Origin of the sequence: Leisingera aquaemixtae (assembly GCF_001458395.1) — a bacterium.
Taxonomy (GTDB): Bacteria; Pseudomonadota; Alphaproteobacteria; order Rhodobacterales; family Rhodobacteraceae; genus Leisingera; species Leisingera aquaemixtae.
Genome location: NZ_CYSR01000030.1, coordinates 391,590 through 502,383 on the forward strand (window position 1 = coordinate 391,590; position 110,794 = coordinate 502,383).

Annotated in this window: 110 protein-coding genes, 1 tRNA gene and 3 pseudogenes (2 of these 114 only partly in view); 44 read left to right on the forward strand and 70 right to left on the reverse strand. The window is 64.7% G+C overall.

Translation table 11 applies throughout. The features are described from left to right. From PHA8399_RS15460 to PHA8399_RS15470, 3 genes are all read right to left on the reverse strand, one after another. Nucleotides 1-474, reverse strand: partial view of an MFS transporter gene (locus tag PHA8399_RS15460; RefSeq protein WP_058287008.1) — the 5' end (the start) only. 801 nt of this gene lie to the left of the window's left edge; only the first 474 of its 1,275 coding nucleotides appear in the window; it begins with the start codon at nt 472-474; its stop codon lies beyond the left edge, outside the window. Nucleotides 475-662: 188 nt separating this feature from the next. After that, a complete protein-coding gene (gene queA, locus PHA8399_RS15465) occupies nt 663-1,727 on the reverse strand; it encodes a tRNA preQ1(34) S-adenosylmethionine ribosyltransferase-isomerase QueA (RefSeq protein WP_058287009.1) in 1,065 nt (354 codons plus the stop codon). Between the two features lie 60 nt (nt 1,728-1,787). Next, the gene (locus PHA8399_RS15470; protein WP_058287010.1) at nt 1,788-5,255 is read right to left on the reverse strand and encodes a YhdP family protein; all 3,468 of its coding nucleotides are present in this window, start codon (nt 5,253-5,255) and stop codon (nt 1,788-1,790) included. Nucleotides 5,256-5,305: 50 nt separating this feature from the next. Between PHA8399_RS15470 and PHA8399_RS15475 the strand changes: the two genes are divergently transcribed. From PHA8399_RS15475 to PHA8399_RS15500, 6 genes are all read left to right on the forward strand, one after another. Continuing rightward, nucleotides 5,306-5,767, forward strand: a complete 462-nt coding sequence (locus PHA8399_RS15475; protein WP_058287011.1) for a peroxiredoxin — start codon at nt 5,306-5,308, stop codon at nt 5,765-5,767. 338 nt (nt 5,768-6,105) lie between these two features. Then, nucleotides 6,106-6,948, forward strand: a complete 843-nt coding sequence (locus tag PHA8399_RS15480; RefSeq protein ID WP_058287284.1) for a ferritin-like domain-containing protein — start codon at nt 6,106-6,108, stop codon at nt 6,946-6,948. An 89-nt stretch (nt 6,949-7,037) separates the two neighbouring features. Further along, nucleotides 7,038-7,574, forward strand: coding sequence for a ribosome modulation factor (locus tag PHA8399_RS15485; RefSeq protein WP_058287012.1), 537 nt, complete (start codon nt 7,038-7,040; stop codon nt 7,572-7,574). A 224-nt stretch (nt 7,575-7,798) separates the two neighbouring features. Next, complete coding sequence (locus PHA8399_RS15490) at nt 7,799-9,130, forward strand: M23 family metallopeptidase (RefSeq protein ID WP_058287013.1); 1,332 nt, start codon at nt 7,799-7,801, stop codon at nt 9,128-9,130. Beyond that, nucleotides 9,120-9,659 carry a bactofilin family protein gene (locus PHA8399_RS15495; protein ID WP_058287014.1) on the forward strand — a complete coding sequence of 180 codons (540 nt, stop codon included), beginning with the start codon at nt 9,120-9,122 and terminating at the stop codon, nt 9,657-9,659. The genes PHA8399_RS15490 and PHA8399_RS15495 overlap by 11 nt, the downstream gene beginning before the upstream one ends. A gap of 254 nt (nt 9,660-9,913) precedes the next feature. Further along, complete coding sequence (locus tag PHA8399_RS15500) at nt 9,914-11,284, forward strand: calcium-binding protein (protein WP_058287015.1); 1,371 nt, start codon at nt 9,914-9,916, stop codon at nt 11,282-11,284. A 52-nt stretch (nt 11,285-11,336) separates the two neighbouring features. Here the strand turns inward: PHA8399_RS15500 and PHA8399_RS15505 are convergent, their stop codons facing one another. From PHA8399_RS15505 to PHA8399_RS15515, 3 genes are all read right to left on the reverse strand, one after another. Then, nucleotides 11,337-12,299: a DUF3179 domain-containing protein gene (locus PHA8399_RS15505; RefSeq protein WP_058287285.1), complete on the reverse strand. Its 963-nt coding sequence runs from the start codon at nt 12,297-12,299 to the stop codon at nt 11,337-11,339. 154 nt (nt 12,300-12,453) lie between these two features. Continuing rightward, nucleotides 12,454-13,002 carry a peptidylprolyl isomerase gene (locus PHA8399_RS15510; protein ID WP_058287016.1) on the reverse strand — a complete coding sequence of 183 codons (549 nt, stop codon included), beginning with the start codon at nt 13,000-13,002 and terminating at the stop codon, nt 12,454-12,456. Beyond that, on the reverse strand, nt 12,995-13,501 hold the full coding sequence (locus tag PHA8399_RS15515) for a peptidylprolyl isomerase (protein ID WP_058287017.1): 507 nt from the start codon (nt 13,499-13,501) through the stop codon (nt 12,995-12,997). Before PHA8399_RS15515 ends, PHA8399_RS15510 begins: the two co-directional genes overlap by 8 nt. A 140-nt stretch (nt 13,502-13,641) precedes the next feature. Between PHA8399_RS15515 and PHA8399_RS15520 the strand changes: the two genes are divergently transcribed. Next, complete coding sequence (locus PHA8399_RS15520; RefSeq protein ID WP_058287018.1) at nt 13,642-14,832, forward strand: phosphoglycerate kinase; 1,191 nt, start codon at nt 13,642-13,644, stop codon at nt 14,830-14,832. A gap of 66 nt (nt 14,833-14,898) precedes the next feature. Here PHA8399_RS15520 and PHA8399_RS15525 read toward each other — a convergent pair whose 3' ends face one another. Beyond that, nucleotides 14,899-16,533, reverse strand: coding sequence for an acyl-CoA dehydrogenase family protein (locus PHA8399_RS15525; protein ID WP_058287019.1), 1,635 nt, complete (start codon nt 16,531-16,533; stop codon nt 14,899-14,901). A gap of 231 nt (nt 16,534-16,764) precedes the next feature. Here PHA8399_RS15525 and PHA8399_RS15530 point away from each other — a divergent pair, with 231 nt between their 5' ends. Further along, nucleotides 16,765-17,064 carry an FtsB family cell division protein gene (locus PHA8399_RS15530; RefSeq protein ID WP_058287020.1) on the forward strand — a complete coding sequence of 100 codons (300 nt, stop codon included), beginning with the start codon at nt 16,765-16,767 and terminating at the stop codon, nt 17,062-17,064. Between the two features lie 51 nt (nt 17,065-17,115). On the opposite strand, the gene PHA8399_RS15535 is transcribed toward PHA8399_RS15530, so the two are convergent. Next, entirely contained in the window at nt 17,116-17,871 is a 756-nt protein-coding gene (locus PHA8399_RS15535; protein ID WP_058287286.1) for an SDR family oxidoreductase, read from the reverse strand. A gap of 280 nt (nt 17,872-18,151) precedes the next feature. On the opposite strand from PHA8399_RS15535, the gene pdhA reads away from it, so the two are divergent. The 5 genes from pdhA to PHA8399_RS15560 all read left to right on the forward strand — a co-directional run bounded on the left by pdhA (nt 18,152) and on the right by PHA8399_RS15560 (nt 24,023). After that, nucleotides 18,152-19,165, forward strand: a complete 1,014-nt coding sequence (gene pdhA / locus PHA8399_RS15540) for a pyruvate dehydrogenase (acetyl-transferring) E1 component subunit alpha (protein ID WP_058287021.1) — start codon at nt 18,152-18,154, stop codon at nt 19,163-19,165. Nucleotides 19,166-19,181: 16 nt separating this feature from the next. Continuing rightward, on the forward strand, nt 19,182-20,555 hold the full coding sequence (locus tag PHA8399_RS15545; RefSeq protein WP_058287022.1) for a pyruvate dehydrogenase complex E1 component subunit beta: 1,374 nt from the start codon (nt 19,182-19,184) through the stop codon (nt 20,553-20,555). A gap of 8 nt (nt 20,556-20,563) precedes the next feature. Beyond that, nucleotides 20,564-20,824 carry a hypothetical protein gene (locus tag PHA8399_RS15550; protein ID WP_058287023.1) on the forward strand — a complete coding sequence of 87 codons (261 nt, stop codon included), beginning with the start codon at nt 20,564-20,566 and terminating at the stop codon, nt 20,822-20,824. 1 nt (nt 20,825) lies between these two features. Continuing rightward, nucleotides 20,826-22,148 carry a pyruvate dehydrogenase complex dihydrolipoamide acetyltransferase gene (locus tag PHA8399_RS15555; protein ID WP_058287024.1) on the forward strand — a complete coding sequence of 441 codons (1,323 nt, stop codon included), beginning with the start codon at nt 20,826-20,828 and terminating at the stop codon, nt 22,146-22,148. Nucleotides 22,149-22,379: 231 nt separating this feature from the next. Then, a complete protein-coding gene (locus PHA8399_RS15560) occupies nt 22,380-24,023 on the forward strand; it encodes a Hint domain-containing protein (RefSeq protein ID WP_439330525.1) in 1,644 nt (547 codons plus the stop codon). A 284-nt stretch (nt 24,024-24,307) separates the two neighbouring features. Here PHA8399_RS15560 and PHA8399_RS15565 read toward each other — a convergent pair whose 3' ends face one another. From PHA8399_RS15565 to fabF, 23 genes are all read right to left on the reverse strand, one after another. Next, nucleotides 24,308-25,372, reverse strand: coding sequence for a PLP-dependent cysteine synthase family protein (locus tag PHA8399_RS15565; protein ID WP_058287026.1), 1,065 nt, complete (start codon nt 25,370-25,372; stop codon nt 24,308-24,310). A 303-nt stretch (nt 25,373-25,675) separates the two neighbouring features. Next, complete coding sequence (gene cysE / locus PHA8399_RS15570) at nt 25,676-26,488, reverse strand: serine O-acetyltransferase (RefSeq protein ID WP_058287027.1); 813 nt, start codon at nt 26,486-26,488, stop codon at nt 25,676-25,678. Between the two features lie 165 nt (nt 26,489-26,653). Further along, nucleotides 26,654-26,962, reverse strand: a complete 309-nt coding sequence (locus PHA8399_RS15575; protein WP_058287028.1) for a DUF7742 family protein — start codon at nt 26,960-26,962, stop codon at nt 26,654-26,656. Further along, nucleotides 26,959-30,873, reverse strand: coding sequence for a baseplate multidomain protein megatron (locus PHA8399_RS15580; RefSeq protein ID WP_058287029.1), 3,915 nt, complete (start codon nt 30,871-30,873; stop codon nt 26,959-26,961). Before PHA8399_RS15580 ends, PHA8399_RS15575 begins: the two co-directional genes overlap by 4 nt. Then, nucleotides 30,873-31,412, reverse strand: coding sequence for a C40 family peptidase (locus PHA8399_RS15585; RefSeq protein WP_058287030.1), 540 nt, complete (start codon nt 31,410-31,412; stop codon nt 30,873-30,875). Before PHA8399_RS15585 ends, PHA8399_RS15580 begins: the two co-directional genes overlap by 1 nt. Further along, nucleotides 31,409-32,296, reverse strand: a complete 888-nt coding sequence (locus PHA8399_RS15590) for a phage/gene transfer agent baseplate hub protein (protein ID WP_058287031.1) — start codon at nt 32,294-32,296, stop codon at nt 31,409-31,411. Before PHA8399_RS15590 ends, PHA8399_RS15585 begins: the two co-directional genes overlap by 4 nt. Beyond that, a complete protein-coding gene (locus PHA8399_RS15595) occupies nt 32,293-32,925 on the reverse strand; it encodes a DUF2460 domain-containing protein (RefSeq protein ID WP_058287032.1) in 633 nt (210 codons plus the stop codon). Before PHA8399_RS15595 ends, PHA8399_RS15590 begins: the two co-directional genes overlap by 4 nt. A gap of 17 nt (nt 32,926-32,942) precedes the next feature. After that, complete coding sequence (locus PHA8399_RS15600) at nt 32,943-33,602, reverse strand: RcGTA-type gene transfer agent tail tape measure protein (RefSeq protein ID WP_058287033.1); 660 nt, start codon at nt 33,600-33,602, stop codon at nt 32,943-32,945. Further along, nucleotides 33,595-33,810: a rcc01693 family protein gene (locus PHA8399_RS15605; RefSeq protein ID WP_058287034.1), complete on the reverse strand. Its 216-nt coding sequence runs from the start codon at nt 33,808-33,810 to the stop codon at nt 33,595-33,597. The genes PHA8399_RS15600 and PHA8399_RS15605 overlap by 8 nt, the downstream gene beginning before the upstream one ends. Further along, nucleotides 33,807-34,127, reverse strand: a complete 321-nt coding sequence (locus tag PHA8399_RS15610) for a gene transfer agent family protein (protein ID WP_058287035.1) — start codon at nt 34,125-34,127, stop codon at nt 33,807-33,809. The genes PHA8399_RS15605 and PHA8399_RS15610 overlap by 4 nt, the downstream gene beginning before the upstream one ends. A gap of 3 nt (nt 34,128-34,130) precedes the next feature. Beyond that, complete coding sequence (locus PHA8399_RS15615) at nt 34,131-34,544, reverse strand: phage major tail protein, TP901-1 family (RefSeq protein WP_008557516.1); 414 nt, start codon at nt 34,542-34,544, stop codon at nt 34,131-34,133. A 46-nt stretch (nt 34,545-34,590) separates the two neighbouring features. After that, the gene (locus PHA8399_RS15620) at nt 34,591-34,998 is read right to left on the reverse strand and encodes a DUF3168 domain-containing protein (RefSeq protein WP_058287036.1); all 408 of its coding nucleotides are present in this window, start codon (nt 34,996-34,998) and stop codon (nt 34,591-34,593) included. After that, nucleotides 34,995-35,327: a head-tail adaptor protein gene (locus tag PHA8399_RS15625; protein ID WP_058287037.1), complete on the reverse strand. Its 333-nt coding sequence runs from the start codon at nt 35,325-35,327 to the stop codon at nt 34,995-34,997. The genes PHA8399_RS15620 and PHA8399_RS15625 overlap by 4 nt, the downstream gene beginning before the upstream one ends. Continuing rightward, nucleotides 35,324-35,923, reverse strand: coding sequence for a head-tail connector protein (locus PHA8399_RS15630; RefSeq protein ID WP_058287287.1), 600 nt, complete (start codon nt 35,921-35,923; stop codon nt 35,324-35,326). The genes PHA8399_RS15625 and PHA8399_RS15630 overlap by 4 nt, the downstream gene beginning before the upstream one ends. A 181-nt stretch (nt 35,924-36,104) precedes the next feature. Then, complete coding sequence (locus tag PHA8399_RS15635; RefSeq protein WP_058287038.1) at nt 36,105-37,286, reverse strand: phage major capsid protein; 1,182 nt, start codon at nt 37,284-37,286, stop codon at nt 36,105-36,107. Beyond that, a complete protein-coding gene (locus tag PHA8399_RS15640) occupies nt 37,283-37,855 on the reverse strand; it encodes an HK97 family phage prohead protease (protein ID WP_145977046.1) in 573 nt (190 codons plus the stop codon). Before PHA8399_RS15640 ends, PHA8399_RS15635 begins: the two co-directional genes overlap by 4 nt. A 23-nt stretch (nt 37,856-37,878) precedes the next feature. Beyond that, nucleotides 37,879-38,103 carry a GTA head formation protein, RCAP_rcc01685 family gene (locus PHA8399_RS15645; protein WP_024090123.1) on the reverse strand — a complete coding sequence of 75 codons (225 nt, stop codon included), beginning with the start codon at nt 38,101-38,103 and terminating at the stop codon, nt 37,879-37,881. Then, on the reverse strand, nt 38,096-39,310 hold the full coding sequence (locus tag PHA8399_RS15650) for a phage portal protein (RefSeq protein WP_058287039.1): 1,215 nt from the start codon (nt 39,308-39,310) through the stop codon (nt 38,096-38,098). Before PHA8399_RS15650 ends, PHA8399_RS15645 begins: the two co-directional genes overlap by 8 nt. A gap of 296 nt (nt 39,311-39,606) precedes the next feature. Continuing rightward, a complete protein-coding gene (locus PHA8399_RS15655; protein WP_058287289.1) occupies nt 39,607-40,893 on the reverse strand; it encodes a terminase large subunit domain-containing protein in 1,287 nt (428 codons plus the stop codon). Then, nucleotides 40,886-41,254: a hypothetical protein gene (locus PHA8399_RS15660; RefSeq protein ID WP_058287040.1), complete on the reverse strand. Its 369-nt coding sequence runs from the start codon at nt 41,252-41,254 to the stop codon at nt 40,886-40,888. Before PHA8399_RS15660 ends, PHA8399_RS15655 begins: the two co-directional genes overlap by 8 nt. A gap of 228 nt (nt 41,255-41,482) precedes the next feature. Then, a complete protein-coding gene (locus PHA8399_RS15665) occupies nt 41,483-42,688 on the reverse strand; it encodes an MFS transporter (RefSeq protein WP_058287041.1) in 1,206 nt (401 codons plus the stop codon). 109 nt (nt 42,689-42,797) lie between these two features. After that, complete coding sequence (gene mltG / locus PHA8399_RS15670; protein WP_058287042.1) at nt 42,798-43,952, reverse strand: endolytic transglycosylase MltG; 1,155 nt, start codon at nt 43,950-43,952, stop codon at nt 42,798-42,800. After that, the gene (gene fabF / locus PHA8399_RS15675; RefSeq protein ID WP_058287043.1) at nt 43,952-45,217 is read right to left on the reverse strand and encodes a beta-ketoacyl-ACP synthase II; all 1,266 of its coding nucleotides are present in this window, start codon (nt 45,215-45,217) and stop codon (nt 43,952-43,954) included. The genes mltG and fabF overlap by 1 nt, the downstream gene beginning before the upstream one ends. Nucleotides 45,218-45,707: 490 nt before the next feature. On the opposite strand from fabF, the gene PHA8399_RS15680 reads away from it, so the two are divergent. Together PHA8399_RS15680 and PHA8399_RS15685 are read left to right on the forward strand one after the other, a co-directional pair. After that, the gene (locus tag PHA8399_RS15680; RefSeq protein ID WP_058287044.1) at nt 45,708-46,595 is read left to right on the forward strand and encodes a PilZ domain-containing protein; all 888 of its coding nucleotides are present in this window, start codon (nt 45,708-45,710) and stop codon (nt 46,593-46,595) included. A gap of 262 nt (nt 46,596-46,857) precedes the next feature. Beyond that, on the forward strand, nt 46,858-47,766 hold the full coding sequence (locus tag PHA8399_RS15685) for a PilZ domain-containing protein (RefSeq protein WP_058287045.1): 909 nt from the start codon (nt 46,858-46,860) through the stop codon (nt 47,764-47,766). Between the two features lie 64 nt (nt 47,767-47,830). Here the strand turns inward: PHA8399_RS15685 and PHA8399_RS15690 are convergent, their stop codons facing one another. From PHA8399_RS15690 to fabD, 4 genes are all read right to left on the reverse strand, one after another. Next, nucleotides 47,831-48,574, reverse strand: a complete 744-nt coding sequence (locus PHA8399_RS15690; protein ID WP_058287046.1) for a 1-(5-phosphoribosyl)-5-[(5-phosphoribosylamino)methylideneamino]imidazole-4-carboxamide isomerase — start codon at nt 48,572-48,574, stop codon at nt 47,831-47,833. Nucleotides 48,575-48,831: 257 nt separating this feature from the next. Next, nucleotides 48,832-49,065 carry an acyl carrier protein gene (locus tag PHA8399_RS15695; RefSeq protein WP_005982462.1) on the reverse strand — a complete coding sequence of 78 codons (234 nt, stop codon included), beginning with the start codon at nt 49,063-49,065 and terminating at the stop codon, nt 48,832-48,834. A 416-nt stretch (nt 49,066-49,481) separates the two neighbouring features. Then, complete coding sequence (gene fabG / locus PHA8399_RS15700; RefSeq protein WP_008555001.1) at nt 49,482-50,219, reverse strand: 3-oxoacyl-ACP reductase FabG; 738 nt, start codon at nt 50,217-50,219, stop codon at nt 49,482-49,484. A gap of 56 nt (nt 50,220-50,275) precedes the next feature. Continuing rightward, nucleotides 50,276-51,208, reverse strand: coding sequence for an ACP S-malonyltransferase (gene fabD / locus PHA8399_RS15705; protein ID WP_058287047.1), 933 nt, complete (start codon nt 51,206-51,208; stop codon nt 50,276-50,278). A 179-nt stretch (nt 51,209-51,387) separates the two neighbouring features. On the opposite strand from fabD, the gene PHA8399_RS15710 reads away from it, so the two are divergent. Then, on the forward strand, nt 51,388-52,635 hold the full coding sequence (locus tag PHA8399_RS15710; RefSeq protein ID WP_058287048.1) for a cytochrome b/b6 domain-containing protein: 1,248 nt from the start codon (nt 51,388-51,390) through the stop codon (nt 52,633-52,635). A 130-nt stretch (nt 52,636-52,765) separates the two neighbouring features. Here PHA8399_RS15710 and PHA8399_RS15715 read toward each other — a convergent pair whose 3' ends face one another. The 3 genes from PHA8399_RS15715 to PHA8399_RS15725 all read right to left on the reverse strand — a co-directional run bounded on the left by PHA8399_RS15715 (nt 52,766) and on the right by PHA8399_RS15725 (nt 54,525). Further along, a complete protein-coding gene (locus tag PHA8399_RS15715; protein WP_058287049.1) occupies nt 52,766-53,095 on the reverse strand; it encodes a hypothetical protein in 330 nt (109 codons plus the stop codon). A 172-nt stretch (nt 53,096-53,267) separates the two neighbouring features. Beyond that, on the reverse strand, nt 53,268-53,846 hold the full coding sequence (locus PHA8399_RS15720; protein ID WP_058287050.1) for a YceI family protein: 579 nt from the start codon (nt 53,844-53,846) through the stop codon (nt 53,268-53,270). Between the two features lie 154 nt (nt 53,847-54,000). Then, nucleotides 54,001-54,525: a hypothetical protein gene (locus tag PHA8399_RS15725; RefSeq protein WP_058287051.1), complete on the reverse strand. Its 525-nt coding sequence runs from the start codon at nt 54,523-54,525 to the stop codon at nt 54,001-54,003. A gap of 312 nt (nt 54,526-54,837) precedes the next feature. On the opposite strand from PHA8399_RS15725, the gene rpsF reads away from it, so the two are divergent. From rpsF to PHA8399_RS15760, 7 genes are all read left to right on the forward strand, one after another. Next, entirely contained in the window at nt 54,838-55,191 is a 354-nt protein-coding gene (gene rpsF / locus PHA8399_RS15730; RefSeq protein ID WP_008554352.1) for a 30S ribosomal protein S6, read from the forward strand. 28 nt (nt 55,192-55,219) lie between these two features. Then, nucleotides 55,220-55,447 carry a 30S ribosomal protein S18 gene (gene rpsR, locus PHA8399_RS15735; protein WP_005982441.1) on the forward strand — a complete coding sequence of 76 codons (228 nt, stop codon included), beginning with the start codon at nt 55,220-55,222 and terminating at the stop codon, nt 55,445-55,447. 12 nt (nt 55,448-55,459) lie between these two features. Then, nucleotides 55,460-56,074: a 50S ribosomal protein L9 gene (gene rplI, locus PHA8399_RS15740; RefSeq protein WP_058287052.1), complete on the forward strand. Its 615-nt coding sequence runs from the start codon at nt 55,460-55,462 to the stop codon at nt 56,072-56,074. Between the two features lie 175 nt (nt 56,075-56,249). Continuing rightward, nucleotides 56,250-56,441, forward strand: a complete 192-nt coding sequence (locus tag PHA8399_RS15745; RefSeq protein WP_058287053.1) for a hypothetical protein — start codon at nt 56,250-56,252, stop codon at nt 56,439-56,441. Between the two features lie 535 nt (nt 56,442-56,976). Continuing rightward, nucleotides 56,977-57,453 (forward strand): lytic transglycosylase domain-containing protein, encoded by a 477-nt coding sequence (locus PHA8399_RS15750; RefSeq protein ID WP_058287054.1) that lies wholly within the window; start codon nt 56,977-56,979, stop codon nt 57,451-57,453. 162 nt (nt 57,454-57,615) lie between these two features. Then, nucleotides 57,616-58,089, forward strand: coding sequence for a hypothetical protein (locus PHA8399_RS15755; RefSeq protein ID WP_058287055.1), 474 nt, complete (start codon nt 57,616-57,618; stop codon nt 58,087-58,089). Continuing rightward, complete coding sequence (locus PHA8399_RS15760) at nt 58,086-58,769, forward strand: HTTM domain-containing protein (RefSeq protein WP_058287056.1); 684 nt, start codon at nt 58,086-58,088, stop codon at nt 58,767-58,769. The genes PHA8399_RS15755 and PHA8399_RS15760 overlap by 4 nt, the downstream gene beginning before the upstream one ends. 66 nt (nt 58,770-58,835) lie before the next feature. On the opposite strand, the gene tig is transcribed toward PHA8399_RS15760, so the two are convergent. The 3 genes from tig to PHA8399_RS15775 all read right to left on the reverse strand — a co-directional run bounded on the left by tig (nt 58,836) and on the right by PHA8399_RS15775 (nt 62,947). Then, nucleotides 58,836-60,167 carry a trigger factor gene (gene tig / locus PHA8399_RS15765; RefSeq protein WP_058287057.1) on the reverse strand — a complete coding sequence of 444 codons (1,332 nt, stop codon included), beginning with the start codon at nt 60,165-60,167 and terminating at the stop codon, nt 58,836-58,838. Nucleotides 60,168-60,364: 197 nt separating this feature from the next. After that, nucleotides 60,365-61,483 carry a porin gene (locus PHA8399_RS15770; RefSeq protein ID WP_058287058.1) on the reverse strand — a complete coding sequence of 373 codons (1,119 nt, stop codon included), beginning with the start codon at nt 61,481-61,483 and terminating at the stop codon, nt 60,365-60,367. 348 nt (nt 61,484-61,831) lie between these two features. Next, nucleotides 61,832-62,947, reverse strand: coding sequence for a porin (locus PHA8399_RS15775; protein ID WP_058287059.1), 1,116 nt, complete (start codon nt 62,945-62,947; stop codon nt 61,832-61,834). 341 nt (nt 62,948-63,288) lie between these two features. On the opposite strand from PHA8399_RS15775, the gene PHA8399_RS15780 reads away from it, so the two are divergent. Both PHA8399_RS15780 and PHA8399_RS22720 read left to right on the forward strand, forming a co-directional pair. Further along, on the forward strand, nt 63,289-64,359 hold the full coding sequence (locus tag PHA8399_RS15780; RefSeq protein WP_280137383.1) for a tyrosine-type recombinase/integrase: 1,071 nt from the start codon (nt 63,289-63,291) through the stop codon (nt 64,357-64,359). Nucleotides 64,360-64,513: 154 nt separating this feature from the next. Continuing rightward, nucleotides 64,514-64,627 (forward strand): annotated as a pseudogene (locus PHA8399_RS22720) (IS5/IS1182 family transposase); the annotation flags it as partial. A gap of 53 nt (nt 64,628-64,680) precedes the next feature. On the opposite strand, the pseudogene PHA8399_RS22025 reads toward PHA8399_RS22720, so the two are convergent. From PHA8399_RS22025 to PHA8399_RS15825, 9 genes and pseudogenes are all read right to left on the reverse strand, one after another. After that, nucleotides 64,681-64,791: pseudogene (locus PHA8399_RS22025) on the reverse strand (sugar phosphate nucleotidyltransferase); the annotation flags it as partial. Between the two features lie 21 nt (nt 64,792-64,812). Further along, entirely contained in the window at nt 64,813-65,787 is a 975-nt protein-coding gene (gene fcl, locus PHA8399_RS15790; protein ID WP_058287062.1) for a GDP-L-fucose synthase, read from the reverse strand. A gap of 4 nt (nt 65,788-65,791) precedes the next feature. Next, nucleotides 65,792-66,910 (reverse strand): GDP-mannose 4,6-dehydratase, encoded by a 1,119-nt coding sequence (gmd, locus tag PHA8399_RS15795; RefSeq protein WP_027245725.1) that lies wholly within the window; start codon nt 66,908-66,910, stop codon nt 65,792-65,794. Nucleotides 66,911-66,976: 66 nt separating this feature from the next. Continuing rightward, nucleotides 66,977-68,170, reverse strand: coding sequence for a DegT/DnrJ/EryC1/StrS family aminotransferase (locus PHA8399_RS15800; RefSeq protein WP_058287063.1), 1,194 nt, complete (start codon nt 68,168-68,170; stop codon nt 66,977-66,979). Beyond that, entirely contained in the window at nt 68,167-68,943 is a 777-nt protein-coding gene (locus PHA8399_RS15805) for a glycosyltransferase family 2 protein (RefSeq protein WP_058287064.1), read from the reverse strand. Before PHA8399_RS15805 ends, PHA8399_RS15800 begins: the two co-directional genes overlap by 4 nt. Beyond that, nucleotides 68,936-69,733 (reverse strand): NAD-dependent epimerase/dehydratase family protein, encoded by a 798-nt coding sequence (locus tag PHA8399_RS15810; protein WP_058287065.1) that lies wholly within the window; start codon nt 69,731-69,733, stop codon nt 68,936-68,938. Before PHA8399_RS15810 ends, PHA8399_RS15805 begins: the two co-directional genes overlap by 8 nt. A gap of 2 nt (nt 69,734-69,735) precedes the next feature. Continuing rightward, nucleotides 69,736-70,668, reverse strand: coding sequence for a hypothetical protein (locus tag PHA8399_RS15815; RefSeq protein WP_058287066.1), 933 nt, complete (start codon nt 70,666-70,668; stop codon nt 69,736-69,738). Between the two features lie 174 nt (nt 70,669-70,842). Then, nucleotides 70,843-71,313: pseudogene (locus PHA8399_RS15820) on the reverse strand (integrase core domain-containing protein); the annotation flags it as partial. Nucleotides 71,314-72,124: 811 nt separating this feature from the next. Then, nucleotides 72,125-72,209 (reverse strand) — tRNA-Leu (locus tag PHA8399_RS15825). A 220-nt stretch (nt 72,210-72,429) separates the two neighbouring features. On the opposite strand from PHA8399_RS15825, the gene PHA8399_RS15830 reads away from it, so the two are divergent. After that, a complete protein-coding gene (locus PHA8399_RS15830; protein ID WP_058287067.1) occupies nt 72,430-72,957 on the forward strand; it encodes a Hint domain-containing protein in 528 nt (175 codons plus the stop codon). Nucleotides 72,958-72,960: 3 nt separating this feature from the next. Here the strand turns inward: PHA8399_RS15830 and PHA8399_RS15835 are convergent, their stop codons facing one another. After that, nucleotides 72,961-74,700: a bifunctional ADP-dependent NAD(P)H-hydrate dehydratase/NAD(P)H-hydrate epimerase gene (locus PHA8399_RS15835; RefSeq protein WP_058287068.1), complete on the reverse strand. Its 1,740-nt coding sequence runs from the start codon at nt 74,698-74,700 to the stop codon at nt 72,961-72,963. 171 nt (nt 74,701-74,871) lie between these two features. Here PHA8399_RS15835 and PHA8399_RS15840 point away from each other — a divergent pair, with 171 nt between their 5' ends. Beyond that, nucleotides 74,872-75,210: a P-II family nitrogen regulator gene (locus tag PHA8399_RS15840; RefSeq protein ID WP_008554830.1), complete on the forward strand. Its 339-nt coding sequence runs from the start codon at nt 74,872-74,874 to the stop codon at nt 75,208-75,210. Between the two features lie 47 nt (nt 75,211-75,257). Then, a complete protein-coding gene (gene glnA, locus PHA8399_RS15845) occupies nt 75,258-76,664 on the forward strand; it encodes a type I glutamate--ammonia ligase (RefSeq protein WP_058287069.1) in 1,407 nt (468 codons plus the stop codon). A gap of 81 nt (nt 76,665-76,745) precedes the next feature. Here the strand turns inward: glnA and PHA8399_RS15850 are convergent, their stop codons facing one another. Next, entirely contained in the window at nt 76,746-78,221 is a 1,476-nt protein-coding gene (locus tag PHA8399_RS15850) for a globin-coupled sensor protein (protein ID WP_058287070.1), read from the reverse strand. 229 nt (nt 78,222-78,450) lie between these two features. On the opposite strand from PHA8399_RS15850, the gene PHA8399_RS15855 reads away from it, so the two are divergent. The 3 genes from PHA8399_RS15855 (at nt 78,451) to PHA8399_RS15865 (ending at nt 81,795) form a co-directional block, all read left to right on the forward strand. Then, nucleotides 78,451-79,698, forward strand: coding sequence for an Hsp70 family protein (locus tag PHA8399_RS15855; protein ID WP_058287071.1), 1,248 nt, complete (start codon nt 78,451-78,453; stop codon nt 79,696-79,698). 94 nt (nt 79,699-79,792) lie between these two features. After that, entirely contained in the window at nt 79,793-80,587 is a 795-nt protein-coding gene (locus PHA8399_RS15860) for a lytic murein transglycosylase (protein WP_058287072.1), read from the forward strand. A gap of 374 nt (nt 80,588-80,961) precedes the next feature. Next, nucleotides 80,962-81,795 carry a hypothetical protein gene (locus tag PHA8399_RS15865; protein WP_058287073.1) on the forward strand — a complete coding sequence of 278 codons (834 nt, stop codon included), beginning with the start codon at nt 80,962-80,964 and terminating at the stop codon, nt 81,793-81,795. On the opposite strand, the gene PHA8399_RS15870 is transcribed toward PHA8399_RS15865, so the two are convergent. Continuing rightward, nucleotides 81,792-82,565, reverse strand: coding sequence for a heme-dependent oxidative N-demethylase family protein (locus PHA8399_RS15870; protein ID WP_058287074.1), 774 nt, complete (start codon nt 82,563-82,565; stop codon nt 81,792-81,794). The two genes, PHA8399_RS15865 and PHA8399_RS15870, sit on opposite strands and share 4 nt — an antisense overlap. 149 nt (nt 82,566-82,714) lie before the next feature. Here PHA8399_RS15870 and dddP point away from each other — a divergent pair, with 149 nt between their 5' ends. Further along, nucleotides 82,715-84,058 (forward strand): dimethylsulfonioproprionate lyase DddP, encoded by a 1,344-nt coding sequence (dddP, locus tag PHA8399_RS15875; RefSeq protein WP_058287075.1) that lies wholly within the window; start codon nt 82,715-82,717, stop codon nt 84,056-84,058. Nucleotides 84,059-84,112: 54 nt separating this feature from the next. Here the strand turns inward: dddP and PHA8399_RS15880 are convergent, their stop codons facing one another. Continuing rightward, nucleotides 84,113-84,661, reverse strand: coding sequence for an NUDIX hydrolase (locus PHA8399_RS15880; protein WP_058287076.1), 549 nt, complete (start codon nt 84,659-84,661; stop codon nt 84,113-84,115). A 95-nt stretch (nt 84,662-84,756) separates the two neighbouring features. Between PHA8399_RS15880 and PHA8399_RS15885 the strand changes: the two genes are divergently transcribed. The 6 genes from PHA8399_RS15885 to PHA8399_RS15910 all read left to right on the forward strand — a co-directional run bounded on the left by PHA8399_RS15885 (nt 84,757) and on the right by PHA8399_RS15910 (nt 90,984). After that, nucleotides 84,757-85,989 carry a bifunctional alpha/beta hydrolase/OsmC family protein gene (locus PHA8399_RS15885; protein ID WP_058287077.1) on the forward strand — a complete coding sequence of 411 codons (1,233 nt, stop codon included), beginning with the start codon at nt 84,757-84,759 and terminating at the stop codon, nt 85,987-85,989. 248 nt (nt 85,990-86,237) lie between these two features. Further along, nucleotides 86,238-86,495 (forward strand): DUF6455 family protein, encoded by a 258-nt coding sequence (locus PHA8399_RS15890; RefSeq protein ID WP_058287078.1) that lies wholly within the window; start codon nt 86,238-86,240, stop codon nt 86,493-86,495. 272 nt (nt 86,496-86,767) lie between these two features. Continuing rightward, the gene (gene purB, locus PHA8399_RS15895; RefSeq protein ID WP_058287079.1) at nt 86,768-88,072 is read left to right on the forward strand and encodes an adenylosuccinate lyase; all 1,305 of its coding nucleotides are present in this window, start codon (nt 86,768-86,770) and stop codon (nt 88,070-88,072) included. A 155-nt stretch (nt 88,073-88,227) separates the two neighbouring features. Further along, complete coding sequence (locus tag PHA8399_RS15900) at nt 88,228-88,761, forward strand: tetratricopeptide repeat protein (protein ID WP_058287080.1); 534 nt, start codon at nt 88,228-88,230, stop codon at nt 88,759-88,761. 75 nt (nt 88,762-88,836) lie between these two features. Then, nucleotides 88,837-89,946: a flagellar motor switch protein FliG gene (locus PHA8399_RS15905; protein ID WP_058287081.1), complete on the forward strand. Its 1,110-nt coding sequence runs from the start codon at nt 88,837-88,839 to the stop codon at nt 89,944-89,946. 153 nt (nt 89,947-90,099) lie between these two features. Beyond that, nucleotides 90,100-90,984, forward strand: a complete 885-nt coding sequence (locus PHA8399_RS15910; protein WP_058287082.1) for a lysophospholipid acyltransferase family protein — start codon at nt 90,100-90,102, stop codon at nt 90,982-90,984. A 39-nt stretch (nt 90,985-91,023) separates the two neighbouring features. On the opposite strand, the gene PHA8399_RS15915 is transcribed toward PHA8399_RS15910, so the two are convergent. Further along, a complete protein-coding gene (locus PHA8399_RS15915; RefSeq protein ID WP_058287083.1) occupies nt 91,024-91,725 on the reverse strand; it encodes a DUF1223 domain-containing protein in 702 nt (233 codons plus the stop codon). 223 nt (nt 91,726-91,948) lie between these two features. On the opposite strand from PHA8399_RS15915, the gene acnA reads away from it, so the two are divergent. Then, nucleotides 91,949-94,723: an aconitate hydratase AcnA gene (gene acnA / locus PHA8399_RS15920; RefSeq protein ID WP_058287084.1), complete on the forward strand. Its 2,775-nt coding sequence runs from the start codon at nt 91,949-91,951 to the stop codon at nt 94,721-94,723. 98 nt (nt 94,724-94,821) lie between these two features. Here acnA and PHA8399_RS15925 read toward each other — a convergent pair whose 3' ends face one another. Next, nucleotides 94,822-95,556, reverse strand: coding sequence for a substrate-binding periplasmic protein (locus PHA8399_RS15925; protein ID WP_058287085.1), 735 nt, complete (start codon nt 95,554-95,556; stop codon nt 94,822-94,824). Between the two features lie 380 nt (nt 95,557-95,936). Between PHA8399_RS15925 and PHA8399_RS15930 the strand changes: the two genes are divergently transcribed. The 3 genes from PHA8399_RS15930 to PHA8399_RS15940 all read left to right on the forward strand — a co-directional run bounded on the left by PHA8399_RS15930 (nt 95,937) and on the right by PHA8399_RS15940 (nt 96,949). Further along, on the forward strand, nt 95,937-96,155 hold the full coding sequence (locus tag PHA8399_RS15930) for a hypothetical protein (protein ID WP_342027522.1): 219 nt from the start codon (nt 95,937-95,939) through the stop codon (nt 96,153-96,155). An 88-nt stretch (nt 96,156-96,243) separates the two neighbouring features. Next, a complete protein-coding gene (locus PHA8399_RS15935) occupies nt 96,244-96,582 on the forward strand; it encodes a DOPA 4,5-dioxygenase family protein (RefSeq protein ID WP_058287087.1) in 339 nt (112 codons plus the stop codon). Between the two features lie 73 nt (nt 96,583-96,655). Beyond that, on the forward strand, nt 96,656-96,949 hold the full coding sequence (locus tag PHA8399_RS15940) for a putative quinol monooxygenase (protein WP_058287088.1): 294 nt from the start codon (nt 96,656-96,658) through the stop codon (nt 96,947-96,949). Between the two features lie 14 nt (nt 96,950-96,963). Here the strand turns inward: PHA8399_RS15940 and PHA8399_RS15945 are convergent, their stop codons facing one another. The 10 genes from PHA8399_RS15945 to yajC form a co-directional block, all read right to left on the reverse strand. Then, entirely contained in the window at nt 96,964-97,503 is a 540-nt protein-coding gene (locus PHA8399_RS15945) for a DsbE family thiol:disulfide interchange protein (protein WP_058287089.1), read from the reverse strand. Continuing rightward, nucleotides 97,496-97,651 carry a heme exporter protein CcmD gene (gene ccmD / locus PHA8399_RS15950; protein WP_008556119.1) on the reverse strand — a complete coding sequence of 52 codons (156 nt, stop codon included), beginning with the start codon at nt 97,649-97,651 and terminating at the stop codon, nt 97,496-97,498. The genes PHA8399_RS15945 and ccmD overlap by 8 nt, the downstream gene beginning before the upstream one ends. Then, the gene (locus tag PHA8399_RS15955; protein WP_008554610.1) at nt 97,651-98,382 is read right to left on the reverse strand and encodes a heme ABC transporter permease; all 732 of its coding nucleotides are present in this window, start codon (nt 98,380-98,382) and stop codon (nt 97,651-97,653) included. The genes ccmD and PHA8399_RS15955 overlap by 1 nt, the downstream gene beginning before the upstream one ends. A 46-nt stretch (nt 98,383-98,428) precedes the next feature. After that, nucleotides 98,429-99,085: a heme exporter protein CcmB gene (ccmB, locus tag PHA8399_RS15960; RefSeq protein WP_058287090.1), complete on the reverse strand. Its 657-nt coding sequence runs from the start codon at nt 99,083-99,085 to the stop codon at nt 98,429-98,431. Continuing rightward, entirely contained in the window at nt 99,082-99,696 is a 615-nt protein-coding gene (gene ccmA / locus PHA8399_RS15965; RefSeq protein WP_058287091.1) for a heme ABC exporter ATP-binding protein CcmA, read from the reverse strand. The genes ccmB and ccmA overlap by 4 nt, the downstream gene beginning before the upstream one ends. Before the next feature lie 88 nt (nt 99,697-99,784). Further along, complete coding sequence (locus PHA8399_RS15970; RefSeq protein ID WP_058287092.1) at nt 99,785-100,138, reverse strand: Mth938-like domain-containing protein; 354 nt, start codon at nt 100,136-100,138, stop codon at nt 99,785-99,787. An 11-nt stretch (nt 100,139-100,149) separates the two neighbouring features. Continuing rightward, nucleotides 100,150-100,902 carry a TSUP family transporter gene (locus PHA8399_RS15975; protein WP_058287093.1) on the reverse strand — a complete coding sequence of 251 codons (753 nt, stop codon included), beginning with the start codon at nt 100,900-100,902 and terminating at the stop codon, nt 100,150-100,152. Further along, nucleotides 100,895-101,863: a protein translocase subunit SecF gene (gene secF / locus PHA8399_RS15980; RefSeq protein ID WP_058287094.1), complete on the reverse strand. Its 969-nt coding sequence runs from the start codon at nt 101,861-101,863 to the stop codon at nt 100,895-100,897. The genes PHA8399_RS15975 and secF overlap by 8 nt, the downstream gene beginning before the upstream one ends. Before the next feature lies 1 nt (nt 101,864). Further along, nucleotides 101,865-103,526: a protein translocase subunit SecD gene (gene secD, locus PHA8399_RS15985; protein WP_058287095.1), complete on the reverse strand. Its 1,662-nt coding sequence runs from the start codon at nt 103,524-103,526 to the stop codon at nt 101,865-101,867. Nucleotides 103,527-103,559: 33 nt separating this feature from the next. After that, a complete protein-coding gene (yajC, locus tag PHA8399_RS15990; RefSeq protein ID WP_058287096.1) occupies nt 103,560-103,844 on the reverse strand; it encodes a preprotein translocase subunit YajC in 285 nt (94 codons plus the stop codon). A 311-nt stretch (nt 103,845-104,155) separates the two neighbouring features. Between yajC and PHA8399_RS16000 the strand changes: the two genes are divergently transcribed. Beyond that, nucleotides 104,156-104,572 (forward strand): SET domain-containing protein, encoded by a 417-nt coding sequence (locus PHA8399_RS16000; RefSeq protein WP_058287098.1) that lies wholly within the window; start codon nt 104,156-104,158, stop codon nt 104,570-104,572. 170 nt (nt 104,573-104,742) lie between these two features. Then, nucleotides 104,743-106,035: a serine--tRNA ligase gene (gene serS, locus PHA8399_RS16005; RefSeq protein WP_058287099.1), complete on the forward strand. Its 1,293-nt coding sequence runs from the start codon at nt 104,743-104,745 to the stop codon at nt 106,033-106,035. A 72-nt stretch (nt 106,036-106,107) separates the two neighbouring features. On the opposite strand, the gene PHA8399_RS16010 is transcribed toward serS, so the two are convergent. From PHA8399_RS16010 to PHA8399_RS16025, 4 genes are all read right to left on the reverse strand, one after another. Beyond that, a complete protein-coding gene (locus PHA8399_RS16010; protein ID WP_058287100.1) occupies nt 106,108-106,671 on the reverse strand; it encodes a helix-hairpin-helix domain-containing protein in 564 nt (187 codons plus the stop codon). Between the two features lie 69 nt (nt 106,672-106,740). Further along, the gene (locus PHA8399_RS16015; protein ID WP_058287290.1) at nt 106,741-107,694 is read right to left on the reverse strand and encodes a fatty acid desaturase; all 954 of its coding nucleotides are present in this window, start codon (nt 107,692-107,694) and stop codon (nt 106,741-106,743) included. 312 nt (nt 107,695-108,006) lie between these two features. After that, on the reverse strand, nt 108,007-109,470 hold the full coding sequence (gene der, locus PHA8399_RS16020) for a ribosome biogenesis GTPase Der (RefSeq protein ID WP_058287101.1): 1,464 nt from the start codon (nt 109,468-109,470) through the stop codon (nt 108,007-108,009). 72 nt (nt 109,471-109,542) lie between these two features. After that, nucleotides 109,543-110,794 carry the 3' portion of a PQQ-like beta-propeller repeat protein gene (locus PHA8399_RS16025; RefSeq protein ID WP_058287102.1) on the reverse strand. 71 nt of this gene lie beyond the right edge of the window, so 1,252 of the gene's 1,323 nt are visible here — the last part of the coding sequence; its start codon lies off the right edge, out of view; its stop codon occupies nt 109,543-109,545.

A 110,794-nucleotide genomic window follows, 5' to 3' on the forward strand; every position in this document is an offset into this window, starting at 1 on the left:
ATACCCGGCTGGGTCGCCGACCTGGATCAGCCCCTGCGCCGTGATGATGCCGATGGTCTGCACGATCATGTAAAGCGACAGCGCCTTGCCGCGGTTGGTGTTGTCGGCGGCGTTGTTCAGCCAGCTTTCGGCGGTCACATACACGCCCGAGAAGCAGAACCCGATGAGTATGCGCCCCAGCGCCCAGGCGATGGTGTTGGGCAGCAGCGGATAGAGGATCATCACCGCCGAGATAAAGGAGGCCAGCGCCGCAAAAACGCGCACGTGGCCGACCCGCCGGATCATCTCCGGCGCCAGCCGCGAGCCGCCCAGGAAGCCCACGAAATAGGCCGCCATCACCAGGGACATCTCGAACGAGGAGAACCCCTCCAGGTCGCCCCGGACCCCCAGCATGGTGCCCTGCAGGCCGTTGCCCACCATCAGCAGGCAAACGCCCAACAGCAGCGCCCAAGCGCTCGAAAGTACCTGAAGCATTCCGATGCCTCCTTTGAAAGCAAAGCAGCCCTCCACAAGGGACGGGCTGCCATCACATTTGAATGTTATGTCCGGGCGATCAAGGCTCGCGTGGCCGGTATCGCCGATTCTGATTTCGGTTTCATGACCCTGCGCGCGTGCTCAAGGGTCTTCATTGCGGCGCTTGTCGGTGATTTCGCGCCTTTTCTCTACGGTGTATCCGCCTTCGCCGGGATCAAAAGCGACGCATCGCCATAGGAAAAGAACCGGTAGCCGCTGCGCACCGCATGGTCATAGATCCGCCGGATCTCCTCCTGCCCCATCAGGGCGGAGACCAGCATCAGCAGGGTCGATTTCGGCAGGTGGAAATTGGTCATCAGCGCGTCCGCCACCTGAAACTCAAATCCCGGGTAGATAAAGATGTCGGTGTCGCCTTCCCAGGCGTGGATCTGCCCGTCTTTGGCGGCGCTCTCGATCAGCCGCAGCGCGGTGGTGCCGACCGGAATGACCCGGCCGCCCGACGCTTTGGTTGCCGCAATGTCCGCCGCCGCGCCTTCGCTGACCTTGCCCCATTCCGCATGCATCCGGTGGGTGGTCACATCCTCCACCTTGACCGGCAGGAAGGTGCCCGCGCCGACATGCAGGGTGACATAGGAAATCTCGACCCCGCGCGCCTTCAGCGCCTCCAGCAGCGGCGCGTCGAAATGCAGCGACGCGGTCGGCGCTGCCACCGCGCCCGAATTCCTGGCCCAGACGGTCTGGTAATCGGTCTTGTCCTGCTCGTCCGCGGCGCGCTTGGCGGCGATATAGGGCGGCAGCGGCATCGCGCCCGCCTCGGCCAGCGCGGCGTCGAAATCGGTGCCGCTGAGGTTGAAGCGCAGGTGGCCCTGACCGTCCTCGATGGCTTCCAGCGTCGCGCTCAGATCCTCGGAGAAGACGATCTCCTCGCCCTCGCGGATCTTCTTCAGCGGCTTCAGCAGCGCCGCCCAGTTGCCGTCGGCGCGCGGCTCCAGCAGAGTGGCCTCGATTTTCGCCGATACCAGCCCCTGCGCGCTGTCGCGGTGGCGCTGCCCGCTCAGGCGCGCCGGGATCACCTTGGTGTCGTTCAGCACCAGCCGGTCGCCGGGCTGCAGCCAGTCCACCAGATCGGTCACACGGCCGTCGTGCAGATTGCCGCCCGCAGCCACCAGCAGCCGCGCCGAGCTGCGCGGATTGGCAGGCCGGGTGGCAATCAGAGCGTCGGGCAGGTCAAAGTCGAAATCGCTGAGTTTCATGGCGCGCGCTATAGGATGTGCTGCAGGGAAAATCTATGGCGATTTTCACCGCCAGCCAGTTTACTTGTTGGCCCCTCGCGGGGTTTGGACCTGTTCCTCGCCCTCCTCCAGCACTTCGCCGTCGACAGAGAACGCCCTGTCGTCCCCCGGCACTTTCGGCGGCGGGCCGCGGAAGATCTCGCGCAGGAAGCCCGGCGCCAGCCCGGCCAGCGGGTTAACCGAGACCGACGGGTCATCCGCGGTGCCGCGCAGGGTGAAGGTAAAGCCGAACAGCCCCTCGCCGTCCCGGGGCGACAGCACCCGCCCGATGGCGTTGAGCAGATACACCGGCGAGATCACGCCGCGCATGTTCAGGCGGCTGCTATTCAGATCGAAATTGCCGTCCAGCGACAGCCCCATCGACGGCCCCACGGCGCTGCTCTGATGCAGAATCAGATGCGAGCCGCCCAGCCGGAACCGCGCGTCCATGCTGGTGAACAGGATGCCCTGCCCGGTCATTTCGTCCAGCAGCCCGACCAGGCTGATCGCATTCAGGATCGCAGCCATCGAGGGCGCGTTGCGCACCCGGATGTTGCGCACGCTGACCCGCCCGTCGTACTCGCCTGGCCTGTCCGCGGGGACCAGCGTCATGTCGAAACTGCCGCCGCGGCCATGCTCGAAAATCCCGGCAGAGCGGAACACGCCGCCGGCATCATTGGCACGGATGCGCGCCGCGGTGCCGTTGTTCTGCGGCACCACGGTGCCCGCCACCGGCGTCTGCCCGTTCAGGCGGGCGGTGAACTCCCCGTTCATGCCGCCCTGGGTCGAGAACCGCCCCTGAAAGCCTTGCAGCCCGATGCTGTCGGTGACCTGCAGGTTCTGCAGGCGCAGGCTGATCGGAACCGGCCCGCCGCTGCTGCCGCCGCCGCCGCTTCCGGAGGCTGCCGAAAACGGCGAGCGGCTCAGGTCCAGCCTGCCGCCGGTCACGTCTATGGCGGGCGGCGCGTTGCTGCCGCGCCCTCGGAAGGTCACCGCGCCCTGGAACCAGTCGCCCGCCCGCGCCGAGGAAAACACCGCCTGATCCAGCCCGCCGCCCTCGCGGGTGGTCACCCGGCCCGCGGCCGCCAGCCCGGGCGCTTCCAGTTCCAGCCGCTCCACCGTTGCGGTCCGCCCCAGCTCCGCCGACAGCGACAGCTTGCCGGATGCCGCCTCGCTCTTTTGCCAGCCGATTTCCGCAATCCTCAGGCCGACCCCCGCAAGGTCGGACTCCAGCTCCAGCTCAGGCGGCGCGCCGGGCTGCAGATCCACCGTGTAACGGCCCTGTCCCTTGCCAAAGACAGATCCGCGCGGCAGGCCCAGGTTAAAAGCCGACACCGCGTCTGCCGACAGTTCGATGGTGCCCTCGGCCCGGCTGCCCCGGGGGGCGTCCTTGCCGGTCTTTTGCGCCCAGCTGACGGTCACTGGCACGCCCGACAGGCTGCCGCTGCCGCTGATGCGCACCTCGCCCTGGTTGCCTTCGATCTTCAGCAGCGGCGCCGCCGCGGTATGGCCCGGCACCAGCTTGCTGGTCTCCACCGCCCGCGCCTCGCCGCTGTAGTGGTAGAGGATCTCCTCCGGCTGCACGCCCTTGCGCAGCGGCAGCGACAGCGTGCCCGTGGCCTCCACCTGCCCTTCGGCCAGATCGACCGGCAGCGACGCCTTGTCCATCACCTCAAGCGGCTCGCGGTTCAGCAGCGACAGCGCCGCCGTGACAGAGCCGCGCGCAGCAATCCGGGCAATGCCGGGGGTGCCGTCGCGCACCGTGGTATCCGGGATGATGAAGGAGGTGCCCGTCACATCCACGTCCCCGCCCAGATCCGGCGTGACCACCCCGTTGGACGCGGTCACGACAAAGCGGTTGCCGTAGAGGCTGAGCTGACCCGCCGCCTGCCGCACCGGCGGCATGAACTTCTGAAACAGCACCTCAGCCTCCTCAAAGGCCAGGTCCAAGCTGATGAAAGGCTTGCCGCTGCCGCGCCCGCGCATGTGAAAGCCCACGTCGCGCACCAGTCCCGCATGCAGGTTGTCGCGCACCCACTCGCGCGGTTTGGAGGCCAGCGCCTCGGGCCACAGCTGCTTGATCCGGTCCGCCCCGACCTGATCGACCCGCCCGTTCAGGTCGTAGTCCCAGCCCTCAGGCCCGGCCCCGATCTCGCCGTCCAGGTGGATCCGGCTGGCTCCGTCGCGCACCAGCATCTCCCCCAGCCGCAGCCGGAAGGGCTTCAGCCGCAGATCGAAATCCGCGTCCACCGCCGGGAATTTCACCGGCGTCTCGAACAGGCGGCACGGGTTCAGCTCCAGATCGGCAAAGCGCAGCTGGCCGGTCAGCCCGGTCAGCTGCCCGTTCTGGATCCCCGCCAGGCTGGCCTGCCCCTGCATCACCCCGGAGCCCCAGCCGCTTTGCACGCTGAGTTCGGCGAATTCCAGCATCTGGGCCGCCGGGTCATAGGTGAAATAGCTGCGCGCGCCGGTGATCGGCACCGGCCGGGTCTGTGCCTCCGGCTGGATCACCCCTTCGCCGATCCTCAGGCTGGCCTGCACCGGCTCCAGCGTGCCGTCGCCGCGCACCCCGCCGCGCAAGGAGCCGGAAATCGGCGCCCGCAGCACCCCCAGCCAGCCAAGCGCCGGGCTTTGCAGGGCGATGTCCTCGCTGGCGATGTCCGAGACAAGAACCCCGAATTCCGCCTCCGGGCTGCCGATCTCGGAGATATAGCTGGCCTCGACCGCGCCCACGTCGCCGCGCCCGCTCAGCACCGAAAACACCGCCGAGGCCGATACCGCGCTGCCGCTTTTCTGCAGCCGGATCTGGCCGCCGTCCAGGGTCCAGGCGCGGCCCAGGCGGTCATCGGTGTAAGACAGCGTCAGCTCGCTGGTCTCCACTCCCCGCAGCGCCGCCAGCACGGGTTTGTCCAGCTGGCTGTCCCACTGCTTGATCAACTGCACCAGATTGCCTGCCTGACGTGCCGGCAGCCCGCCGCTGGCAAAGCTCAGCGCCAGGGTGCCGTCCGGATTGCGCCGCAAAACCGCGAACAAGCCGCTGAGCGAGATCTGCTTGGGCTGGATCCTGCCGCGCAGCAGCGGCCGCATCGCCAGGCTGGCCTGGGCATCCGCCAGCTGGGCAAACACCGCGCCGTCCGGATGGCGCAGCACCACGTCCTTGAGGCTGACCCGCGGCCGCCAGCCCTTGCTGACGACCACATGGATGGCGCCGAATTCGATCTGCAGCCCGTTCAGGTGCCGCTCGATCCGGGTCTCCACCCGCTGGCGCAGCCAGTCCGGCGCATCCAGCCGGGTGCCGAGGCCGAAATAGATCGCGCCGGCCGCCAGAAAGCTCAGCAGCGCCAGCAGCCAGACCGCACCGCGCAGCAGCCGCCAGCGCCAGCGCCGCCGCGCCGGCGCCGCCAGACTGGCGTCCGGGCCCGGTCCGGGCCCGCGCACGGGCACGGCCTCGGCCGCAGTGCGGTTATTCTCGCCGGCAGGTTTGATCTCAGCTTTCCCTTTGCTGCTCATGGGTTATGGTTGCCGCGCAGTGAGTTGCGCAAATTACCGGAGACAGGCCAATGCCCGACGTTTCAGATCCCGCCCCTTCCTTTACCCTGCCCCGCAGCGGCGGCGGAGAGGTCACTTTGTCCAGCCTCAAGGGCGCGCCCGTGGTGCTGTTTTTCTACCCCCGCGATGATACTCCCGGCTGCACCAAAGAATCCATCGCCTTTTCAGAGGCTTTGCAGGCCTTCGCCGATGCCGGGGCGCAGGTTTTCGGGATCTCCAAGGATACCGTCGCCAAGCACGACAAATTCACCGCCAAACACGGGCTGACGACGCCGCTTTTGTCCGATGCGGACGGCACGGTGTGCGAGGATTACGGCGTCTGGAAAGAGAAGAGCATGTACGGCAAGAAGTTCTGGGGGATCGAACGCTCAACCTTCCTGATTGATGCCGATGGCCGCATCGCGCAGGTCTGGCGCAAGGTCAAGGTCGACGGCCACGCGGACGAGGTTCTGGCAGCCGTCCGGGCGCTGTAAGGCGCTTCGGCGCGCAGGCAAGGCAGCGCGCAGGCAAGGCAGCGCGCAGGCAAGGCAGCGTGCAGGCAAGGCAGCGTGCAGGCAAGGCAGCGTGCAGGCAAGGCGGGGCGCTCCCGCCAGCTCTGCCCGCGCCCTGCCGGGCGCAGGCCGCGCTGTTGGGCCCGGCGCCGCCCCTGCGGGCGGCGCACACCGCGCGGGACGCGCGGCGCCCGGCCCAAGGCCGCCAGGGAGATCAGCCCGCTGATCGCCCGCGGGCGCGGGAGCCCTCCCGTTTCCGCTCTGGACTCCGCCGCCTGAATCAGGTGAACCCGGGCCAGCCGCTGCAACAGGAGACCCGCATGACCGATCAGCCCCTAACGCTCGCAGAACGCGCCGCCGAGGTGCTGAACACCGCGGACGGCCGGCAGAAGACCGCGCTGTCGCGCCGCCACGCCGCCGCCTGGTTTGCCTCCCGCAGCGGCACTGGCCCGGACATTGCCATCGGCACCGCCTCCCCGCCGATGCACCCGGCCCGGCCCGAAAAGCCCGAACTGCTGCATCCCCGCGACGTGCCCAAGCGCAAGCCGGGGTCAGAGGCGGGCCGCATCGCGCTGCTGCACGCCGTGGCCCATATCGAACTGAACGCCGTCGACCTGCACTGGGACATCATTGCCCGCTTCTCCCATGTGCCGATGCCGATGGGCTTCTTCGATGACTGGGTCAAGGCCGCGGATGAGGAATCCAAGCATTTCAACCTGATGTGCGACTGCCTTGAAGCCCTGGGCAGCCATTACGGCGCCCTGCCGGCCCACGCCGGCATGTGGCGCGCGGCGGAGGACACGGCAGAGGACCTGATGGGCCGCCTGGCGGTGGTGCCGATGGTGCTGGAGGCGCGCGGGCTGGATGTCACCCCCGGCATGATCGGCATCTTCCGCAAGGCGCAGCTCCCCCAGGCCGTCGAAGCGCTGGAGGTGATCTATGCCGAGGAGGTCGGCCATGTCGCCTATGGCTCCAAATGGTTCAACTTCCTCTGCGGCCGGAACAACCTCGACCCCAAGGAGGTGTTTCACGCGCTGGTGCGGAAGTATTTCCACGGCGCCCTGAAGCCGCCGTTCAACGAGGAAAAGCGCGCCGATGCCGGCCTGCCGCCGGATTTCTACTGGCCGCTGGCCGATCAGGCGCGGGACCTGCCGGGCAGCTGAGGCCAAGGGCCGGCCGCGCGGGCCGCAGCCGTCTTTACCAAACCGCCGCAGCCGCCTAGACTGGGACATCTGGACAGCCGGGTGATCCCATGTTCGAAAACGACTTCCCATTGCTGAGCACGGCCAGCCTCTCGGCCCTGATCCTGCACACCGCACGGTCCGGCCCGGTGACGCTGGACCGCTGCGAACAGGCGCTGGACGCCCTGTTCCGCCAGGCCAACGAGACCCCCGGCCTGCCCCCCGAAGACCTGCGCGAACGGCTGGCCGCCCGCCTGTCGGAGCTGGAGATCGCAGGCATCCTGGTCCCGGGCGAGCCGCTGCCGGGGGAGGATCCCAGCTGGCGGCTGACCAGCCGCGGCCATCAGGCGCTCATGCGGCATCCCGAAGGGCTTGATCAGACCGACCTCGCCCAATACCCCGAGTTCGCCGCCCACCTGCGCGCAACCGCCCATAAGCCCTGCGGCATGGACCCGCGCGCGCAAAGCTATGACGAGGGTTTCCGCGCCGGCATGGACGGCCAGCCCTTCACCGGCAATCCCTATGCCTTCGACACCGCCGACCACCAGGCCTGGGAAAGCGGCTGGACCGAAGCGCAGGAGGAACGGCAGAAAAGCCAGCCGGGCTGACCGGCCCCCCTTCTGCCCGGCACGTCCGCCGGCCGGGCCGGGGCATACCCCCGCAAACTCGGCAGATTTCCGCCTATCTGCCCGCCCTGCCGGCACGATCCGGGCCCGATGGGTCAACAGGCTTGCCCAATCGGCCCGCCCTGTCTATTCACTTCGCCCAAGGCACCGGATCCGCCCTGCGGCACCGGCGCACTTCGGGACAGGGACGGAACAGGGAACGGACTTTGCGCACACGGCTCGCGATCAGAATTCACGCCTTTCTGGAACGCCGCTTCCCCGAGCGGCGGGTGTTCCTCAAATCCGACACCGACACGCGTTTCATCCGGCTGCGGTCGGAGACCCAGCTGGCCGCGGTGGCCGGCATCACCCTGCTGGTCTCCTGGACCATTGTTGCCACCGCCATCGTGCTAATGGACAGCATCGGCGCCGGCAATTTCCGCGAGCTGGCCAAACGCGACCAGCAGACCTACCGCGAACGCCTGAATGCAATCTCCGACGAGCGCGACGCCCGCGCCGAGGAAGCCCTGGCGGCGCAGGAGCGGTTCAACGCCGTGCTGGCCCAGATCTCGATGATGCAATCCGAGCTGCTGGCCTCGGAGACCCGCCGCCGCGAGCTGGAAACCGGCATCGAGGTGATCCAGACCACACTGCGCGACACCATGAGCGACCGCGACGGCGCCCGCCGGGCCCTGGCAGAGCTGCAGGAAGAAACCCAGGACGAAAACGCCGCCCCGGCGGTCATGGCCAGCGCCGTGGAGCAGATGGACATGCTGGCGGGGGCCCTGACCGATACCGCAGCAGAGCGCGACCGGATCATGGCCGATGCCCGGGACGCCGTCGGCCAGCGCCAGGAGCTGGAACTGGAACTGCAGCTGATGGAAGAACGCAACGGCCAGATCTTCCGCCAGCTGGAAGAGGCGGTCGCGGTGTCGATCACCCCGCTGGATAAGATGTTCCGCAGCGCCGGCATGCCGCCCGACCGGATTCTTGAGCAGGTCCGGCGCGGCTACGACGGCCAGGGCGGCCCGCTTGCGCCCTTGGCGATGTCGACCCGGGGCGAGGAACCCGCCCCGGAAGAGCTGCGCGCCAACAGGATCCTTGCCCGGCTGGATCAGCTGAATCTGTACCGTCTGGCCGCGGAAAAGGCGCCGTTTGCCACCCCGGTCAATCTGGGCCATGTGCGCCAAAGCTCCGGATTCGGCTACCGCCGCGACCCCAAGACCGGCGGCCGCCGCCTGCATAAGGGCTTTGATTTTGCAGGCAGCACCGGCACCGACATCTTTGCCACCGCCGACGGCGTGGTGACCCACGCGGGCTGGCAATCCGGCTACGGCAAGCTGGTCACCATCCGCCACGCGTTCGGCATCGAGACAAGATACGCCCATAATTCGAAACTCCGCGTTACGGCCGGCCAAAGGGTCTCGCGCGGGGATCACATTGCTGATATGGGTAACACCGGACGGTCCACCGGGACCCACCTCCACTACGAGGTGCGGGTCAACGGGCAACCTGTAAACCCCATGATCTACATCAAGGCTGCGAGAAATGTTTTCTAAGAGCAAAATCAACGAGCCCGGGCCGAAGCAGGCCGACGCAACCCCGGCTGCCCCTGCCTCTGCCGCTCCGGCTGCGCCGACGCCCAGCGACTACAAGACCAGCGCGCCCAAGGCCAAGCCCGCCGCGTCGCTGCTGAGCTCGGACCTGCACATCACCGGCAACGTCAAGACCACCGGCGACATCCAGGTCGAAGGCACCGTCGAGGGCGACATCCGCGCGCATCTGCTGACCGTCGGCGAGACCGCCACCATCAAGGGTGAGATCACCGCCGATGACGTTGTCATCAACGGCCGCATCGTCGGCCGCGTGCGCGGCCTCAAGGTGCGCCTGACCTCCACCGCACGGGTCGAAGGCGACATCATCCACAAGACCATCGCGATCGAAAGCGGCGCCCATTTCGAAGGCTCCGTGCAGCGCCAGGACGACCCGCTGAACCCGGGCGGCCGCAAATCCGCCCCGGCCGCAGCCCCGGCTGCTCCGTCGGCAGCCGTTCAAGCCGCGACTGCGGCGCACAAGGCCGAAGGCTGAACTGCCGGTCGGCAGGCTTTCAACACTGCCGGGCCACACAGACACGAAAGCTGCGCCGCAAGCCTCCGCTTGCGGCGTTTCTTTTTTGCCTTGCGGGGGAACACTCGTAAAAGCTGCAAAAACGTTACAGTAACGTGACGGTAAAGATTTCCTTGCCTTGAACATTACTCCCCTTCTAGGGCAATAGACCTTTGAATTGAGTTGCCCAACAGGGTTTCAACCAAAGTATTGTCAAGTCCAAGGAGCTGTACCCAATGGCTACGTTTACCGTGAATGATTCCAGCAACAGCTGGGATGTCGGGGATCTTCAAACCTTCCGGGTCCTCAACCCGACACCGGGGACAGTCAACAGCAACCTTGTGGAAATCAACGGCACCACATACAGCGGCGCCAGTTTTTCGGCCAGAGTTACAGGCAGTTTCAGTGCATTTGGCACATCCGTCTATGGAACGATCACAAGCATCACATTCCAGATCAACGGATCAACAGTCTATACCGCCAGCGGTCTGGACGTGTCCTTCACCAAATATTCCAATAGCTACTCAACTTCCTCCTTCGAGGAGGAGGCCACAAAGGGCAACGACCTCTTCAGCATCAACTCGACCCGCAGCAGCACCTGGAAGCTGGGGGATGGCAATGACACAATCAATGCGGGAAGCGGCTGGGACTACATTTACGGTGGCAGCGGAACAGACAGGCTGATTGTCGATGGCGCCTTCTCCAACGCCAGCTTCTCCTCCAGCTTCAGCCGCATCATCCTTGACGGACCGGACGGCCGCGACACCCTGAACTCCATTGAGTTTGTCCAATTCAGCGACCGCACTGTCAGCCTGACGGCCGGGACCTCATATGCCAACACGCTCAATGGAGATAACAGAACGGCAACATCCCACGATGTCCTGCTCGGCGGCAGCGGCAACGATAGCATTAACGGATTCTCCGGACACGACCTGCTTCTGGGGGAAGACGGCAACGACAAGATTTCCGGCCACAGCGGCAGTGACACGCTGCGCGGCGGAAACGGCAACGACACGCTGCTGGGCGGTCTCGACGCCGACAGCCTGTTCGGCAACGGCGGCAACGACAACCTGGCTGGCGGCGACGCGAAGGACACGCTGAGCGGAGAGAGCGGAGACGACACGCTGAATGGCGACGGCGGCAATGACGTGCTCAGCGGCCAAAGCGGCAACGACCTCCTCGATGGCGGCCGCGGCAGCGACAAGCTTCTGGGCGGCACTGGCATCGACACATTGAAGGGCGGCAACGGCGCCGACACCCTGGCCGGCGGCGGCGGCGATGACACCCTGTCCGGCGGCACCGGCGGCGACCGCCTCAGCGGCGGCAGCGGGCGCGATGTGCTGCTGGGCCAGAAAGGCGACGACCTGCTGACCGGCGGCGGCCGCGCCGACACCTTTGTGTTCCACAAGGGCCACGGCAACGACACCATCACCGACTTCACCGCAGGCCAGGATCACATCCAGATCGGCCGCGGCGCCTCCCGCCTGGGCCAGCTGGATTTTGAGACACAGGGGGACGATGTGCTGGTCTCTTTCGCCGATGTGACCATCCTGGTGGAGGACATCAGCCTGGCGCAACTGCAGGACGCGGACAACTTCCTGTTCTGATCTGCCGGTCCGCCGGAGGTAACAAGGCGCGCCCTCCACGGCGCGCCTTTTGTCATTTCAGCATCCACGTGCCGTCCGGCCAGAAGGCATGGAAGGCAAAGGCGAACATCACGTCATGCGCTACATCGCGCCCCTGCCTGTCGCGCACCCGGACAGAGCCGATGTCGCGCCCCTTGGCGATGGTCCCCGCATCCAGCGCCGAGGCCTGGCCGGCCTGCCAGCTCAGCACCACGCCGGCCTCGCGGATCTCGCCTTCGCGTGCCAGGCGCGCCAGCGGCCAGGCCTGGCTGCCGACCCGCACCACCCGCTCCATCGGCGCCAGCCCATGCGGCGGCGGGGTGCCGTCATACAGGAACGGCCAGTCCGACCTGTCGTAGTTCACATAAGGGTTCTGCCCGTAACGCCGGTTCCAGCCCGGTTGCGCCATCACCAGCCCGTCCGGGTTGCGGGCGGTGAACTCCTGCCAGCTTTCCACCCAGCCGGGCAGCGTCTTCAGCCGGGTGCCGGTCATCCGCCCGACGATGCCGGTGCCGGTCGCCTGCTGCCACCAGCTTTGGGTTTCGCGGTCATACATCACCAGATCTGAATGGCGCAGCTTGCCAGTGACCCCAAAGCGTAGCACCCCGGCACCGGTGCGCCGGTCGAATGTCACCGCCGAATTGCACAGCGGGCAATAGGTCACCGCCACCGGCACCCCTGCCACCACATCGTTCACGATCTCATGCCAGGTCAGATAGCGCAGCGGATAAGCCCGCGGCGTGGCGCCCTCCAGCTCCAGCGTGATCACCGGCTCGCGCGGCTTGATCCTCCGGTCCTTTGCGGCCTGCACGAACCGCGGCGCATCCAGTGCCGGGATGCCATCCTTGGGCACCCCGCCGGAGCGGATCTCTTGCCAGTCCGCAACCAGCGACCGGCTGAAGTCGGTCTTCGGCCATTCCCTCTGCCAGACCTGCGGATCGGCTGCTGCAGTCAATGGCAACAGCAGCCCCAAACACAACAACAACCCCCTCAGCATGACCAGCACCTCCCGGTGCCAGTAAACGGCGGCAAAGCGGCGCGGAACAGGGGCGGGCACGGGCTTGTGACCGGCTGTCATCACCCCGCACAAGCAAAGGCCCGCCCCCGGAGTGCCGGGCGCGGGCCATCTTCTTTCAGAAAGCCAGAAGGCCTTATTCGGTCACGCTCACCTTGGCCATGGTGTCAGGCTGGCCGATCACCGCGCCATTGGGGCCGGCGCCGCGCTTGATCGCATCGACCACATCCATGCCCTCGGTCACCTTGCCGACAACCGTGTACTGGCCGTCCAGGAACGGGCCCGGGGCAAACATGATGAAGAACTGCGAATTGGCGCTGTCCGGGCTCTGCGACCGGGCCATGCCGACGACGCCGCGGTCATAGGTGATGTCGGAGAACTCAGCCGCCAGATCCGGGCGGTCAGAGCCGCCCTGCCCGGCCCGGCGCATGTCGCCGCCGGCCTTGCCGAACTCAACATCGCCGGTCTGCGCCATGAAGCCTTCGATCACGCGGTGGAACACCACGCCGTCATACTGGCCCGCTTCGGCCAGCGCGGTGATCTGCTCCACATGCTTGGGCGCCACGTCCTCAAAGAGGTCGATCTTGATGGTGCCGTTGGCTTCGCCCGCGACCTGGATTTCCAGACCAGAAGCAAAGGCAGGCCCTGCCGCCAGCAGGGCCACCAGCGAAAGCGCCTTATGCATCCGCAGCCACCTTGACGGAGATCATCCGGTCCGGGTTCGCAGGCGGCTCGCCGCGGGTGATCGCATCCACGTGCTCCATGCCGTCGATGACACGGCCATAAACGGTGTACTGACCGTTCAGGAAGTGGTTGTCCTTGAAGTTGATGAAGAACTGCGAGTTTGCGCTGTCCGGGTTGGCCGAACGGGCCGCGCCCAGGGTGCCGCGGTCATGCGGCAGCTTGGAAAACTCGGCCGGAACATTCGGCAGGCTGGAGCCGCCGGTGCCCGCCATGCGCAAGTTGAAGCCGTCTTCCATGTCGCCATTGGCCACATCACCGGTCTGCGCCATGAAGCCGTCGATCACCCGGTGGAAGCAGACGTTGTCATACTCGCCGGCACGGGCCAGTTCCTTCATCCGCTCGGAATGCTTCGGCGCCACGTCGGGCAGCAGCTCGATCACCACATTGCCGTCTTTCAGCTCGATGATGATGGTGTTTTCGGGATCTTTGATCTCGGCCATGTGGCCCTCCTGTCGTCGAAATTTGCAACGATAGTTAAGGCCAGCGCCCGGAAATGCCAAGGGAGCATTGACTGATGCGCAAAAACCCCCGAAACAGCCCGCGGATTTGACTGCACTTTCACCATAAGGGGTCTCTTGAGATGGGCTGGAAAACACTCGACGACATGGATCTGAACGGCAAGCGCGTGCTGGTGCGTGTGGACATCAACGTGCCGATCGTCGAAGGCGTGGTGACCGACTCCACCCGCATCCGCCGTATCGCCCCCACCGTGCGCGACATTCTGGCGGCAGGCGGCAAGCCGATCCTGCTAGCCCACTTCGGCCGCCCCGGCGGCGAGCGCCGCGAGAACCTGTCCCTGAACCAGCTGGTGCCGACGCTGGAGCGCGCCTTTGACACCCGCGTGCTGTTTGCCGCCGATTGCGTCGGCGCCGGCGCCGAGGCTGCTGCCGATGCGCTGCAGCCGGGCGAAGTGCTGCTGCTGGAAAACACCCGCTTCCACGCCGCGGAAACCAAGAACGACCCCGATCTGGCGGCCGGCATGGCGCGGCTGGGCGAGGTTTACTGCAACGACGCCTTCTCCGCCGCTCACCGCGCGCATTCCTCCACCGAGGCGATCGCCCGCCTGCTGCCCGCCTGCGCGGGCCGCCTGATGCAGGCAGAGCTGCAGGCGCTGGAAAGCGCCCTGGGCAAGCCGAAGCGCCCGGTGACCGCAGTGGTCGGCGGCGCCAAGGTCTCCACCAAGCTGGAACTCCTGGGCAACCTGATCGAAAAGGTCGACCACCTGGTGATCGGCGGCGGCATGGCCAACACCTTCCTGGTGGCCAAGGGCCTGCCGGTCGGCATCTCGCTGGCCGAACGCATCATGAAGGACACCGCAGCCGAAATCCTCGCCAAGGCCGAGGCCGCAGGCTGCGAGATCATCCTGCCCACCGACATCGTGGTCGCCAAGAAGTTCGAATCCAACGCCCCGCATGAAATCCTGCCCGCCGATCAATGCCCCGAGGACGGCATGATCCTGGACGCAGGCACGGAAAGCCTCGCCCGCATCATCGAGGTCTTCTCGAAAAGCAAGACGCTGATCTGGAACGGCCCCCTCGGCGCGTTTGAGCTGGAACCGTTCGACGCCGCCACCAACGCCGCCGCGCTGAAAGCCGCAGCGATGACCCGCTCCGGCCAGCTGATCTCGGTGGCCGGCGGCGGCGACACCGTGGCGGCGCTGAATGCCTCCGGTGCGGCGGGCGACTTCACCTACATCTCCACCGCCGGCGGCGCCTTCCTGGAATGGATGGAAGGCAAGACCCTGCCCGGCGTCGCCGCGCTGGAGCAGTAAACTCCAAGCTGCAAGAACTCTCCGGCCCAGCTGCAAAGCTGGGCCTTTGTCTTGTCCAGGGTGGACTTACGCGCCGCGGAACCGCGCCAGGATCGCGTTCACATCCAGCCCCGCCACCGATCCCGGCAGCGATCCGCGCTCCCCGGCAACCCTGCTGGTGACATAGCCCTCCGCCACCGCAGCAGGCGCCGCGTCCATCAGGCAGGCCGCCGTCATCAGCGTGGCCAGGCTTTCGGCAAACCACCGCGCCTCCGCCTCATCCGGCAGCCCGGGCCAGCGCGCCCGGTGCGCCGCCAGCCCCGCGTCATAGCGCCGGTCGCCGCCCCTGGCCCCGTCCAGCAGCGCGTTCAGCGCCGCCGCGGCCCGCGGCTCCCTGGCCAGCGTGCGCAGGATATCGAGGCAGATCACATTGCCCGACCCTTCCCAGATCCCGTTCAAGGGCGCCTCGCGATACAGCATCGGCATCGGCGTCTCCTCGACATAGCCCATGCCGCCCAGCACCTCCATCGCCTCGCCGATCACCGGGATGCAGCGCTTGTTGCCCAGGTATTTTGCCAGCGCCACCCCGATCCGCGCCAGCGCCCGGCTGTCCGGATCCGGCCGGTCAAAGGCCGCCGCCATCGCCATGCCCGCCGCCAGCGCGCCCTCGGCATCCAGCACCAGATCGGCCAGCACCGCGCGCATCAGCGGCTGGCCGATCAGCGTCTTCTGAAACGCCGCGCGCTCCTCGGCCCACCAGAACGCCTCCGCCAGCGCCGCCCGCATCAGCCCGGCAGGCGCCAGCGCGGTGTCCAGCCTTGTGTGATGCACCATCTCGATGATGGTGCGCACGCCCGCGCCCTCTTCGCCCACCCGGTAGGCCAGCGCCTCCGCATATTCGATCTCGGAACTGGCATTCGCGCGGTTGCCCAGCTTGTCCTTCAGCCGCTGCAGCCGGATGCCGTTGCGCCCCTCCTCCAGCCAGCGCGGCACCAGAAAGCAGGTCAGCCCGCCCTCCGCATAGGCCAGCGTCAGGAACCCGTCCGACATCGGCGCCGAGCAGAACCACTTGTGCCCCGTCAGCCGGTAATGCGCCCCGTCCCGCACCGCCCGGGTGGTATTGGCCCGCACGTCAGAGCCGCCCTGCTTCTCGGTCATCGCCATGCCCAGCGTCGCGCCGCGCTTGTGCGCGACGGGCCGCACCGCCGGGTCATACTCCGCGCTCAGCAGCTTCGGGTGCCACAGCGCCGCCAGATCCGGCGCATTGCGCAGCGCGGGGATCGCGGCATAGGTCATGGTCATCGGGCAGCACACGCCCGGCTCCACCTGGTTGAGCATATAGACATGCGCCGCATGGGTGACATGGCCGCCCGGCGCGCCGTCCCAGGCGGCATGGGCATAGCCCAGCCGCTGCGCCGCCGCCATCACCTGATGATAGCCCGCATTGAACCGCACCTCGTCCAGCCGGCGTCCGGAGCGGCTGAACAGCTCCAGCCGCGGCGGATCGCGCCGCGCCTCCGCAGCGGCCTCCAGCAGCGTTTCACTGCCGTATTCCGCCCCGGCACGGGCCAGCGCATCCGTGCGGCCGCCGTGATGCGCCGCATAGGACCGCAGCGCCGCGTCCTCAGCCCACAGATCGCGCCCGCCGCGCGGCTGCGGCTGGTTCTGCACCTCATGAGTTCCCAAATCGCCGCGCCCGGCGCAGGCTGCCCTGTCTTGCATCGCTGATCCTCCCTGGGCCCAGCCTGCGCAAGCCGCCGCGCCGTGGCCAGCACAGCGCCGCGTCACCGCCGGGCTGCCGTAACGGCAGCGCCGGGGCCAAACCGCAAAAAATTCCCCCTGTGGACAGTTTTGGGATTCACAAGCCGATTCGGTTGTGGCATACATAAGACAGACGCCGGGAAACGGCGCAAAATCAAAACACTACAGCAGTAACATACAGGCACTCCCAACGTGACCCGAAGCCCCCGGCCGTCTTTTGGCGCCATCGCCTTCTTTGCAATCGCCTTCGCGCTTAGCGCGTATTTCACGTTTGCGGCGGTGCAAGGCGACTTCGGTCTATTCCGGAGGGTCGAGATCCAAGCCGAAGCAGAAGAACTGCGGCTGGATCTCGGCCGTCTCCACTCCCACATCGGCGACATGGAAAACCTGACCCGGCGGCTCTCCGACGATTACCTCGATCTCGACCTGCTGGATGAACAGGCCCGCTCGGTGCTGGGCCTGGTCCGCGCCGACGAGATCGTGATCCGCTGATCCATTCGGCAAGGAACGCCGTCGGCCGCACTGCAGCCAGCGGCAGCCCAGTCAAATCAGACGGGCCGAAATACCGCCATCCACGGAAACCGGAGCACCGGTCATGAAGCTTGCCCTGTCCGACAGCAGGAACATGGCAGACTGGGCGATTTCCCTCGGCTCCGCCATCCGCTTGAGCGGGTGCAAACCGGCGATGAACTCATGCACCGCCGGATCGTCGCCGGCCATATCCGTTTTGGTCCCCCCCGGCAGGATCGTATTCACCCGGATCCCTTCAGCCGCATGCTCTGAGGCCAGCGATCGGGTCAGCCCCAGCAACCCGGCCTTTGAAGCGGCATAGGCCGCCATGCCCGGCATGCCGCCATTGCTGACGCCCACAAAGGTTCCGGTAAAGACAATGGCTCCACCGCCCCGTCTTTGCAGCGCGGGGATCTGGGCCCTCGCAGACAGAAACGCGCTGGTGAGGTTGGTTTCAAGGACGGTTTGCCAATTGCCGGGCTCCATCTCCGTAACGGGGCCCGCATCCCCCATCATGCCGGCATTGTTGAACGCGCCATCAAGGCCGCTAAACCGCTCCTCCGCCAGATCTGCAAGCGCCTTGGCGTAAGCCCCGTCGCAGACATCCCCGGCCAGAAAAGCAGCGCGCCCGTTACTTTGCTCAATCTGCCCTGCAATGGCTTCCAAACGTGCTTCCCGGCGCGCGCCCAGCACCACATTTGCCCCTTCGGCGGAGAACAACAGCGCTGCGGCAGCGCCGATCCCGCTGCTGGCTCCGGTGATGATGATTGTCTTGTCTTTCAGTTCCATGGTCATGCCTTTCTGTTTGTGCATGCCATACAGGTAAGGACGAAGGCTAAGGCCGGGCGACCCGGTTCTTGCGCTTGCAGTGCAGCCCGGACCGTAACCGCAAGATCCGGGCCGGACCTCCCCCTGCGCCCGCCCCCGGGTGCCGCCTTCCTGCGCGCCTATCGGCGGATCTTTACGCCGCGTCCGCTCCGCGTCAGAATAGCACTATTCAGCCGCGGCAAAACCCGCTATGAATTTGTTTAACACTAAACTATCTAGCCTTCAGGGGGAGCTGACCACCATGGCCGCTAGAAAAAGCGTAAAGAAACCAAACGTTTCTGCCGAAGAACTGACCCACTACTACCGCGAGATGCTGCTGATCCGCCGATTCGAAGAGAAATCGGGCCAGCTCTACGGCATGGGTCTGATTGGGGGCTTCTGCCACCTCTACATCGGCCAGGAAGCCGTTGTCGTAGGGCTTGAGGCCGCCGCCGAGGAAGGCGACAAACGCATCACCTCCTACCGCGACCACGGCCACATGCTGGCTTGCGGCATGGACCCCGACGGCGTCATGGCTGAGCTGACGGGCCGCGAAGGCGGCTACTCCAAGGGCAAGGGCGGCTCGATGCACATGTTCTCGAAAGAGAAGCATTTCTATGGCGGCCACGGCATCGTCGGCGCCCAGGTGCCGCTCGGCGCGGGCCTCGCCTTTGCCGACAAGTACAAGGGCAACGGCCGCGTCACCTTCACCTATTTCGGTGATGGCGCCGCCAACCAGGGCCAAGTTTACGAGACCTTCAACATGGCCGCCCTGTGGAAACTGCCGGTGATCTTCGTGATCGAGAACAACCAGTACGCCATGGGCACCTCGCAGCAGCGCTCCACCTCCAGCGCGGAGATCTGGGAACGCGGCAAGGCCTTCGGCATCCCGGGCGAAGCGGTGGACGGCATGAATGTCCTCTCCGTCAAGGAAGCGGGCGAACGCGCCGTGGCCCACTGCCGCAGCGGCGACGGCCCCTATATCCTTGAGGTCAAGACCTACCGCTACCGCGGCCACTCGATGTCGGATCCGGCCAAGTACCGCACCCGCGAAGAGGTCCAGAAAATGCGCGAGGAGCGCGACCCGATCGAGCAGGTCCGCGACATGCTCCTGACCGGCAAGCACGCCACCGAAGAAGACCTCAAGGCGATCGACAAGGAAATCAAGGACATCGTTTCCAAATCCGCCGACTTCGCCAAGGAAAGCCCGGAGCCGGCCCTGGACGAGCTCTGGACCGACATCTACGCGGATGAAGTGCCGCAGGAAAACGCCTGAGAGGGAAGAACAAGACATGGCAACTGAAATTCTGATGCCCGCCCTGTCGCCGACCATGGAGGAAGGCACCCTGGCCAAATGGCTGGTCAAGGAGGGCGACACCGTAAGCTCCGGCGACATCCTGGCGGAAATCGAAACCGACAAGGCGACGATGGAGTTTGAAGCCGTCGACGAAGGCACCGTCGGCAAGATCCTGATCGGTGAAGGCACCGAAGGCGTCAAGGTGAACACCCCCATCGCGGTGCTGCTGGAAGACGGCGAAAGCGCCGATGACTACCAGGCCTCCAGCGCCAAGGAAGAGGCCCCGGCTGAGGAAGCACCCTCTGACGAACCCGCCGCCGCCGCGCCGCAGAAGGCCCCCGCGATGCCTGCCAAGGTGCTGGAGCCGGATTACCCGGAAGGCACCGAGATGGTGCAGACCACCGTGCGCGAAGCGCTGCGCGACGCCATGGCCGAGGAAATGCGCCGCGACGAGGACGTGTTCCTGATGGGCGAGGAAGTCGCCGAGTACCAGGGCGCCTACAAGGTCAGCCAGGGTCTGCTCGATGAATTCGGCGCCAAGCGGGTGATCGACACCCCGATCACCGAACACGGCTTTGCCGGCATCGCCACCGGCGCGGCCTTCGGCGGCCTGCGCCCGATTGTCGAGTTCATGACCTTCAACTTCGCCATGCAGGCGATTGACCACATCATCAACTCCGCGGCCAAGACGCTTTATATGTCCGGCGGCCAGATGGGCGCCCCGATGGTGTTCCGCGGCCCCAATGGTGCGGCCGCCCGCGTCGGTGCCCAGCACTCCCAGGACTACGCCGCCTGGTACATGCAGATCCCGGGCCTCAAGGTGGTGATGCCCTACTCCGCCGCCGACGCCAAGGGTCTGATGAAGACCGCGATCCGCGATCCCAACCCGGTGATCTTCCTGGAGAACGAAATCCTCTACGGCCGCGCCTTCGACGTGCCGAAACTGGATGATTTCACCATCCCCTTCGGCAAGGCCCGGATCTGGCGCGAAGGCTCCGACGCCACCATCGTCTCCTTCGGCATCGGCATGCAGTACGCGCTGGAAGCCGCCGAGAAGCTGGCCCAGGACGGCATCAGCGCCGAGGTCATCGACCTGCGCACGCTGCGCCCGATGGACCTGCCCACGGTGATCGAGTCGGTCAAGAAGACCAACCGCCTGGTCACGGTCGAGGAAGGCTGGCCGCAGGGTTCCGTCGGCAGCTACATCGCCTCCGAGGTGATGCAGCAGGCGTTCGACTATCTGGACGCGCCGGTCATCACCTGCACCGGCAAGGACGTGCCCATGCCCTATGCCGCCAACCTGGAACGCCACGCGCTGATCACCACGGATGAGGTGGTCGAGGCGGTGAAGCAAGTGACCTACCGCTAAGGACGAAGATGGAAATCAGGGGCCGCGATCCCGAAACCGAATGCTACCGCGTCACGCTGACCGTCGACGGGCGCACAGTCACCGCACTGGTTCCCGAACGGCTGGCAGCAGACACACGGCTGATCGGCTCGCGGCCCTCCCATCAGGAGGCCTACGTCTGGATGGCCGAATACAAAGACAAGATCGAAGCCGCGATCACCCAGCTTGCCCGCGGCACCGGGCGCCCCAAGGCGCCCTATGACCAAATTGTTCTGATTGAGGAGCGCTGACATGCCCACCGAAATCCTGATGCCCGCGCTTTCTCCCACCATGGAGGAAGGCACCCTTGCCAAATGGCTGGTCAAGGAGGGCGACACTGTTTCCTCCGGCGACCTGATCGCCGAGATCGAAACCGACAAGGCCACCATGGAATTTGAAGCCGTGGACGAAGGCGTGATCGGCAAGATCCTGATCGCCGAAGGCTCCGAGGGCGTGAAGGTCAACACCCCCATCGCGGTGCTGCTGGAAGACGGCGAAAGCGCCGACGACATCCAGTCCTCCGGCGGCGGCGCATCCGCCCCGGCCAAGGAAGAGGCGCCGGCTGAAGCCAAGTCCGAAGCCAAAGCCGAGGCCCCCAAGGACGCGGCCAAAGCTGCCCCCGCCGCCCCGCAGGGCGCGGACGGCAACCGCATCTTCGCCTCGCCGCTGGCCCGCCGCATCGCTGCGGACAAGGGCCTGGACTTGAGCGCAATCAAAGGTTCCGGCCCCAAGGGCCGCATCGTCAAGGCCGACGTTATGGATGCGAAGCCGCAGGCCACAGCCGCCACAGCACCCAAGGCAGAGGCCGCCGCTGCCGCTCCTGCCGCTGCCGCCGCTCCTTCCGGCCCCTCCGCCGACATGGTCGCCCGCATGTACGAGGGCCGCGAGTTCGAAGAGGTCAAGCTGGACGGCATGCGCAAGACCATCGCCGCCCGCCTGACCGAGGCCAAGCAGACCATCCCGCATTTCTACCTGCGCCGCGACATCCAGCTCGACGCGCTGTTGAAATTCCGGGGCGAGCTGAACAAGCAGCTCGAAGGCCGCGGCGTCAAGCTCTCGGTCAACGACTTCATCATCAAGGCGGTGGCGCTGGCGCTGCAAGCGGTGCCGGACGCCAACGCGGTCTGGGCCGGCGACCGGGTGCTCAAGATGAAAGCCTCCGACGTGGCGGTTGCCGTCGCCATCGAGGGCGGGTTGTTCACCCCCGTGCTGCAGGACGCCGACGTGAAATCGCTCTCCGCCTTGTCCGCGCAGATGAAGGACCTCGCCAAGCGCGCCCGCGACCGCAAGCTCGCGCCGCATGAATACCAGGGCGGCAGCTTCGCGATCTCCAACCTCGGCATGTTCGGCATCGACAACTTCGACGCCATCGTGAACCCGCCGCACGCGGGCATTCTGGCAGTCGGCTCCGGCGTCAAGAAGCCGGTTGTGGGCAAGGACGGCGAACTGAAGGTCGCCACGGTGATGAGCGTCACCATGTCGGTCGACCACCGCGTCATCGACGGCGCCCTCGGCGCGGACCTCTTGAAGGCGATCGTCGGCAACCTGGAAAACCCGATGGTGATGCTGGCCTAAGAGGCTGCCTCCTTCAGACAACAAAAAAGCCCCGGTCCACGACCGGGGCTTTGCATTTGTAATGCTGCTACAGGTCTCAATTGGCCGCTTCCAGCCCTTGGCGGCCCTTGCGCAGCAGTCCTGCCGCTGCATCTGCACCGGACAGCTTTCACGCATAGCGAACGTGTGGCGGCTTCAGGAAATACCTGAACGGCATTCTATCCTTCGGCTTAAGCAGATGATTTGGATCGATTGGCAGATCTCGATCCGCAATTCATGCCCCAATTCTGCTGTGTTTATGCCACCGTGATCCCATACTGCGCGTTCAAAGCACCCTCATGTGTTTTCAAGACCGCCAAATGCTGCCGGCATGGCAATCTAACTTGGTTCGGCCGCATCCATTCGAAAGAGGCTATAGTCATGCCCGCGATTGATATTGTTCGGCTTGATGAAGACCCGCATGAAAGTGCCTATAACGTCCGACCCGACACATCCTCTCGCGGGGTGGATCTGGACGGCGCCCGTATCACGGCAACCTACGCCGATGGCACAACGGAAACCCTGACGTGGCAGGCCTTGGATCCGTATACCAATGGCGGGGCGGCAGGCGCCGGCATTGATATGTTCTTCGGCTACAGCTGGCACGAGCTATCGACGACGAAACAGCTGACCTCGCTCCAGATCGACCTTGCTCCGGCCAGCTCGGTGTTTGATACGGCCTTTGCCATGGATGATGATCCTCTCGGGGGATCCACGCCAACCTCAAAGAACGGCTTTCCGTTCAAAGTTGCTCCAGAATATGAAGACCTGTCCGGCAATATCACGGCGACCTATACCGGAATTGTGAATTTGTCCGGAAGCGAGGCTGCCGGAGACCTCTATACCACGATGATCCTCGACTTCTCAGGCCTTCCGGAGGGCGGTTTGCTCGGGGATCTGGTCTGGAATTCGGACATCGACACAATGACGGGTCCGTTTGCGCCGGATCTGGTTGCAAAAAGCGATGTCTTCCAAATTTCAGGCGATGGGTCCGAGGTCCTGAACGTTCTGGACAATGACCTCCACGGCGACGGCAGCAGCCTGACGATCACCCATATTGCGGGCCAGGCTGTTTCGTCCGGTCAGTCCGTATCGCTGAGCAGCGGTGAAGTCGTGACCCTGAATGCGGACGGCACGCTCTCGATCACCAATGACAGCACCGTGTCTGAAACCAGCACGTTTTCCTATACGGTTGTGGATGATCGAGGAAACAGCGATGTCGGATCGGTAAAGGTCGAAACCGTTACAGGTGCTCCGCCGTGTTTCGTGGCAGGCACACAGATCGATACAAGGTACGGCTCAGTCGCTGTCGAAGACCTGCAAGTGGGAGCCGAGGTCATGACCCGGGATCACGGTCTGCAGCCACTGCGCTGGATCGGGTACAGCACCCGCCACGCGACAGGCCGCCATGCACCGGTGGTCTTTGCTGCTCATGCGCTTGGCGATCATGGCCCAATCGCCGTGTCGCAAAACCACCGGGTGCTGATTTCTTCTGAGCTGGCAGAGCTGCTATTTGGGCATTCCGAAGTCTTGGTCAAGGCGAAGCATCTCGTGAACGGCACAACAATCCAAGTGCGGGCAGATGGCCAGCTGGTGACCTATGTCCACTTGCTGTTTGATGAGCATGAAATTCTCTGCGGCAACGGTCTTGCAAGTGAGAGCTATCATCCGGGAGCTGAAACTCTAGGGTCCTTTGATGCTCAAACGCGGGAGGAGATTCTGGAGCTTTTCGGGGATTTCGAACGCTATGGCCCGACAGCGCGCCTCGCGCTGAAGTCTCATGAAGGCCAATTGCTGCTCTCTCGTTTGCCGAAATCAGCAAATCAGCATTCTGATTTCCGCCCATTAAATGGCTGAGGAGCGATAGCTGCGCTGCAGTGTTGCAACGTGTGGGCTGATGCGCCTCAGCGACTTTTCATGGCCTGCTCTTGCCCTTAGCTGCGGCTCGCTAGGGTCTCGGGCCGCACCTGCGGAAAACGGCAGCAAACCCCCGCTTCATGGACATGGATACAGGTGGGCTACACGTCCCCCAAGAACCATCGAAACTCAAAAAGGGAACGCCCCCGCCCCCTTTCATCTTTCCCCAAATACTCACCTGCGCAACCGCCGCCGCCAGCCCAACGCCAGCGGCGGCGCGCTGCTCAGTACTGATACCCGGGGGTCGAGGCCGACAGCGCCTGCTCCGCCTCATCCATCTCCGCAGCAATGCCGTCAAACAGCGGCGTCGAGAGATAGCGCTCGCCGGTATCCGGCAGCATCGCCAGAAGGACTGCCCCCTCCGGCGCCCGCTCCGCCACTTTGACCGCCGCCGCCAGGCTGCCGCCGCCTGAAATCCCGGTCAGAATGCCTTCCTCCGCCGCCAGCCGCTTCGACCAGGCAATGCTCTCCTCACCGCTCACAGGCTCCAGCGCATCGAAATAGCCCTCGTCCAGCGCCTCCTGCAGCACCAGCGGGATGAAATCCGGGGTCCAGCCCTGAATGGGATGCGGGTTGAAGGCCGGATGGGTCGCCGCAGGCTCGCCCTCCGCATTGCGCGCCTGCGCCTCACCGGACTGCACCAGCGCCGCGTTGGACGGCTCGCTCAGGGTGACCTTCAGATCGGGCCGCGCGCCCTTCAGCACCCGCCCCAGACCCGCAACCGTGCCGCCGGTGCCATAGCCCAGCACCACGTGATCCAGCCGCTCGCCCGCGAAATCCCCCAAGATCTCCCGCGCGGTGGTGCTCTCATGAATGTCGGCGTTGTCCTTGGTCTCGAACTGATGCGCCAGGAACCAGCCGTTGGCCTCCGCCAGCTCCTTGGCCTTCACCACCATGCCAACCGCCTTGTCCTCCTTGCGGGTCAGCACCACCTTGGCACCCAGCATCCGCATCAGCCGCCGCCGCTCGACCGAAAACCCGTCGTGCATAGTAATCACCAGCGGATAGCCCTTGGCGGCACACACCATGGCGAGGCCGATGCCGGTGTTGCCGCTGGTCGCCTCTACCACGGTCTGGCCGGGCTTCAGCCGCCCCTCGCGCTCCGCCGCCTCGATGATATTCAGCGCCAGCCGGTCCTTCACAGACCCCGCCGGGTTGAACGCCTCGAACTTCACGTAGATGGTCACATGATCCGGCGCGATGCGGTTCAGCCGGATCGCGGGCGTGTTGCCCACCGTTTCCAGGATCGAGCCATAGAGCCGCCCGCGGCCTTCGGTCGTGTAAATCATGGTCTGTCCCCCAAATAGAAACTGCAGAAAAAGAAGCTGTTGCCCCGGACTATGCGCCCCGGCGCAACCGGGTTCAAGCCAGCCCGCCAAGGCTGCCATCAAATAAGACCGCCCTCCGCCCGGCGCGCCAGTCTGCGGAACCGCAGGCTGCCCCGCCCCCGGGGAAAGGATCAACAGCCTCCCCCAACCCTCTATACAGAAACATTATTTCCTGCCGGAGAAGGCAGTAAAAAAGGGCGCATTCCGCGCCCCTTTCATCTTTCCAAAAATACTCAAAATGCGGCGCGGCCCGCGGCGCATCCCTCAGTCGGAGCCGTTCGGAAACCGCTGGTCCATGCTGACCGAGGGCTGATCGCAGCCCGCCTCGCCGACGATGCGCGCCGGAATGCCCGCCACGGTTTTGCACGGCGGCACCTCCGACAACACCACCGACCCGGCGGCAATGCGGCTGCAATGGCCGACCTTGATATTGCCCAGCACCTTGGCGCCGGCGCCGATCAGCACCCCGTCGCCGATCTTCGGATGCCGGTCCTCTTCCTCCTTGCCGGTGCCGCCCAGCGTCACCGAATGCAGCATCGACACGTTGTCGCCCACCACCGCAGTCTCGCCGATGACGATGGAATGGGCATGGTCGATCATGATCCCCTTGCCGATCACCGCCGCCGGATGGATATCGACACCGAAGATCTCGGAAATCCGCATCTGGAAGAAATACGCCAGATCCCAGTCGCCCTGCTGCCACAGCCAATGGCCGATCCGGTAGGCCTGCACCGCCTGATACCCCTTGAAATAGAGGATCGGCTGCAGCAACCGGTGGCAGGCCGGATCGCGCTCATAAACCGCCATCAGGTCGGCGCGCGAGGCTTCCACGATGCCGGGGTCGGCCTCATAGGCGGCATCGACGATCTCCCGCAGGATGGTCATCGACATCTCGTTGGAGCACAGCTTGGCGGAAATCCGGTAGGACAGCGCCTTCTGCAGCGATTTATGGTGCAGGATACAGGCATGGATCAGCCCGCCCATCAGCGGCTGCGAGTCGACAGCGTCCTGGGCTTCCTTGGTGATCCGGTCCCAGACGGGATCCAGCGAGGCGACGGCGTGCTGCGTTTTGAACATGGCGATGCATCCTTTCTCCGCTCAAGATAGCCATCTAAGGGCTTTTTCGGCAAACGCAAACCCGTGATGGGGTACATTTTCGTTATCGATGGAACGCCGCCGCGCCGCCGCCGCAGGCAGGCGGCGCCACGCCCAACGGCTGGCCGGGCAGGTTTCCTGCCGGGTTCAGCGGGCGGGAGCCTCCGCCTCCGCATCCAGCACCAGCGCCAGTTCCCGCAGCACCAGCCGGGTGCAGCCGAGATAGGCCGCGTCATCCAGAAACGGTTCTTCTGCCAGGGCACACCGCCGCGCCGCCGCGCTCAGGCTGCCGTCGCCCCAGCGCGGATGCAGCTGCCCGAGCATCCGGCAATGCGCCGCCGCCTCTGCCGCGCCGCCGAAAATGCGGCGGCACAGGCGCAGGCGGCCGCTCTCCGGCACCGCCAGCAGCGCCCGCGCCACCGCGGAGACATCGCCGGGCAGCACCGGGCGGATCATTCCAGCACGGCCCGCACCGCAGGCCCGGCACCATACCGCGCCGACCGCTGCGCCACGTCCAGCACATCGCCCGCCTGCACCCCGTCCGCAGCCTGCGCCGCTGCCGGATAGGCCCAGCCCGGCGCGGCCACCGTCTCCTCCCGCAGCACCGCGGTCCCGCGCATCACCCGGATGCGGTAGGATTCCGTCTCTTCGCCCAGCGGCACCTCGTCCAGGTCCCAGCTGTCGCCCTCGATCCGGGTGCGGCGCACCCAGGCGGCGGCGATGTCTTCGCCCAGCGCGCCGCTCAGCCGCAGATGCACCGGCGCATAAGGCCTCAGGCCAATGCCCTCAAAACTCTCCTGCCGGTGCACATATGACGGATCCTCCAGCGCCCGCCGCGCAGGACCGATCCGGTAATGCCGCAGCCGGCGGCGCTGTTCCGGCGCCAGCTCCAGCTGCACCGGCGTGCCGTCCAGCAGCACGACATAAGACCCGGCAGGCCAGACCTCCGGCATCACGGCATCGGTCCCCTGCTGGCCGCGCAAGCGCCCGCGCAGCAGGTAGGTCTGCGGCGCAATCAGCTCTGCCGCGCGGAACTGGAACAGCTCCCAGTTGCCGGGCGTGCCATCGCCGATGGCGGCCGCGTTGGCGCCGTTCAGCACCGCCTCAACGGTGCGGCTTTCCAGCGAGCCGGAGATCAGCTTCACCTGCAGATCCGCCCCCAGATCCCAGCGCCCCGCGCCTGCGGCCAACAGCGGCGTTTCCGTGACCCCGATCACCTGCCGCGCCGCGATCACCTGTTCCAGCGCGTAATTCTCATCCTCCTCCGAGCCATAGACCGCCACACTGCCGGGCCAGGCCTGCGCCGTCAGCGCCAGATGCGGCGCGTGCGGCACCTCATCGCCGCGCATCAGGGGCAGATCCAGGAACAGGGGCAGCACCGGCCCCGGCGCTGCAAAGGCGTTGACGCCCGGCAGCTCCTCCGCCACCGCGGCCAGGTCATAGGTGCCGGGTTCAATCCGCACCGCCTCCGCCAGCTGCGCCTCAGCCTGTTCCACCCGGTCGATGCGGTAGAGCTGATCGCCGCCCTCCAGCGGCAGCGACACCACATCCCCCGCGCCCAGATGCAGCATCGAGGGCGGCAGCTGGAACCGCAGCGTATCGCGCGAGATCCGCGCCTCGGCCAGCCAGCGGCCGGCCACCTGGCGCGCCTCGGCACCGGTCAGCGCCAGCGGCAGCTCGGTCTGGCTGACGGAATGGGTGGCCTCGTCAGGCATGACCGCCTCCACCGACCCGGCGGCATGGTCGCCGCCCCATTCGGTAAACCGGAGCCGCACCCGCCCCGCCAGCTCCGCCTCACTGGCGCGGGACAGCTCCAGCGTGCCCTCCAGCTCGCCGCTTTCGGCCAGATGCTCCAGCGCCAGCGTCTCGGCCCCGCTGCCGCTGCGCATCCGGAACTGCAGCGTCCCGCCGCGCTCCACCGCGTCGAACCCGAAGCGCAGCATCAAGGGCTGCAGCACCGCGCGCGCATCGCTCACATCCGGGTTCACATAGCCATGCACCACGCCGTGAAGCCGCGAGACGTCAAAATCCTCCAGCCCCGCGCGGCGGCACACCTCCGCCACCACCGAGGCCAGCGTGCGCTGCCCGGCCCGACCGTTCAGCCAATGGCCGCGCAGGTAGTTTTCGCCGTCGGTCCAGATGTCCGCACGGCTGGGGAAGGCCGGGAACGGCCGCGCGTCCCAGGCCCAGACATAGGCGTTGGACATATCCAGCATGCGATCGCCGTATTCCTCCGAGACCGGGTTGTTGGCGTCCTCGCCCCAATAGCCAAGGATCGCGCGCAGGTAGTGGATCTGGATCAGATCGTCGCGCAACCCGTTGGAATATTTCGGCAGTTTGGATTCGGAGCTTTTCGGATCGAGGAACTTGTTCGGCTGGTTGGTGCCCTTGTCGATGGCGGCGCAGCCCAGTTCGGTGAACCAGATGGGCTTGCTCTGCGGCACCCAGGCGGTGGGCGCGGCCTGACGCACCCCGCCGATCCGCTCATGGTGCTCCTGCATCCACCAGTTGCGGATATCCTTGTAGCGCCAGATCCAGGCCTCCTCATGGGCGCCATCGGTGATCGGGGTGCGGATCTGCGCCGCTGCGGCCTCGGGCGAATGGTAATACCAGTCATAGCCTTCGCCGCCCTCCACATTGCTGCGCAGGTAGCCGAGGTCATAGATCGCGGGCACGCCGGATTGCGCGTCCAGGTGATCCTCCCCTTCGCGCCAGTCGCTGAGCGGCATGTAGTTGTCGATGCCGATGAAGTCGATGGTGTCATCCGCCCACAGCGGGTCGAGATGGAAATACCGGTCGCCCTCCGGCGACTGATAGCCCCAGTATTCCGACCAGTCGGCGGCATAGCCGATTTTGGTCTCCGCCCCCAGCAGCAGCCGCACCTCTGCCGCCAGGGCGCGCAGGGCTGCCACCGCCGGAAAGCCCGCGGCACCGCGGATCTGCGTCAGCGCCCGCATTTCGGAGCTGATGCAAAAGGCTTCCACCCCGCCCGCCGCTGCGCACAGCGCGGCATTGTGCAGGATGAAGCGGCTGAGGCTCCACTCCTGCGGCCCGCTGTAGGCGACCGTGCCATTCCCCACGGTGAAATCCGCCGCGGTGACGGTGCCAAAGAACGCCGCCACCTCCGCCTCCGCCGCCGCGGTGCCATCGGGCGAGCCGGGCTGCCCCGGCGCGGCAGAGAGCGTGATCCGCCCCCGCCAGGGCAGATGCGGCTGGCTGGCGCCGCCGGTCCAGGGATCGGGCAGTTCGTTGCCCTCGGCCTGGTCCATCAGGATGAAGGGGTAAAACATCACCCTGAGGCCCCTGTCTCGCATCTCCCGGATCGCCTGGGTCACCGAGGCATCGGCGGGCGTGCCGCCATACATCGGCGTGCCCTCCTGCGTCAGCACCTGCGCCGCGGTCCCGCGGGTCAGGCCGCTGACGCTCCAGGGCAGACTGCCCTCAGCCTCCTTATGCTCGACCTTCGGTGTCAGGGTGCAGCTGCCGCAGCGCAGGTCATCGCCGAACCACGACACGATCAGCGAGGCCGCGCCGCAGGACGGCAGCTCCGCCTCCAGCGCGTTGAGCGAGGTCTTGAGGTCGCTCATCCCCGAGGGCGTATGCTCATTGGCCGCCTTCGCATCGCCCGGGCCGCCGGAATACTGCACCGTCTGCGCGGCCAGCGCGAATTCGCCGGTGCCCGGCATCAGCGCCACGCCTTGCACCAGCTGGCCCAGATCCTGCGTATAGGTGCTGCTGTCCGCCTGCTCCGGCCGCAGCACGTCGAAGGAAAACTGCGGCACCCGGTTGCCGAAGCGCGACAGCTCCAGGTTCTCGAACACCACATAGGCCGTGCCGCGGTAGGCAGGCACCTGGCCCGCGCCCTCGACCGCCTCCATCACCGGGTCGGGCAGCTGGTCTTTTGTGCCCCGGTAGACGGTCATGTTCAGATCCTTGGGCGCCACCTCCTCCCCATCGGCCCAGATGCGGGAGACATGGGCGATTTCCCCCTCGCAGAGCGCAATCGCCAGCGACACCGAATAGCTGTAGCTGGTGACCTGCGGCTGGCTGGGCCGGCCCTTGCCGCCGCCGCCGCTGGTGGTGGAGGTTTCCAGGAACCGCGAGGACCAGATCACCTGCCCGCCCAGCCGCATCCGGCCATAGACCTGCGCGACAGGGCTGCCCTCGCTGGACTGGGTCAGGCGGAAGCGGTCGACCTTGCCGGTCTCCACCGGGGCCGAGCCTGAGCCCAGCAGGCGTTCGTCGATCATGCGGCCCAGTGTGGCGCCCACCGCCCGGCCGATCACCGCGGACGAGAGGCCCGCGACAGTGCCGCCGATTGCGCCGCCAACCGCCGCGCCTGCGGCAGAGAGAAGAATGGTTGCCATCAGTTCAGCTCCTTCGGGAAGTGAAACCGCGCCACGATGCGGCGCTGCCAGGGCGGGCTCAGCGGGCTTTCGACAACCCCGTGGCCGGCGTATGCGTGGATGAAGGCGGGGCCTGAATTGACAACTTCCGCCTGGCCGATAGGCCGGGCAGTGCCCGTCCGCCCCCCCGGGCGGGCACTTCGTTTCCGCCCGCGGCCAGGCATTGCCCTCGTCTCATTGCTGCCAGCCTGAGACTGCACCCCCAGATGCTTGGCCACCGATCCTTCGCGCATGCGGAACAGGATCACGTCGCCGGGGGCAGCGTCTCGCAACGGCTTTGCCGTCAGATGCCGCGCCGCCGCCTGCCACAGCGCCTCGGTGCCCTGCGGCTCGGACCAGTCCATCGTGTAGGCGGGCGGAAGCTCCGGCTCGGCCCCGCACAGCTCGCGCCACAGGCCCCGGATCAGGCCCAGGCAATCGCAGCCCGCCCCCTTGCAGGAGGCCTGATGTACATAGGGCGTGCCGATCCAGCCGCGGGCAGCCTGCACCACCCGGCTCATCGCCTGCTGCCCCCGGTGTTCACGCCCGACTGGCGCGGCACCGCCATCACCCAGTCCTCCCCCGGAATGTCGGGGAAACCCTGAAAGTTCAGCAGGTTGTTGAACTTCAGCCGGCAGCTCTCCAGCCGCTTGTCGCAACCCGCCTCCAGCCGCAGCGTATCACCAGGCTGCACCGCAGCGCGGGTGGGTTCCCACAGGGCGATTTTCCGCCCGCCCGCCGTGGACTGGTCGGCCTTGACCGCCGCCCACAGCCCCTGAGCCGCGCCGCTGAGGACCGTAAGCCGCCCGCCGGTGAACCAGTCCGGCTCAAACCCCGGCAAGGCGTCCCAGCGGAACACCTCGTTGCGCTCCACCTCTGCGGCGGCCAGCTCGGTGGCATAGCCGGGCGTCCCGAGGTCGAACCCGCAGGCGGCATCGCCCAGCACCGCGGTACAGGGTTTTTGATAGATCCGCCCCAGCGGCTGGTTCAACGCCTCCGTCAGCCCGCGCAGTTCCGCCTGAAAGGCGCCGCCGGCCCGGCGGATCTCGCCAATCGAGCCGCGGAACTGCAGCCAGCGCATTGAGACATCCTGCCAGTTCACCAGCCAGCAGCGTACCTCGGCGCCGTCGAAGCGGCCCGCCTCGATGTCCGCCTCGCGCACCGCGGCATCGCTCAGCACCCCCAGCGCCTCGGTGTTGTCGACCGACAGGCCGGTGGCCTGGCTCACCGCCCGCGCCGTCAGGCCGCTGCCGGGCTGAAACGCCAGCCCGTCAAAGCGCAGCACGCAGTCATGGTCGGTAAAGCCCAGCACCGCACCGTCGCGCCGCTCCAGCGCCCAGCAGCGGCACAGGGTGGTGATGCCGGACTTAACATGGGCCCGGAAGGCTTCGGACAGCCCGCTCATACCCGCACCTCCACCACCGGCACCGCCGGCGCCTCGCCCGCCTGGAACGAGGCGACGCTGGTCTGGATGCTGCCGGTGTCGAACCGCACCGGCACGTCGAATTCGAACCCCGCCCGGATGCTGAGACCCTTCTCCGGCGGATGCGCCAGGGTGATCAGACCGGTAGCGGTGTCCAGCTCGTAATCGACGCTTTCGCGCAGCTCGTCCTGGCCGATCCCGACCCGCACCGTGCCCGCCACCGGTTTGGCAATCGGGCGCTGGTAGGTGAAGGCGCCCGAGCGGTAGGTCTTGGCCAGCTGAAAGGTCACCGTGGCACCGTCGCCGGTCGCAACCACCTGATCATCAAAGGCAACCTCCGCGCTGGCGCGGGCGGATTTGTAATCGCTCCAGTCTTTCCAGCGGAAGCCGTAGAGCTGGCCCTGGCGGGCCTCGAAAAAGGCGATCAGCGTCTCGATATCCTCCAGCGCGCGCAGGCCCAGCCCCGCGTCATAGCGGCGGCGGGAGTGCGCCCAGGGGGTGTTGCGCTCCTCGAACCCGTTGGCCAGCGTCACCACATCGGTGCGCCGCTCCGGACCGCCGACAGAGCCGAAGCTGAGCGAAGCGGGAAATCGGACTTCGTGGAAATTCATCGTGTTACCCTCCATTCTTAACGGTTGCGCCCGCCGCGGCTAAGCGCGCGCGACAGCTGCGCGGCGATCTGGCTGCGGCTGCGTTCAAAGCCTTTGACGTCCGGGGTGGTCACATTCATCACCACGCTGACCGCACCGCCGCCCTGGCTGCGCACGCCCAGCGAGCCGTCGGCGCCGCGGGTCAGCGGCAGGATCGCCTCCGGCCCGGCCTCGCCCATCAGCCCGGTGGCGCCGCGCATCGGGAATGCTGTGGGGCTGGTGACAACACCGCCCTTGGCAAAGGGCATCACCTTGCCCTGGCTGAAGGCCGCACCATTGGCGAAGGGCAGAATGTTTCCGATCAGCGAGGTCAGCCCCTCGGTCATCATGCCGCTGAGATGATTGGTCACCGGCTTCATCGCCGCGTTGTAGGTGGTTCGGATCATGGAGCGCGCGAGGGTGTCCATCGCCTCCGACAGGCTGTCGCCGTCAAAGGCCAACCCCTCAAAAGCGCGCCGTAAGCCCTTGGAAAGACTTCGGTCCAGGATCTGCGCATCGCGCCCGGTCTCGGAGAACCCCTCCTTGACCCGCCCCAGCACTTCTGCAAAGGCAGCCGCCATTCCGGAGGCACCGTCCAGCGCTTCTCCCAAAGCTTCGCCCTGCAGTTCCAGTTCCGCCATCGAGGATGAGTCAGTCATCTTTTGTCTCCTTGTTTGCCGGGCTGGGCGCGTCCGGGAAATTCTGCATCAAGGCCGCCAGCCGGTGGCGGCTGAGCGGCTGCGGTGCCGCGGCCTCGCCCAGCATCAGCCGCAGTTCCGCCGGCGTCAGCTGCCAGAAATCACGCGGCAGCAGTTTCAGCCCCGCCATCCCGGCGCGCATCAGCGCGGGCCAGTCCAGCCCGCTCATGGCTCTTCCGGCACGGCAAAGCTGCGCACCAACAGCTCCGCCGCCACCCGCGCCGCCTGCATCGGGCCGCCGGTAATGGTGGCGGCAGCGAGGTCTTCGCGGCTGAGATCATGGCCACCGCCCTGCAATCCTGCCGCCAAGAGCGCCAGCACGTCGCGGGCAGAAAACCGGCCCTGTTCGAACCGCTGCACCAGATCAACCAGCGTGCTTTCCTCCAGCGCGGCCTCCAGCCCCGCCAGCGCGCCCAGCGTCAGCTTCAGCACGTAAGGGGTTCCATTCACGAGCAATTCCGCCTCGCCAGCGTGGGGATTCACCATCGTTCAGACCGCCGAGAAGCTGAGCTGGCCGGCGCTGGCGAGCGACAGCTCATAAGTCGCCTCGCCGTTGTGGCTGCCCGCGTATTCAAGTGCTGTGACCTGGAACGGCCCCTGCACGATGCCGAAATCGGGGATGATCACCTGGAACTCCGGCGTGAGGCCTTCGAAGAACAGCTGCCGGGCGCGCTCATCCGTTGCCTCGTCCCGGAAGATGCCGGAGCCGGAGATGCTGGCGGAGCGCACGCCGGCGCCTGCCAGCAACTCACGCCAGCCGCCTTGGCTTTCGAGGCTGGTCACATCTACGCTTTCGGCGTTGAAGCTGATCCTTGTGGCGCGCAGGCCGGCGATGGTTTCAAACAGGCCAGCGCCGTTCATGTCCACTTTGACCAACAGGTCCTTGCCGTTTTGAACTGTCATGGGGGTTCTCCATGTATTTCAATTGGTTTCATGAGGTTTCTGACGTTCAGACGTCATCCACCCGCGCCCTGAAGCGCAGGGTGATCTGCCTGCCGCCGGTGGTCAGCCGCTCGGCCTTGGCGCGGTCGAACCACAGGCCCGTCAGCTGGCCGCGCGGCAGCGGCACCGCGGCACCGACCAGCGCGTCGCAGACGGCCGCGGCGGCGGCCTTGGCGCCGGCAAAACCTGCCGTGTCAGTGGTGACGGTGACGAAGAACCGGTGTTCGGCCCCGCCTGCGGTCTTGTCGGAGCGGTCCAGCACCTCCTCCGATCCCAGCGCCACATAGGTCTGCGGCAAGGGGCCTGCGGGGATCGCGTCATAGATCGCATTGCCGACCAGCGCGGAGAGGCCCGCGTCGCCAGTCAGGTGGGTGTAGACGGCGGATTGCAGCCCGCCTGCGATGGCATAGGTCATCCGCTCACCTCCTCAACCGCGAAACAGGTGAGATAGCGGGCGTCCGGGGCGCTTTCCGCAACCGCATCAATGCGGTAGAGGCGGTCATGGTCACGGAAACGCTGGTCCGGGCGCGGACGGGATGCAAAACCTTCCGGCGATGCGCGCAGGGTGATCCGGTATTTCTGCAAAGATACGCTATCACCGGCCAGGCGGCCCGAGAGGGATTTCACCTCGGCCCAGAGGGTGCCAAGCGCGACCCATGTTTCCGTGTAGCCGCCGGCGCCGTCGGGCGCGCGCTGGGGGTCTTCGAGCACCAGCTTGCGGGTGAGGTTCGGGGGCTGTGTCATGCCAGGCCTCCCAGCGTCAGCCGCAGGCTGCGGTAGCGTTCGATCAGGCTAGTGACGCCAAAGGGCATGCAACCGCCATGAAGGCCGGTGTCGGCCCGGTATTCGTAGTAATGCGCGGCCAGCAGCATCACGGCCTGGCCCAAATCAGCAGGCAAGCCGCCCCAGTCCGCGGCCATGCCGGCCTGCAGGGTGATCCGCGCCAGACCGCCGGCCGGGATGGCGGGCAGCAGGCTGCCGGTTGGGCACAAACGCGGGCGCTGGCTGTCACGCTCCAGCTGGTAAGCGGAAGGGGTCAGAACTGTCTCAGCCCCCGCGGCGTCACGGATCATCACCTCTGTCACCGCCCGCACCGGGGCGATCGGCAGCACCATCCGGGCGCGGTCGCGCCAGTGCCGGATCTCCAGCTCAAAATCACGGGTTATCAGCGCCTTGCCGGTCCTTCCTTCCACCGCGGCCAAGGCGGCGCGCAGGAAGCCAAACAGCACCTCGTCCTGCAGGCTGTCCTCGCCAAAGCCGGTGCCCAGACGCAGATGCGCCTTGAAGGGGGCCAGCGGCAGGGCGGCCTCGGGCACGGGGGTCACTTCGCTCAGCATCATCATCTCACTCCTGCGGGCCTCCCCCTGAGCCGGCCCTGATCTGCTGTCCGTTTCTAAAGTTCGGCCGGCACGCACCGTTCCCTGCCGCTCGGACGGAGGGGGAGCAGCTAGACGGCAAGGAAATATGGGGTGCGTGCCAGCCGGCGGACCGGGCTGCCGGTCCGCCATCAGCGCTGAGCGGTTAGCTCAGGCCGAATTTCATCAGCTTGATCGCGGCAAAGTCGCTGACATCGCCGCCGACGCGCTTGGTCGCGTAGAACAGCACATGCGGCTTAGCGCTGAAGGGGTCGCGCAACACGCGCAGGTCCGGGCGCTCGGCAATGGTATAGCCGGCGCGGAAGTCGCCGAAGGCGATGGAGTAGCTGTTGGCAGCCGGGTCCGGCATGTCCTCGGCGATCAGCACCGGGTAGCCCATGAGGCGCGCAGGCTCGCCTGCGGCCAGGCCGTCAGACCACAGGAAACGGCCGTCGGCGTCCTTCAGTTTCCTGAGCATTCCCGCGGTCTTGGAGTTCAGAATGAAGGTGGCGTTGGCGCGGTATTCGGCCCCCAGCGCATAGACTAGGTCGATGATCGCGTCGCCGTTGCCGACATCGCCGTCGACGCCGGAAACCCTGTAGCCGATCTCGCCCCAGGTCCAGGTGCCGTTTTCGGTCACCGGGTAGTTGAGGAAACCGGTGGGCTTGTCGATGCCGTCGCCGTTGATGAAGGCATCGGCCTCGGACCGCGCGAATTTGTCGGCGATGCGGGTGGCCAGCCAGCCCTCGATGTCAAAGGCGCTGTCATCGAGCAGCCGCTGCGACGCCTTGGGCAGCGCGCTCAGCTCATGCAGCGGGATGGTGATGCGGTCGATGGAGCCGGTGGAGGTCTCCGCCGCGGGGCCGGTTTCATTGGCCCAGCCGGCCCCCATTTCGCTGTGGTCGATCAGCACGTCATAAGAGGACGCCTCCACATGCACCACGGAGGCCACGGCGCGGATCGAGGCGGAGGCGTTCAGCACCGATTTCACGGTTTCCGACGTCTGCGGATCGACCAGATAGCCGCCATCGCTGGCCACGGCGGTGGACATCGCCTTGCCTTCCAGCTCAAGCCCGCGCAGGCCGTCGTCGTCGCCGCAGCGCAGGTAGGCGTTGAACGCCTTCTGATGCGGCGCGCCCGCGTCCTGGCTGGCTGCCAGATGGGGGCGGTTCTGAGAGATTGTCTTACGGTCCAGCATGTTCACTCGCTCTTCTGCCTGTTTCAGCCTTGATTGCACGTCGTCCTGAAACCCCTTGAATTCATGAAGAAAGCCCGTGATGGCCTGTTTCACTTCATGCGCCAGGGGCGCTGCGTCCCCGGATTGGGCCGGGAGGTCTTGGTTGCTCATGATGGGTGTCCTGTTTTGAGGTCGCGGGTGATCTGGCGCAGGCCGGCGGCCAATGCGCGCAGCGCTTCGGCTTCGGCATCTGCGGCGGCGGATTTGGCCGCCACACGGGCGGCGGGCAGCATCGGGAAGGTGACCAGCGACACCTCCCACAGCTCCACCTGGGTCAGGTGGCGGCTGCCGTCCGGCGCGCGGGCGGCTTTCTGGGTGCGGTAGCCGATCGACAGGCCGTCGATGGCGCCGGCCCCGATCAAGGCTGCCGCTTCGGCGCCTTTGGGGGTGGCGGTGAGGATGCGGCCCTTGACGTAAAGCCCGCGCTTGTCCTCGCGCACCTCGTCCCAGACGCCGATGGGCTGGTGCGGGTCGTGCTGCCACAGCATCTTGACCGTCCGGCCCTGATCGCGGAGCGTCTTGAGCGAGGCGGCGTAGGCGCCGCGCATCACCACGTCGCCGCCTTGATCGGTCTGGCCGAACAGGCTGGCGTAGCCTTCGATTCCGGTGGCGTCCTTCAGCGAGAGATCCTCGCCGAAGCGTGCGAATTTATGTTCCAGCTGGGGTGTTCCCTGCATCATCTGAGCCTCGCAAATCGTTGGAGTTACGGCAATTGCACCGTCAGGAAGGATTGGAAGGCCTGCGCCAGGATCACCGCGGCGACGCCGTAGACGGTGAGCCAGAGGCGTTTCTCCAGCCGCTCCATCATCTGTTCGATCCGGTCGAGGCGGCGGTTCACGGCCTCATGCTGGATCTGGGCCACCCGCTCATGGGCGGACAGGCGCAATCCCGGTGAACAATCGAATGCGTGCATCGGGTGCTCAGTCATCCTGTCCGCCCTCCATCTGCGGCGTGGCCGGGGCCTGTGCGGGCAACCCCAGCAGCTGCCGCTTTTCCGCGGGTGTGAGGAAGTCCGCAGAAGAGATCCTCCGCCACTGCGCCTCGCGCTCTGCCGCCAGGGCGGGCAGCTGGTCGAGGTCGGGCTTCAGGCATAGCTCTTCGCCGGTCCAGCCCGCCAGCCAGTCGGCCAATGCGGCAGTGGCCTTGGCCACCAGCGGCAGCACGGTCAGCCGGTAGAAGGCGCGGTTGGCCTCCTGGTAGTTGGCGTAAGTTGCGTCGCCGGGAATGCCGAGCAGCATCGGCGGCACCCCGAAGGCCAGCGCGATTTCGCGGGCGGCGGTGTCCTTGGTCTTCTGGAACTCCATGTCCGACGGCGAGAAGCCCATCGGCTTCCAGTCCAACCCGCCCTCCAGCACCATCGGGCGGCCGGCATTCTGCGCACCCTGAAAGTTTGATTGAATCTCTTCACTTAGATGGCGGAACTGATCGTCGGACATCTGGCCCTGGCCGTCGGAGCCGGTCCAGACAAGCGCGCCGGAGGGGCGGGCTGCGTTGTCCAGGAGCGCCTTGGACCAGCGGGAGGCGGCGTTGTGGACGTCAATCGCCATCGCCGCCGATTGCAGGGGGGACAGGCCATAGTGGTCGTCCTGCGGGTGAAAGCTCTTGATATGGCAGACCGGGGATTTAACCGGCGCGTTGGCAAAGCGGTGCTTGCGCCCGCCGGCCACATAGTCAAAGCCCGCCGGCCAGCCGTCCGGGCCGGGCACCACGTTCATCCGGTCGGAGCGCAGCACATGCAGTTCTGCGGGCGTTGCGTCCTCTGCCGCGACCATCTCGATATAGGCGTTGCCAGACAGCAGCAGGTGGCCGTAGAGCGCCTCCAGCAGTTCGGCCTGGGTCTGGGCCGGGTTGGGGCGTGCCAGCAGCGCCAGCCAGGGGTGAGTCTCATAGCGCTGGCGGCTGTCCTGCAGCACCAGCGGCACGGCGGCGGCGGCCTCGGCAATCAGACGGATCACCCGGTGGGCGACCGGATTGCCGGCAAAGCCGCTGCGGGTCAGGGACACGGTGTCGCGCGGGCTCCAGGCGATGCGGCCGGAACCGTGCCAGGACACCACGCGGGCGGTTTGGCTGGCCTTCTGCTCCAGGCCGGGCTGTGGGGGTTCGGGCTTGTTGCGCCGCAGCAGGTCAAAGACCATGGTCCGCTCCTCAGGTTGTTCATCTCCGGCGCCGGACCCCTTGGGGCTGGTGCGCCTTTGCTGAGGATCATTAGGGACAGAAAGTGCTGAAGATCTGGGAAGCGGTGCGTACGGCGGGTACGCAACACCCTACGTCAAGACACTGTAATTATTCACTTATGATGAATTTTACCCGGTGTTGCGAAGTGCTTAGGGCGGCGCCCGGCCCGACGGGGAGGAAGCGAAGCGCCCGCCCCGTGGGGGGCGGGACGGGCGCTGCCCGGCCTGGCGGCCGGGCGGTCAGTTTTGAGAAGAGGCTATAAGACCCGCACCTGCGGCCTCCTAAGGTTTGCAGCGGGCTGGATGATCAGTTCATGCAGCGCCCAGACCAGCGCATCGACCCGGTCCGGCGAGCCGCTGCCGCGGTAGCCCTGCGGGGTCATCTGGCACATCTGGTCCTCCAGCTCTCCCAGCCCCGGCAGGTGGCGCACCCGGCCCTGTTCGTAGAGGGCGGCCACCGGCTCGGCGCGGGCGGATTTGCCCTTGCGCGCGTACAGGGCGCGGAAGGGCACCAGCGGGTCGGCCTGGCGCAGCAGGGTTTCGACCAGGGCGCCGCCCTGGTTGACCTCTGCCACCACCCGTTCGGCGCCAAACCTGTCGCGGGCGGCGATCACCGCTTGCGCCCAGGCCAGGGGACCGACCCCCTGCACCGTGCAATCGGCCAGCACATAGGCCTGCCAGTCCTGCGGCTTGCCCCGGGTGACGGCCCCCGCCACCACGATGCCGCAGGCGTCGGAGTCCTTGCCTGCGCTGACGGCCGGATCGACGGCGACCACCACCCGGTCGAGCGGCGGCGCGTCGGCCACCTGCGCCGCGACCAGCGCTGCGGTGGTCCAGAGCGCGCCCTGGATGTCCGACAGCAACACCCCGTCCAGCTCCTGCCGGCCCAGCCGGGTGCCCGCATAGCGCGCCCGCACCTCCTCCAGAAACGACGGCGCGAGGTTGGCGCGGTTGGCTTCGGTCGCGGCGTGGGTCTGCACGGTGCTGGGTGAGGCCAAGAGCCGCTTCAGCACCGGCGCGTTGCGCGGGGTTGTGGTGACGCAGACGCGGGGGTCCTGGCCCAGCCGCAGGGCAAACTGCAGCATGTCCCAGCTCTCCTGCCCTTTCCGCCATTTGGCCAGTTCATCCGCCCAGGCGGCGTCGAACTGGGGGCCGCGCAGCGCCTCGGGGTCATGGGCGGAGAAAGCCTGCGCCTCTGCCCCGTTGGGCCAGATCAGCTTGCGCTCCGAGGCTTTCCACTTGGGCCGCCGGTCGGGCGGCGCGCAGGCCAGGATGCCGCTGTCGCCGTGGATCATAACGTCGCGCACCTGGTCATAGGTTTCCGCCACCAGCGCGATGCGGCGGGCGGTGCCGGGGTCGTGCGGGCGCGCACCTTCGGCCAGCGAGCGGACCCATTCAGCCCCTGCCCTTGTTTTCCCTGCGCCACGGCCGCCCAGGATCACCCAGGCGCGCCAATCCCCCGGCGGCGGGCGCTGGTGGTCCAGCGCCCAGATGTCAAAGAGATGCGGCAAGGCGCAGAGGGTTTTCCGGTCCAGCTCATCCAAGAAGCAGTTCAGCAGCCAGGGCGGCACGCAGGCGAGAAAGTCCGCATTCGACAGCTGCGCGCGCCGCGCCGAGATCGAGCTCGTGTTCGGATTTGAGCATGCGGGCGAATTCGGTGCTTTGTTCTGCAATGACTTTCTCCACTTTCTGGCAATCGCGGATCAGGCCCTCGAGCCTGCTGATCTGCGCCCTTGCGCCGGTGGCCTCATCGCCGCCGGTGGTTTCAAGCTGCTCCCGAAGCTCTTCCGCCGCGTTGCGCAGGCGGTGTATGCTCTCCTGCAGCGAGCGCAGGAGATCGGCGGTGTAATGCACCTGCCGCTGCAGGACGGCGGCGCCGTCCTGTTCGTGTGTGTTGTCTGTCATGGGTTGCTCTGCCTCATGCGTTTCTTGTCCGCACGAGAGAAAGACAGGACGGCCGCCGGTGGAGGGGATCCGGGGCCGTCCATGTTTCTTCCAGCTGCCTTACAACCTATACGCGATTTTGCCGGAAAAGTCAAGGGTTATGGGAGGGGGAGCGTACGGCGGGGACGCAACGGGGGCGCGGCAGCACATCCCCGCCGGGACAGGGCAGTTGGCGGTTGCTCAGCCTGCCTAGACCGAGGCATGGCCGCGCAGGCGGAACACCAAGGGCAGCATCATGGCGACCAGTGCCGCTGAGAACAGGAAGGGCAATCCCGGCAAATAGACGCCTCTCTCGTCGACTGCGGCCCGAAACAATCCGGTCATGACCAGCGGCGACAGGATGGCCGCCAGCGAGGTCAAGGAGGCGATGACGCCTTGCAAGATACCCTGCCGGTCCCCGTCCGCCTGGTTGGACGCCATCGCGGTCAGCAGGGCCGGCACCAGATCGGACAGGGCCGCGAGCACCAGAAAGACGGTCAAGGCGATGATCGTGCCGGTGAATCCGAACCCGGTCATGGCGATCAGGGCCGCGGTCATCCCCAGCATCAGGGTTCTGAAATCGCCCATCCATCTGATGAAGACCGGCATCAGCCCGCCCTGCACTCCGGCCAGCATCACGCCATAGGCCGCCAGCGACAACCCGATATAGAGCGTGGGCCAATCAAAAACCTCGCGGGTCCAGAACGCCCAGAGGGTCGGATAGACCATATTGGCAAATTCAAACACGAAGATGCAGATCATGGGAACCGCCAGACCTGGCGTGCGGAAGGCGTCATAGACCGACTTGAAGGGGTTGAGGTCGCGTTTGCCGAAGGGACGGCGTTTCTCCCGCGGCAGGCTTTCGGGCAGCACGAAACAGCCGAACAGCGCATTGGCTGCCGAGAGGACCGCTGCGATCCAGAAGGGTGCGGTCACGCTGATTTCCGCTGCAACCCCGCCGATGGCGGGCCCCAGCACAAAGCCGATGCCAAATGCGGCACCGATCAGGCCGAAATTCGCAGCCCGCTCCTTCGGGGCGGAAATGTCGGCGATATAGGCTGTTGCGGTGATATAGGTCGCCCCCGCAAGGCCGGCGAGGCTCCGCCCCAGCAGCAGCAGCCAGAAACTGCCGGCCAGCGCCATGATCACGTAGTCCACAGCCAGCACCACCAGCGCAGCGATCAGCACGGGCCTGCGTCCTGCGGCATCAGAGATGCTGCCGACGATGGGACCGCAAAGGAACGTCGCCCCCGCGTAGACTGCCATCAGCAGCCCGCCCCAGAATGCCCCCTGCCCGGTGTCTCCGGCGCCAACGCGCGCCATCAGGTCCGGCATGATAGGGAACACAATGCCAATCCCGATAGCATCTATCATCAAGGTGATCAGAACAAAGACTATGGCCCGGTTTTTGAACATAATTCCCTATCGAACGGGGGCGGCTGCAAAGCAAGTGAAATTCCTGCAGCCGGGCAGACTCAAAAAAGGGCGCCCTGCGGCGCCCTTTCCTCTTTCCCTGGACACAGCCTCAGTTGTTCTGCTGCTGGGCTTCGATCTCGCGCCATTTGGCCACGTTTCGGTTGTGCTCGTCCAGCGTTTTGGCAAACGCGTGGCCGCCGGTGCCATCGGCGACGAAGAACACGTAATCCGTGCTCTCCGGGTTCACCGCCGCCTCCAGGCTTGCAAGCCCCGGGTTGGCGATGGGTGTCGGCGGCAGGCCCTCGATCACATAGGTGTTCCAGGGGGTGGCCTTGCGCAGCTCGCTCTGGCGCAGGCCGCGGCCCAGGATGCCTTCGCCCTTGGTGACGCCATAGATCACCGTCGGGTCGGTCTGCAGGCGCATGCCGCGGTTCAGGCGGTTGGTGAAGACCGAGGCAACCACGCCGCGCTCGGAGGCGACGCCGGTTTCCTTTTCGATGATCGAGGCGAGGATCAGCATCTCCTCGGGCGTCTTGACGGCCGCGTCGTCCGCGCGGCTTTCCCAGGCGGCGTTGATGCGCAGCTGCTGGCGCTCCTGCATCTCGGCCAGAACCGCGGCGCGTTCGGTGCCCGGGGTGACCTCGTAGCTGTCGGGCGCCAGCAGGCCTTCGGCGGGGCGTTCGCCCGGGTCGCCGTCCAGCACGTCCATCGCCTTCAGCGCCTCGACCACCTGCCAGCTGGTCACGCCCTCGGCCAGCGCGATGCGGTAGCGGGTGTCGGCATCCTGGCGGGTCTCGGTGTATTCCACCGGCACCTCATCGACGCCGAGGATGAAATCGGCGATGTCCTCGAACTTGTTCGTCGCCGGGTCCAACTCGCGCACCAGGGTCTGGGTGCGGGTCACGCCGACGCGGTAGACGATCTCGGTGCCGCAGGTGGAGGCGCCGGAATGGGTGATCTCGTCAACGATCCGCTCCATCGAGCTGCCCGGTTCCACCAGGAAGCTGCCGGCCTTCAGCTGGCCGGTTTTTTCGCTGTATTTGGCGCCGAGGCGGAAGATGGTGCCGGAGGTGACTGCGCCCTGTGCTTCCAGGTCGCGGCTGACGCGGGCCATGTTGGAGCCGCGATCCACCCGCAGGCAGATGGCGGTGTCCAGCGGGCCTTCGGCCGTGTACTGCGACTTGCCCCACAGGATGAGGCCGCCCAGCAGGAACAGGGCGGCGATCAGGACTGTCAGCATGTTAGAGGCGAGGCTGCGCCACATCAGTCAGGTTTCCCGAAGATCACCGACGCGTTGGTGCCGCCAAAGCCGAAGGAGTTCGACAGCGCCACGTCGATCTTGCGCTCGCGCTTGGCGTTGGGGGCCAGGTCGACCGGGGTTTCCACGGCGGGGTTGTCGAGGTTGATGGTCGGCGGGGCGACCTGGTCGCGGATTGCCAGGATCGAGAAGATCGCCTCGATCGCGCCGGCGGCGCCCAAGAGGTGGCCGGTGGCGGATTTGGTCGAGGACATGGTGACATTGGCGGCGTGGTTGCCCAGCAGCCGCTCCACCGCGCCGAGCTCGATGGTGTCGGCCATGGTGGAGGTGCCATGGGCGTTGATATAGTCGATGGCCGACGGTTCCAGCCCGGCGTTTCTCAGCGCCGCACGCATCGAGCGTTCGCCGCCCTCGCCATCCTCGGAGGGGGCGGTGATGTGGTAGGCGTCGCCCGACAGGCCGTAGCCCAGCACCTCGGCATAGATCTTGGCGCCGCGGGCCTTGGCGTGATCATAGTCTTCCAGCACCACGATGCCGGCGCCCTCACCCATCACAAAGCCGTCGCGGTCGCTGTCATAGGGGCGCGAGGCTTTCTTGGGGTCGTCGGCGTATTTGGTCGACAGCGCCTTGCAGGCGTTGAAGCCCGCGATGCCGATCTCGCAGATCGCCGCTTCGGCGCCGCCGGCGACCATCACGTCGGCGTCGCCGGATCTGATCAGCCGGGCCGCGTCGCCAATGGCGTGGGCGCCGGTCGAACAGGCGGTCACGACGGAGTGGTTCGGACCCTTGAAGCCGAAACGGATCGACACCTGGCCGGAGATCAGGTTGATCAGCGCGCCGGGGATGAAGAACGGCGACACCCGGCGGGGGCCTTTCTCCTTGATCATCACGGCGGTGTCGGCAATCGACGACAGGCCGCCGATGCCGGAGCCGATCATCACGCCGGTGCGCAGGCGGCTTTCCTCATCCTCGGGCGTCCAGCCGGCGTCGCGCACGGCCATGTCGGCGGCAGCGATGCCATAGAGGATGAAATCATCAATCTTCTTCTGGTCTTTCTTGGCAACCCAGTCGTCCGGGTTGAAGGTGCCGCCGCTGCCGTCGCCGCGCGGAACCTCACAGGCATAGGTCGTGGTCACGCCGCTTGCCTCTGCGTCAAACTGGGTGATGGGGCCCGCGCCCGACTGGCCGTCCAGCAACCGGGTCCAGCTTTCCTCGACTCCGCTGGCCAGAGGGGTAACCAGGCCCAGTCCGGTGACAACTACTCGACGCATTCCTTGCTCTCCTTTGCCTCGGCAATCCGTCCGTTCAAATAGCTTGGAATGACCGGCAGGTGCAAGAGCGGGCTGGCAGCAGCCGGGACGAGACAAAAAACGGGCTGTTACAATAATTTCACAATGCGGGAACTTTTGGTTAACGACTCTGGCGTAGGTTGAGTTTATCAAAACGAGAAACTCGGCATCCGTCCTCAAGGATTGCCAAAGCGGGCTGGAGCTCTGGGCCATTTTGTCTCCAGCCCGCATTTTTTTTCCGGCGCTTGCCGCCGCCCCTGTTCCAAAACGGGCGGGCCCTGGCGATGCGGCTGAAACGCGATCTCCCTTCTTTCTCTGCCTGTTTGCGCCTGGCTGCTGTGCCGCGCGGCGGTGCGCGCCCTGGCATATGACGCCGCACAGGTTTTCGCCCGGGGCGGCCGCCGCGTTAACCGCACATTCGCTTCTTTGCGGCATTCTTCTGTTCTGGAAGGATTTGAGGAACGACCCTGCTATGCGCCAATGGCTCTCCATAGCTGCAACCCTGCTGGTGATCGGCCTGCTCCCCGGGCATGCAAGTGCCGGCTGTGCCGTGCACCGCGACCTGTCGGATCTGCACCGGGCCACCAAGGGGTTTCTGTCATATCTGCGCACCGGCGAGGGCGCTTACAGCGTTCAGCATCTGCGCAGCTGGATCAGCACAAATCCGCCGGCGCCGCTGCGGCAGCGGATGCGGGCGGTGGGGATCCAATCCGTCGAGCCCGGCGCGATGGAGCTGCTGAAGCGGCAGACGGTGCTGCTGCAGATTCTCGACACCCAGGGCCGCGCCGCGGCGCTGGAAAGCGCCCGCCACATGGGCATCAGGGAACTGGCGGCGGAGTTCGGCACCCGGGTTGAGGCCCTGCCCTGCGACCAGGTCAAGGATGACGGGCACGGCAGCAAGCTAGTGGCGGTCAATGCAGCGGACGCGCGCCAGCGCCAGCAGATCATCAATGCCGCGATTGCTTGGGTGTCCTTTCTGGTGCTGGGCGGCAGCGTGCTGTATTTCCTGGACCGCATCGGCATCCGCAGGATCCGCCGCACCAAGCGCTACCCCTGCTCCGTGCCCTGCGTGCTGCAGGCCGGCGGCCGCACGGTGCCGGCCCATCTGGTCGACCTCAGCCGGGCCGGTGCCAAGGTGCGCCCCGACGCCCCCTGTGAAATCCCGGCGCGGGTCACCCTCACGTTCGGCGGCTATACCCTGGACGCCAGCGTGCGGTGGCAGACGGCGGATTATTTCGGGGTGCAATTCGCCCGGGACTTCAATTTCCTGCAGCTGCACCGCTTGCTGGAAGCCTTCCCGATGGAGGATGAAGACGGCCCCCCGCGGGCGGCGCGGATGCCGCCCGGCCTGGGGATTTAACGGCCGCAGCCCTATGCCGGCGCTGCGGCCTGCGCCCGGAGCGCCCAGCCCGGCTGCACACGCCCCCTTGAGACCAATGTGAACCGCCAAGCCGCCTTGCAGCACCAGGGCGGCCCGCGCGCCGCGCTGGCGGCACCTGCCCCGCCTGGCCTGGCCGCCGCTGTTCAGTTTTAACGGAAAATTACTGCGTCCGCTTGCCGGGCGTTAAGACGGTACAGCTAAACCCAAGGGAGATTGTTGCACAGTTACGCGAGTCCCTTGAATGGTGTCCAAGTCTCTCGTTCTTTCAGCCGCCGCCGCCCTGGCGCTTGCTGCGGGCAGCCCTGCCGCCGCCGCGGCCCCGTCCTCCTCCCGCGCGACCTGCATGCTGCTGTCGGATCTTGTGCTGATGCAGTACCAGATGCGCAAATTCCACGACATGCTGAAAGCCGGCACCGACACCGGCGAGGCGCGCAGACTGCATCACTGGCTGAGCGACCATCCCCAGGTGGACCTGCGCATCCGGCTGCGGCGGGCCGGGCTGCAGAACTTTGAGCGCTCCACGCTGGATCTGATCACCCGCCACAAGGGCCTGCTGGAAATCCACCGCAGGCACGGGCCCGGCAAGGCGGAAGCGGAGGCAAAGCGCCTTGGCACAGACGCCCGGCTGCAAAGCTACAGCGCGCGCATCCTGCCCCTGCCCTGCAACTACGTTCCCCCCGAGGACAGTGCCGGCGGCGCGCTGAGCGGGCTTGGCCAGCTGAAGCGGCTGCCGCAGGAGGCGGTCATCACCGGTTCGCTGCTGACCCTGATTCTCGGCGCAGCGGCCGGGGTCCTGGCGCAGCGCCTGGCCCGGCGGCGGCTGCGGTTGTCCCGCCGCCACCCTTGCGCGCTGCCCTGCTTCCTGGAGTGCGGCGATCACCGCTTTGAGGCGCGGATTGTGGACATCAGCCGCCTGGGCGCCAAGGTGCGTGTCGGGCTGGAGGACGGCCAGCCTGTTCCGCTGATCAAGGGGGATGTGACGGCCAGTGTGACCGGCCTGCCGCCGATCGAGGCGCAGACCATCCGGCAGGACCACGACTATGTCGGTATAAAGTTCAGCAGCCGGCTGGCCCGGGCGGAGCTGAAAAGGCTTCGCAAACGCAATGCGGCGCAGACCGTTGAGCCGCAAGCCGCGGTCAGCCCGGCCTGACGCCGCCCGGCCGGGCGCGGCCTGCAGCCTGCTTTTGCAGACCGCAGGCCGGCTGCAGTTGGCGTTACTGGAATTCCGCCACAGGTTCCGGTTCGGGCCGGGCAACGGCCAGCGCTTCCTCAACCGACAGCGTCTTGCGGAACAGCGCCCGGCCCACCATGGCGCCGGCGATGTTGGGAATGTACTTCAGCCGCGAGACATCATCGGAATTGCGCACCACGCCGTTGGCAATCACCGGCAGTTTCACGGTGGACGCCAGATGCGATATCAGCCCCATCTGCGCCTCGGTATCAGCGACGTCGGAATCGATGTCGGTGATGATGATGCCGGCAAACGGCGCGCCCGCAAAGGCCTCCAGATAGGCCTCTGGGGTGAAGGCGCCGGATTTGCGCCAGCCGTCGGTCATCACCTGGCCCTGCCAGATATCGACCGCCAGAACGATCTGGTCCGGGTGGTGTTCCGCCAGTTCGCGCACCAGATGCGGGTCGCGCGCCGCAAGGGTGCCGATCACGATGCGCCCGGCGCCCTTGTCGATCCAGCTCTCCACCTGCTCGCGCGAGCGCATGCCGCCGCCCAGCTGGACAGGAACGCCGGCGCCGCGGATGATATCAAGGATCAGCGCCTCATTGCTGTGATCGCCCTCAATGGCACTGAAATCGGTCAGATGCATCCATTCCGCGCCTGCGGCGGCAAACCCCTTGGCGGTTTCCACCGGATCCACGTGCCAGATCTGCGGCTCGTCGAGGCGGCCTTTTTCGAGGCTCACGCAGCGGCCGTTCTGAATCTCCATCGTGGGGTATATCATCATAGTGCCAGTCTCCTCTGTGCTCTGCCTTTCGCGGAAATATTAGCACGGATCGCCCCCTGCGATACGCCGTATCCTGACCCATTGTGGAACAATTGCGGCACCCGCACCGGGCCGGCTGGTAGCGCAAACAAGCACCAGGCCGGATCGCCGCAGGCGCAGATTCGGCCGCCGCCGCCGCGGTCCCAGGCGGGCAAAAGAAAACGGCGCCCTCCGCAGGGGAGAGCGCCGTTTTTAATCCGGTCATCCGGACGCGTCTATCAGGACGCTTCGGAGATGAACTTGACCGCGTCGCCGAAGGTTTGGATGGTTTCGGCTGCGTCGTCCGGGATCTCGATGCCGAACTCTTCTTCAAACGCCATCACCAGTTCCACGGTGTCCAGGCTGTCTGCGCCCAGATCGTCGATGAAGGAGGCGTTTTCGGTGACCTTGTCCTCTTCAACACCCAGGTGCTCAACAACGATCTTTTTAACGCGATCTGCGACGTCGCTCATGTCTCTTCCTCGTATTTCAGGGCACTCTGCCCGGTTCTGCCCTTGCCCGTGCGGGCGGCGTGGTTATTGCCCGGAGCGGGCGGTGTGATCCCCGCGGGACGGGGACAGTGCGGCGTTTCCCTTAGGAAATACCTGCGGATATGGGCCGCCTATAGCATAGACCGCGGCCAAGGCAAACGGTTTCGCTTGGTAACAAACTGTGCTGCGGCCCGCACCCTGCGGGTATCAAGCCGTGCAGATGGCCCCGCAATCAAGTGGTTGCAAGCCGGTTTGCGGAGTTTTTTGCAATTCCGCCTCTTTTCAACCGCTTGACGGCGGCGGCGGGCCGGGGTGCCGGGCCGCTGCGGCCGGACGCGGTGCAAAACAGGCGGGAAAAAGCCCTGCAGTCCGGCTGCAGGGCCCGGCACTGCGCCCGCTCAGATCATCGCCATGCCGCCATTCACATGCAGCGTTGTGCCGGTGACATAGCCGGCTTCCTGGCTGGCCAGATACAGAACCGCGGAGGCGATTTCCTTCGATTCCCCCATGCGCCCGGCCGGGATCTGGCTCAGAATCGCATCCTTCTGGCTGTCGTTGAGCTTGTCGGTCATCGCGGTGGCGATGAAGCCCGGCGCCACCGCGTTGACGGTGATGCCGCGGTTGGCGACCTCATAAGCCAGCGACTTGGACATGCCGACCATGCCGGCCTTGGAGGCGGCATAGTTGCCCTGGCCCGGGTTGCCGGTGGCGCCCACCACCGAGGAGATGTTGATGATACGGCCCCAGCGCGCCTTCATCATGCCGCGCAGCACGCCTCGGCACAGCCGCATGGTGGAGGTGAGGTTCACGTTCAGGACGGAGTCCCATTCCTCGTCCTTCATCCGCATGAACAGGTTGTCGCGGGTGATGCCAGCGTTGTTGACCAGGATGTCGACGGAGCCCATCGCCTCGGCCGCCTGCTTCGGCAGCGCCTCGACCGCTTCGGCGTCGGAGAGGTTGCAGGGCAGCACATGGACGCGCTCGCCCAGTTCTTCGGCCAGTGCCTTGAGCGGCTCCTCGCGGGTGCCCGACAGCGCCACAGTGGCGCCTGCCGCGTGCAGCGCGCGGGCGATGTCGCCGCCGATGCCGCCGGAGGCGCCGGTGACGAGGGCATTCTTGCCAGTCAGATCAAACATGTGGTTTCCTTCACTTTCGGATCCGGGCCGCGCGGGGCTGGCGCCGGAAAATCTCTTTATGCTTCAGCGGCGGCCTTGGCGTCCTCGGGGGTGCCGACCTGGCGGCAGGCCAGATTGCGGTCGATCTTGCGGATCATGCCCGACAGCGCCTTGCCCGCGCCGATCTCCCAGAATTCAGTGACGCCCTTGGCGGCCATCGCCTGCACGCTTTCACGCCAGCGCACGGAGCCGGTCACCTGCTCCACCAGCAATGCACGGATTTCGTCCGGGCTGGTGACGGCGTCGGCGCGCACGTTGGCAATCAGCGGCACCGCGGGGGATTTGATTTCGACACCCGCCAGCGCCTCGGCCATGGCATCCGCAGCAGGCTGCATCAGGGCGCAGTGGAAGGGGGCGGACACCGGCAGCATCACCGCGCGCTTGGCGCCCTTCTCCTTGGCGATTTCCGCCGCACGCTCGACCGCGGCTTTGGCGCCGGAGACCACCACCTGGGTGGGGTCGTTGTCGTTGGCGGCCTGGCAGACCTCGCCCTGGGCGGCTTCCTCAGCCACTGCGCGCACGGCCTCCAGGTCCAGACCCAGGATCGCGGCCATCGCGCCCTCGCCCACCGGCACGGCGCTTTGCATGGCCTGGCCGCGGGTGCGCAGCAGGCGGGCGGTGTCGGTCACCGAGACCGCGCCGGCGGCCGCCAGCGCCGAGTATTCGCCCAGGGAATGGCCGGCCACAAAGGCGGCTTTGTCAATGGTGACGCCTTCGGCCTCCAGCGCCCGCATGGCGGCCATCGAGGTGGCCATCAGCGCCGGCTGAGCGTTTTGGGTCAGGGTCAGGGTTTCGATATCGCCCGCCCAGATCAGCTGGCTCAGGCTTTCCCCCAGCGCCTCATCGACCTCGTCAAAGATGGCCTTGGCTGCCGGATAGGCATCGGCAAGCGCCTTGCCCATACCGATGGTCTGGGCGCCCTGGCCGGGGAACACGAATGCGATCGTCATTGAAGACCTCGTCTGTTTTAGCGTTTGGCCTGATGTAACGGCCCTTGACGCAACGCACAAGCAAAGCTGCAGTCTGCGCACCGCTCCTGTGCGCCGGTGATGGGGGCGCGGATATTGCGCGGGGCGGCGGTGTTGCTACCTTGAGGGCAGACCGCGACTTGAAAAGGACCCGAAACGCCATGCCCGGCCAAAACACGTTTCAGAGCTATGGCAGCGTTGCCAAGACCTTTCACTGGCTGACCGCGCTGCTGATCTTCTCCGCCTTTCCGCTGGGGTATTTCGCCAATGAGCTGGCGCATCAGATACAAAGCCCGGGGTTTGACGGCAGCCAGGCGGTGATCGAGCGCGCCACCCTCTTGTTCTCGCTGCACAAGACCATCGGGGTTGCGGTGTTCTTTACCGCGCTTCTGCGCATCCTCTGGGCGCTGAGCCAGCCGAAACCCGGCCTGCTGCACCCGGACCGCAAGGCGGAGGCGCTGGCGGCGGAGATGGTGCATTGGCTGCTCTACGGCTCGCTGGTGGCGGTGCCGCTGAGCGGCTGGATCCACCATGCCGCCACCACCGGCTTTGCGCCGATCTGGTGGCCGTTCGGGCAGAGCCTGCCGTTTGTGCCGAAGTCCGAGGCGGTGGCGGGGGTCTTTGGCGGTGTGCACTGGGTGCTGGTCTGGACCCTGGCGGGCGCGCTGGGCCTGCATATTGCCGGCGCGCTGAAGCATCATGTGATCGACCGCGACGCCACCCTGCGGCGGATGCTGCCGGGCCAAGCCAGCCTGCCGCAGCCGCCCGCCCAGAGCCACAGCCTGCTGCCGCTGCTGGCGGCGCTGCTGGTCTGGGGCGGCGTGCTGGGCGGCGGCGCGGCGCTGGGCCTTTTGGGCGGCAAGCAGGCGGGTGAAAGCGGCACCGCCGCCCCCGTTGTGGCCGCGGACCCGGGCGCCGGGGCGGCAAGCGGCTGGATTGTGCAATCGGGCACCCTGGGGATTACCGTGACCCAGATGGGCGGCGCGGTCGCCGGCAGCTTTGGCGAATGGTCCGCCGTGATCAACTTCGAGGAGCCGGCGGCGCCGGGTCCGGCCGGGGATGTGGAGGTGACTGTCGCCATCCCGTCGCTGCAGCTGGGCACGGTGACACAGCAGGCCATGGGGGCGGATTATTTCGACAGCGCCGCGTTCCCCGCGGCCCTGTTCCAGGCGGAGATCGAGAAGCTGGCGGAGGGCTATCAGGCGGTTGGCACACTGACGATCAAGGATCAGACGGTGCCGGTCACCCTGCCCTTCGATCTGGCGCTGGAGGGGGACAGCGCGAAGATGACCGGCGGGCTGACCCTGAACCGGCTGGATTTCGGCATCGGCAAGAGCCTGCCGGACGAAAGCTCGCTGGGGTTTGCCGTCGATGTGGCGGTGGAGCTGGAAGCCAAGCGGGCGGAATAACCGGCGTCGGGGGGGCGGCTTCCGCCAGCCCTTCGAACCCGTGAAAGCCCCGGCAAACGTGCCGGGGCTTTTTGTGCCTGCAGGATCATGCCTTGTGCGGCGGCGCTCGTCCTGGCGCCTGGCCGCGGCTTCAGTGCCTGTGCCAGTAGTAGCCGCCATGGCGGCTGTGGTGCCGGTGGCCGCCGTGGCGGCGGTAATGGTGCCGGTCGCGTCCGGCGTAGTGGCGCCGTGGGCCGTAGTAGCCGTAATGTTTTTTCGGCTGATGGTAATAGGCGCGGCCGCGGTGGCGGTCCCGGTCTTTATCCAGGCTGTGGACAATGACGCCGAGAGCAATCAGCCCGGCAAGGGCGCGGGCCGCGTCGCGGCCTGAATCATGGGCGGCGGCGGGCGCGGTAAATGCCAGGCTGGCTGCGAGGGCCAATGCCGCACCGGCTGAAGCGAGAAAGCCTAAGCGGGACATGGGTGCCTCCTTTCCGAAGTGGCCGGAGGGGCCAGCATAAGTGTGCGCCTTCGGAGGCGGAAAGGCCAGTGAACTTAGGTCACGGTTTGGGGAGGCGGGAGCAGGCGGCCAAAGGAAAACCGCCGGCCCCAAGGGAGCCGGCGGCTGCAATTTCGCGGAGACCTTTGCCGGGTCAGCTGTCGGCCTTCATCGCCTCGACCGAGATCTTGATGTTGACCTCGTCGCTCACGAAGGGGGCGAACTGGCCGAGGTTGTAGTCGGAGCGCAGGACCTGGGTGGTGGCATCAAAGCCGGCCCAGGGCTTCTTGGCCATCGGATGCTCGCCTTTCTGGTTCAGCTTGGCATCCAGCACCACAGATTTGGTCACGCCGTTCAGGGTCAGATCGCCGGTGATCTTGGCGGCCTCCTCGCCGGTCACTTCGATGCCGGTGGAGGTGAAGCTGATGGTTTCATCTTCGGTGGCGTCGAAGAAATCCTTGGTCATGAAGTGATCAAAGCGCGCCTGCCAGCCGGTGAACATGCTGCTGAGCGGCATGGAAACGGAGACGGAGGAGTTGGCCGGGTCTTCCTGGTCGAACATGATCTCGCCCTCAAAACCGGCGAACAGCCCGTAGGTGGTCGAATAGCCAAGGTGGTTGTAGTCGAACAGGATCTGGCTGTGGCCGGGATCCAGGACGTATTTCTCGGGGGCGGCGGCAGCGCCGGTTGCAGCGGCAGCGGCCAGGGCGGCGGCAAGCAGGGTCTTCTTCATGGGAAAGGCTCCGTCTGAATTAATCTTATGCAACAGATGCGGCGAATGGCTCCCGAAAAGGAAGCCGGCAAAAACCAACAGTATCTGTGAGCGGGCGAACACAAAACCCGGCTGTTGTGCAGCCGGGCCTGTCTCGCGCAAAAGTGATGGGCGCTCAGGTCAGGATCCGCACCGCGCCGCTGAACTGGTCGCGCAGCTGGCTGCGCATCGCGGCAGACTGGAGCGGCAGCTCGATCAGCAGGCTGCCGTCTGTTTCATACATCTGCACCGATGCGGCGGTCAGCCGGACCGCGCCGAGGCTTTCGTAGCTGCGGCGCAGCACCGTGGCCGGGCGGCCCTGCCCGTCCCGCTGCAGCAGGCGCAGCTCGCGGCGGACCGGATCGAAACAGGCCTCGGACCGGCGGCCGGGCCCCTGCGCGGTCATCAGCACCAGCCCGGCCAGCAGGAAGGCCACCGACACCCCCATCCGGATCAGGTTCATCTCCGGGCCGGCGCCGGCCCCGGGCACCAGCCACAGCCCGGTGGAGCCAAGGATCATCGCCGCCCCCAGCAGCCGCAGCAGGATCAGCCGCAGTTTCCAGTTTGCCTCCAGCCACAGGCTGAGCGGCATCGCCCTGGCCGCAGCACCAAGCGCCGCGGCGCCGGAGGCCATCGGCGGGGATTGATCTGTCACTGCCATCTGACTGCCCTTTCTAAAGCTGCCCTGCCCGCGCGGAACCGCTCTTGCGTTCAGGCGCGCCGTTTGCGTTAAGACTTCGTTAAACATTCAGGCCCGGCATTGGGGCAGCAATGGGGCGTGCCTGCGGTTTTGCAGCGGCGGCCCGCTGCGGCCCCCGGGCCGCGCCGGTTTTGCCTTGCTCTTTGCGCCTCAGCCTGTATAGGAGGCCCTGCTTCCGCGACACTTTCGATCCGCGCAGCCTCTCGTGACCAGGCAGTGGAAGCATGTGATGCCCGGTCTATGAAATGCGCCTAGACACAAACAGGAGTTCGCATGCCACTCTATGAGCATGTCATGATTGCGCGTCAGGACCTGTCCAACTCGCAAGCAGAAGGCCTCATCGAACACTTCGGTGCTGTTCTGTCCGACAACGGCGGCAAGCTGGTCGACCAGGAGTACTGGGGCGTCAAGACCATGGCCTACAAGATCAACAAGAACCGCAAGGGCCACTATGCCTTCCTGCGCACCGACGCGCCCGCGTCTGCCGTGCAGGAAATGGAGCGCCTGATGCGTCTGCATGATGACGTGATGCGCGTCCTGACCATCAAGGTCGACGAGCACGCCGAGGGCCCTTCGGTCCAGATGCAGAAGCGCGACGAACGCGGCGAACGCCGTGAGCGCCGCTGATCAACGCTTGAGAAAAGGACGCTAAATCATGGCAGCCAAACCGTTTTTCCGCCGCCGCAAGGTTTGCCCGTTCTCGGGCGACAACGCGCCGAAGATCGACTACAAGGACACCCGTCTGCTGCAGCGCTACATCTCTGAGCGCGGCAAGATCGTTCCTTCGCGCATCACCGCCGTTTCGGCCAAGAAGCAGCGTGAGCTGGCCCGTGCTATCAAGCGCGCCCGCTTCCTCGCCCTGCTGCCCTACGCCGTGAAGTAAGGAGATAAGCAGATGCAAGTTATCCTTCTTGAGCGCGTTGCAAAACTGGGCCAGATGGGCGACGTCGTTGACGTGAAGCCCGGCTTCGCCCGGAACTTCCTGCTGCCGCAGGGCAAGGCAAAAACCGCCTCCGAGGCCAACATCGCTTCTTTCGAAGCCCAGAAAGCGCAGCTGGAAGCGCGCAACCTGGAGACCAAGAAAGAAGCCGAGGCTCTGGCTGCGAAGCTGGACGGCCAGCAGTTCATCGTGATTCGCTCCGCATCGGACGCGGGCGCGCTGTACGGCTCCGTCACCCCGCGCGACGCGGCTGAAGCGGCAACCGAAGCCGGTTTCTCGGTCGACAAGAAACAGGTCGCCCTGATCGCTCCGATCAAGGACCTCGGCCTGCACTCGGTCTCCGTCAAGCTGCACCCGGAAGTCGAAGCCACCATCAAACTGAACGTTGCGCGTTCGGCAGAAGAAGCCGAACTGCAGGCATCGGGCAAATCGATCCAGGAGCTGGCCGCCGAAGAGGAAGCCGCTGCTGAATTCGAGATCTCCGAGCTGTTCGACGATATCGGCTCCGCAGCCTCCGACGACGACGAAGGCCCGGCAATCGAAGCCGCTGGCGACGAAGAAACCAACTGATCCCTTCGGGTCAGCTGAGACATGGGAAAGGCCGCCTTTTGGGCGGCCTTTTTCAGTTTGCGGCGGCCAACGCTAAAAGCCGGCCTAAGTTTTAAGAACATGCGCGTCCGCCATAAACCTTCCGTTTGCCGTTCCTTGCCAGCATGGCAGCGGGAGCAGAAGGGAGGGGTTTGCCTTGGATAACGACCTGGAGCGTGAGGAGCTGGCGCTGCGCCGGCGGCTGCTGTTCCGGCTGTTGCGCGGCCACCGGTTCGACCGGCCGGACTTCAGAACCGAAGCGATTGCCGATATCGTGCCCAATGGCCTGATTGCGCCGGACCGCAGCCTGTTCGGGACGCCGGACAAGCCAGGCCGCACGGCTGGCTGACACGGCTGGCTGATATGGCGGCCTGAAACGGCGGGCAGCGCCCGCGGGACAGGCTGTGCAACGTCAGGTTCATGCCTGGCCAGACCCCGCCGAAAGCCCCGCTGGCGGAGGCACCGGCACGGTCGCCCGCGCGCATTTCTGCGCCCCGGACGCGCCCCGAAGTCCGGCTTTGCAAGACAGTCTGGCCGGCGCCCGGCCAAGGGGTTGTTGGGACCGCGGAAAATTGGGAAACAGCCGCGGCCCCGTCTGCCCGATTTGGTCAGATGCCCCACAGGCGTGAGGGGCGATCTGCCTGAGGGTCGTGTTGCCTCAATGCGCATCCCCAATATGTAGTGGGCGGGCATATTTAACAAATGTCTAGTGCTTAAACTTTGAAGAACCCGCCTGCCCCTCTCAGAACAGCCCCGCTCAGGCGGAAACCCCCTGTCGGTTTGGCGGTTCCCCGCCGCAGGCGGCCCCGGTGGCACGGGCAGGATTGCAGCGCCCGCCGAGGCGGGTAATCTGCCCGGCGTGAGAAACCGCTTTCGGAGGCCGCATGACGCGCCGGACCCCTTTGATCTTGTTTTTTGCGGCTGCAGTGCTGTCTGCCTGCGCCAGCCCCGCCTCCCCGCCGGAGGTGTCCAGAGCCGCCCCGCCGCTCTACCCCAATGAAACCCCGGATCTGCGCCAGAAGATCAACTATTGGGCAGATCACTACGAGGTGCCGCGCAGCCTTGTGCACAGGCTGGCGGTCCGCGAAAGCACCCACAGGCCCAAGGCGGTGAACCGCCCCTACTACGGGCTGCTGCAGATCCTTCCCGCGACAGCGCGGTCGATGGGCTTCAAAGGCGAGCCTCAGGAACTGCTGGATGCCGACACCAACCTGCAATTTTCCGTAAAGTACCTGCGCGGCGCCTGGCTTCTGGCTGACGGCAGCCAGGACATGGCGGTAAAGCATTACTCGCGCGGTTATTATTACGAGGCCAAGCGCCGTGGCATGCTGGTGGAAACCGGCCTGCGGCCTGGAGGCTGACACCCGCCGGATCCGCATCCGCAGCGCCCCAAGGGGGCGCTGCCCGGCCCAACGGGACGCCGGGCTTTCCGCAGGAAAGCGCCAAGGACGGGCGGGAGCGCCGCGCTGAGCATCTGGCGGGGCTTTAGCAAAATTCTAACCGGCGCCCGCTTTACTGGCGCGATGCTGACCCTGTTCAAACTGCTGCTGCCGGCGCTGATGCCGTCCTGGCGCTTCTTCAAATCGGTGGATCCGTCGCCGCGGGTGGAATGGCGCCTGCTTTCCAGCGCGTCCGGACCGCCCGCGCCCTGGCAGGAATTCCGGCCGCGGCCCGAGCGGCTGAGCCCGCTTGCTGTGGCCGGGCGGATGCTGTGGAATGCGCGCTGGAACGAAAGCCTGTTTCTGGTCAGCTGCGCCGAGCGGCTGACGCTGGCGCCGACCGAACACAGCCGCCAGGAAATCCTGCGCCGGATCGCGGCCGATCTGCGGCGCGGGCAGCCTCCCGGCGCGCTGCAGCCGTACCTGCAGTTCCGCCTGGTTTTTCTGGACCGGGGGGAGGACGGCCAGCTGATCAAGGCCGTCACCTATCAGTCCGAGCCGCATCTGATGGCCGCCCTCTCCGCTCAAGCGGCACGGGCCGAACGGGCCGCCGCATGAGCCTGGAGCTGGCCCTGCGCGCAACCGAGGTGCTGCTGGCGCTCGCCTTTCTGCAGCAAAGCGCCGAGCATATGGCGGGTTTCCGGGATGAGCAGATCCTGCACGGCCCCCGCCTGCTGCTGGCCGGTTTGCTGCTGTTCGGGATCGCCACGCCCTGGGTCCTGCTGGGACTGGTGATCGTGGGGCTTTTGCTGCTGCAGCGGTTTCAAGGCCCCTACAATGGCGGCAGCGACAAGATGAGCCTCTTGATCCTCTGCTGCCTGACTGCGGCCCGCTGGCTGCCGTCGGAGCAATGGCAGGAATACGCCTTTGCCTATCTCGCCGGGCAGCTGGTGATCTGCTACTTCATCTCCGGCCAGGTGAAGATCGTGAACCCCGAATGGCGGTCCGGGCGGGCGCTGCAGGATGTGTTCCGCTTCTCGGCCTATCCGGTCAGCGAAGGATTGCGCCGCCTGGCGGACCGTCCGCGGCTGCTGTGGGCGATGGGTTGGGCGGTGATGCTGTTTGAGGTGCTGTTTCCGCTGGCGCTGTTCAGCCGCGAGGCGCTGGTGCTGGCGCTGTTCACCGCGGCGCTGTTCCACCTTGCCAATGCCTGCCTGTTCGGGCTGAACCGGTTTTTCTGGATCTGGCTGGCGGCCTACCCGTCGCTGCTGTGGCTGCAGGAGCGGGCGGTTCTGTGACCGGGCCGCGCATGAAAAAGGCCGCCCCGGGGGCGGCCTTTAAGTGATCTTGCAGGAAGGGGAGGATTACTCCTCTTCCAGCGCCTCAACCGCCTTTTCCAGCTCGTCTTTGGAGACTTCTTTCTCCTCGACTTTGGCCTGGCCGACGATGTGGTCGACAACCTTGTCTTCGAAGATCGGCGCGCGCAGCTGCTGCTGCATCTGGGCGTTCTGCTGGATGAATTCGAAGAACTGACGCTCCTGCCCCGGGTACTGGCGGGCCTGGCTCATGATCGCCTGGGTCATTTCGGCGTCGGTCACTTCGACCTCGGCTTTCTGGCCCAGCTCGGCCAGCAGCAGGCCCAGACGCACGCGGCGCTCTGCCAGCTTGACGTGCTCTTCGGTCGGCTCGATCTCACCGTGGTTGTGATCGTGCACTTCCGGGTTGTCCTCGTGCCACAGCTGATGCGCGATCTGCTTGGCTTCGGCGTCGACCAGCGACGGCGGCAGGTCGAAGGAGACCAGCGCATCCAGCTTGTCCAGCAGCGCGCGCTTCAGCACCGCGCGGGCGGCACCGGCGTATTCGGCCTCCAGGCGCTCAGCGATCTGGCCCTTGAGCGCGTCCAGGTCGTCAGAGCCGAATTTCTTGGCCAGCTCGTCGTCGATCTCAGCCGCTTTCGGAGCCTTCACCTCTTTCACGGTGCAGGTGAACACGGCCTCTTTGCCAGCCAGGTGCTCTGCGCCGTATTCCTCGGGGAAGGACACGGTCACCTCTTTTTCTTCACCGGCTTTGGTGCCGACCAGCTGCTCTTCGAAGCCGGGGATGAAGGAGTTGGAGCCCAGCACCAGCGGGTAGTCGTCGCCTGCGCCGCCGTCGAAGGCTTCGCCGTCGATCTTGCCGACGAAATCGATCACGACCTGGTCGCCGTCTTCGGCTGCTGCGCCCTCTTCGCGGGCTTCGAATTCCTTGGCGGTTTCGGCCAGGTTGGCCAGCGCTTCGCTGACGGCTTCGTCTTCAGCCTTCACAACCAGCTTTTCCAGCTCAACGCCGGAGAAGTCGACCTCGGGGATTTCCGGCAGTGCCTCGTAGGACATCTCGACGTTGACGTCGTCGCCTTCTTTCCAGTCTTCGTTGGTCATCTTGACTTCGGGCTGCAGCGCCGGACGGTCGCCGCTATCCTCGAAATGCTTGTTCATGGCGCCGTCGATGGATTCCTGCATCGCTTCGCCCATCAGGCGCTGGCCGAACTGCTTTTTCAGCAGCGCCATCGGCACCTTGCCCTTGCGGAAACCCTTCATTTCGATTTCCGGCTGAGCTTCGACCAGCTTTTCGTTGACCTTCTCGTCCAGCTCGGCGGCGGTGACGGTGATGGCGTAGCCGCGTTTCAGACCTTCGTTCAGCGTCTCGGTGACCTGCATCCTATTCCCCATAGAGATTCGGGGCCCCTGTGCGAGGTGCCCCCAGACAATTTGCGGTCTTCTATTTCCCCCGGCGCGGCGGCGCAAGGGGGATTGCCCCTTTCCTGATCAATCCCGCGCATTTCCGGGGTGCCGTAACGAAAAACACGCCCCGCAAAGGGGGCGTGTCTGCCGTTCAGAAACCGGGAAGGTGCGGTTCAGAACTTCCAGCGGGCGCCGGCCAGGATGACGTTTGCGTCCTGGTAGGTCGCGGGGCCGGTGTCGGCATAGGAATAGTCGCGGTAGGCCAGGTAGGTTTCGACATTATAGGCGTCGATCTTCTGAACCGCGGCCACGCCCCAGGACTCGGCGCTGTCGCCAACAGTGACCATGTCGGAGCCGTCATAATAGTCAACCGAGAAGGAGGTCGCCCCGGCCGCAATCAGGTCCGCCGAATAGCCCAGCTTGGCATAGGCATAGGTGCCCGCGATGTCGCGCTCGCCCGCGGCGAGGTTCAGCGACAGGCCGGTGGCCTTGTGCAGAACCGCAAAGGAGCCGGAGATGTCGCGGGTGTCGGCCTTGCCGGTTTCCTCGGTCCAGGAGGCGCCGATGCCGGTGTCGATGGCAAAGCCTGCGGCATCGTCGTTGGCCCACCGCACCGCCACGTCATAGCTTTCGCGGTCGTTGGCGTCCTTCAGGACATCGGTGCCCCAGGAGGTCGAGAAGGTGAACCCCGCCAGCTCCGGCGAGTCATAGCGGACGCGGCCCAGGCGGCTGCCGTCGAAGTCATTGAAGACATCGCCGATGTCCACGGAGCTGAGTGCGCCGGCGCCGGTGCGGAAGGCATAGCCGCCTGCGGAGTCAGCCACCGCGTTCGAGGCGCCGAGGCCGGTGCCGGAGAAATCCGCGCCGGTGATGCCGTCGGTTGCCATCGAACCCTGACCGGCCGAGAACCGGCCATAGCGCGCGTTGTCGAACTGGAAGTCGACGTGGCGGATATTGGTGCGGTCCCAGCTGATGTTGTCGCCGGTCGAAAGCTGGCTGACCCCGTCCGACGAGCGGAAGCCGAAGGCGGTTTCAAAGTTGAACCGCAGGGTGTTTTCGCCATAGGCCTGCTCCAGCCAGAAGCCGATGCGCGAGTTGGAGGCCGCGTTGTCGGTCAGCCGGTTGAAGTCCTGCCCGCCATCGTCAAAGGACTGATAGACGGGGTTGAACTGGCCGTACCAGCGGAAGCTGCCGCCGGTGTCGTTGGTATAGGTGGGGCCTGCAAATGCCGGTGCAGCAAGTGCGGCTGCGAGGGAGGCTGCGCCGGCGCGGGCTGCAATCTTGATTTTCATATTCTGTCTCCTGTTCCGCCGCTTACGGCCGCTGTCCGGCACAGGCCAGCGCAGCAGCCGAGGGAGCCTCTGCGCGCGTGGCATGAATTCCGGGTCAGATGACCGCTGCGGCATGTGTGAAAATCTGCTCGTGGCAAAAAATCACCTGCACCGTAGCGCTGGCATGAACCGGGAGATGTGAAGACGGTTACGTTGACGCCCCGCCTGGCGCAAAGCAGCTATGCTTTCTGCGCAACTCTGAGCCGGGAGCCAGCCGGTCCCGCCGCCGCAGGGGTTCAGGGCAGCCCCCATTGCAAAACGCCCCGGGTTCCCGGAGCGTTTTTTCCGTTTCGAAGCTTGCTCTGCAGGTCAGAACTTCCAGCGCGCGCCCAATACCCAGGTCGAGACATCCTGGTAAGACGCCGCGGCATCCTCATAATCATACTCCTGGTAAGTCAGGTATATGTCGGTATTGAAATTCTTAACCTTCTGAACCGCACCGATACCCCAGCCCTTGGAGCTGGAGCCGTTCACATTGAAGTCCTCGCCTTCATAGTAATGCACCCCAAGACCGGTCTTGCCCCAGGGCAGCCATTCGTTTTCATAGCCGATCTTGGCGTAGTAATAGCTGGGGTCACTCGCGCCTGCCGCGTCATTGTCGCGGGTGCCGCCCGCAACGGTGAAGCTGATCCCGTTGTCCAGCAGCACCGAGGCAGAGCCGATCACGTCGGACCGCTCATCGCCATCGTCTTCGCGCACCTGATAAGCCAGGGATGCGGCGAAATTGGTGGGACCGAACTCCTGCCCGTAGAACACGCCGATATCATAGTAGTCGGCTTCATCGGATGAAGAGAGGACGTTCTGCCCCCAGGCCAGGCCTGCGGAAAAGCCATTGAAATCCGGCGTGTCGTAACGGATGCGGCCGCGTCTGGACCCGTCGAGATTGTCAAACGCATCCGCCAGGACCGGCCCGCTGAGCGCCCCCGCGGTGTCGCGGATCAGGAACCCGGCATTGGAGTCGACCTTGAAGGAGTAGAGCGCGGTGCCGACATAAGACAGATCCGTCTCCGCCGCGCCGTCCGCCAACATGCTGCCCTGCCCGGCTGAGAATTTGCCCCAGCCTCCCTCCAGCCAGAAGTCAACATGGCGCAGGTCGGCGCGGGTCCAGCCGCTGTAGTCGGACCCGAACTGATTGACTTCGGTCGAATTGGGAAAGCCCAGCCCGGTCTCAAACCGGAAGCCGAAGGCCGTGCCGCCCAGGGGCTGGATCAGCCGCAGCCCCACCCGGGACCGGGACAGGTCATTGTCCAGCAGGTTTGTCTCGGTCTGCTGTCCGTCATCGACGGAGATGATTGCGGGATTCAGCTGGCCGTAGATTTCAACGGAACCGCCGGTGGTGTTGGTGTATTTCAGTTCGGCTGCCGCAGGCTGCGCCAGAACGCACAGCCCTGCCGCCGCCGCAGCACAGAAAGGAAGACGGGTCACGGCTGCTCTCCTTGATCCTCAAACTGGTGATCAGCACCTAGGCGACAGGTAGCGCGCCCGCGTCAAAGGCAAGGCCTGCTTGCGCACCACCCGCGCCGCAGCTTCCGAACCGTGCGTAAGCTTCCAGTCGAACACATCTGAAGGATGGTGCGGGTGAAGGGCCTTAAAAAGCTATATCTAGCTATTCTAGCTGATGTCAGCCTGTGCGCGATTGGCCGCTTTTACCTGTAATTTCATAAACTTTGCCATCTCATACAGTCTCGACACGTTGCACTGAATACTATACCTTGAGGTGGACCAAAAGGTGGACTGAAACCGAGGGAACCACGGCCAGAAACAAATTGACTGCACGCGGCATTATGGCTCTCGAGGCGGGGAAATACTGTGATGGCGCTGGGCTCTGGCTGGTTAAACCGGAACCCAAAAACGGCAAATGGGTGCTGCGCATCACGGTTCATGGCAAACGACGAGAAATGGGGCTCGGGCGCTGGCCTGATGTAAGTTTGGCCGAGGCGCGTGAAAAGGCGGATGAAGCGCGCCGTGAACTGCGGGATGGGCGCGATCCGATCCGGGAGCGTCAAAAGCGGCGCCGGGTTGCCCAGCGCAATCTGCACCTGTTTCGAGATATTGCTCATGATGCTTTTGAAACGCGCAAGGCAGAGCTAAGAGATGGCGGAAAGGCCGGCCGCTGGTTTAGTCCGCTCGAACTGCATGTGTTACCGAAACTGGGCCATATGCCCGTCGCGGAGATCACCCAAATCGACCTGCGCGACTGCTTTGCGCCGATCTGGCACACGAAAGCAGAAACCGCTCGCAAGGCCCTGACCCGCACCTCCATCTGCCTGGAACACGCGGCGGCGCTGGGCATCGATGTGGACCTGCAGGCGCCAAAGAAAGCACGGGCACTACTTGGAAAATCCAAGACAACATCCACCAACATACCTGCGCTTCCCTGGCAAGGGGTGCCAACCTTCTATCAGAGCCTTGACGAGGGATCTGTGACGCATCTTGCGCTACGGCTGTTGATCCTAACGGGTGTGCGCTCCAAGCCTCTGAGATTTATGCGGGAAGAGCAGATAGAGGGGGATGTCAGGGTGATCCCCGCGGACCAAATGAAGGGGCGAAAGGACGCGACCGCGGATTTCCGTGTCCCGATCTCCACCGAGGCGCTGCGTGTTATCAATAAAGCGCGCCAACATGCGCGTGACGGGTATCTCTTCCCTAGCGTTCGCAAGGGCGTGATTTCCGACGCCACCATGTCGCGGCTGATGGAACGGCGCGGAATGAAGGCTCGACCCCACTGGTTCCGGTCCAGTCTTCGAGTCTGGTTGGCCGAGGCGACGGATGCGAGCCATGAAGTCGCTGAGACGATGCTTGGCCATGTGGTCGGGAGTGCTGTCGTGCGCGCTTAATCGGGCTGGCCTGATGGATGGGTCGGGTTCTCGATAGACTTGCAGCAAATTGCTGCAACTTGAGGAGAACGAGATGGATTACTTTGTGGGTTTGGACGTGTCACTGCGGACTGTCGCCGTCTGCGTGATTGATACCGACGGCCAACACGTCTTCGAGCGCATTGCCGCAAAAGACCCCGACCGCCAAACCGCCGAAATCCACTTCCGCATCGCACTCATCAACCGCTTCAACGCACTCGGCACTGCCAAGATCATCCGCGTCGCCTAAATTCGGAGGGGAAAGGGGTAGTCAGACCTCAAGAGGGAGTTATACCACAATGCCGTGGTATCACCGGCCAGAGGCACGAACTGCTTGGCGTAGCTTTTGCGCGACAGCGGCCACAGCCGGGTGCCCGAACCGCCGCACAAAAGGATTGGGGTGATAATCGTCATGTCTCTGCCTCTTGGTCTTTCCTATTTATTTCGCAGGATGGCCAGATCCTGCTGCAAAAACCAGTTGTAGGTTCTGGCGATCCCCTCTTCGAGCGATACCGAAGCCTCCCAGCCCAGACGGGAAAGCCGCGACACATCCATCAGTTTCTGCATGGTGCCATCGGGCCGGGAAGTATCGAAGGCCAGCCGCCCGCGGAAACCGGTGACGCGTGCAATGGATTCCGCCAGTTCCCGAATGGTCATGTCCCGCCCTGTTCCCACGTTGATATGCGACAGCATCGGGGTTGTCTCCCGCTTGTAATCCTCCGGCGCCAGATCCATCACAAAGAGCGATGCGGCAGCCATGTCATCCACATGCAGGAACTCCCGGCGCGGCGCTCCGCTGCCCCAGATGACAACTTCCGCCTCCCCTGCCCGCACAGCCTCGTCAAACCGGCGGATCAGCGCGGGCAGAACATGCGAGTTTTCCGGGTGGAAATTGTCCCCCGGCCCGTACAGGTTCGTCGGCATCACTGAACGGTAGTCGGTGCCGTACTGGCGGTTATAGCTCTCGCACAGCTTGATGCCTGCGATCTTGGCAATGGCATAGGGCTCATTGGTGGCTTCCAGCGGGCCGGACAAAAGCTGCTCCTCGCGGATCGGCGTTTCCGCGTCGCGCGGGTAGATGCAGGATGACCCCAACTGCAGCAGCTTCTGCACCCCGGCCTCAAAGGCGGCGTGGATCACATTGCACTGAATCATCAGGTTTTCGTAGATGAATTGTGCGGGATAGGTGCTGTTGGCATGAATTCCCCCGACCCGGGCTGCCGCCAGAATGACCTGGTCAGGCCGCTCAGCCTGCAGGAATTGCTGCACAGCGGCCTGGTTTGTCAGATCCAGTTCGGCAGAGCTGCGGGTCAGCAGCTCCAGCTCTTCCCCGGTGGCCCGGCGCGCGGCAAGCTGGCGCAGGATAGCGCTGCCGACCATGCCGCGGTGTCCGGCCACAAATATTTTCATACGTTCAGTCCTCCAGCGAGACCGGCAAATCGTAGCCGTGCTCCTTGAGCAGCGCGTGGCGGCGGGCGGTATGCAGGTCTTCGGCAATCATTTCCGCGCACATCTCCTGTACCGTGATTTCCGGCACCCAGCCCAGCTTTTCCTTGGCCTTCGTCGGATCGCCAAGCAGCGTTTCCACTTCCGCAGGGCGGAAATAGCGAGGATCGATCCGCATAACCACATCACCTGGCTTGAGGGCGGGCGCCTTACCCCCTTCGACTGCGGCGACCACGGCCACCTCGTCGAAGCCGCTGCCAGAAAACTCCAGCATGATGCCCAGTTCCGCTGCCGCCCACTGAATGAACTGCCGCACCGTGTACTGCACACCGGTGGCGATGACGAAGTCATCCGCCTGCTGTTGCTGCAGCATCATCCATTGCATCCGCACATAGTCCCGCGCATGACCCCAATCGCGCAGCGCATTGATATTGCCCATGTACAGGCAGGGTTCCAGGCCCTGGGCGATATTGGCCAGTCCGCGGGTAATCTTGCGGGTCACAAAGGTCTCGCCGCGGCGCGGGCTCTCGTGGTTAAACAGGATGCCGTTGCAGGCATACATACCATAGGCCTCACGGTAGTTGACCGTGATCCAGTAGGAGTAAAGCTTGGCCACCGCATAGGGAGAGCGGGGATAGAAAGGCGTGGTTTCGCGCTGCGGCGTTTCCTGCACAAGGCCATATAGCTCAGACGTCGACGCCTGGTAGAAACGGGTCTTGTTTTCCAGCCCGAGGAAGCGGATAGCCTCCAGCAGGCGCAAAGTTCCGATCGCATCCACATCCGCCGTGTATTCCGGTGCTTCAAAGGAGACCGCGACATGAGATTGTGCTCCCAGGTTGTAAACTTCATCCGGCTCGACCTCGCGCATGATGCGGGTCAGGTTCGACGTGTCGGTCAGGTCGCCGTAGTGCAGCTTGAAGCGGGCGTGATCCGCATGCGGGTCCTGGTAGATATGATCCACCCTCTGGGTGTTGAACGAGGAGGCGCGCCGCTTGATGCCATGCACCTCATAGCCTTTTTCCAGCAAAAGCTCCGCCAGATAGGATCCGTCTTGTCCGGTTACGCCTGTAATCAGTGCTCTTTTCATCGCGTGTTTCCGCCGTGTTCTGTTGTCGGCCGGGCAGCGGGAGGATCCGCCCAAACCAGGTAGCTGTCAGATGGAGGCCGTGTCCATGTCCTTGGGCCGGGCGACCGAAGTAAAGACCTCGGCAACCCTGGCGGCATCAGCACGGTCCAGGTTATGATGGTTCGGCAGGTAGATGCCGTAATCATGCACCAGATCCGCATTGGGCAGCGTCTGCTCGCCGTATTCCCGCACCCAGAAGGGATGGCGGGCAATATTGCCGCAGATCAGCGGGCGGCACTCAATCCGGTGGGCCTTCAGTGTCTCGAAAACCTCCATCCGGTTCTCGACCAGCGTGCCGTAAGCAAAAGAGGACAGCAGCCCGGTCTCGCTTCGCTGCTGATAGTAGCCGGTCAGCGCCTCCGCGTAGCAGTCAAAGTTGCGCGCCCGGACGGTGCAGATGTCATCCAGCTTCTTCAGCTGCATCCGCCCGATGAAGGCCTGCAGGTCGGTGGAGCGCAGATTGAAGCCCGCATGGTAGAACGTGTAGAAATTGCGGAACTCATCAATCTTGTGCTGGCTTTTCAGCCGCTCGCGCCGCTGCGGATCAAGGTCCCTGCTCCAGCCATGTGAGCGCAGCGACAGCATCACCTGGTGCAGTTCCGCATCGTCGGTCACCACCATTCCGCCCTCGATAGTCGAAATGTGGTGGCCGTAGTAGAATGAGAAACTGCCCGCCGCTCCGTGGCAGCCCAGTTTGCGGTCTCCGTAAGTGGAGCCCAGCGCTTCGCAGCTGTCCTCCAGCAGCAGGATGCCGTAGCGGTCGCAAATCTCCTGAATTTCCTTCAAGTGATTTGCGTGACCCAGCACATGCACAAGGATCAGCATCGACGGCGCCTCAGTCCGGCACAGCTCTTCGAGGTGGTTGAGATCAAGGCCCAGATTGTCAGGGTCGCAATCGCAAAGGCGAACGTCAAAGCCGAGCTGCATCAGCGGCGACACCGTCGTGACCCAGCTTACAGCCGGGGCAATCACCTTGTTGTTGCGCAAGCGGCCCGCCTCCTTGGCGGCATAGATCATCAGCAGGTTCGCCGAGGAGCCCGAGTTGACAAAGACCGCGTGCCCGCAGCCCATCCAGTCCGCAAATTCGCGTTCAAACTCCACTGTCAGGGCGTCCTTGGTCAGCCGGTTGCCTGCCAGCATCCATTCCGCAGTTGCTTCCAGCTCAGCCTGCGAGATCGTATCTTCCGCCAGGGTGACCGGTTTCGGAGCAAGCATGTTCATGCGCGCGCACCCCGCACAGCCTGCATGGCCTTCAATTCGATGTAGTGATGACGCACTTCATTATAGGCCGCTGCAATGTCGGCCTGCTTCTGCTTGTCTTTGAAGGCATCGATCGTGATGCTGCCGTCATGCGCCCGGAAACTGGCCAGCGGCTCTTTAACGAATCCGACCTTCGGGTAACGCAGCATCGATAGAAGCGACGCAAAAATATCCGGTCCGACGCCGTGATACTCACTGGACTGGAGCGGCAAGCGGCCCTGATAAAGAGCATCGATCAGCACCTGCCGGCGAAAGACTGCCGCACCGGGGGAAATCAACGAGCCGACGATTTTTTCCTCGGCCAGGCGGTTTTCGAACACCCCCGTATCCGGAAGCCAGTCCAGGAACTGCGTCATCATTTGCCTGCCGGTTCCGTCCTCCACAACCTCGGCCCCGGTGAAGGCAAATCCCACATCACTGGTCAGCAGCTTTGCGCATTTCTCGATAAAGGTCGGGTGGATCCAGTCATCGTCATATTGCAGATGCACATATTCACCGGAAGCATGCAGGATGCCCTCCAGCCAGCAGAAATGCGGACCGAAATCGCGGTCGCGGCGGACATAGGTGATCTTGTCCCCGTACTCGGCAGCTACCTCAGGCGTGCTGTCGGTCGAACCGTGATCCACCACGATCACCTCGCAGGGATGGGTCTGTGCCAGGGCGCTATCGATGGCCTTAAGCAGCATCTCCGCCCGGTTGAATGTCGGGATGACAATGGAAATCTGTTCAGACATTGCATTCTCCAAGTAATTCCTGCAGGCGCGAAACATCGGCCACCAGATTTGTGCTTTCACCCAAGGGTTTGATTTTCAGCGGAAACGGGGATAGGGACTGGGCAAATCCGGCCACCGTGACAGGCCTGCCGGAGGCAACATTGACCACACCCTCCGCGTCCGAAAGCGCCAGCCGCACGAGATAGCGGGCCGCCTCTTCTGCCGTCAGAAAGTCGCGCAGTCCTTCTGCGCCGTACAGCTCGAACTCTTCCTCAGGATCCACCCCGGCAAAACGCCTTTCCAGCGATGGCCGCAGGTAGCTGCCTGTCTGCTCCGGATCATGGATCGAGAACAGCCGGGCGATGCACAACGAGCGCCCGGAGGCCGCGCAGATATCCCGAGCAGCATGCTCCGCCATCAGTTTGCTCTGACCATAGAGGGAAACCGGTTTGGTATCGGCGGTCTCGCAAATCGGCGCATACTGGCTGGAATAGACATGGCTTGACGAACACAGCAGCAGCCGAGCCGATGATCCTGCAAGCGCCGCCAGAAGGTTCATGGTGCCGCCGGCGTTCACCGCATAGGCCCGGGCTGGATCTGCTTTCACTTCAGCCACCGGAACCATCGCTGCCAGATGAATGACCAGATCCAGCGGCCCCGCTTCCTTGACCGCCGCTGCTGCGGCGGAAAGGCTCGTCAGATCAGCCGTGTTGCGGATCATTTCTGCCTGCGGCGCCAACTCAGCCAGCGCCCTCAAGGCATGCCGACCAACGATCCCGCCGCTGCCCGTGATATAGATTCTCTCTGTCATGCTTACTCTGCGGCCACGGCCTGCTCAGGCAGGCCAAAGATCTTGCGGTACTTGGCCTCAAGAGCCGCGCTTTTTTGCTCGATTTTGTTCAGCGGCGGCTTCTTCGCAAAAGCCTCTGCCTTGCCATACCAGGAGAAATCCCCGCTCAGCACGGCATTTGCAAAGGAGCGCGTGCTCAAACCTTGCGATTTGATAAGTTCATTGTCCTTGTGCGGGCGGAATTCGGCCTGTGCATTCGGATCGGAATAGTACCGCCCGATCACCTTGCGCAGGCGGGTCATTTTCAGCCCCTTCCCTTGCAGAAGATTCCAGAAAATCGCATCTCCGATCGACAGGATCGGCTCACCGTTTCCGAAATAGGTCGGGTACCATTTTCCGATGATTTCGAGGTCCCACATCGTTGCAGCACCATAGGTGCCGCGTTCACCGGATCCGCTGCCTAGCCGCAACCCTTCGCAAGGCCGGGGCGGCCAGGCCGGCACAAAGCAGGTGCCGTCATAACCCGTTACCGGGAATTCCTGCGTCAGATGATCCTTGTCGAAACAGATCAGCCAGTCCCCGCCCACAAGCGCGGACCTTGTCTCCACTGCCTTCTTTGACAGTTCCTGCACAGCATTGGTTGCTAGCCGGTCATCCATGTTTAGATTCATGGCATATCTGGTTCCGGCCAACGCCACGCCTGCTGCCCAGGCTTCATAAATGGTGAGCGGTTTTGAAAAGGAATGCCAAGGCGCTTCAAGCCAATCCGGCGCCTGGTCGCCATTGTCGAAGATGTAGCAAGGTTCAACCGGAATGGACTGGGACTTCAAATTCTCCCAATGCGAGCGCAAAAGCTCCAGCTTGTCAGGCTGCTGATGCCAAACGGCGCAGAATACCGTTACCAAACGCCGGTCTTTCTGAGCGGTATCCGGCTGATTATGTGACTCAAAGTGCATTCTGCAGCTTCTCCAAAACAATGTCTGCGAGGCTTTGCCCCTATGAGAAACTGGCTAACGGACAAAAAATAATTTTAGGTTAAGTGACGGGTTCTCTGTTCGGTACCCAAGGAGGCAGGCAAACGCCCCAGGAAGGCACAGCCGGTGACGTGCTCCCCGCAGAGTCCGCGGTTATTAGTTCGCCCTGTTCAGGGTTTGGTCCTCTACTGACCGTTGGTGATACTCCCACGGGGTGAGCCCGTCGAGGCTCGTATGCGGGCGATGGTGATTGTAATCGTCACGCCAAGCCGCGATCAGCTCTCGGGCGTGGCGCAGGTTGGCGAACAAGTGCTCGTTCAGGCACTCGTCCCGGAGGCGGCCATTGAAGCTTTCCACGAAGCCGTTCTGCATGGGCTTGCCTGGCGCGATGTAGTGCCACTCGACCTTCCGGTCTTCCTGCCATTTCAGAATGGCATTCGACGTCAGTTCGGTCCCATTATCGCTGACCACCATGCAGGGATAGCCACGCGTTCGGGCGATATTATCGAGCTCACGGGCAACCCGCTGGCCGGAGAGTGAGGTGTCCACGACCGCGGCCAGGCATTCCCGGCTGAAGTCGTCTATGACGCATAGCACCCGGAAACGGCGGCCATCGGACAGGCTGTCTCCTCGCTTGGAGAACAGGCTAACTTCAAATCGCGGACTTTTCAGGGGAGCACGTCAGCCATGTCGATCACTCCAATAACCCCTGCCGATAAAAGCCAGGGGCACGGTCACACATGGGCCAATTCTCAATGAAAACTTTCGCCTGTCCCGGGTCAGATCTAAGCGGAAATCACCAGGCAAACACCTAGAAGAGCAACGACGGTTTTGTTGCGCACTGTGTGAGTTCACCGGTTCCAGAACCTCGCAGTTGCAACAAACGGCAGGAACGGCGGGTTGCGCCACAGCAGAAATCCTCGGCTGTTTGTGTCAAACTGTCGAGTTTTCAAGGGGCACTTCCTGCGCGTTGCTGCCGTCGGAGCGATCTACAGCATAAGTAGAAGCTATCTAGCGTCACCGAGCGTCCGCTTCCCGGGAAGGCGCCCCCGATAAATCCACCTGCAGTATTCAGCGCCGCCTGCTCTATATCAATGGCCGCTCCGGGGTTGCGCTGCGGACGAAACAGCAATTTTCCCAAACAATCTTAATGTCGGTTCGTAGGCACATTCGGCACCGGCCATCTGTGCCACTTTGAAACGTTTGGACGCTTATTGGAGCTGTCTTGATTTGTGAACCATTGAGCTACTCACAAATGGTCAGGACCGAAAAAGAGCGCGCAGTGCACCCCCCCCGATGGCCCTCCCGCAGACGGAGGGCGTTTGGGGTTCAGATCTCCTGGCGCATCAGGCGGAACTAAAAAGGGGGACTAGGGGGTGGGCTAAACTTCCAACACCCCAACTAACCAAATGAAATACATAATTATTCCTTGGTCTATTGGTGCGGGTGAAGGGACTTGAACCCCCACGCCTTGCGGCGCCAGAACCTAAATCTGGTGCGTCTACCAATTCCGCCACACCCGCACGGCACAAAGGTCTGCCCCTCGTGTGACGCGCTGAATAGCAAAGCTTGGCGGCGGATGCGAGCGGAAATCGCGCCGCCGCGGCCGTTGTGCAAAACAGCAACAATCCATGCGGAATATCGCAACGATGAGCGGGTTTTTGCGCAATAAGGCTGGGCCTGGAATCCGGTTGTGCCGTAGTTTGGCAGAAAAAGTCTGAGGCAGACAAAGCGAGCAACAACATGAAACCGTTTGGAAATGCGGCCCTGCGCGCGCAATTGGCGATGCGCGGGCAGGCACAGCCCCGGCGGCTGTTTCAGGGCAGCCAGAACATCAGCCTCTTGCGCGGCACCGCTGTGCTGACCCGCGAGGGGGAGCGCGCAGCAGAAGACATCACGGCAGGCGACAGCCTGATCACCCGCACCCAGGGCATGGCCCGGGTCGAGGCCGTCCGCAGCCGCCGCGCGATGCTGCAGGCGGTCTGCATTGCTGCCGGTTCTCTGGGCGATACCGGGGGCGAAGGCGGCCTCACCGTGCCGTGGGACCAGCGCATTCTGGTGCGCGACTGGCGCACCAAGGCGATGTTCGGCCAGCCGCAGGCGGTGGTGCCGGCCTATGAGCTGGTGGACGGCGAGTTCATCCGCGACCTCGGCCTGCAGATGATGGATCTGACGGTGCTGGAGTTCTCCCGCCCGCATGTGATCTACGCAGGCGGTCTGGAGCTGGCCGCGGCCGCCGCGCCGCAAGAGGACCTGCGCCCGGCGGCCTGATCCTTAAAGCCCCAGTTTACGGAAGACTGCGGGGATCTGCTCCGGCAGGTCCTCGGCAATCAGGCCGGGGCCGAATTCCAGCGCGCATTCGACATGGATATAGGCGGCGGTCTCGGACGCCTGCATCGGGGAAAACCCGCGCGCCAGCAGCCCGGTGATAAAGCCCGCCAGCACATCCCCCGACCCGGCGGTGGCCAGCCAGGGCGCGGACCGCTCGTAATGAGCGGAGTTCACAGAGCAGCGCCCGTCCGGCGCGGCGATCACCGTATCCGGCCCCTTGAACAGCACCACGCAGCCCGCGCGTTTGGCCGCTTCGCGGGTGGCGTCGACCTTGGAATAGGCCGGCCCAGTGGTCGCGGGCGCCTTCAGTTTTTCAGCCAAGTCCGGAAACAGCCTGGAAAATTCGCCGCCATGCGGGGTGATCACGCAGTTTTCGTGCAGGGCCTCGAACAGCGCCTCCGGCTTCAGCTCAAACCGGGTGAGCGCATCAGCGTCCAGAACGGTTGGCCGCTGTTCCTTCAGCGCCGCAAAGACCATTGCCTGAGTGTCCGCGCCGCGGCCCATGCCCGGCCCAAGGCAGAGAGCGCTGAGGCGGTCGTCTTCCAGCAGTTCCGCAAGCCCATGCGCCCCGTCGATCTGGCGCAGCATGATGGCGTTCAGGTTGGCAGCGTTCTCAAACATCGCCGAGCGCGGTGAGCCGACAGTAACCAGCCCCGCCCCGATCCGCAGGGCGCCGCGGGCGGCAAGGCGCGCTGCTCCGGTTTTGCCGTGACCGCCGGAGAGGACGAGGGCGTGGCCGTGGCTGTATTTGTGGCCGCCTAGCCGAGAAGACTTATTCAAATCGTAGCCAGGCCACATCCGCTTTGAACGCCCGTTTGGTATATCAAACGAAAGCTGGGTAGCCAAATCCGCGCTTCTTGCTATCTTTAGATGCGACGGGTGCCGGTCTTCCTGGCCTAGCCCGATATCAACTAACCGCTCCCTCCGAAGCCCTTCATGCAGTCCGTGGCAGACCTTCCGCCGATGGAAGGTTACAACCAGATCGGATTGCAGAAACCGCTTAGATGCATCCTCAAGCCACCATTTGGACTTGATCTCAGCATCGCGTTCTTCATCACCGGAATCCACGGGCAAGTCAGGGATAAGAAACTCGCCGCTGTCGCTGTCCATGCCAGACGGGCAGTCCACCGCGACACGATGATACGGAACTCGCCAGGGGTGTCTGCATCCCACATCCCGCCCCTCAACTGCATGGTATGCATTGGCCAGTTCAAGAGGTATCGCCCGAGTCAGGCCGGTTCCAAACATTGCATCAACCAGCAGCACCGGACGCTGACCTTGCGCGACAGCTTTTTCTGTCAGTTGAACAACGCCGCCCAACTCCCGCCACCGCTCATAATTCACCTTCGCATCCGGCGGCAGCTTCTCCGGGTCTCCATAAAGGAACACCTCCACCGCCCAGCCGCGCTCTTTCAGCAGCCGCGCCACCACAAATCCGTCGCCGCCATTGTTGCCAGGCCCGCACAGGACCACCACCCGGCGCGGCATTTCATCTTTCCCCAAATACTCCGGGGGTGCGGGGGCCGGCCCCCGCTCATCCGCGAGTTCCGGCCATTCCTCGAAGATGGCCTCGACCACCCCCTGCCCGGCCCGTTCCATCAGTTCCAGCCCGGTGACTTCCCCGGACTCGATGGCGGTCTGCTCAATCGCCCGCATCTGGGCTGCGGTCAGCAGTTCGGTCATGTTTTGCCCTTCCCCGATTCAATTCTGCGCAATTTGCAGGCGCAGCGCTTAATTTTTAGGCAGCTACGATCAAATCCTGCCCGCAATTGCCGCAGCGGCCCAAGAGCGCATTGCTGCCCTCATTTAGAAGTGAAATGACATCCCCAACAAGCTTGCGAGGAGCCTAAGCCGATGAAAAAGATCGAAGCCATCATCAAGCCTTTTAAACTGGATGAGGTGAAGGAAGCGTTGCAGGACGTTGGCGTCCAGGGCCTCTCCGTGATCGAGGTCAAGGGCTTCGGCCGCCAGAAGGGCCACACCGAGCTGTACCGCGGCGCCGAATATGTGGTCGACTTCCTGCCCAAGGTGAAGGTCGAGGTTGTGCTGGACGACGATCAGGTCGACCAGGCGATCGAGGCCATCGTCGATGCCGCCAAGACTGACAAGATCGGCGACGGCAAGATCTTTGTCTCGCCCGTCGAGCAAGCGATCCGCATCCGTACCGGCGAGACCGGCCCGGACGCACTCTAAGACACCAACGAAAATCCTTACATCTCTGCAAAAAAAGGACCGAGGGAATGAGCGTAGACGCAGTTCTCAAGACACTTAAGGACGAGGACGTCGCCTATGTCGACATCCGCTTCACCGATGTGCGCGGCAAGCTGCAGCACGTGACCGTGGACGTGGACCTGGTCGACGAAGACTTCCTGGAAGAAGGCTTCATGTTCGACGGCTCGTCGATCGCCGGCTGGAAGTCGATCGAAAACTCCGACATGAAACTGATGGCGGACACCGAGTCCGCTTACATCGACCCGTTCTATGCGGAAAAAACCCTGTGCCTGCACTGCTCCATCGTTGAGCCGGACACCGGCGAAGCCTATGAGCGCGACCCGCGCGGCACCGCCCAGAAAGCCGAGGCTTACCTCAAGTCCTCCGGCATCGGCGACGTGGCCTATATGGGCCCGGAAGCGGAATTCTTCCTGTTTGACGACGTGCGTTACTCCAACACCATCAACAAGGTGTCCTACGAAGTTGACGCAACCGACGGCTCCTGGAACACCGACGCCGAGTTCGAAATGGGCAACATGGGCCACCGCCCGGGCCTGAAGGGCGGCTACTTCCCGGTCAACCCGACCGACGAAGCGCAGGACCTGCGGTCCGAAATGCTGTCGACCATGAAGCGTCTGGGCATGAAAGTGGACAAGCACCACCACGAGGTTGCGTCCTGCCAGCACGAGCTGGGCCTAATCTTCGACAGCCTGACCAAACAGGCCGACGAGATCCAGAAGTACAAATATGTGATCCACAACGTGGCGCACGCCTATGGCAAGTCGGCAACCTTCATGCCGAAGCCGATCTATGGCGACAACGGCTCCGGCATGCACGTGAACATGTCGATCTGGAAAGACGGCAAGCCGCTGTTTGCAGGCGACAAATACGCCGACCTGTCCCAGGAAGCGCTGTATTTCATCGGCGGCATCCTGAAGCACGCCAAGACCCTGAACGCCTTCACCAACCCGGGCACCAACTCCTACAAGCGCCTGATCCCGGGCTTCGAGGCCCCGGTTCTGCGCGCCTACTCCGCCCGCAACCGCTCCGGCTGCGTCCGGATCCCGTGGACCGAAAGCCCGAAAGCGAAGCGCGTCGAGGCCCGTTTCCCCGATCCGAGCGCAAACCCCTACCTGTGCTTTGCCGCGCTGCTGATGGCCGGCCTGGACGGCATCCGCAACAAGATCGATCCGGGCGAAGCCATGGACAAGAACCTGTACGACCTGCCGGCCGAGGAGCTGGAAGGCATCCCGACCGTCTGCGGCTCGCTGCGCGAAGCGGTTGACGCGCTGGCCGCCGACCACGACTTCCTGCTGCAGGGCGATGTGTTCACCAAAGACCAGATCGACGGCTACATCGCGCTGAAGATGGAAGAGGTCCACAAGTACGAGCACACCCCGCACCCGGTTGAGTTCGGCATGTACTACAGCTGCTAAAATCTTGAAATCCAAAGGAAAAGGCGCCCTTCGCGGCGCCTTTTTTCTGTTTTAACCTGCGGGCAGAGGCGGTTCAGCGCGTCAGCCGGCCAGGCGCAGGCTGCCGCCTCTCTCCGCGCCGGGCGCCCTAACCGGGGCGGTTGTTTGGGCAACCTTGAAAGACTTGACCAGATCGGCCAGTGCCTGCGCATCCTGGCGCATGGTGACCGTGGCGGCCGTCGTCTGCTCGACCATCGCCGCGTTCTGCTGGGTGACCCCGTCCAGATGCGAGACACCGGTGTTGATCTCCGTCAGGCCGGTGGTCTGCTCGCTTGTGGAGGCGGAAACCGACGCCGACAGCTCCGACACCCGTTTCACATCGGTCACGATCCGGGTCAGAACTTCGCCGGCCCGGTCGACAAGCGAGACGCCTTCGTCCACATGGCCTGAGCTGATGTTGATCAGTTCTTTGATTTCCTTGGCGGACACGGCGGCCCGCTGAGCCAGCCCGCGCACTTCGGAGGCGACAACCGCAAAGCCGCGCCCGGCTTCGCCGGCGCGCGCGGCCTCGACCCCGGCGTTCAGCGCCAGCAGATTTGTCTGGAAGGAAATATCGTCAATCACGCCGATAATCTGGGAGATCCGGTCAGACGAGTCGGCGATTTCCTTCATCTTGCTCACGGCGTCGGTCACCACCGCAAAGCCGTCCTCGGCGCAGGCTTGCGCGGTTGCGGCAACGGTGCTGGTTTCCATGGTCGCTTCCGAAGAAGACCGCATGCTGGAGGTGATTTCCTCAACCGCCGCCGCCGTCTCCTCCAGCGTTGCAGCCTGGGTTTCGGTGCGCTGCGACAACTCCTGCGCAGCGTCGGAGATTTCACCGGCGGTGCTGTTCAGGCCCTCGGCGGAGTCCTGGATGCTGCCAATCACGCCGGCCAGGCTGCCCATCAGCCGGTTGAACGTGACCCGCACCGCGTCGTAACGCGCGGGGTAGTCGCTTTCGCCGGGGGCCGGGATTATCTGGGAGAGATCGCGGGCTTCCATCCGCTCAATCCCGGACGTGATATAGTCAAAGGCGGTGTCCTGCTCCGCGCGCTGCGCCGCGAAGTAGGCGTCGATCACGAAATAGGTGTCCATCGCGAACACCCGGTTCAGCGCCCCCAGCATGGCAAACAGCTTGCGCCGCCCGCCTGGGGTGACTGCGGCTCCGAACCTGTCGCCAAGAACCTGCTGAATGTGGGAGGTCGCCCGGGCATAGGCGGACAGGTAAAGCTCGAAGGGCAGTTGGATCTTGAAGTGGACCGCGCCGACCCGCTCCGCCGACGCAAAGTATTCCTCCGGGAAATCGCCTCTCAGCAGCAGTTCCCAATGCCGCTTTTGCGACGTTCTGGCGTGGGTGAGGATTTCCTCATTGGTGAAGAACTTGCTTGCTTCCCGGTCGGACTGGGCAAAGGCATAGAACTTGTCGAGGATCACATCGAAGTAAGGCGCCAGCAGGGAACTTGCGCGCATCAGATCTTTTTGATGGTCTCCATCAAGCGCAAATTTCGAGATGATGCGCTGGTTATCAGTTTTACTCATCTTCCAAACTCCAAAGACCCTGCTCTGGGCAGCAGGTAAGAAAAGTGTGATATTCAGGAATTAAGATACTTTTACGGCGGGTTTACTGTTGATATTTGAAGGAGTTGTACCTTCTGCGGCAATCCGCCCTGTGGCAATTTCCCGGCGGCCGGGACTGAGTGATTCGCCTTGATCGAAGCTGCCACTTGCTGTACCCGCGGCGGTTCCGCTTGGCCTGCAGGAGCGCGCTATGACTGCCCCGAACACTCTTGGTATCGACTTTGGAACCTCCAACTCCGCCGCCGGGATCGCGGTTGCCGGGCGCCCCTGGCTGGTGGAGATGGAACCCGGAGAGCAGACGCTGCCCACCGCAGTCTTCTTTGCGGAGGGCGCGCGCCAGATGCGGATCGGGCACAGCGCCGCCCGGGCCCTGATCAGCGGCGAGGAAGGCCGTTTCATGCGGGCGCTCAAGAGCCTGCTCGGCACCTCCCTTCTGCATGAGGAGCGGCGGCTGGGCGGCGAGCGGATCAGCTTTGCCGCCATCATCGCCCGCTTTCTGGCGGAACTGAAACGGCGCGCCGAGGCGGCCACGCACATGCAGTTCACCCATGCCCTGTCGGGGCGGCCGGTGCGGTTTCACTCGAACGACCCCGGCCGCAACGCGCAGGCGGAGAAGGATCTGCGCGCCTGCTATCTTGAAGCTGGTTTCGAGGACGTGCTGTTCATGTACGAGCCCGAAGCCGCGCTGCGCGCCGCTGCGCCGTCGCCGGGTCTGGGGCTGATTGTCGACATCGGCGGCGGCACCTCGGACTTCACCGCTTTTGAGCAGGGGGCAGACGGCGCCGCGCGCATCCTGGCTTCGCACGGGATCCGTCTGGGCGGCACCGATTTCGACCGGCAACTGAGCATTCAGCATGTGATGCCGCTGTTGGGCCGCGGCAGCCTTATCCGCAATACCTTCGGCGGCGGCACCCTGCCCGCGCCGAACCGGCTGTTCAACGACCTGGCCACCTGGCAGATGATCCCGTTTCTGTACAGCCCCGAAAACCGCCGGGCCGCGAAGGATCTGGCCGCCAATGCAGCGGAGCCAGAGAAGCTGGCGCGGCTGGTAACCTTGCTGGAGGACGAACTGGGGCACGAATTGGCCTTTGCGGTCGAGCGCGGCAAGATCCGCGCCAATGACGCCGGAGACAGCGCGGCCATCGACCTCAAGCTTTTGCAACGCGGGTTGTCCGTGCCGCTGCCCGGCGCGGATATGAATCAAACGCTGGCGGACCAGACCCGGGCAATCGGGGTGTGCGCAGCCGAAACCCTGGACCAGGCAGGTATCGATGCGGTGCGAGTGGACCGCATTGTCATGGTCGGCGGCTCGTCGCTGCTGGCGCCGGTGCAGGCTGAGATGCGGCTGCTGTGCCCGAATGCCCGTGTTGAAACGGAAAACGCGATGACCGCAGTGGCCGCGGGGCTGGCACTGGCCGCCGGAACAGCTTTTTCCTGAGCGGATGGGAACCATTGGCAGGATTTCCCGTTAGACATAGGCCGCCGTCACGCTAGGCTGCTAAGACACGAGTCACATTTCGAGAGTATCTTTCATGCGCCGGCTGCTTGCCCCTGCCCTGATTTCCGTCCTCCTTGCCTCCCCCGCCGTTGCCGCGACCTGCGGCAATACTTCTGCCGGGTTCGATACCTGGAAACAGGCCTTCAGCGCTGAGGCCAAGCGCGCCGGGGTGCGGAAGGCGGGGCTGCAGGCGCTGGCCAATGCGCAATACGCCCGCCGCACCATCGCCGCCGACCGCAACCAGAAGAGCTTCAAGTACTCGCTGGAGAAATTCATGCAGGTCCGCGGCTCTTCCACCATTGTGGCACAGGGCCGCAAGCGCAAGGCGCGGAACCCGGATTTCTATGCCGCGCTTGAGCGCAAGTACGGCGTGCCCGCGGGGGTGCTGATTGCCATTCACGGCATGGAGACCGCCTTTGGCAATTACATGGGCGACAGCCAGGTGGTCTCGGCCATCGTGACCCTGACCTATGACTGCCGCCGCTCCGATTTCTTCCGCCCGCACGCGCTGGGGGCGCTGAAACTGGTGGACCAGGGCGCCATTACCCCGGCCACCCTTGGCGCCAAGCACGGCGAGCTCGGCCATACCCAGTTCCTGCCCGGCAATGCCTTGCAATACGGCCAGGACTGGGACGGGAACGGCCGGGTGGATTTCTACAACATGGGCGATGCGCTGGCCTCCACCGCCAATTACCTGCGCCAGAAGGGCTGGAAACCCGGCAAGGGTTATCAGCCGGGTGAGCCGAACTATCCCGTGCTGAAGCAATGGAACGCCGCGACTGTTTATCAGCAGTCGCTGGCGATCATGGGGCGCCAGATCGACGGCTGAGCGCCCGCCGCCAACCCCTCCGCGTACCCCGCCGCCAGCCCTGCCGCCAGTGGCCTGCACCGCACCTGTGCCTGCCTGCACGGCGGCCGCAGCGGCCAGTTGCGCACGCGGCCGGGAACAGTGGCCGCGATTCCCGCGGCATTGTAAGGCCTAAGGCATCAATGTGTCCGGCGCGTGCCACAGTTGAGCCGTATTCCGCCGACCGGCTTCGCAAGGCGAACGTGAAATCAAATAATAACAGACACTTAAATAGTTTCGGGTCTTTTAACGCCCGATCCGCAATCTTTGCCGCCGGGCCGTGATTTCCGCCCAACTTTCAACCCGTTCCAAATTTATTCTTATTTTATCGGCACCCTGAATGGAGGATCCGGACGGTGGCAGAGAACGTGCAATATGCGGGCAGGCTTGGGCTCGAAAGCCGGAATGCGGCAACCCTCCCGGCTGCGGTGTCCGCTGTGGTGGACACGCTTGAAGACTTCGGCCACCCGGCAGATGCCATCGAGGCCCGCGCCGAGAATACCGTCCGGCTGCAATGCGACAACTACCTTGTCACGGTGCGCCTGCGCCGGGTGCCGCTTCGGCGCTCCAGCAAGCTGACCGGCGGTATGCTGCAGCCTGTTAGCCTGCTGGAAGTGGCGCTGTCCCCGCTGCACGAAGACCATTGCGACCAGGAGATTGCAGAATTGCTGCTGGCCGAAATGCTACGGCGGACGCTGCCCGTGGTCGATGCCACCTCGGTTGAATGGCTTAAGTCCAACGTGGCGCTGACCTGCGACCAGTTCCTTGGCGTGTTTGAACCGCAGCAGGCCGGGCCGGTCCTGGCGGAGCGCGAGGCTGCTGCCAGCCGTCCGGTCCAGCCGCCGCGCACCCGCCCGCGCGGACGCGCCTGTTTCAAGCCGGTTGAGCAAACGGCAACTGCGCTGGAGGCGCATTGCGAGCGCGCCTTTCAGGCTGCCGTCAACCGCTCTGCTGGACCGGGCGCAAATGCGGCCGCGACGCAGGCCCGCGCCCGGATGCGCAAGACCGTGCAAGCCGGGCCTCAGGGCGGCGGCTGGGGCGGTCCGTTGCAGGCCTCCGCGCTGTCCGCGTCCATCCTGGCACCGCGCCGCCGCCTGCGCTTTGTCAGCCACCTGCTGCTGGTGGCCGCCCTGTTCCTGTTCCTGGACAGTGCCGGAATGGTGCAGGCTGCACGGCCGCTGTTCCCCTAAAGCTGGCCTCCGCCATCGGCCTGCGGCGCGCGCCACTGGCGCATCACATCTGCCCGCCCAAGCACGCGTGTGTGAATGGCAAACACCACCGCGCGGGTCTGCGGCAGCCGCATAATCACCTGCTTTTCGCTGCGCAGATAGCCGGCCCTGCTGCCGTGCGGCCGGTCCCGCGGCGCAAGCTGGCTGCGCGGCTGGAACAGCGCCGGATCGTGATACCACAAGGCGTTGAACCGCCACAGCGGCCGCCCCGCCTGCACCCCGTCAAACAGCCGCTGCACCCGCGCTGCGATGCCCGCGTCGTAGCTGTCCACCGGCACATGAATGCCGGTGAGCGGCTGCAGGAATTTCTCCGCCAGCGTCCAGCTTGCCGGAAAGCACAGCACCGCGCCGGTCAGAACATGCTCCGGCGCGCTGTCCGGCTTTTGCAGAATGCAGAAATCCTGCTGCGCGAAACGGCCCAGGGTGCCTAAGGGGTCCTCCCAATCGACCGGAACCCGCACGCCATCCGGCCGCCGCGCGGTCTCGCCCGCGCCGGGGTCCAGCGTGTCCAGCGCCATGTGCAGCAGCTCTTGCGCCGCCGCCATCGCGCGGGCGTCCAGCTGCAAGACCTCGTCCCGCCGGCTTGCCAGCAGCCGCTCCCGCTCTGCCATCTGGCCCGCATAGGCGTCATCGGCCATCAGCCAAGCCTCCGGTGCGAGCGGCTGGATGCCGGGGAGCTTCTTCTCCTCCAGCGGATTGTAGGGAATGGTCTTCTGAAGAATCGCCGTCATCCATTTGCAATAGCATCCAAACCGGCGGGAAACAGTCGCAACGTTGCATCACAGGTCAGAAATGACCCGAAAACCTGTCGCTTTCCGCAGCGCTTTTCGCGGCCCCCGGCGGCACACTGGACAGGACTGTGCAGCAAGGACCTCCCGGCATGAACGAGCATTACCGCGACATCCGCAAGATCGATCCCACCCGCGGCGCGAGACTGGGCGACAACACCCCGAACGACAATGACCGGGTCGAGATCGGCCCGACCCAGCTGGCCTTTGCCGAATGGGCCGAGGCCGGGCTGCAGTTGCCGGACCTGCAGGCGCTGCGCAGCTTTCGCTGGGAGCGGCTGACGCGTTTCATCAACGCCCGCGGCTATGGCGGCCTGCTGGTCTTTGATCCGCTGAACATCCGCTATGCCACTGACTCAACCAACATGCAGCTCTGGAACACCCACAACCCGTTCCGCGCGCTGCTGATCTGCGCTGACGGCTATATGGTGCTGTGGGACTACAAGCAGTCGCCGTTCCTTAGCGAATTCAACCCGCTGGTGCGCGAGCAGCGGGCCGGGGCCGACCTGTTCTATTTCGACCGCGGCGACAAGATCGACGTGGCAGCGGACAAGTTTTCGAACGAAGTGCGCATCCTGCTGGAAGAGCACAGCGGCAGCAACAAGCGGCTGGCGGTGGATAAGGTGATGCTGCACGGCCTGCGCGCCCTTGAGGCGCAGGGGCTGGAGATCTTCCCCGGTGAGGAGCTGACCGAGAAATGCCGCGCCGTGAAGGGCCCGGACGAGATCCTGGCAATGCGCTGCGCCCATCACGCCTGCGAAACTGCGGTGGCAGCAATGGAGACATTCGCCCGCGAGAAGATCCCGGGCGGCAATATCTCCGAGGATGACGTCTGGGCGGTGCTGCACGCGGAAAACATCCGCCGCGGCGGCGAGTGGATCGAAACCCGGCTTCTGGCCTCCGGCCCGCGCACCAACCCGTGGTTCCAGGAATGCGGCCCCCGCATCATCCAGAACAACGAGATCATCAGCTTTGACACCGACCTCGTCGGCTCCTACGGGATCTGCATCGACATCTCCCGCAGCTGGTGGATCGGCGATGAAAAGCCGCGGCCCGGCATGATTTACGCCATGCAGCACGGGCTGGAGCACATTCGCCACAACATGGAGATGCTGAAGCCCGGCGTGAACATCCAGGAGCTGTCGCGCGGCTGCCACCCCCTTGATGCGCAGTTCCAGAAGCAAAAATACGGCTGCATGATGCACGGCGTCGGCCTGTGCGACGAGTGGCCGCTGGTGGCTTACCCGGACCAAATGGTCGAAGGCGCCTTCGACTACGCGCTGGAACCTGGCATGGTGCTGTGCGTCGAGGCGCTGGTGTCCCCCGAGGGCGGCGACTTCTCGATCAAGCTGGAGGACCAGGTGCTGATCACCGAGGATGGGTATGAGAACCTGACCAGCTACCCGTTCGACAAGGCGCTCTTGGGCGAAGCTTGATACCGCAGCGCCGGTCCCTCCCGACAGGAGGGGCCGGGACAGCCTGCGGCGCCGTCAGGCGCCTCCGCTTAAGAACGGCGCCAGCTTTTCGCGCAGCACCTGCACGCCGGGCGACTCCGTTACTTCTGCCAGCTGGGACAGCGGAACCCAGGCCAAGGCGTGGGATTCCCCGCTGGCGGCGATCTCTCCGGCCTCGGCCTGAAACAGGTAACGCACGTCGTAGTGCAGATGCGCGCAGTCGCGGGCATTGGCCGGGATTTCGTGGATGTCGACGTCGAACACCCTGTCCGACAGCGGCCTGATCCTGGCCAGCCCGCTTTCCTCATAGGCTTCCTTCAGCGCCACAAAGCGCACGTCGGCGATGTCGTCGCAATGGCCGCCCATCTGGAACCAGCGGTTGAGTTTCTTGTGATGGGTCAGCAGCACGCTGTTCCTGTCCTGCGACAGCACGAAGGCGGAGCCGGTCACATGGCCGGTTTGCGGATTGCGGCCAAAGGCTTGTGGTTCAGTTCCGCAAAACGCCTGCAAACGCCGCCACATTTCCCGGTCGCGCGCGCTCTGCGGGCTGTAACACCCGATGCCCGTAAGGGCGCTGCTGCTCATCTGGCTTCACCTTCCCGTGACGTTCCGTCCCGCTGCCTTGTTCAGGCCCCGCCGAACGCTCAATCTATGCGGAACACCCAATAAAGGCCACGCCCATGCCCACGGAACGGATTACTTTCACCGGCCACGCCGGAAACACCCTTGCTACCCGCCTCGACCTGCCCGAGGGGCCGGTGCTGGCCACCGCACTTTTTGCCCATTGCTTCACCTGCTCCAAGGACATCCCGGCTGCGCGGCGGATTGCCGGGCGGCTGGCGGCGATGGGAATCGCGGTTTTACGATTCGATTTCACCGGGCTTGGCCATTCCGAGGGCGAGTTCGAAAACACCACCTTCAGCTCCAACGTGGCGGATCTGATCAAGGCGGCGCAGTACCTCGCGGCGCGCGACATAGCGCCGGCGCTGCTGATCGGGCATTCGCTGGGCGGTGCCGCAGTGCTGCGGGCGCGGGCGGGCATCCCGTCGGTCAAGGGGGTGGTGACGCTGGCCGCACCGTTTGATCCGGGCCATGTCTCCCACCACTTCGAAGCCGCTCTGCCGGAGATCGAGGCCAAGGGACGCGCCGAGGTGTGCCTTGGCGGGCGGCCGTTTGTGATCGGCAAGGAATTCGTCGACGACATCAGCGCCGAGGCGCTGGCGCCTGCGATTGCTGAACTCAAGGCCGCGCTGCTGGTGCTGCATGCGCCGCGCGACGAGACCGTGAGCATCGACAATGCCGCCTCCATCTTCACCGCTGCCAAACACCCCAAGAGCTTTGTCACTCTGGATGACGCCGATCACCTGATTTCCCGGCCGGCAGACGCGGAATACGCCGCCGAGGTCATCGCCGCCTGGGCCGGGCGCTATATCGGAATGGCCCCGCCCGCGCCGCCGCCCGGCGCGCCGGAAGGCATCCTGCGGGTGACGGAGGCGGATCCGGACGGGTTCCTGCAGGACGTGCAATCCGGCCCCTACCACCACGCGCTGGCGGACGAGCCGCTGGCCTATGGCGGCACCAACCGTGGCATGTCTCCCTATGGGTTCGTGGCTGCAGGCCTGGGCGCCTGCACCTCGATGACGCTCAGGATGTATGCCCGCCGCAAGGGCTGGCCGCTGGAGGGGATCAGCGTCGATGTGAGCCATGACAAGGTCCATGCCCAGGACGCCCTGCCCTCCGGGCCTGCCAAGATCGACCAGTTCACCCGAGTGGTGCGCCTGTGCGGCCCCTTGAGCGGAGAGCAGCGCAGCCGGCTCTTGGAAATCGCCGACAAATGCCCGGTGCACCGGACGCTGGAAAGCGGCGCCAGGGTGGTGACCCGGCTGGAGACCACGGAGCATTCCGGGGCCTGAGCACAGAAAACTCCGGCGCTGCTCCCGCCCCCGGACCGTGCAGGAAACCTGCACCGCCAGCGGCCTTGGGTCCGGCGCCGCGCTCAGCGCGGCGCCGGACCCAACTGCGGCAGGCCTTCGGCAGAAGGCCGCAGCGCAGGCGGGAGCCGCTGCCCGCCGCGGAAGTTTGCGCCATATCAAAGTGCCGCCGCGCGGTCCCGTCCATGCTGTTTCCAGTCCCGGCGCCGGCCGGGCTATGGAGGAGACACATGGGACTTTTTGCAAAACTCGCACGCAGCAGCGATCTGGTGCAGGGCATGGCCAGCCGTCTGGGCGTGGACTATGGCGAAATCGTTGCCGCAGACCCGCAGGCGCAGGGCCGCAAATACATGCGCGCCGTCCTGCGCTGCAGCACTTGCGGCAATCAGGACGGCTGCAGCAGCTTGCAGCGCGAGGCGGCAGAACTGGACGAGGCGCCCTCCTACTGCCGCAACGCCCGGCTGCTGTCGCATCTGCGCGGGGACTGATCCCCGCCTTCCCGGCCATTCCTGACCGCCGCAAGCCGGGGGCTGTTGCGGCGCTGATGCCCTTGCGCCCGCTTGGTCCGCAGGTCCGGCGGAGCGCCCCCAAGCGCTGAGGGCCTGCCAAGCTCCGCTGGCGCAAACCGGCACTGCCCCGGATGATACCGCAATCATCAGGGCAAACTGCCTCATGCGCCCCGGCCAGCCTTGCTGTCCAGCCTGTCCTGATCTAAGAGGCCGGGCATCTGCTGCGCAATCACACAAAGGTGCCTTCGCCCATGATCCCCCGCTATTCCCGCCCCGAGATGGTCGCAATCTGGTCGCCCGAGACCAAGTTCAAGATCTGGTACGAGATCGAGGCCCACGCCTGCGAAGCCATGGCCAACCTCGGCGTGATCCCGCGCGAGAACGCAGACGCGGTGTGGAAAGCCAAGGACGTGGAGTTCGACGTCGCCCGGATCGACGAGATCGAGGCGGTGACCAAGCATGACGTGATCGCCTTCCTGACCCACCTGGCGGAGCATGTGGGCTCCGAGGAAGCCCGGTTTGTGCACCAGGGCATGACTTCCTCCGACGTGCTGGACACCTGCCTGAACGTGCAGCTGGTGCGCGCCGCGGACATCCTGCTGGACGGTGTGGACAAGGTGCTGGCGGCTCTGAAGAAACGCGCGCTGGAGCACAAGAACACCGTGCGCGTCGGCCGCAGCCATGGCATCCACGCCGAGCCCACCACCATGGGCCTGACCTTTGCCCGTTTCTACGCGGAGATGGACCGCAACAAGAACCGTCTGGAAAAGGCCCGCTGGGAAGTCGCCACCGGCGCGATCTCCGGCGCGGTCGGCACCTTTGCCAACATCGACCCGGCGGTTGAGGAGCACGTCTGCGAGCAGCTGGGCCTGCGCCCCGAGCCGATCTCCACCCAGGTGATCCCGCGCGACCGCCACGCGATGTTCTTTGCCACTCTCGGCGTCATCGCGTCGTCCATCGAGAACATTGCTGTGGAAATCCGCCACATGCAGCGCACCGAAGTGCTGGAAGGCGCGGAGTTCTTCTCGATGGGTCAGAAAGGCTCCTCGGCGATGCCGCACAAGAAGAACCCGGTGCTGACCGAGAACCTCACGGGCCTGGCGCGGCTGGTGCGCATGGCGGTGATCCCGGCGATGGAAAACGTGGCGCTGTGGCATGAGCGCGACATCTCGCATTCCTCCGTCGAGCGCGGCATCGGCCCGGATGCGACCGTGACCCTGGATTTCGCCCTGCACCGCCTGGCAGGTGTTATCGACAAGATGCTGGTGTTCCCGGAGAACATGCTGGACAACATGAACAAATTCCCCGGCCTGGTGATGTCGCAGCGGGTGCTGCTGGCCCTGACCCAGGCGGGCGTCAGCCGCGAGGACGCTTATGCCATGGTGCAGCGCAATGCCCTGAAGGTCTGGGAAGAGCGCGTCGATTTCCGCGAGCTGCTGCTGGCCGATGCCGATGTGGTTGCTGCCCTTGGCGAAGACGCGATCAACGAGAAATTCGACATGGGCTATCACACCAAACATGTCGACACGATCTTCAAGCGCGTGTTCGGCGAATAAGCTGCCCGCAGCATTGGACCTTCAGCGCCCCGTCATCTCGACGGGGCGTTTTGCGTCTTGCTGCCAGGCAAACGCCTTTGTGAACAGATTTACAGATCCAGACAGGTCTTCCGGGGTTACAATGGGCAAAACATTCTGCGACTGGAGTTTCCGATATGCGTTTTCTTGCCCTGGCCGCCGCCCTGACCCTGCCGGTTACTGCCATCGCCGCCGGCGGCAACGACTGGAACCCGCCCAAGCCCACCGAGACCACCAAGACCTGCAAGGGCAAGCGGGTCTGGGATGACGCGAAGAAGCGCTGCGTGCGGCCGCGGAAATCCTCGCTGAACCAGGATCAGCTGCTGGGCGCAGCGCGCGAGCTGGCCTATGCGGGCCGTCAGCAGGATGCCCAGGCGGTGCTGAGCGCGATGGCGGATCAGCAGGATTCCCTTGTGCTGACCTACTGGGGCTTCACCCACCGCAAACTGGGCCATTTGGATCAGGCGCAGGCCTATTACGATCAGGCGCTGGCGCGCGATCCGGATAACCTCCTTGCCCGTTCGTATATGGGCCAAGGCCTTGTGCAACAGGGCAAATACGGCGCCGCCCTGATACAGTGGAAAGAGATCAGGGCACGGGGCGGCGACGGCACCTGGGCCGAAGCCGCGCTGCGCAGCGCGCTGGAAACGGGCGCGTCTTACAGCTACTAGGCTTCAGGCTTTCTTTACGGCTTGCGGCCTATTCTGCCCTCCATGATCGAGAAGAATCTTTGGTAGGGTGCGAGAATGCCTCAAGACAACATGCTGGCGCTTCCAATGGCAACTGGCGGTTCCGACTTCGGCGGGTTTTCCGCCCCGGCGCCGATGGGCGGCGGGACCAGCAGCGGCCTGAGCGGCAAGGCCAAGGCCGCGATCATTGTCCGGCTGCTGCTGAACGAAGGCGCCGAAATCCCGCTGGAGGAGCTGCCGGACGATCTGCAGCTGGAACTGACCCAGCAGATGGGCAAGATGCGGATTGTCGACCGCGACACCTTGCATGCGGTGGCGGGCGAATTTGCCGACCTGCTGGACAATGTCGGCCTGCATTTCCCCAACGGCCTGGCCGGCGCCTTGAACGCGATGGAAGGCAAAATCAGCCGCTATACCCACAGCCGCCTGCGCAAGGAGGCCGGGGTGCGGCAGTTCGGCGACCCCTGGCAGCGGCTGAAACAGCTGCCGCCGGAAGATCTGGCGTCGCTGGCGGAGGCCGAAAGCACGGAGGTGGCCGCGGTGCTGCTCTCCAAGCTGGACACCGCCAAGGCGGCGCAGATGCTGGTCCACCTGCCGGGCCCGGTTGCCCGGCGCATCACCTATGCGGTGAGCCAGACCGCCAATGTGACGCCCGATACCGTCGACCGGATCGGCCTGTCGCTGGCGGCCCAGGTTGAGGCCCGGCCGGAGCTTGCCTTCAACGACACCCCGGGCCAGCGGCTGGGCGGTATCCTGACCGAAGCCGCCGCCGCCAAGCGCGATGAGGTTCTAACCGCGCTGGACGAGGAGGACGAGGATTTCGCCGTCAAGGTGCGCAAGGCGATCTTCACCTATGCGCTGATCGGCGAGCGGATGCAGCCCATCGACGTGCCCAAGCTGATCCGGGTCCTGTCGCAGCCGGATCTGGTCACTGCCATGGCCTTCGCCTCGGACGAGGAAGACGTGGCGACCAACGAATTCCTGCTGAAGAACATGTCGAGCCGGATGGCCGACAACATCCGCGAGGAGGTGGCGGAGCGCGGCAAGGTCAAGCGCACCGACGGCGAAGCGGCGTTCAGCATGATCATCTCGGCCATGCGCGACCTGGTGGCAACCGGCGAGATCGAGCTGAAGTCCGACGACGAGGAAAACGGCGGCGAGGACTGACTCTACCACCCGCCCCCGGCGCGGAATGCATCACCGGCTGCCGCCCTGCTCTGACGGGGCGGCGGCTGGGTGCGACCTGCTTGTGCCCGCCGGCGCGGCTGCTTATGATGCAGCCTTCCAGCCGCATTTTCGCGCCGCAGCCACCCAGATGCCATGCCAGTAGACCCTTCCGAGCTCTCCACCTGGAGCCATGTCAAATATTTTGGCAGCAACCTGTTTCTGCGCGGGCTGCTGCTGGGTGCCGGGCTGATCCCTTACCGGCTGCGGGTTCCGATGATGGGCCGCCTGGTCACCGCCATGGGGCGGCTCGCCGGCTTTGACAAGCGGGTGCGCAACAACCTGCGCCATGTCAGCCCAGAGCTTTCCGGGCTTGATCCCGAGCAGCTCTACCGCGATGTCAGCGACAATGCCGGCCGGATGATCGCCGAGTTGTACGACGGGCAGACCTTCCATGAGAAGGCCAGATCGGCCCCGATCACCGGCCCCGGGCTGGAAGCGCTGGAGATCGCGCGCGCCGCCGGGCGGCCGGTGCTTCTGGCCACTGCGCATTTCGGCAATTACGACGCCGCCCGCGCGGCGCTGACCGCCCGCGGCCACGACATGGGCGCGCTGTACCGGCGGATGGCCAACCCCTATTTCAACGAGCACTATGTCGCCGCAATGAAAACCACCGGCGAGCTGATGTTCGAACAGGGCAAGCGCGGCATGGTCGAACTGGTCCGGCATCTGAAAAAGGGCGGCATCGCCGCCATCGTCACCGATCTCTATGCCCAGGGCGGTGAGCCGATCGACTTTTTCGGCAAGCCTGCGGTTACTTCAACCGTGCCCGCGGAACTGGCGCTGAAATTCGGCGCCGTGCTGATCCCGGTTTACGCGGTGCGCCAGGAAAACGGCCTGGATTTCGAGATTATCATGAACGCCGAAGTTCCCCCTTCGGACCCGCTGACCATGACCAAGGCGCTGACGGCCGATCTGGAATCCATCGTGCGCAAGCACACCGGCCAGTGGTTCTGGATCCACCGGCGCTGGAAAACCTGACCGCCGCTGCCGCGCCCCTGACGGCGCGCCGTGCCGGGGTCAGTCCGTCCGCGCGGCGGCGATGACCGGACCGAACGGCGCTTCCTGCACCAGCACCGCGGCAGGCTGGCTGCCGGTCAGCGGAACTGTCAGCTCCAGCGGCTCTGTGCCGTCCCACTCAGCCGCCAGCTGCCAGTCCTCCACCACATTGGCATAGCTCAGGGTTTTCCCGGCCAGCTCGCCGCGGGTGATGCTGACGGTGCGTTCCGGGGTAAAGCGCACCAGTTGCACCAGCAGCCGGGCTTTCGGCATCGGGGACCGGGGCTGCAGACGGATCACCAATTCCCCGCCCTGCCGCCGCAGCGTCAGCGCCACCTGGCGCGGCTTCTTCTGGTGCTTCCGGATCGCGCTCTCCACCTGCACGGCATCGGCGCCGACCACGTCCTCCTGGCCCATGATGACCATCTGCGGGGTGTAGATCATCCGGCGCCCGCCGGCCTTGGCATAGCCCTTTTGCCGCCGGGTATGGGCAGGCTTGGCGAACTTGTCCTTCCAGCCGATGTAATCCCAGTAATCCACATGCAGCGCCAGCGGCAGCACGTCATCGCGGGCGGCCAGCTTATGCAGCAGCGCATCGGCGGGCGGGCAGGACGAACAGCCCTGCGAGGTAAACAGCTCCACCACCACGGGTTCTGCTGCGGATTGGCCATGCACCGGCAGGGCCAGGGCCAGAACCGTCATGATCGACGCCAGAAATTTCATGAATCGCCTTCTCTGCTACTTAGCCCACTGGTCTAAAGATGTGCCGGGGGTTAGGCCAATCAATCATTTTTGAGGCCCGAGGGCAGCGGCAGCGCGGCCAAAAATGTGTACAATCGCATACAAAACTGCCCCTGCGGCGTTTGAACTATTGAATGCAGCGCTTACCTCATGCATTTAACAAGCAGCGAATTCCCAAGTTTCAATTTCTTGAGGGAGGCCACCCATGCCTATCACCGTCGGACAGGACAACGCCAGCGCGCGCCGCACACTCAGCGTAAATGGCAAAACGATCTCCTACTATTCCATTCCCGCAGCCACCGAAGCAGGCTTCGGCGACTTTTCCAAACTTCCCGCCGCGCTGAAGGTGGTGCTGGAAAACATGCTGCGCTTCGAGGATGGCGGTTTTTCCGTCTCCACCGATGACATCAAGGCGTTTGGCGAGTGGGCCGGCAAGGGCGGCAAGAACCCGCGCGAGATCGCCTACCGCCCGGCCCGCGTGCTGATGCAGGATTTCACCGGCGTGCCCGCGGTAGTCGACCTGGCCGCCATGCGCGACGGCATCGTCGGCCTCAAGGGCTCGGCGGCCAAGATCAACCCGCTGGTGCCGGTGGATCTAGTCATCGACCACTCGGTGATGATCGACGAATTCGGCAACCCGCGCGCGTTCCAGATGAACGTCGACCGCGAGTATGAGCGCAACATGGAGCGCTACCAGTTCCTGAAATGGGGCCAGAAAGCGTTCAACAACTTCCGCGTGGTGCCACCGGGCACCGGCATCTGCCACCAGGTGAACCTGGAATACCTGGCCCAGACCGTCTGGACCGACACCGACCAGAACGGCGAGGAAGTCGCCTATCCCGACACCCTCGTCGGCACCGACTCCCACACCACCATGGTGAACGGCGCTGCGGTGCTGGGCTGGGGTGTTGGCGGCATCGAGGCCGAGGCGGCAATGCTGGGCCAGCCGATTTCCATGCTGATCCCCGAAGTCGTCGGCTTTGAGCTGACCGGCGAGATGACCGAAGGCACCACCGGCACCGATCTGGTGCTGAAAGTGGTAGAAATGCTGCGCGCCAAGGGCGTGGTCGGAAAATTCGTCGAGTTCTTCGGCGACGGCCTGGACCGGCTGCCGCTGGCCGACCGGGCGACCATTGCCAACATGGCCCCCGAATACGGCGCCACCTGCGGCTTCTTCCCGATCGACGACGAAACCCTCCGCTACCTGCGCAACACCGGCCGCGACAAGGACCGCATTGCGCTGGTTGAGGCCTATGCCAAGGAAAACGGCTTGTGGCGCGACGAAAGCTACAAGCCGGTCTACACCGATACGCTGCACCTGGACATGGGCACCGTCGTGCCCGCGATCTCCGGGCCGAAACGCCCGCAGGATCACATCACGCTGGACAAGGCGGCCACCACCTTCCACGACTATGTCGAAGGCCAGCGCGGCGGCAAGGACGCCGGCGAACGTGCCGAAGGCCGCTGGGAGGCCGAAGGCGGGCAGCCGGAACCGCAGAATATTCCCGGCGACAAGGGCCACCACAAGTCCGGCTTCGTGAGCACGGACGAGCACAACTACCAGCTGCACGACGGCTCCATCGTGATCGCCTCGATCACCTCCTGCACCAACACCTCGAACCCCTATGTGATGATCGGCGCAGGGCTGGTGGCCAAGAAGGCGCATGAGCGCGGCCTGACCCGCAAGCCCTGGGTCAAGACCTCGCTCGCACCGGGCTCGCAGGTGGTGTCGGAGTATCTGGAGGCGGCCGGCCTGCAGGAGCATCTGGACGCCATCGGGTTTAACCTCGTGGGCTACGGCTGCACCACCTGCATCGGCAACTCCGGCCCGCTGGCCAATGAAATCTCAAAGTGCATCAACGACAACGACCTGATCGGCGTCTCGGTGCTGTCGGGCAACCGCAACTTCGAGGGCCGCATCTCGCCGGACGTGCGCGCCAACTACCTGGCTTCGCCGCCGCTGGTGGTGGCCTATGCGCTGGCCGGCGACATGAACATCGACATCACCACCGCGCCGCTGGGGCAGGATCAGTACGGCAACGACGTCTTCCTCAAGGACCTGTGGCCGACCCAGAAGGAAATCGCCGACCTAGTCGAAAAGACCGTGACGCGCGACGCCTTCCAGTCGAAATACGCCGATGTCTTTAAGGGCGACGAGAAGTGGCAGGCGGTGGAGGTCACCGACGCGGAAACCTACGACTGGCCCGCAAGCTCCACCTACATTCAGAACCCGCCCTACTTCCAGGACATGGGTCCCGAGCCGGGCACCATCGAAAACATCGAAGGCGCCAAGGTTCTGGCGATCCTGGGCGATATGGTCACCACCGACCACATCTCGCCCGCCGGTTCCTTTGCCACCACCACGCCCGCAGGCCAGTACCTGCTGGAACGCCAGGTGCAGCCGCGCGAATTCAACTCCTACGGCTCGCGCCGCGGCAACCATGAGATCATGATGCGCGGCACCTTTGCCAACATCCGCATCCGGAACGAGATGCTTGACGGCGTCGAGGGCGGCTATACCAAGGGCCCCGATGGCGAACAGACCTCGATCTACGACGCCTCGATGGCGCATCAGGCCAACGGCACTCCGCTGGTCGTGTTCGGCGGCGAGCAGTACGGCGCGGGCTCCTCGCGCGACTGGGCGGCCAAGGGCACCGCGCTCCTGGGCGTCAAGGCAGTGATCGCCGAGAACTTTGAGCGGATCCACCGCTCCAACCTGGTGGGCATGGGCGTGATCCCGTTCGAATTCACTGGCGGCGATACCCGCAAGACCCTGGGCCTGACGGGTGAGGAAACCGTCACGATCCGCGGCCTGGACAGCATCAAGCCGCTGCAGGAAGTGCCGTGCGAGATCACCTATGCGGACGGGTCGGAAAAGACCATCACGCTGAAGTGCCGTATCGATACCGCGCCGGAGATCGAATACATCGAACACGGCGGCGTGCTGCACTATGTGCTGCGCAACCTGGCCAAGCAGTAAGGCCAGCCGCCGCCAGACCGTCAAGGGCGCCCGTTCGGGCGCCCTTTTCCATTGGATACGGCGTCTGCATTCAGTCAGGAACCGCCCGGCGGTCCCGGCTAGTGGCTGTAGTTGCGGCTGTGCAGGATCCGGCCGATCTCCCCTTCGGCCTTCAACTCCCTGATCGCGCGGTCGAACTCTTCCAGGTAGGCCGCTGCGCCGCTGGCGCGGGACAGTCCGAAGTGCGACATACGGCTGGAGACCGGTTTCCCGGCGGCGGCAATCCGTTCTTGCCAGCCGTTCAGGCCCACGTGGTACCGCCCGACGGCATCGTCGATGGCAATCAGGTCCAGCTGGCCGAACAGGAGCATTTGCATCAGACCGGCCGCATCGCCGCTTTTGACGATCCGGTTGCGGGCGCTGAACGCCGCTTCCATCTCCGGGTCGATGACGCTGCCGTTCACCATGCCCAGCCTCAGGTGCGACACACCGGCATAGCCCGCGCCCCATGCCAGCCCGTCTGGAAAGCGGCCCTGGTTGTACCAAAGCGTGTTTGTCTGCTGAAAGGCGGGTTCGGTAAAGGCCAGGAAGGCCTCGCGCTCCGGGGACTTGTACAACGGCAGGATGCCATCTGCCTCTCCTGACTTTGCCTGGGCGAGGCAGCGCTGCCAGGGCAGCAGAACGGTGACCGCGCTGAGGCCGTCGATCCGCTCCATCACCGCGTCCAGAAGGTCCACCTTCAGTCCGCTGGACGGGATGCTGCTGGTTCCCAATGTGTAGGGCGGATAAGGATCGTAGCAGAAGGTCAGGACTGTTTCCGCCCGCGCAGCCGCGGCAAAGAGGAAGGCGGCCAAAACGCAGCCCAGTCCTGTTTTCAAATACCTTGCGGGATCAATCGCTTTCATCTCTTTCCCGGACTGCGTGTTTGACCGGCACACAGTGCCGCGAAATCCTGAACTTCTTAACCATAAAATCCTGCAGTATTCCGCAGCAGATTGAAAGAGCCCGCAGGAAACCCGTCCTGACAAATGCGGGCCCGCGCGGCGCACGATAAGCTGACAACTCCCGCAGCGTTAGCGGCTGTATCATTCGTTAATATTGTGTAAACATAAATGTAAAATAGATCTTTTCCCTTTTAGGGCGCATTCAGAGGCCGCACGCAGAACGTATGAAAGAAGCCGCATTTGCCGTTATTTTTCCGGACATAGACACTTTTGAAGACCATGCTAAGGCGGTGGCGGCAATGATCTGCGAGACCCGGAGCTTTCCCGGCTGCATCGAGGCCCATGCCGGCATCAACCGCGCGCGCCATGAAATTGCTGTGTTCCACTTCTGGGAATCAAACGATCACCTGGACCGCTACCTGACCTGGCGCGCCGAACGCGGCGACCTGGACGCCCGCAGCGCCACGATGCGGCGCGAACAGGATTTCCGCACTTACTCCGTGCCGTAAGACCTGCGCGGGCCTGCCGCCGCCTGCACAATATCTGTTCGCAAACCGCAGATTGCCCCGCCGCGCCGGGCGCGGCAATAGTGGGTCCATGAAACGGACCAGCAGCATCACCGGCTATCACGCCCACGTCTATTTCGGCGAAACCACCGCCGAACAGGCCCGCACCCTTTGCCAGAAAGCGGCCGAGCAGTTCGGCGTTCAGATGGGCAGGATGCATCCGAAAAACGTGGGCCCGCATCCAAGGTGGTCCTGCCAGCTGGCCGCCAGCCCGGAGCAATTCGCCAAGCTGCTGCCCTGGCTGGCCCTGAACCGGGAGGGGCTGATCGTGTTTGCCCATCCGGAAACCGGCGACGCCCTGGCGGATCATCGCGATCACGGTATCTGGCTGGGGGCCGGACTGCCTCTGGATCTCAGCATTTTCAGCTGATATGCGGCGCCTCCAGCAGAAATTTCCGGGCAGCCGGCCAGGCCGCTGCCCCTTTTGACACGCGGAGCTTCCATTGACCGAAGCAGTAATCATTGAGCTGCAGCCACTGCCGGGGCAATACACCCGGCTGGCGGTACTGGTGAAACAGATGGTGGAACAGGTCCGGGATTATCCCGGCTGCCTGCAAGCGGACACGCTGCTTGCCCCGGACCGGAACGAAATTGCCATCTTCCAGCGCTGGGAAAGCACCGAAGCCTTCAGCGACTATCTGATCTGGCGCTCCAAGCAGGCGGATTTCGAACAGCTCCACAAGCTGCTTGCGGCGGAGCCGGACTTCAAGAGCTTCACCCTCGGCACGGGCGCCTGACGCGCCCTGCCCGGTTACTGGCCCGCGGCCTTCTCCATCGCCGGGCGCAGGGTCTTTTCGATCACCCGCTGGGTAACAGGCCCTGCAAAGCGCAGCACGATCTTGCCCTCGCCATCCACCACGTAGGTCTCAGGCACACCATACAGGCCCCAGTCGATAGCCATCCGGCCCTTCTCGTCCCGGCCGATGGCCGCATAGGGATCTCCGAGCTCCTTCAGGAAGGCCTCGGCATTGGTCAGCTGGTCCTTGTAGTTGATGCCGTAAATCGGAATGCCTTCGTTGGACAGCGCCTCAAGGTTCGGATGCTCCACCCGGCAGGGCGCGCACCAGCTGGCCCAGTAGTTCACCAGTTTCACATTGCCGTCGCGCAGCGTGGCATCGCTGAACATTTCCTTGCCGGGAAACTCATCCAGTACAACCGGCGGTGCGGGCTGGCCCTCGCGGGCGGAGGGCAGGCTGTTGGGGTCTTCGCGGAACATGCCCACCAGCGCCAGGCCGACAAAGCCTGCAAACACCAGGCCAGGGACCGCCATCAAGGGAGAGATCTTAGCCATTGCGCTTCACCCGGCTTTCCAGGGTTTCCATCTCCCGGCGGACCTTGCGGCCGCGCCAGATCGTCAGCACCACCAGCGCCACCAGCAAAAGCAGCGATGCGGCGTAGGCCGACAGCACCGTATCGGCGTATTTTCCAAGATCGGGCATCAGGCCTCCAGCCGTTCGCGCGCCATCAGAGCCTTGATGCGGCGGGCGCGGATTTCAGTTCCGGTGCGGTAGAACACCAGTGCGATGAACAACAGCACAAACCCTGCCATGCAGACATACAGCGGATTGGAAAACGCATCGGCGACGTTCTCCTTTTTGTCCAGCGAAAGCGACGCGCCCTGGTGCAGCCCCTGGTTCCAGAAGTTCACCGCGTAGCGGCTGAGCACGGCAAACACCGACCCCACCAGGCACAGGATCGACGTGAGGTCGGCGGCGGTGTCGGGATTGTCGATCGCCTCCCACAGGGCGATGTAGCCGAGGTAGAACAGGAACAGCACCAGGAAGGACGTGAGCCGCGGATCCCAGGCCCACCAGGTGCCCCACATCGGCTGGCCCCAGATCGCCCCGGTGATCAGCGCAATCACCGTCATCACCACGCCCACAGGCGCGGCGGCCCGGGCCGCCAGCGCGCTGACATGGTGGCGGCGGATCACCCAGACCAGCGAAGTGACCAGCATCATGAACCAGGCGTTGATCGCCATCAGCGCCGAGGGCACATGCAGGAAGATGATCTTGACGGTGGAGCCCTGACGGTAGTCATCAGGCGTGAAGAAAAACCCCCAGACCAGCCCCACGGTGATCAGAACCGCTGAGCCGGCCCACAAGGCCGGCATCACCTTTTCGGTGGTGGCCAGGAATTTCTTCGGGTTGGCGTATTCCCAGATCGACATGATGGCTATTTAGCTCTTGTTCTCGGGTTTCTCAATTGGCTGGCCCCTAGCGCAAATTGACGCGCAGGACGGCAGCACTGGCAAAGGGCAGCAAGGCGATGGAAGCGGCGGAGATCCCGGCCAGCAGCAGTAGCGGCGTCTGCACCGCCATGCCCTCGGCGCCGCGGCGGGCCACCTCCGAGCCGAAAATCAGCGTCGGCACATAGAGCGGCATCACCAAGAGGGACATCAGCAGGCCCCCCCGTTTCAGCCCCACCGTCAGCGCGGCGCCGAAGGTGCCGATGACGGACAGCGCAGGCGTGCCCAGCAGCAGGGAGATCACCAGCCATTGAAAGCCGGCGGCCGGCAGATTCAGCAAGACGCCGAGCACCGGCGCGGCCATCACCAGCGGCAGCCCGGTGGTGATCCAATGGGCCAGCGCCTTGATCGTGACGGTGCTTTCCAGCGGCAGCGGTGCGGTGGCCAGAAGGTCGAGCGAGCCGTCCTCCCAATCCAGCGCCAAGAGCCGGTCGAGCGACAACAGGCAGGCGAGAAGCGCCCCCAGCCACAGCACGCCGGGCGCGATACGGGCCAGCAGTTCGGACTGCGGGCCGACGGAGAACGGAACCATCACGGTCACGATCAGAAAGAACGCAAGGCCCAGGCCAAAGCCGCCGCCCGCACGCAGGGCAAGCTTGAGATCCCGCAGGAGAAGCGCAATCACAAGAAGTCTCCGTCAAAGTCGTCGATCTCCGGCGGCTTGGCCTTGTAGGGGCCGACGTCCAGCACCTCTGCCTCCAGCCCCAGATCGATGTGGGTGGCAATCAGCGCCGAACCGCCCTGCCCCAGATGCGCCCGCACCGCATTTGCGAACATCGCGACCGAGGCCGTGTCGAGGCTTACCGTCGGTTCATCCATGATCCAGACCGGGCGGCCCGTGACCAGCATCCGGCTGAGGCCCAGGCGGCGTTTCTGTCCAGCCGACAGCGCACCGGCTTGCCGGTCGCGCAGGGTTTGAAGGTCGAACCCGTCCAGCGCCTGTTCAATGCCATTGCGGCCAAAGACACTGGCCCAGAAAGTCAGGTTCTCTGCCACCGTCAGCGTCGGCTTCAGCCCGTCGGAATGGGCGGCATAGGCGATCTGGTCCTCAGCGCCCTCAACCTGCCCCCGCAGCGGGGGTTGCAGGCCTGCGACGGTGCGCAGCAGCGTGGTCTTGCCGATGCCGTTGGGGCCGCGCAGGATCAGCGCCTTGCCGGAAGCCAAGGAAAAACTCAGCCCCTCCAGCACCGGGATACCTCCGCGGGCCACGCTCAGATCCGTCACAGTTAATGTCATGAAGCCCGCTTATCCCATTGTGCCCGCGCATGAAAAGACCATTTAGCCGCGGCCCGCTTTGCGGCAGGTCAAAAGACTCTGCACAAAATCAGACCGGCAGCGCCGCCATGGCGATCCGCCGGCCCTCTGACAGCAGAACATTGTAGGTGCGGCACGCGGCAGGCGAATTCATGATCTCCACCCCCAGACCGGCCTGCTCCAGCGCGACGCGCAGCTCCGCCGGGATATGGGCGATCTCTTCGCCTGTGCCGATGAACAGCACGTCGATCTCCCCGGCCAGCGCCAGCAGCGGCTCTGCATCACCCAGCCCGCCCCAGGCCGCGGTGCCGGCCGCCGATGTCAGAACCGCCCCCTGATGCACCTGCCCGCCGATGCGGAAGAACCCCGCGCCATAGCCGTCAATCGGCTGCGCGTCGCTATAGCTCACTTCATTCAGGCGCATACGCGGTCCTTTCAGTCAAATACAGGGAGGCTGGATACCACGGCCAGCCCGATCACGGAATAGGAGGCAAAGCGGTAGAGCTTCTCCAATCCGGGATCGAACAGCGCCTTTCCGGTGAGCGTGGTGATCACGTAAGGCACGCCGAGGAGGCAGGCCAGGATCACCGCCTTGAGGCTAGCCATGCCGCCAAAGATCAGGTTGGCAGCGATCACCACGTCAAGCGCCGCAAGGAACACGATGGTATTGGCCCGGACCCGCGCCACGTCGCGCACATTGGCCAAGTAAAAGACGATGATCACCGGCCCGGTCAGCCCCGTCATGCCGCCGACCACGCCCGCCGCGCCGCCGATGGCAAACCGTCCCGGCCAGCCCAGCCGCCCCTGCCAGCGCCAGCCGGAGATCACCGCGGCCAGCGTCACGCCGATGACCGCGGCTGCCAGCCAGCGCAGCGTCAGCGGATCAAGTTGCGACATGACCCACAGCCCGGCCGGAACCGTGACCGCCGCCGCCATTGCCAGCGCGCCGACCTCTGCCTTGTCAGCCGTGCTCCAGGCCTGCGGGAACAGGGTGATGGTGGAAAACACCCCCATCAGCACCATCAGAAACACGACATCCGCCGCGGGCAGGAACTGCGCGCCGACAGGGACAAAGATCATCGCGGTGCCAAAACCAGTGAAGCCGCGGACAAGACCCGCGGCTCCAATAGTCAGGAACAGCCAGAACAGCCCCGGTGTGTCCAGGGCTGCCTGAAAGGCCTCAAGCATCGATGTTCGAAAACTGGTTGCCGGTGGTGTTCGCCTGCTTCGACCAGTCGCGCTTCACCCCCAGTTTCAGCAGGATGGTGGAGGCCACGAACACGGACGAATAGGTCCCGACCAGCACCCCCCAGATCATCGCAAAGACAAAGCCGCGGATCACGTCGCCGCCCAGCACGTACAGCGAGATCAGCGCCAGCAGCGTGGTGACAGAGGTCATCACCGTCCGGCTGAGCGTCTCGTTGATCGAGATGTTCAGAACTTCGGCCAGATCCTTCTGCTTGTAACGGCGCAGGTTCTCGCGCACCCGGTCGAACACAACCACGGTGTCGTTCAGCGAGTAACCGACGATGGTCAGCAGGGCGGCAATGATCGCCAGGTCGAAGCGGATCTGCAGTTCCGAAAACACGCCGATGGTCAGCACCACGTCATGCACCAGTGCCGCCACCGCACCGAGGGCAAACTGCCACTCGAACCGCAGCCAGATGTAGACCAGCACCGCCGCAATCGCCAAAGCGACCGCAATCACCGCCGTGGTGATCAGCTCGCCCGAGACCTTGGGACCGACGGATTCAACCGAGACAAATTTGATGCCCGGCGCCACGGCGTCCAGCGCGGTTTTCAGCGTTTCGATCATCTCGCCGGAGATCGCCTCGCCGTCGTCCTGTGCTTGAATGCGGATCATGGCAACGTGCTGGTCTTCCTCGAACGACGGGTCGAACACCTCGGTGATCGACACATCGCCCAGCTCATGCACCGCCAGCGCGTCGCGGTAGGCGCCGACATCCACAACTTCGGATGCCTCGGTGCGGATGGTGGTGCCGCCGCGGAAGTCGATGCCGAAGTTCAGCCCCTGCCACAGGAAGGAGGCCATCGCCACCACCATCATCAGGGCAGAAATGCCCAGCCACAGCTTGGCGCGTTTGAAGAAATCGAAAGAGGTTTCCTGGGGAACAAGTCTCAGCCGCATATCACACCTCAATCGTTTTCGGACGGCGCCGTTCAAACCACATGACGATCATCAGGCGGGTGACAAAGATCGCGGTGAAAACCGAGGTCAGGATGCCCAAGCCAAGGGTGATCGCAAAGCCGCGCACCGGGCCGGAGCCGATGGCGAACAGGATCACCGCAGTGATGAAAGTGGTGATGTTGGCGTCGAGAATGGCGCTCAGCGCCTTGGAGTAGCCTTCGTCGATGGCCTTGGCCGGGCCGCGGCCCGATTTCAGCTCCTCGCGGATACGTTCGAAGATCAGCACGTTGGCGTCCACCGCCATACCGACCGTCAGCACGATGCCGGCGATGCCCGGCAGCGTCAGGGTGCCGCCGATCAGGCTGAGCATGCCGAAGATCAGCGCAATGTTCAGGATCAGCGCCACATTGGCAAACAGGCCGAACAGGCCATAGCTGAGGCCCATGAACACCAGCACCGCGACAAAGGCCACGATGGTGGCAATCTTGCCGGCATCGATGCTGTCCTGGCCCAGCTCGGGGCCGATGGTGCGCTCTTCCAGGAATTCCAGCCCGGCAGGCAGCGCGCCTGCGCGCAGCAGCACGGCCAGATTGGTGCTTTCCTCGATGGTGAAGTTGCCGGTGATGATGCCGGAGCCGCCGGGGATGTGCGACTGGATCACCGGGGCAGAGACCACCTCGTCATCCAGCACGATCGCAAAGGGCGAGCCGATGTTTTCGGCGGTGTAGTCGCCAAAGCGGCGCGCGCCGGAGGTGTTGAAGCGGAATGTCACCGCAGGCCGGCCGTTCTGGTCATAGGAGGGCTGGGCATCCACCAGGTCCTCACCGGTCACAACCGCTGCGGCTTCGATGGTGTAATAGGCGCCTTCCTCATCCAGTGACGGGATCACCTTGTTGCCCATGCCGGGGGCAGCGTCGGGATCGCTGCCGCGGCCCACAACCGGGTTGAAGGTCAGCTGCGCGGTGGTGCCGATGATTTCCTTCAGTTCCGACGCGGACCCGATGCCGGGAACCTGGATCAGGATCCGGTCGGCGCCCTGGCGCTGGATGGTCGGCTCGCGGGTGCCCACCTCGTCGATGCGGCGGCGCACGATTTCCAGGGACTGGCGCACGGTGCGGTCGTCGGAGGCAATCTTTTCCTCCTCACTCAGGCGCACCACCAGGATGTCGCCCTGAGCCGAGACCTCGATGTCGTTGGCGCCGACGCCGGTCAGCGTGGTGATCGGGTTGGCAAGGCCGCGCACGATTTCCAGAGCGCGGGCCATGCCATCGGGTTTGGAGAGCTTCAGGCGAATCTCATCCGCAGGCCCCGGCTGGCGGCGGAAGGTGCCGACGGTATCACGCTCCGGCCGCAGCGCATCGCGCACCTCCGGCCACAGCGCATCCATGCGCGCCTCATAGACGTCCTCAACCTGCACTTCGGCCAGCAGATGCGCGCCGCCCCGCAGGTCAAGGCCCAGGTTCACCAGACCCGACGGCAGGAACGACGGCCACTGGCCCGCCGTTTCCAGCCGCTCCGGCGTTTCGCCCTTGGCGATGATATCGGCGGCCGCGTCGTTGGACTGTTCGACGCGGGTGTAAAACCCGTTTGGCAGGGCAAGCATCAATCCAGCTGCGCACACCAGCCAGATCAGCACCCTCTTCCAGAGATCAATTTGCAGCATTGCCCTGCCTTTTCAGATGGTTGCAAGGGGCGCTTAAGCTGCCGGCTCGGTCTTGTTCAGAACCTGGGCAATGGTCGCCTTGACCACGCGCACCTTGACGCCCTCGGCGATTTCCACCTCGATCTCGCCGTCTTCCTTGACCTTGGCCACCTTGCCGATCACGCCGCCCTGGGTCACCACCTGGTCACCGCGGCGCAGGCCGTCCACCATCGCCTGATGCTGTTTCATCTTCTTCTGCTGCGGGCGGATCAGCAGGAAGTACATGATCGCGAAGATCAGGATAAGCGGGAGAAATTGGCCGATTGCGCCAGCGTCCATGGGATATTCCTTCTGTCAAAGCGGCAAGGTGTTCATGCCGGAAATTTGCAGCGGAACCTATGCGCTGGACCGGGGGTTTGCAAGGGAACGCTGCAGCCCCGCAGGGGCGGAGTGCAGGCCACGGCGGCACCGGCTCCGGCAGGTGGCGCAAGAAAGCGTCAACAGACACCGCCGGAACGCGGATTTCGATTGCAAAACAGCGTGATTCGGCGCTTTGCTTTCCCGTGCGCAAGCCGCCAGGCGCGGGGCTTTGCCCCCCTCTTTCCGGTCCGGATGGCGGCCCGGCCATTCCTGAAAGAAGGAACAGGCGCATGATGATGGTGCGCTGCTATCTCGCCCCCTCAGCCATCGAAGGTCTGGGCGTTTTCTGCCATGACAACATCACCAAGGGCGACATTGTCTGGCGTTACGACAGGATGCTCGACACCACCTTCCCCGAGAGCAAGCTGGACAATGTCGAACCGCACATGAAGGAGTTCCTTGAACGCTACTGCTTCCCGGATCCTTGCCGCCCGGGCTACCTGATCCTGCAATGCGACGAAGGGCGTTTCCTGAACCACTCCATGTACCCGAACCTCGATTTTTCCGACGGGGTATGGGGCCGGGCGCTGGCCAATGTTCCGGCCGGCACGGAACTGACTTTCGACTATGCCGACTTCCTGACCGGAGAGATCCGCATGCAGCCGCCGCGGCATCACGTGCATATGCTGCCGATGGCCGCGGAATGAGCAAAATGAGGCCGGGTCCAGCACCCGGCCTTAGCAATTCCGCAGCCACCGGGCTGTGACCGAATAACCCGCTTGCAGACAGACCGCACGCCCCCCTTCCCCTTTGTTCACCCTTGCGTCATAGGATGGGCCTACTGATTCAATTGTTTGCAACGCTAGGAGAGACTCTCATGCATGACATCCGCGCTATCCGCGAAAATCCTGCCGCTTTCGACGCCGCTGTGGCGCGGCGCGGGGATGCGGGCGTGTCATCCGAGATCCTGGCGCTGGACGAGGCGCGCCGGGCCAAGATCCTGGCGGCGGAAACCGCGCAAGCTGAGCAGAACAAGGCCTCCAAGGAAGTCGGAGCTGCCAAGGGCCGCGGCGATGAGGCCGAATTCGAACGCCTGCGCGCGCTGGTGGCCGAAAAGAAGGCCGAAGTGGCCGCCATGAACACCGAGGCCAAGGAACTGGACCAGCAGCTCAATGATATGCTGATGACCATTCCGAACCTGCCTTTCGACGATGTGCCGCTGGGCGAGGACGAAGACGACAACGTCGAAATCCGCCGCTGGGGTGAGCCGAAGGCGCTGGAGTTCGAGGCCAAGGAGCATTTCGAGATCGAAGGCGTGAAGCCGGGCATGGATTTCGAGGTTGCGGCCAAGCTGTCGGGCAGCCGGTTTGTGGTGCTCTCCGGTGCGGTGGCCCGCATCCACCGGGCGCTGGCGCAGTTCATGATCAACACCCATGTGGACGAAAACGGCCTGACCGAGACCTGGACCCCGGTGCTGGTGCGCGAAGAGATGATGTACGGCACCGGCCAGTTGCCCAAGTTCGGCGAGGACAGCTACAAGACCACTGACGGCTGGTGGCTGGTCCCGACGGCAGAGGTCACGCTGACCAATATCGTCAACGGTCTGGTGGTCGAAGAAGGCTACCTGCCGCGCCGCTATGTGGCCCACACCCAGTGCTTCCGTTCCGAGGCGGGTTCGGCCGGCAAGGACACTGCCGGCATGCTGCGCCAGCACCAGTTCGAGAAGGTCGAAATGGTCTCTGTCACCCATCCGGACAAGAGCGTTGAGGAGCATGAGCGCATGACCCGCTGCGCCGAGGACATCCTGGAGCGTCTGGGCCTGCCCTACCGCACCATTGTCCTGTGCACCGGCGACATGGGCTTTGGCGCCCGCAAGACCCACGACATCGAGGTCTGGGTGCCCGGGCAGAACACCTACCGCGAGATCTCCTCGGTCTCGGTCTGCGGCGATTTCCAGGCCCGCCGGATGAATGCGCGCTTCAAGCCCGCGGATGGCGGCAAGCCGCAGTTCGTGCACACGCTGAACGGCTCCGGTCTGGCCGTCGGGCGCTGTCTGATTGCGGTGCTGGAAAACGGCCAGCAGGCCGATGGCTCGGTCAAGCTGCCCGAGGTTCTGGTGCCCTACCTTGGCGGCAAGCTGACCCTGAGCGCCGAGGGGCAGCTGGTCTGACCCAACCCAGCCACAAACAAGAAAACCGGCGCCATCTGGCGCCGGTTTTTATTTGAGATCAAAGGCCAGACGTTACTTCTTCGCCTTCTTCTTTTTCTTCTCGCCGGTCTTCCCCTCCAGGATCGCCTGCGCCTTGGCCTTCTCCTTTTCGATGGCCTTCTTGGCCTTGGCCTTCATCTTCTTGGCCTTCAGCTTGGCCTTGATTTTCGCGGCCGCAAATTCCTCCGACAGATTGGCGGCCTTGCGCTTGGCCTTGGCGGCCTTGGCCTTGGCTTTTGCCGCCTTCTCCTCCGCTGCCTTGCGGGCCGCTTCGGCTTCGGCAAGCTTTCTGTCCATCTCTTCCTGCGACGGCTGCGCCTGAGAGGCCTCCGCCTGGCCGCCGCCCGTGCCGGAGGCAGCATTGCCGTTCACCGGCTTGACGGCGGCAGCCTGACCCGGGCGGTCCTCCGCTCCGGTGTCCGCAGCTTCGCTGGCCAAGGCCGTCAGCGCTGCCGCGCGGCTTGCTCCGATACCCGGGATGCCGCGCAGGCCGGCGTCATCCATCCCGGCCAGGTCTTCGACCGAACGCACGCCATGGTCCTGCAGCACCTTGGCCAGCGCCGGCCCGACCCCGCGCAGCTTGTGAATTGGTGTCATGCCTGATCTATTCCCTTCTGTTCATCGCTATATCTTTAATATCCCGGTGCAGGGATCGCCCGGCTCCGCCTAGGCAGGAAAGGGCACGAGGCATTTTTTGTCTTCATCCCAAAGCTTTAGCGTCAAAGCCCGCACCGCTTCCGGGAACTTGATCCGGCGCAGCCCCAGCTCTGGCGGCAGGCTGTAATGGCACTGCCGCAGCCGGTAGGACGGGATGCGCGCATTGTAATGGTGGATGTCATGCAGGGTGATATTCGCCACCGCCATGTCGAAAAACCAGCCGAAATCCAAGCAGGAAGACCCCTGCAGCGCCGCCACCTGCGGGTTCAGGTCCGGGCGGCGGTCCCAGTAGGTGTCCTCGAAATTGTGCTGAAGATAGACCAGGAACACCCCGATCATGCCGCCAAGGAAGGAAAACACCAGCCAGATCCAGATGCCGGTCATCCCCGCCGCCCAATAAAGCAGCGCCAGCATCGCCACGATCACCAGATTGTGCAGGACCACGCCCCAAACCCCGAACCGCACGGTGTTCTTGGGCCAGCGGTAGCGGATGAAATAGGTGAAGGCAGAACCCAGCGGCACCAGCACAAACGGGTTGCGGTAGAGCCGGTAGCCCAGCCGCTCCCAAAACCCGGCCGCCTTCCACTCCCGCACGGTCATGGTGTGGATTTCCCCGGTTTCGCGGTGCTCCAGGTTGCCGATGTTGGAATGGTGCAGGTTGTGGTTCTGCTTCATCACCTCAAAAGGCGCAAAGGTGAAGGGCGACAGCACATGGCCCGCGATCTCATTCTGCAGGCGTGTCTCAAACAGCGAATGGTGCCCGGTGTCATGCTGCAGCACGTAAAGCCGCACCGCGGCAAAGGCGAAAACCGCCCCGGCAGGCAGCATGACATACCAGCGGTCCGCATGGGCGACGGCCAGATACAGCGACAGGAAATAGACTGCAAATGTCCCGAAATAGCTGAGCGATGCCAGACGGTTGTCCTTTTCGGTGAACTTGCGCGTGTGTGCCCTCAGATCCATAAATTCACCCATAAATGCGCGATGTGACAGGCATGCGAACAAAGGCGCAGCCCGCCCAAGATTAAACTGAGATAATCCCGGCCATTCCAAAAGCAAGACGGCCGCGTCCAGACGCCTCAACCCTAAGGATAACACTCTGCCGCGCGTGATGAAACAGGCCCGTTGCGGACAGCGCTGCACGGCAGAGCCCCGCCGAAGCCGCGGCGGGCGCAACGAAAAAGCGCCGCCCGTCAGGGCGGCGCCGGGCCCAACGGGCCAAGGTATTCTGTGAATGCCGCGAGGCCGGGCGGGAGCCGTCCCGCGCTTGCCGCGTCAGCTGCCGCGCTTGTTCAGGTGCTTGGCCAGGGCTCCGGCGTTCTTGGCGCGCTTGCCTTTATAGGGGTTCTTGTCCCCCTGCCCGCGCATATAGAGGCGGATCGGCGTTCCCGGCATGTCGAAATCTTCGCGCAAGCCATTGACCAGATAGCGGGTATAGCTTTCCGGCAGCTTGTCGGGATGCGAGCACATCACCACAAACCCCGGCGGGCGGCTCTTGGCCTGGGTCATGTAGCGCAGCTTGATCCGCTTGCCTTGGGGCGCTGGCGGCGGGTGCTGCTCCAGCATGCCAACCAGCCAGCGGTTCAGCGCCGCGGTCGGCACCCGGCGGTTCCAGGTGGCATAGGCGCGCATGATCGCATCATGCAGCCGGTCCAGCCCCTTGCCGGTCTTGGCCGACACGGTCACCAGCGGTGCGCCGCGCAGCTGCGGCAGCAGGCGGCCGAAGGCTTCCTTGAGGTCGCGCAGCTTGTCCTGCTTGTGCTCTTCGGCGTCCCATTTGTTGACCGCCACCACAACCGCGCGCCCTTCGCGCTCGGCCAGGTCGGCAATCCGCAGGTCCTGCTGTTCAAACGGGATGCTGGCGTCCAGCAGCACCACCACGACCTCGGCGAACTTCACCGCGCGCAGGCCGTCAGAGACCGAGAGCTTTTCCAGCTTCTCCTGCACCTTGGCCTTCTTGCGCATGCCGGCGGTGTCGAACACCCGCATCGGCACGCCGTTCCAGTTGATCTTGAGCGAGATCGCATCGCGGGTGATCCCGGCCTCAGGCCCGGTCAGCAGCCGCTCCTCGCCCAGGATCTTGTTGATCAGGGTCGATTTGCCCGCATTCGGGCGGCCCACCACGGCGACCTGAAGCGGCTTGGCGTCGGTCGGAACCGGAACCACCTCTTCCTCGTCCTCGCCGATCTCTTCATAGAGCTCGACATCGGTGTCCGGCGAATGATCCACGGCCTCCGCCTCGAACTTCTCCGCCAGCGGCTGCAGGATGCCGTAAAGGTCCGGCATCCCCTCGCCGTGCTCGCCCGACAGCCGCAGCGGCTCGCCCAGGCCCAGGCCATAGGCCTCCAGCACACCCGCCTCGGCGGCGTTGCCCTCGGCCTTGTTCGCGGCCAGGATCACATGCGCGGACTTGCGGCGCAGGATGTCGGCGAAAACCTCGTCGGTCGGCGTCACCCCGGTGCGGGCGTCGATCATGAACAGGCAAATGTCGGCCATATCCACCGCCCGCTCCGTCAGGCGGCGCATGCGGCCCTCCAGCGAGTTGTCGGTGGCGTCTTCCAGACCGGCGGTGTCGATCACGGTAAAGCGCAGATCCCCCAGCCGCGCCTCGCCCTCGCGCAGGTCGCGCGTCACACCCGGCTGGTCGTCGACCAGGGCCAGCTTCTTGCCCACAAGGCGGTTGAACAGGGTGGACTTGCCCACATTGGGACGGCCCACGATGGCGAGGGTAAAAGACATCAGACCAGCTTTCTGCGATTCAGACGCGGCTCATAGCGCATTCGCGCGGCATCCGCCACCCGCAAACACGGATCAGCGGTATGCCAGCAATTCACCGTTGGAGGAAACCACATAGAGCGTGCGCCCCGCAACCACCGGCGCGGTGGTGGCGCCGCCCGGCACCTCAACGGTCCGGGTCAGGCTGCCGTTCACCGGGTTGAAGAACCGCAGCAGACCGTCATTGGAGGCCAGCACGATCTGCCCGCCCGCCAGAACCGGGCCGTGATGCACATAGATTTTGCCGCGCTTGCCCGGCTTGTCCTTCACGAAACCCGGGAGGTCCACGGCCCAGATCACCTCGCCTGTGCCCGCGTCCAGGCGCAGCAGCTGGTTGAGATCGCTCACCTGGAACAGGCTGCCGCCCGCGGGCCAGGCGGGACCGGACGCGCCTTCACGCGCGGTCCACAGACGGTCGCCGGTGTCAAGGTCGATGGCAACGGTGCGGCCCGAGTTGTTGCCTGCATAGAGACGCTTGCCCGCAACCACCGGCGCGCCGGTCACATCGCTGATCCGCGACAGCGTCTGGCCAACGCGCTGGCCGGCCACCGACGCGCTCCAGCGGCGCAGGCCGCCGCGGCGGAAGGTGGCGATCAGATCGCCCGAGCCAAAGGCAAAGATGGCAAGATCATTGGTGACAACGGGCGCCGGCGCGCCCAGGACGTTGGCGGCTGAGGGCGAGGCCTCGATCTGCCAGGCGATGCGGCCATCCTTGGTGTTGACCGCCCAGCCGGTGTCGTCGCCCGCCACCAGGTAGACCAGCCCGCCGCTGACCCGCGGCTGGCCGGAGCCGGTGGCCCCCAGTTCCTGCCGCCAGATCAGGCCGCCGTTAGCGGCGTTCAGCGCCGTCAGCACCCCGAAGCCGGAGGAGACATACAAGACACCGTTGTCATAGGCCAAACCGCCGCCTGTCGCCTGACCTTCATCATCCGCCGCCGGGATCAGTTCGCTTTGCCACAGCACTTGGCCTTGCGGCGAAACCGCGGACACCTGTGCCCCGCTGTCCAGGGTGTAGATGCGGCCGCCGCCGACCACCGGCGTCGCGGTGATGCGCTGGCGGCGGCTGTCGCCTTCACCGATCCGGGCAGACCAGATGCGCTGCGGCGCGGCAGAGAGGGCCGGATGCGCGGTGCGGCCCGCCTCGGCGCCATGGCCCTGGGCCCACTCCGCATTGGCGGCCTGCGCAGGCAGCGAAATGGGACGGGCCTGGTTCACCACCTCCACGGCAGCGCCGGGCCGGATATCCTCGCGCTCGCCGCGCAGAATGATTTCCTCTTCCCCGCAGGCG

Excerpts from the sequence above, each read along its gene's own strand:
- queA (WP_058287009.1), bottom strand. The coding sequence starts at position 1,727 with ATGAAACTCAGCGATTTCGACTTTGACCTGCCCGACGCTCTGATTGCC.
- PHA8399_RS15470 (WP_058287010.1), bottom strand. The coding sequence starts at position 5,255 with ATGAGCAGCAAAGGGAAAGCTGAGATCAAACCTGCCGGCGAGAATAAC.
- PHA8399_RS15475 (WP_058287011.1), top strand. The coding sequence starts at position 5,306 with ATGCCCGACGTTTCAGATCCCGCCCCTTCCTTTACCCTGCCCCGCAGC.
- PHA8399_RS15480 (WP_058287284.1), top strand. The coding sequence starts at position 6,106 with ATGACCGATCAGCCCCTAACGCTCGCAGAACGCGCCGCCGAGGTGCTG.
- PHA8399_RS15485 (WP_058287012.1), top strand. The coding sequence starts at position 7,038 with ATGTTCGAAAACGACTTCCCATTGCTGAGCACGGCCAGCCTCTCGGCC.
- PHA8399_RS15495 (WP_058287014.1), top strand. The coding sequence starts at position 9,120 with ATGTTTTCTAAGAGCAAAATCAACGAGCCCGGGCCGAAGCAGGCCGAC.
- PHA8399_RS15500 (WP_058287015.1), top strand. The coding sequence starts at position 9,914 with ATGGCTACGTTTACCGTGAATGATTCCAGCAACAGCTGGGATGTCGGG.
- PHA8399_RS15505 (WP_058287285.1), bottom strand. The coding sequence starts at position 12,299 with ATGCTGAGGGGGTTGTTGTTGTGTTTGGGGCTGCTGTTGCCATTGACT.
- PHA8399_RS15510 (WP_058287016.1), bottom strand. The coding sequence starts at position 13,002 with ATGCATAAGGCGCTTTCGCTGGTGGCCCTGCTGGCGGCAGGGCCTGCC.
- PHA8399_RS15515 (WP_058287017.1), bottom strand. The coding sequence starts at position 13,501 with ATGGCCGAGATCAAAGATCCCGAAAACACCATCATCATCGAGCTGAAA.
- PHA8399_RS15520 (WP_058287018.1), top strand. The coding sequence starts at position 13,642 with ATGGGCTGGAAAACACTCGACGACATGGATCTGAACGGCAAGCGCGTG.
- PHA8399_RS15525 (WP_058287019.1), bottom strand. The coding sequence starts at position 16,533 with ATGCAAGACAGGGCAGCCTGCGCCGGGCGCGGCGATTTGGGAACTCAT.
- PHA8399_RS15535 (WP_058287286.1), bottom strand. The coding sequence starts at position 17,871 with ATGGAACTGAAAGACAAGACAATCATCATCACCGGAGCCAGCAGCGGG.
- pdhA (WP_058287021.1), top strand. The coding sequence starts at position 18,152 with ATGGCCGCTAGAAAAAGCGTAAAGAAACCAAACGTTTCTGCCGAAGAA.
- PHA8399_RS15545 (WP_058287022.1), top strand. The coding sequence starts at position 19,182 with ATGGCAACTGAAATTCTGATGCCCGCCCTGTCGCCGACCATGGAGGAA.
- PHA8399_RS15550 (WP_058287023.1), top strand. The coding sequence starts at position 20,564 with ATGGAAATCAGGGGCCGCGATCCCGAAACCGAATGCTACCGCGTCACG.
- PHA8399_RS15555 (WP_058287024.1), top strand. The coding sequence starts at position 20,826 with ATGCCCACCGAAATCCTGATGCCCGCGCTTTCTCCCACCATGGAGGAA.
- PHA8399_RS15565 (WP_058287026.1), bottom strand. The coding sequence starts at position 25,372 with ATGATTTACACGACCGAAGGCCGCGGGCGGCTCTATGGCTCGATCCTG.
- cysE (WP_058287027.1), bottom strand. The coding sequence starts at position 26,488 with ATGTTCAAAACGCAGCACGCCGTCGCCTCGCTGGATCCCGTCTGGGAC.
- PHA8399_RS15575 (WP_058287028.1), bottom strand. The coding sequence starts at position 26,962 with ATGATCCGCCCGGTGCTGCCCGGCGATGTCTCCGCGGTGGCGCGGGCG.
- PHA8399_RS15580 (WP_058287029.1), bottom strand. The coding sequence starts at position 30,873 with ATGGCAACCATTCTTCTCTCTGCCGCAGGCGCGGCGGTTGGCGGCGCA.
- PHA8399_RS15585 (WP_058287030.1), bottom strand. The coding sequence starts at position 31,412 with ATGAGCCGGGTGGTGCAGGCTGCCCGCGGCTGGATCGGCACGCCCTAT.
- PHA8399_RS15590 (WP_058287031.1), bottom strand. The coding sequence starts at position 32,296 with ATGAGCGGGCTGTCCGAAGCCTTCCGGGCCCATGTTAAGTCCGGCATC.
- PHA8399_RS15595 (WP_058287032.1), bottom strand. The coding sequence starts at position 32,925 with ATGAATTTCCACGAAGTCCGATTTCCCGCTTCGCTCAGCTTCGGCTCT.
- PHA8399_RS15600 (WP_058287033.1), bottom strand. The coding sequence starts at position 33,602 with ATGACTGACTCATCCTCGATGGCGGAACTGGAACTGCAGGGCGAAGCT.
- PHA8399_RS15605 (WP_058287034.1), bottom strand. The coding sequence starts at position 33,810 with ATGAGCGGGCTGGACTGGCCCGCGCTGATGCGCGCCGGGATGGCGGGG.
- PHA8399_RS15610 (WP_058287035.1), bottom strand. The coding sequence starts at position 34,127 with ATGGTGAATCCCCACGCTGGCGAGGCGGAATTGCTCGTGAATGGAACC.
- PHA8399_RS15615 (WP_008557516.1), bottom strand. The coding sequence starts at position 34,544 with ATGACAGTTCAAAACGGCAAGGACCTGTTGGTCAAAGTGGACATGAAC.
- PHA8399_RS15620 (WP_058287036.1), bottom strand. The coding sequence starts at position 34,998 with ATGACCTATGCCATCGCAGGCGGGCTGCAATCCGCCGTCTACACCCAC.
- PHA8399_RS15625 (WP_058287037.1), bottom strand. The coding sequence starts at position 35,327 with ATGACACAGCCCCCGAACCTCACCCGCAAGCTGGTGCTCGAAGACCCC.
- PHA8399_RS15630 (WP_058287287.1), bottom strand. The coding sequence starts at position 35,923 with ATGATGCTGAGCGAAGTGACCCCCGTGCCCGAGGCCGCCCTGCCGCTG.
- PHA8399_RS15635 (WP_058287038.1), bottom strand. The coding sequence starts at position 37,286 with ATGAGCAACCAAGACCTCCCGGCCCAATCCGGGGACGCAGCGCCCCTG.
- PHA8399_RS15640 (WP_145977046.1), bottom strand. The coding sequence starts at position 37,855 with ATGATGCAGGGAACACCCCAGCTGGAACATAAATTCGCACGCTTCGGC.
- PHA8399_RS15645 (WP_024090123.1), bottom strand. The coding sequence starts at position 38,103 with ATGACTGAGCACCCGATGCACGCATTCGATTGTTCACCGGGATTGCGC.
- PHA8399_RS15650 (WP_058287039.1), bottom strand. The coding sequence starts at position 39,310 with ATGGTCTTTGACCTGCTGCGGCGCAACAAGCCCGAACCCCCACAGCCC.
- PHA8399_RS15660 (WP_058287040.1), bottom strand. The coding sequence starts at position 41,254 with ATGACAGACAACACACACGAACAGGACGGCGCCGCCGTCCTGCAGCGG.
- PHA8399_RS15665 (WP_058287041.1), bottom strand. The coding sequence starts at position 42,688 with ATGTTCAAAAACCGGGCCATAGTCTTTGTTCTGATCACCTTGATGATA.
- mltG (WP_058287042.1), bottom strand. The coding sequence starts at position 43,952 with ATGTGGCGCAGCCTCGCCTCTAACATGCTGACAGTCCTGATCGCCGCC.
- fabF (WP_058287043.1), bottom strand. The coding sequence starts at position 45,217 with ATGCGTCGAGTAGTTGTCACCGGACTGGGCCTGGTTACCCCTCTGGCC.
- PHA8399_RS15680 (WP_058287044.1), top strand. The coding sequence starts at position 45,708 with ATGCGCCAATGGCTCTCCATAGCTGCAACCCTGCTGGTGATCGGCCTG.
- PHA8399_RS15685 (WP_058287045.1), top strand. The coding sequence starts at position 46,858 with ATGGTGTCCAAGTCTCTCGTTCTTTCAGCCGCCGCCGCCCTGGCGCTT.
- PHA8399_RS15690 (WP_058287046.1), bottom strand. The coding sequence starts at position 48,574 with ATGATGATATACCCCACGATGGAGATTCAGAACGGCCGCTGCGTGAGC.
- PHA8399_RS15695 (WP_005982462.1), bottom strand. The coding sequence starts at position 49,065 with ATGAGCGACGTCGCAGATCGCGTTAAAAAGATCGTTGTTGAGCACCTG.
- fabG (WP_008555001.1), bottom strand. The coding sequence starts at position 50,219 with ATGTTTGATCTGACTGGCAAGAATGCCCTCGTCACCGGCGCCTCCGGC.
- fabD (WP_058287047.1), bottom strand. The coding sequence starts at position 51,208 with ATGACGATCGCATTCGTGTTCCCCGGCCAGGGCGCCCAGACCATCGGT.
- PHA8399_RS15710 (WP_058287048.1), top strand. The coding sequence starts at position 51,388 with ATGCCCGGCCAAAACACGTTTCAGAGCTATGGCAGCGTTGCCAAGACC.
- PHA8399_RS15715 (WP_058287049.1), bottom strand. The coding sequence starts at position 53,095 with ATGTCCCGCTTAGGCTTTCTCGCTTCAGCCGGTGCGGCATTGGCCCTC.
- PHA8399_RS15720 (WP_058287050.1), bottom strand. The coding sequence starts at position 53,846 with ATGAAGAAGACCCTGCTTGCCGCCGCCCTGGCCGCTGCCGCTGCAACC.
- PHA8399_RS15725 (WP_058287051.1), bottom strand. The coding sequence starts at position 54,525 with ATGGCAGTGACAGATCAATCCCCGCCGATGGCCTCCGGCGCCGCGGCG.
- rpsF (WP_008554352.1), top strand. The coding sequence starts at position 54,838 with ATGCCACTCTATGAGCATGTCATGATTGCGCGTCAGGACCTGTCCAAC.
- rpsR (WP_005982441.1), top strand. The coding sequence starts at position 55,220 with ATGGCAGCCAAACCGTTTTTCCGCCGCCGCAAGGTTTGCCCGTTCTCG.
- rplI (WP_058287052.1), top strand. The coding sequence starts at position 55,460 with ATGCAAGTTATCCTTCTTGAGCGCGTTGCAAAACTGGGCCAGATGGGC.
- PHA8399_RS15750 (WP_058287054.1), top strand. The coding sequence starts at position 56,977 with ATGACGCGCCGGACCCCTTTGATCTTGTTTTTTGCGGCTGCAGTGCTG.
- PHA8399_RS15755 (WP_058287055.1), top strand. The coding sequence starts at position 57,616 with ATGCTGACCCTGTTCAAACTGCTGCTGCCGGCGCTGATGCCGTCCTGG.
- PHA8399_RS15760 (WP_058287056.1), top strand. The coding sequence starts at position 58,086 with ATGAGCCTGGAGCTGGCCCTGCGCGCAACCGAGGTGCTGCTGGCGCTC.
- tig (WP_058287057.1), bottom strand. The coding sequence starts at position 60,167 with ATGCAGGTCACCGAGACGCTGAACGAAGGTCTGAAACGCGGCTACGCC.
- PHA8399_RS15770 (WP_058287058.1), bottom strand. The coding sequence starts at position 61,483 with ATGAAAATCAAGATTGCAGCCCGCGCCGGCGCAGCCTCCCTCGCAGCC.
- fcl (WP_058287062.1), bottom strand. The coding sequence starts at position 65,787 with ATGAAAATATTTGTGGCCGGACACCGCGGCATGGTCGGCAGCGCTATC.
- gmd (WP_027245725.1), bottom strand. The coding sequence starts at position 66,910 with ATGAAAAGAGCACTGATTACAGGCGTAACCGGACAAGACGGATCCTAT.
- PHA8399_RS15800 (WP_058287063.1), bottom strand. The coding sequence starts at position 68,170 with ATGAACATGCTTGCTCCGAAACCGGTCACCCTGGCGGAAGATACGATC.
- PHA8399_RS15805 (WP_058287064.1), bottom strand. The coding sequence starts at position 68,943 with ATGTCTGAACAGATTTCCATTGTCATCCCGACATTCAACCGGGCGGAG.
- PHA8399_RS15810 (WP_058287065.1), bottom strand. The coding sequence starts at position 69,733 with ATGACAGAGAGAATCTATATCACGGGCAGCGGCGGGATCGTTGGTCGG.
- PHA8399_RS15815 (WP_058287066.1), bottom strand. The coding sequence starts at position 70,668 with ATGCACTTTGAGTCACATAATCAGCCGGATACCGCTCAGAAAGACCGG.
- PHA8399_RS15830 (WP_058287067.1), top strand. The coding sequence starts at position 72,430 with ATGAAACCGTTTGGAAATGCGGCCCTGCGCGCGCAATTGGCGATGCGC.
- PHA8399_RS15835 (WP_058287068.1), bottom strand. The coding sequence starts at position 74,700 with ATGACCGAACTGCTGACCGCAGCCCAGATGCGGGCGATTGAGCAGACC.
- PHA8399_RS15840 (WP_008554830.1), top strand. The coding sequence starts at position 74,872 with ATGAAAAAGATCGAAGCCATCATCAAGCCTTTTAAACTGGATGAGGTG.
- glnA (WP_058287069.1), top strand. The coding sequence starts at position 75,258 with ATGAGCGTAGACGCAGTTCTCAAGACACTTAAGGACGAGGACGTCGCC.
- PHA8399_RS15850 (WP_058287070.1), bottom strand. The coding sequence starts at position 78,221 with ATGAGTAAAACTGATAACCAGCGCATCATCTCGAAATTTGCGCTTGAT.
- PHA8399_RS15855 (WP_058287071.1), top strand. The coding sequence starts at position 78,451 with ATGACTGCCCCGAACACTCTTGGTATCGACTTTGGAACCTCCAACTCC.
- PHA8399_RS15860 (WP_058287072.1), top strand. The coding sequence starts at position 79,793 with ATGCGCCGGCTGCTTGCCCCTGCCCTGATTTCCGTCCTCCTTGCCTCC.
- PHA8399_RS15870 (WP_058287074.1), bottom strand. The coding sequence starts at position 82,565 with ATGACGGCGATTCTTCAGAAGACCATTCCCTACAATCCGCTGGAGGAG.
- dddP (WP_058287075.1), top strand. The coding sequence starts at position 82,715 with ATGAACGAGCATTACCGCGACATCCGCAAGATCGATCCCACCCGCGGC.
- PHA8399_RS15880 (WP_058287076.1), bottom strand. The coding sequence starts at position 84,661 with ATGAGCAGCAGCGCCCTTACGGGCATCGGGTGTTACAGCCCGCAGAGC.
- PHA8399_RS15885 (WP_058287077.1), top strand. The coding sequence starts at position 84,757 with ATGCCCACGGAACGGATTACTTTCACCGGCCACGCCGGAAACACCCTT.
- PHA8399_RS15890 (WP_058287078.1), top strand. The coding sequence starts at position 86,238 with ATGGGACTTTTTGCAAAACTCGCACGCAGCAGCGATCTGGTGCAGGGC.
- purB (WP_058287079.1), top strand. The coding sequence starts at position 86,768 with ATGATCCCCCGCTATTCCCGCCCCGAGATGGTCGCAATCTGGTCGCCC.
- PHA8399_RS15900 (WP_058287080.1), top strand. The coding sequence starts at position 88,228 with ATGCGTTTTCTTGCCCTGGCCGCCGCCCTGACCCTGCCGGTTACTGCC.
- PHA8399_RS15905 (WP_058287081.1), top strand. The coding sequence starts at position 88,837 with ATGCCTCAAGACAACATGCTGGCGCTTCCAATGGCAACTGGCGGTTCC.
- PHA8399_RS15910 (WP_058287082.1), top strand. The coding sequence starts at position 90,100 with ATGCCAGTAGACCCTTCCGAGCTCTCCACCTGGAGCCATGTCAAATAT.
- PHA8399_RS15915 (WP_058287083.1), bottom strand. The coding sequence starts at position 91,725 with ATGAAATTTCTGGCGTCGATCATGACGGTTCTGGCCCTGGCCCTGCCG.
- acnA (WP_058287084.1), top strand. The coding sequence starts at position 91,949 with ATGCCTATCACCGTCGGACAGGACAACGCCAGCGCGCGCCGCACACTC.
- PHA8399_RS15935 (WP_058287087.1), top strand. The coding sequence starts at position 96,244 with ATGAAACGGACCAGCAGCATCACCGGCTATCACGCCCACGTCTATTTC.
- PHA8399_RS15945 (WP_058287089.1), bottom strand. The coding sequence starts at position 97,503 with ATGGCTAAGATCTCTCCCTTGATGGCGGTCCCTGGCCTGGTGTTTGCA.
- ccmD (WP_008556119.1), bottom strand. The coding sequence starts at position 97,651 with ATGCCCGATCTTGGAAAATACGCCGATACGGTGCTGTCGGCCTACGCC.
- PHA8399_RS15955 (WP_008554610.1), bottom strand. The coding sequence starts at position 98,382 with ATGTCGATCTGGGAATACGCCAACCCGAAGAAATTCCTGGCCACCACC.
- ccmA (WP_058287091.1), bottom strand. The coding sequence starts at position 99,696 with ATGACATTAACTGTGACGGATCTGAGCGTGGCCCGCGGAGGTATCCCG.
- PHA8399_RS15970 (WP_058287092.1), bottom strand. The coding sequence starts at position 100,138 with ATGCGCCTGAATGAAGTGAGCTATAGCGACGCGCAGCCGATTGACGGC.
- PHA8399_RS15975 (WP_058287093.1), bottom strand. The coding sequence starts at position 100,902 with ATGCTTGAGGCCTTTCAGGCAGCCCTGGACACACCGGGGCTGTTCTGG.
- secF (WP_058287094.1), bottom strand. The coding sequence starts at position 101,863 with ATGCGGCTGAGACTTGTTCCCCAGGAAACCTCTTTCGATTTCTTCAAA.
- secD (WP_058287095.1), bottom strand. The coding sequence starts at position 103,526 with ATGCTGCAAATTGATCTCTGGAAGAGGGTGCTGATCTGGCTGGTGTGC.
- yajC (WP_058287096.1), bottom strand. The coding sequence starts at position 103,844 with ATGGACGCTGGCGCAATCGGCCAATTTCTCCCGCTTATCCTGATCTTC.
- PHA8399_RS16000 (WP_058287098.1), top strand. The coding sequence starts at position 104,156 with ATGATGATGGTGCGCTGCTATCTCGCCCCCTCAGCCATCGAAGGTCTG.
- serS (WP_058287099.1), top strand. The coding sequence starts at position 104,743 with ATGCATGACATCCGCGCTATCCGCGAAAATCCTGCCGCTTTCGACGCC.
- PHA8399_RS16010 (WP_058287100.1), bottom strand. The coding sequence starts at position 106,671 with ATGACACCAATTCACAAGCTGCGCGGGGTCGGGCCGGCGCTGGCCAAG.
- PHA8399_RS16015 (WP_058287290.1), bottom strand. The coding sequence starts at position 107,694 with ATGGATCTGAGGGCACACACGCGCAAGTTCACCGAAAAGGACAACCGT.
- der (WP_058287101.1), bottom strand. The coding sequence starts at position 109,470 with ATGTCTTTTACCCTCGCCATCGTGGGCCGTCCCAATGTGGGCAAGTCC.